This is a genomic window from Lactobacillus porci (assembly GCF_009695985.1).
Taxonomy (GTDB): Bacteria; Bacillota; Bacilli; order Lactobacillales; family Lactobacillaceae; genus Lactobacillus; species Lactobacillus absianus.
Map to the genome: position 1 here is coordinate 1 of NZ_VUMX01000004.1, position 106243 is coordinate 106243.

The window sequence follows — 106243 nt, forward strand, 5'->3', positions numbered from 1 at the left end:
GTGGAAGCCATGTTCGAGAGCGTGAAAGAGATCTTCCAACTGACAGAAGAGCAGATGGAAAGGTTCACCAAAGCTTTCATTTCCCGCCTCCCGAAGTACATGCAAGAGGCTATATCGCCATCACTAGCAGCATAATTGAATATTTACTGGTTAAACTATTGAGTTTTCAAGGCTTCATAGTTCTTTTTGGTGTGGGAAGTTTAAGTTATATACTTAAACTTCCCACTTGCAAAAGTGGGCTTGTACCTTGAAAATTCAATAGTTTAGCCAATAAAAAAGCACAAGGCCTTTGTTCGCTTGATATAATTTAGTCAACCACAACATCATCAATATCAAACGAAAGGCTTGTGCTATGTCTAGTTTACCATCATTCGATACTGAAAATGAACGCCCAATTACGAATTCTGTTGAAAAATTCTTTAAGGACTACAAGATTATGGGCCTTCTCCGCAGATGTGGGCTTCGAAAGTCCATAGGAGTCCCCCTATAGCAGATCTTTTCTTACATCTTCAGTAACGTGTTCCGAGACAGAAGCTTGTACATGCAACAGAAGTCTGGAAAGTTCAACGCTGGTTTCTCCAAGAACACCTATTACCGATTCATGCAAGACCCACATATCAACTGGCTCCACTTTACTATTCTACTGGCTGAAAAGATCATCAATGGGACACTTGAGAGAATTGACTTCCGATCAGCGGGCTGACTGTTTTGTCTTTGATGACTCACTTTATTCCAGAACTGGATACAAGAAGATTGAACTAGTCGCCAAAGTGTTCGATCATGTCTCGATGACCTACAAGAAAGGGTTTCGAATGATGACCATGGGTTGGACGGATGGCTCCTCCTTTGTCTCAATCGTTTCATCGCTCCTGTCTTCAAAGAAAGAGGAAAACGTCATTGGTACGACCAAGAAGGTAGACAAGCGAACAAGCGCTGCTAAGAGACGGATCATGGCCCAATCCAAAGGAACCGATGTGGTGATTCAGTTGCTTGATCAAGTACTAAAAGCCGTACTTACTGCCAAGTACGTCATGTTTGACAGCTGGTTCTCCAATCCTCATCAGACCTGCAAGAGCTTCTTGAAGCTAGGCACTGAATACCATGGCCTCTCATATGATGCACCGACAGCTCATACGGCTTTTGTCTTTCTGCGCTATATGTTCATGTCAGTTTCCAAACGAGATGACAGGACAATAGGCGAGCTTGCGGACATCACTTTTCATCACTCTCTCTAGATCCTGGTGGAAGCCATGTTCGAGAGCGTAAAAGAGATCTTCCAACCGACCGAAGAGCAGATAGAAAGATTTGCCAATGCTTTCATTTCCCGCCTCCCGAAGTACATGCAGGAGGCATTGTCGCCATCACTAGCTGCTTAATTGAATATTCACTGGCTAAACTATTGAGTTTTCAAGGCTTCATAGTTCTTTTTGGTGTGGGAAGTTTAAGTAAAATAGCAATAGATGAGATAACGTTTTTTAAAAGAAAAGAGCAGATGATGCAAAATTCAGTATTAACAAAACTTAAGCAAGCTGGTTTCTCAGCTGAGCTGATTGATTTTCTTCTTCAGTTCTATATCGGTGCGGTTAATGTCTACGGGATCATTTCACTGGATGACCTGTACGATTTATTTCAAAAGATCAAAGAGCACAATGCTGCCTACCCAGAAATCACTTCTGAACAGTTTATCAGCTTTGGCGAGCTTACGGGCGGTCAATCAGGAACTCATTATCTTGTTTATAATCCTGCAGTTTTTGACAAATATTCCAAGCAAGTTGACAATCCGCTGACTAGCCCCTTGTTGGTTAACAAGAAAGTTACCTGGACAGAAATAAACATCCAGCAAATTTGGAATCTTTACCTGGAAATTTGCCAAGAGTGCGGTCGACTCTATCTGACTCCTGAAAATCTCCTCGATTACGCAACGCATGAAGAAAATGAAGATGAAAAAAATTTCCGGCAGGCTCTCTCAGAGCTGAAGCTTGACGGAAAAAAGTTGGATAAAGTTGCCAGTCGAATTATACCGGGTGATACGGCCGTAAACGAGATAATTGATTTGGTAACTTACATCTATCAATCAGGCACTGGTGTCTTATATGATGCCGAGAATGAGCTGCAGTTTGCTTTTGAGTACTATAAGCTCAAGCTCAGCCAACGTGAATTTAAAGAAATGTCCATGCTGATGAAGCAAGCTGTTTACGAGCAGCCTTGCTGGGGTCTTGGTGGTCGCTCTTATGTAGAAGTCAAAGGCTACGATACCGGTGATGACTTTGATGAGACATTTTACGACGAAGATGATGACGACTTTTTTGATTGGGAAGATGATGAGGGGCTCTTGGAGTAAGATGCGGATATTGATTCGAACTCACTGCATGACCTGCTATTAGGATTGGCTGACAAGCCGCAGGACAAGACCGTGAATAAAGTCAGCTATCCCGAACGAAATTCTGAAATCGACTGCCGTACAGTTGGCGCGGTCAAAGAAGGTTGACAAGAAATACCGTGATCTGCTCAAGAAAGAGTTGGTCTTCTTTGGTGAGATTGATATGGTTGATTTGTCTAAAGTGTCCTGGCAGAAGTTTCACTTTCACCGCTACAATCAGAGTTACCGGCTGCTACTAGGAATTTGTGAGCTGCTGACTGAAGGTAAAATCATGTCTGCAGAGCAGGGAACAATGCGGTTAACTGACTTTGCTGATGACCAGCGGATGTCGCACCTGTACGAGAAGTTCGTTCTGGAGTATTACGTGCAAGAGTACGCCCAAAAGTACCGTGGCTTTACTGCGAAGGCTGCCATGATTCCATGGCAGTTGGACGATGACAATAAGAATTTATTGCCGGTGATGAAGTCAGATGTACTTTTGTCATATGGTGGCAGGAAAATGATAATTGACGCTAAGTATTATGCTCATAGCTTGCAGAGCAATTTTGACACGAAGACAATACACTCGGCTAACCTTTATCAGATTTTTGCCTATGTTAAGAATCTGGCGGCAATACGAAGGAACGATACGGTGGCAGGGATGCTTTTATATGCCATGACTGACGAGGAGATTGTCCCCGATGAAGACTATCAGATGAGTGGAAACCAGATTAGCGTGAAGACGCTAGACCTGGGACAGGAGTTCTCGTTTATTAAGGAGCAATTGGATAGAATTGTAACAGAGTTCTTTACGGAATTGGGGTAAAACAAGTCCTCGTATCTGCACTATCGCAGGTACGAGGACTTTTATGTGTGCGCAAGTGAGGCAAAATAAAAGCCCCCGCAAGAGCGGAGGCCAGGTTGCTACCTAAACAAGTGCTTAAGTAGTTTTTTCAGGTACTTCGGAGGTACCACTACCAAAATTATGAACCAAAGGTTCATAGGGGAAACACCCCCGTTCACACATCCTAGTTTTGAGATTGATGGTCTCGATGTGCCTCTTGATTGTAGCACAATTGAATAGTACAATGTAGATACCAGAATTATGAACCGGAGGTCACATCTGATGTGCAAAAAATGGTACCAGCTGATTACTTGTACCGAACCGGTTGGAGCGCTTAATAGGCGCTCTTTTTTATTTCTATGATTAAATAGCCGGCCAACAGCTTGATGGCAAAACACATCACTTTAACATCATTTAGGCAGCAATTTGCAAGCTTTCTGCGAGCTCTAGCAATCAAACGCAAGTCAGCTAATCAAGCGCCATAGATAATTTAAAAATCCAGGAGGAAAAAATGGAACTAACTACTGATAGATTGCGCTTGCGACCCTGGGAAGACAGTGATGCCGCCCGCCTCTACGAATTAGCTAAGGATCCAGCCGTCGGTCCTGCCGCTGGCTGGCCCGCCCATAAATCTGTTGAAGAGAGCCTGCAGGTGATTCAAGAGAATTTGCAAGCCCCGGAAACTTACGCGGTTTTGCGGAAAGACGACAATCTTTTGATCGGTTGCGCGGGCTTGAGATTTGGTGAGGATGCCTGCTCAGAAAAAGACGATGAACCAGAGCTTGGCTATTGGATTGGCAAAGAATATTGGGGGCGCGGCTATGCCCCAGAAGCAGCAACTTGCCTAATTGACCATGCTTTTGCCGACCTAAGCTGCAAGGCAGTCTGGTGCTGCTACTATGAGGGAAATGAGAAATCAAAGAGAGTTCAGGAAAAACTTGGCTTCACCTATGTCAAAACTGACCCAGAGGGCGATACTCTGCTTGGCTATAAATTGCCAGAAGTCGAAAACGTACTAAAGCGGGAAAGCTGGCTGAAATAGTTGCTATTACTTTGGCGGGATCGATGCTATGATAAAAAGCATAACAATCTATTGCTAATCGGAGTGGAGTTTAATGTCTTTAGCTGCAGAAGGCTATCTCTTTGGCAGAAGCAAATATATCTAAAAACGTGCTAAACAAGCAGAACTTGTTTGGCACGTTTTTTTGCGCTCTAAAAGGGCGGCTTCTTTATGTCCAAAAAATGTATTACAAAAACGTAAGTAAGTATTGCAGAAATGTAAGCAATGTACTACAATTAACTTGTCAGATGAAGCAGAAATGCTTCAAAGACATGAAAATAAAAAAATTAATAATTTAACAAGTAAAGGAGTCATAACTATGACAGAACAAGAAAAAATGAGCATCATCGAAAAGCTGGAAGCAGAACAACTTGAATCCGAATACGATGCCTGGATTTTTACCGACGGTGGCTGCCGCAACAACGGCAACAATGCAGGTGAACACGTTTTGCCAACTGACAAGGCAGCATGGGCTTACGTGATCTTGCATGATGGACATGCCATGACCACTACTGGCGGCAAAGTCGGAGCTACTAACAACCAGATGGAAATGACGGCTGTTCTTGAAAGCTTGAAGGCTCTTGAAGACATGGGACTTAGCCAGAAGAAGCTGCTGCTTTCCTTAGATTCAGACTATGTTCGCAAGGCCCTCAGTGACTCTGCCAATGGGACTGCTTGGATCAAAGGATGGAAAAAACGGGGCTGGAGAAATTCTAATGGGAAATCAGTTGCCAACCAGGATTTGTGGAAGGAAATTGACAAGGAAATTGCTAAGTTCTCCGATTTGACTTTGCAGCACGTCGACGGCCATGCTGATAGCGATGGCAACAACCTGGCTGATGCCCTTGTTAATGAACAGATGGACGAGATGTAACAATTCTCGTTTTTCATCGACAGCATCCCTCTCGCGCGGATCATTCTGCGAAGAGGGATGCTTTTTTCTTTGCACCTTGAAAAAGTCGCGGCCTAGAAGTTAATTGCAATCAGTGGCAGCCATTCATATCCATTATTGTGTGTAACTGCTAACAGCAAGTATGCAAGTCATGTTATACTAGTAGCAAACAATGTGAGGGGGCCTTTTATCGTGAAGAAATACAAAGTAGGCGAAGCTGCTGAAATCCTTGACGTCTCTGTTGCTACCCTGCAAAGGTGGGACCGGGAGGGCAAACTTAAGGCTGAAAGAAGTGCCACAAATCGGCGTTACTACACCCAAGAGCAGCTTAACGAGTATCTTGGCGCATCCAGCAACGACGGCAGAATAAACGTGATCTATACCCGCGTGTCGGTTGCTTGGGCAAGCGATGATTTGGCCAAGCAGGAGAATTTTTTGCTGGACTACTGTAACGCCAACGGCATTACTGTGGGCGAAAGTATGTCAGACATTGGCAGCGGTCTGAATTTTAACCGTCCGGAATGGAACCAGCTCTTACAGAAAGTTGAAGACGGCGAGGTCAACAAGATCTACGTGACCCACAAAGACCGCTTTGTACGCTTGGCTTTTGACTGGTTTGCCAATTTCTGCAAGCGCCACGGAAGTGAAATCGTGGTCATCAATAACCCCACGACCAGCCCCAGCCAAGAACTGGTGGATGACCTGGTAAGCATCATCAATCTTTTCTCCATCCGCTTGCCTGGCCTAAGGCGTTACAAGACAGAGATCAAGAATGATCAAGAGCTGGAAGTTGCTGATGCTGAAGTGAAGGAAGCAGAAAAAGCTAAAAAAACTTATGCTGTCAGAAAAGGCCGTCAGCCAGGAATCTATTACAGTTGGCCGGAAGCTGAAAAGCAGGTAAACGGCTTCCCGGGAGCTGAATACAAGTCCTTTAGCCGTGAGTCGGATGCCTTGAACTACTTAAAGCTTGATCCAGCTGATCCGCAAAATGCAGTTAAGCAGGAGCCAGAATACGATAAGAAAGATTATTCTGCCGTTATTTATACCGGGGGTGCCTGCCGGAGCACCGGCGCCCGCAAGGGCAGCCATGTCCAAGATAGCGATAAGGCTGCCTGGGCCTACATGATCGAGCATGATGGCAAGCGGCTTGCTAACAGTGCCGGCCGTTTGGGTGCGACCAATAACGAAATGGAAATGACAGCTTTTCTGGAAAGCTTGAAGAAGCTGGAACAGTTGGGTCTGACCCAGCAGCCTTTGCTGTTTGTCTTGAACTCCCAGTACGTGATCAAGTCCGTCAGCGACACAAAAGATGGCCCGGCCTGGATGAAGAGCTGGAAAAAGCGGGACTGGAAGACGGCTAACGGAAAACCAGTAGCCAACCAGGAAGTCTGGCTGGAGATTGACCGGGAGCTGGCCAAATTCGATAGCTCCAAGCTGAAATTTGCATGGTTAAGAAGCACTGTCAGCGATGCTGGCAGCGACTTTGTTGACAGCTTGCTGATGAAACGCATGGCAGAATGAGAAGAAAAGGTGATTTTTTGATCAGAAAAGCGCAAGACAAGGACCTTGATGCTGTGGCTGAAATTTACAGCCATATTCACGACTTCGAGGAAGCAGGAAAAGTAGAAATCGGCTGGGACAGAGCGATTTACCCGACCAGAAATACCGCGCAAGATGCACTGGAAAGAGGCGACCTTTTCGTCCTGGAAGACGACCAGGGCAAGGTCGTTGCTACTGCTATTATTAACGATAAGCAGGTTGCTGCTTACGCGCAGGGGAACTGGGAGTATGCGGCTAAAGACGATGAAGTCATGGTGCTGCATACTTTGGTGGTTGATCCATACGCAGCTCACCGCGGCTACGGGAAGGCTTTTGTTGCGTTTTATGAAGACTACGCGCGGAAGTCTGCTGCCAGTTATTTGCGGATGGACACCAATGCCCATAATAAGAACGCCCGGGCGATGTACAAGAAGTTGGGCTACAAGGAAATCGGAATCGTTCCTTGTGAATTCAACGGGCTCAAGGATGTCCCGCTGGTCCTTTTGGAAAAGAAGTTGTAAGAGGTCAATATCATCTGACTGGGATATCACCTGGAAGTGGGTTTCAAACAACAGTGGTGAAGAAGCAAACTAGGAGAAAAGAATGGACCAACTTCAAGCAAACGACATTAACGCTGGCGTTGAAGAATACCAGAAAACGCCGCAGGCTAAACTGATCGACGTCAGAGAAAAGGATGAGTACGCGGCAGGGCACATCCCGGCCAGTATCAACATCCCTTTGAGCAAGATTGAATCTGCCCAAGGCGAGATCACGGATCTTGATACCCCGCTCTTTGTCTATTGCCGAAGCGGCAACCGGAGCGGTCAAGCAGTTGCCTGGCTTAAGCAGGCAGGCTACAGCAAGGTTAAAAACATTGGCGGGATTGCTGATTATAGCGGCAAGACTGAATAAGGCGAGTAATAAGAAAAGGACACCCATCACTATTCGTGACAGGTGTCCTTTTTGCATGTTTCTTTTATTCAAAAGCCATCTGGCTGGTGTAGAGCTTGTAGTAGAAGCCGTGCTTCTTGATCAAGTCGACGTGCGGTCCTTCTTCAATAACCTGGCCGTCCTTTAATACGACAATCTTGTCTGAGTTCAAAATCGTCTTTAAACGGTGGGCAATCACGAAACTGGTCCGGCCAGCAATCACATTGTCCATGGCCTTTTGGATCTTTTCTTCCGTAACCGTGTCGACATTGCTAGTTGCTTCGTCCAGGATCAGGAAGGCCGGGTCGACCAGAATAGTTCTGGCGATTGACAAAAGCTGCTTTTGCCCGGTAGAGAAGTTGGCCTGGCCATTCTCAATCGGCGTGTCGTACTGCTTGGGCAGGGTCATGACAAAGTCGTGCAGCTGGGCTTCCTTAGCCGCGGCTATAACTTCATCCATAGAAGCATCCGGCTTGCCGTAGCGGATGTTGTCAGCTACCGTGCCAGAGAAGAGGACTGAGTCTTGCAAGACAATCCCGACATTGCTTCTGAGATTTTCCAGCTTAAGGTCGCGGACATCAGTGCCGTCAAAAGTAACTGCTCCGCTGTTTACGTCATAGAAGCGGTTGATCAAATTCATGATTGTGGTCTTACCGGACCCGGTCGGGCCAACAACGGCAACTGACTGACCCTTAGGCACCTCAATTGATACCCCGTGCAGGATTTCCTTGTCAGGAGTGTAGCCAAAATGAACGTCCTCCAGGCGAACGGCTTCATTCACTCCAGAAATGGTCTTTCCATCTGGAACCGTATCCTCTTCAGCCTGCGCTTCAACCGTTTCCAGGCGCCGGGCCCCGGTTAAGGCCAGCTGCAGCATGGAGTAGATCGAAGTAACCTGGGTCAGCGGCTGGAAGTAGGTCCAGGAGTATTCGGTGAAAGTCACGATCAAGCCCAGGCCGGCCGCCTGGCTGACCTGCTTGGTCATAATCATGTAAGCGCCAGTGGCGATCACGATTGCGAAGTTTAACAGCGAGAAGCCGGAAACCAGCGGGTTCAGGATGCCAGAGTAGAACTGCCCCTTGAACATGGCTTCCCGCACCTTGGCGTTTTCTTTCTTAAAGCCGGCTACAGACTGCTCGCGCAGGCCTTGGGTGATGATAATGTTTTCCCCGTTGAGCTGCTCGTTGATGTAGGCATTGAGCTCGCCCACCCGGTCTTGCTGGCGGTCCAGGTAGACCCGGGCTTTTTTCATGATGATAAAGCTCAAGAGCAGGATCAAAGGGGTGGTGATTACCACGCTGATGGCCAGTTTCCAGTTGATGGCGAACATCACGATGATCGTCCCGATAAACAGCATGGACTGGGAAATTATTTCAAAAAAGGCGTTGTTCAAAGCGTTGAAGATGTTGTCCAGGTCACTGTTGAACAAGGAAAGGATCTGCCCGTCCTGGTGGGTATCAAAGTAACGGATGGTCATCCGCTGCAATTTGCCAAACAGGCCCTTGCGCATGTCATTGTTGGCATTGGCGTTAAAGCGCGTCATCATCATCCAGGCAATGTAGGTTGCGATGGAATTCAAGGCATAGAAGGCTGCCATCCAGGTCAAGGCTTGGTAGAAGCGGGTGAGGGTGGCATGGCCTTGGGCGCTTTCCTTGACAAAAGCCGACAAGTCCGTGACCGCCATCCCCAGCAGGGTTGGCGCGGCTACCTGGGCGGCAGTGGCCAGCAGGTAGATTATTACGGAAATCACGATCGGCTTCTGATAAGCGCGCAGGTATTTCTTAAGATAGGCAAGGGACTTCTGGGTGTTGGACATTAAATTTCCTCCTTCCTTTCCTTGGCTTTTTGGGTCTGGTAGATTTCCTGGTAGATCGGCGAAGTCTTGAGCAGCTCTTCATGCGTGCCTTCAGCTGCCAGGCGGCCTTCATCCAAGACCAGGATCTTGTCGGCATGCATGACGGAGACGATTTTTTCAGCAATCATGACCGTGGTCGTTTCCGGCAGCTGCTTCTCAAGCGCCTGCTGGACCAGCTTTTCGCTTTCAGCATCTAGGGCGGAAGTTGAGTCATCCAGAATCAGGATCGGACTGCCGGCGATGATCCCGCGGGCAATTGACAGGCGCTGCTTCTGCCCGCCGGAGAAGTTAGCGCTGCGCTCTTCGACTTCATGGTCAAAAGTCTCATCATAGCGCTGGATGAATTCATTGGCTTGGGCAATTTGGGCGGCACGCTCCAGTTCATATGGCGTGGCATCCTGCTTGCCTTGGCGCAGGTTGTCGGCAATCGTGCCTGAGAACAGGATTGCCTTCTGCAAGACATAGGAAACCGTCTTGCGCAGGGCGGTCTCATTGACCTGGCGCAGGTCGCTGCCGCCAATCTTGACCGTTCCCGTGGTCGGATCGTACAGCCGGGCCAGCAGCTGGGCCAGAGTCGTCTTGCCCGAGCCAGTGGCCCCAACGATGCCGACCATCTGTCCCGGCTGGACCTTGAAGGAGATATGCTTCAGGACCGGCTTGGTGCCGTCTGGGTAAGTGAAGGAGACGTCGTCAAATTCAATTGAGCCGCCCAGCACGTCTTCTGGAGCTTTTTCATTAAAGACGACGTCTGGCTGGGTGTCCATGACCTCCTGAATCCGCCGCAGGGAGACGTTCCCGCGGGAAATCTGCATGACTGCCATGCCGACGATCAAGATGGCAAAAAGCATGGTCAAGACATAGTTGACATAAGGACTGATGACCGCCACGTCTGATGGGTGCTGCAGGATGCTGGTCCCGATCAGGTAGACCACCAGGCTGATGACCAGGTAGGAAATCAGCTGGGCGCCGGGCATGATAGTGGAGAACCAGTAGCCCACCTTGATGTTGACTTCATTCAATTCGTCAGAATCCTGGTTGAACTTGGCGATTTCCTGCGGACCCTGGTTAAAGGATTTGACTACCCGGACCCCCTGCAAAAATTCCCCCGCCCGGCCAGAGAGCTTGTCCATGTACATCTGGAACTGGTCAAACATGGCGGTCATCTGGCGGATGGCAACCGTGCCAAGCGCCAGCATCAAGGCCAGGAGAACGACAATCGCCCACCAGTAGCGGGGAATCGTGACCACCGCCAGCACGATTGAGCCGACCAGGATCAAAGGCATGCGGATCAGCTGCATGAAGATGGTCATAATCATGTTCATGATCTGCTGCATGTCGTTGATCAGGCGGACGCTGAGCGACTCAGATGAAAATTGCTGCACGTTGGCCAAAGAAAAGGTCTGGATCTTGGCATAGGTGTCTTCGCGCAGGTCGCTGACGACGCCCTGGGTGATCCGGGAGGCAAAGTAGACGTTCAAGACCCCGGTAAGAATCGAGAGCAGACCCAGGCCAATCAAGAGGGCGGTGTCCCGGATGACGGCCTGCTGCTGGTCGGCCATCAGCTCGTTTTGCACCTGCTGGAGCAGGCGGGGCTGGTATAAAGTAGCGAAGGCTGAAAAGACGATCATGACCAAGGCGGCAAAGACGTCTTTCTTATATCGCTTGAAGTAGGGCAATAGCAGTTTCATTGTTTCTGTTTTTCCTCCTTTAAGTTGGCTATTTCTGCGGATAGCAGGTCGGTCCACTCATTTAGGATCTGGCAAGCCAGCTCGGCCCGGTCTGGTCCAAGCTTGTCGATGACGCGCATTTCGAGGGCCAGCAGCGGCGCTTCTTTTTTCTGGGCATAAGCCTTGCCTTCCTTGGTCAAAGCACAGTATTTCACGCGCTTGTCCTGGTCATCGGGGATGACTTCCAGATAGCCTTGCTCACGTAAAATATGGATCCCCTTGCTGATGGACTGCTTGGGTATGCCGCTGCGGTAGACCAACTCTTTTTGCGAAAGGCGGGGATGGGTGAAAAGCTCATAGAGAATGATGCTCTCGTACTGGGTCAATCCCACCAGCTTATCGTACTGGCTATAAGCATGATTGGCTCGGACGCTGACCAGGGCTGCGGCTTCACAAATGCGTTGGTTTCGTTCTAAATCCATAAAAAGTCTCCTTGTGGACAATTTTTATTAATGTTAGTCTCTATATGGACTAATGTCAACCCTGGAAAGAACGATTGTGCTAGAAATAGCTGAAAAAGCACGGCGGAGGTGAGAAGATGGCAGACTTTGATCAGTTGACCGAACTGAGGAAGAAGATTGATGCATCCCCGCCGCTAACAAAATGATTACGCTGAAGAAGCCTTGCGGAAGAAGTTGAAAATTTTAGAGCTTAGCGATAAAAATAATACTGACTCCGGCTAACTCATCAGCGAAAGGAAACTGGAAGAGTGGTGGAAAAAGCGAGAACCGGCCAAGCTGTCTGACCAATAACAAAAATCCCCCCTGGCAAGTGCCAGGGGGGGTATTTCGTCTTAAACTTCTGCAATAGCTTCACTGACCGGCGTTTGACCGCCAGTCATATTGATTATCTTGCCGTAGGTGTTTTCCTTGTCAAGAATTTGGGCCGAAACCGCGGCAACGTCGGGAATCGGGTTGGCGGCAAACTTTTCAGGCTTAAAGTTAACCTTGCCAGTCCCAGCCTACTATTCTTCCAAAGTAGCTGGGGCCAGGATCGTGTAGTCCAGCATGCTGTTACTGATCAGCCATTCGTCAGCAAAGTACTTGGCGATATAGTAGTCAGTCAAGCTGGCAAATTCTGCCTTGCCCTGCCACTTGTCCGGGTCGGCCGCGAAAATTGAGCTCAGCTGGATGTAGCGCTTAACGCCAGCCAATTCAGCCGCCTGGATCAACTTCACCGCCCCAAAGGCATCCGTTTGAAGCAAGTCCTTGCCTCTAGAACCTGCCAAAAAGTAAACCCCGTCCATCTCGGTCAACACAATGTGGACCCGGAAAGAATCGGGATCAACGGCATCTGCGGCTGGGGCGGGATAGCCCTGCAGACGGCCGCGATCGATACTAGAATCAAGTCAACCGTAACTTCTACCATGTATGACATGTCCAGAGTGACGGGCAATGGTTACTTTGACGCAAATGACAATGAAGAAACCCGCCACAAGATGCGAGTTGCCTTGAATAAGCAGAGAACGGCTGACTTTAAGGCTGACAGCTATGCCAAGGCCGGCGGGGTAGTTGATCCGCTGCCAGAAGACGCGCCGCAATTTGTTAAGGACTACTACGCATATTACAAGACCCCGCGCGGCTACCACAAGCGCAGCCTTAACTCGAACAGCGGCTGGAACGTAACGGCTGCTACATCCTTGCTGAACACGCGCCTGTTTGCTTACACTAATGAAATCAGAAACGCGGTCTTGATGATCCACGGCGACTAGGCCCACTCCTGCTATATGTCAAAGGATGCCTACGCCGACATGATTAAAGTCAGCAAGTACACCGACAACAAGGAACTGCTTTTGATCCCGGGGGCAAGCCACACTGACCTTTACGACCAAAAGAACATCATTACTTTTGCCAAGATGGAAGCCTTCTTTGACAAGTACTTGAATTAAGCGGGTAGCCGAATGAAGCTGGAAGATTTTTAAGCACATACAAACAGCGGGAAAAGGATTGTTGATCCTTCAGAAGAACTGGAATACAGCTCTTACTTGACGCAAGAAGCCTTGAAGGTGACGATGGAGCTGAATAATGCTTATCATACGCCAGAAGAGGTGCAGGACTTGTTTGCCAAACTGACGGGCAGCGAGGTCAACCGGAGTCTGGCACTGGTTCCGCCATTTTATACTGATTGTGGAAAAATATCCATGTTGGCAAGAACGTGTTCATTAATACTGGCTACACCATCCAGGACCAGGGCGGAGTCTATATTGGCGACGGGGCTTTGATTGGCCACCACACTATGATCGCGACTTTGAACCATGAGCAAGATCCAGCCAAAAGAGGGGAGCTGCTGCCAGCAGCGGTTCATATCGGCAAGAGGGTTTGGCTTGGCGCGAACGTAACTGTTTTGCCAGGCGTCACGATTGGTGATGGAGCGAGTAACAAAGGATGTACCAGCCAGAACGATCGCTGCAGGCGTGCCAGCCCGCGTGGTGAAAGAAATAAATGAATAGAGGAGAGCAGCATTCTGGGAATCAGGGATGCTGCTTTTTGGGTAATGTGTATTTTTTAAAGAACATATTATTAATATCATCTGGGCTGTGTTAACTGTACTTTACCAAAAGCAGCAGCTTCAGATGAAGAGGCACGCTTAGTTTAATCCAAATGCCAAAAAGGCATGACTCCATTAATTCGGAATCATGCCTTGTTTTTTAGCGATTTTTTCTGACGATGCTCTGTTCAACAGAGATAAAGTGATTCTTGCCATCAACCGTGTGATCGATTAGGGTGAAGTAAGTCGTGTCCTTGCTGTTTTCTGGTACCGCAAGTCGGGCATTGTAGCCAGTAGCAATAAAGTTGTCCGCGATATCATAGATGTTCTTCAGCAACAATTCTTGCTGCTCATCATCGATCCCTGAGAAGGATTCGTCCATCAAGATGATCTTTGGAGCAAGCGGATTGGTCATCTTCTTTTCATCCAGTTCCAAGACGATCAAAAGCGGCTCCAGGATTGCCCGGCTTCTTTGCCCTTCCGAAAAGGCATTAAGCTTCCGGTCAGTCATCTTTTCCGGGGCGTCACCAGCATGGCGGCGGAAGCTGATATTGAATCTATACCATTTCTTGTAGTCAAACTCCTCATAGAAGTGGTCAACCAGCTCATCCCTAGTCATTTCATCGTTATTGTCCTTGATATAAGTCCAGAAGCGGTCCATCAAGAGGGTAACCGCGTTCTGGCTTTCCGGGCTGTCGATTGAGGTATTCCCAAAAGCAGCCAGGTAGTCCTTCTTGTAGTCAGGAATCTCACTGAAGCTGGTGTAGAAGGAGATATGGTTTGTCTGTTCTTTTTCCTTCAAAGACTTGCTGATCTGCTTGGTCAAGCTGGTGGCTTCGGCGGTCGCCTGGCGGATCTTCTGCAAAATCGTTGAATTGTTGAGGTAGCGGGCCAGACGCTGGACCTCATCGTCGGCCGATGCCCTGAAGGATTCGAGCTGCTGACGGATGTCCTCATACAGCTTGTCAAGTTCCAGTTCCTTGTCCCCAAAGTAATAGTGAACGACCGCGAGATCATGCATAAGGTTCTGGACTTGGACCAGCAGGTCGTCATTGAGCTCAAGCTCAGCAAATTCCAAGCGCTTGCTGTTGTCGACCCGGTATTCCGTCTTGCCGTTGATGTCGTTGACGGCAATCATGGCCAGGTTGGCCTTGCTTTGGTTGCTGGCCTTGATCTGCTCATTGTTCCAGTCGCTAGGGGATGCATCCCGGACTTTGTCAGTCAGCCCCAGCTTTTCCAGCAGGCCGGTGACCGCCGCGTATTCATGATCCAGCTCTTCATACGCGGTCTGCTTTATCGGCAGCTGCGTTTGGCAATCGGCCAGCTGCTGGTTTTCGTGCTCCAAATCGTAGCCGCTTCTGCTGATCTTGTTTTTGACCTCTTCAATCAGCCGGTCCAGTTCTTCCTTTCTGGCCAGCTGTTTTTGGGTCTCTGGATCATTTTGAATTTCAGCCAGCTGCTGCTCCAGCGTCTGAATCCGGGTCTGCATTTCGGTCAAGCGGTCCTGCTTATTCTGAACCTGTGCTTTCTTGTCAGCAAATTCGCTCTTGGCTTGCTCCAAGCGCTTTTCAAGCCTGGCCACCCGCTCGTTTTGTCTGGCCAGGGCTTTTTCCTGTCTGGCCAGTTCGCTTTGCTTGCCTTTGAAGTCTTTCCATTGAGAGGCATAGTCGTAAAAAGCATTGAGCTCACTAGGCAGGTCAGGGCAAAGGCTTGAACGGACCTGGTCGCTTTGCCGCTTGAAGTCAGCCAGTTGCAGCTGCAGCTGCTCTTGCTGCTTGTGCAGTTTACCTTGATCAGCCAGGGCGTTTTGGTAGGCGATTTGGGCTTCGGTGACTCGGTCGCTCTTTGGGAAGGAGGCCGGATCAGCCTGATCAAACAGCTCCTGGTAGCTGGCCAGCTGGTCCTGCAGCGCCTGCAGGCGCGCTTCCGCCTGGCTTAGCTGCTCCGTCAGCAGGGCAATCTGTCTTTCCCGCTCTTTTTGCCGGTTGCTTTCACCGATGTGGGTGATGGCCGTGCCTTTTTCGCTGTGGACATTGACGCTGGCGTAGCTGACGTGGCCGTCCTTGACCGCGATCGTCTTCAAGAAGGCATTGACCCGGTCATCTTGGCTGACCAGGTAGTCAGCCAGGCTTGCTTGTCCTGGGGCGGCTTTGCCGTCAGCTACCCCGGCGGCTTCCAAGCCGGTCTTGATCCCGCTTCCGTCAAACAGGGCATAGAGCAGGTTGCTGTACTTTAAGTCGCTTTCCAGCTGCAGCTGCAGGTCAGCCGGCACGCCTTCTTTAAAGTCAACCAATTCAAAGAGCTGTTGGCCGGCCTTAAAGTCAGCCGTCGTTTCCGGCTTTGGCTGCTGCTTAAGCTTAGCCAGATCAGTCCGCAGCTGGCTAAGCTGAGCCCGCTCTTCGGCAATGTCATGCCGGCTTTCCACGATCGCTTCCTGGTATTGGGCCCGGGCACTTTCCAGCAGCTGGCGTCTGTCCTCATAGGCGTCCAGGTCAAAGTCTGGAGTCTGGTCAAAGCTGATCTCTCTTTCCCGCAGCCATTTGGCAGTGTCCTGATCAAGGGCATTCAAGGCTGCCGTGATCCGGTCGGTCAAGTCAGCTTCATCAAAACTGTTGATTTGCTGATTGACCAGATTCAGCTGGCTGAGCAGATTCTCATTCTGCTTGGCCAAGTCCGCCAGCTGTTTCAATAGCCGCAGCTGCTCTTTCAGCAGCTGGTCTGGGTTTGGATAAGCACGGGCCAGGTCGGCTTGGGCCGGGTAATGCGTCAGTTCAGCCTTAATGGCCTCAAGGCTTTTGGCAATTCCCGCCAGATCAGTCCGCTCGTTTTCCAGCTCTGCTTGGTTGTCCGCCAGCCGTTTTTGGACGTTTTGATAGTCTTGCTTGGCAGCTGCCAAATCTCTTTTCCGGCTTCCGGCCTCATCCTTGCTTTGCTTAATCTGCTGGGCCAGCTGGTCCAGATTCTTGGCGTCAATCACGGTCTGCAGGGCGTCGCGCTCGCCTTCTTCTGCCTTTAAGTCCTGCTTGAATTCAGCTTGCTGCTTGCTGAGGCGGGCAATGCTTTCCCTGGTTTCCTCTAAGCGGCTTTGCAAGCCAGCAAATTCCCGCTGCCGGCGGTTAAGCTCAGTCTTGGCTTTGGCGTAAAAAGTCTGGATCTGGGCCAAGATCGGCTTGTTGGTCAGGTTTTCCCATTCCTCGGTCTTGGCCAAGGCCGAGTTGAGCTGGTCCAGCTCTGCCTTTTTCTTTTCTTCTTCAACCATGGCTAGGGCATTGTCGATAAAGTTCTCTACCGTTGCCCGGTCCGCGTAGTGGTTGAGGTTTGGTAAAGCCGTCTTCAAGGCGCTGTCCAGTTCCGCGGTGCTGCCAGTCTGCTTTAGCGGCGGCTTTTCAAAAGCGGCCAGGTGCTCAAAGTATTCCTGCAGCTCGCTGGGCGACTGGAAGCCAAAGAAGAGGCGGTTGATGGCGCTTTGGTAGTCAGCCTGGGTGTCATAGCGCTGCTCAACCAAGGGCTTGACGGCCCCGCGGAATTCCTGCCAGCTGGTGGAGTAGGAAACCTCATCCCCCTTGACGCCTTGCTTGAGGACATAGTAATAGTGATTGGTATTGGAGCCTTCGGCTGACTTGCTGTAGGCCAAAAGCAGGGTCTGCAGCAAGTCGCCGGCTTTGAATTCCACCCAGGCAAAGCCCGCTTCACCGGCCTTAATGTAGTAGTCCAGGCTGCGCTTGCTGTCGACGACCCGCATGCTGCCCAAGAAGATGGTTGGAAACAGGGAAAGCATGGTCGCGGTCTTCCCGGATCCGTTCTCCCCGTTAAAGACGATCGCTTGGGTATTGGCGTCAAACACCTGGTCGCGGTAGTTAAAGTAGTTGTAAAAGCCAAAGCGGTTCAGCTTATAATTCGTCATCATTATCCTCCTCTTCTTTGACGATGATCCCAGTCAGGGAAGTAGCAAACCAGGTGTCCTGTTCCTTGGAAAGCAAGCCGTAGTAGGTCAATTCGCCCAGCAATTCATTCAGCTTCATCTTCAAGCCGGCCGCCTTCTGCGCCCCGGTCATGGTCTGGTAGCTGGCGGTCTTTTTGGCTAAAGCCATGAGCTCAGTCAGCTGGAAGCTGCTTTGCCCGCTGTCGTTGATCAGCTGAAGCAATTCAACGGCCATGGCGTCCAGCTTGCTTTGGACCGTATTGGGGAAGTCCAGCTGGGAGTAGTTGAGCAAAAGGAAATAGTCATCGACGTTGACCAGGCGCAATCCTTGTCTGGTTTCTGGATTGTAAAAGGGCTCAAAGGAATTCTGCAGGTAGTTGTACTCGCTCTTGCCCATGCTTTCCTTTCTAAAGAAGCCGTTTAAGAGCAGCTCCTGGCGGGCAACGTCGTTGCCGTTCTGGATCCCCTTGGCCAGGTCGATTGGATCCTGGGGCTTGGGCCGCTTGGTCAAGACGTACAAGGAGTCCTTGTCGTCCTGGTCGCGCAGGACAAGGATGCCGTCTTGCTCCAGCTTGGCGATGACCGGCTTCAGGTACTTGGACAATTCCACCGAGCTGGCCGTGGACAAGTTTTCCTGGTCATTGATATAGGCCACGATATCCTGGTAGAGGATAGTCATGCCCACCTGCAGGCTGGACAGTCTCGCCAGCGTCTCATAATAGATCCGGTACAAGAGGGGATCGGCCTGCACGCGCTTGTCGGCTTCAATGCCAACGGGGTGGGTCTTGGAATAAGCCCGCAGATGCAGGTCCTGGTCTAAGACCAGGTTGAACTTGTCTTTCAGATACTTGCTGATCTGCAGCCGGTTTTGCCTGATATAAGCAGTCGTCTTGCCGGCTAAAAGCTGCGGCATGATCTGGCTCCAGTCTAATTCTGCCATCTGTCTTTTACCTCCAGTCTGCACTTGCATAAGATCAGGGTTTGGGCGGGGGAGCTGATGACCATGTCGTCTGCTTGGAACTGCTTCACCAGCAGGTAGTCGCCGGTCGCGGCGCTGGCACTAACCAGGTCCCCGGCTTCTGAGAAGCGGTAGTCAAAGTGGCTCTGCCCCAGCAATTTCTGTAAAAGGGCAAACTCGGCGTCGGTCAAGTGGTTTAAGGACTTGCTGATCAAGCTTTGTCCCAGCTCCTTTTGCTTGGCTTGCTCAGCCGCGTGCCGCTTTTGCTCAGCTGCTAATTCGGCTTTCTCCAGGTCGGTCAGCTCCATGGACCGGGCCAGCTTGCTTTTCGCCTGCTTGCGTGCTTTGGCCGTAAAGCTGTAGTGGATTTTTTCATCATCCAGCCGGTAGCTGGCATGCTTGGACATGTACCAGTGGTGAAAATGGGGCGTGCCTTCATATTGGTCAAACAAAAGGGCCATTTCTTGGGCACTCATGCCTGCTTTAAACATCTGGGCCTGTGCCAAAAAGCGCTCCGCCCGCTCCTTGCTGACCTGGATTTCCCGGTTCTGGGAGATGAGGTCGATCAAGGCGAAGAACATGTCGCTCAAGCGGTCCAGAAGGCTGGAATACAGCCCGCTGCCCGTTCGCTCGCTTTGGGCAATGTCCGCAATATTGCCGGCCATGATCCCCGCCAGCTCGTCCGGGCTCTTGGTGGCGTTGAAGGCCTGGAGCTCAAGGGCCAGGGGCTGGTAGAAGAGCTTTGGGCCAATTTTGTTCTGGCTGTCTTCCAGGGCATAAATAGCCTCCAGCACTTCGGGGATCTTGCTTTCAACCTTGTCGAGGACTTCCTTGACTACATCCCGCAGCTTAAAGAGCTCCTGGTTCAAGTCACCGGTGGTATTGGCATCAGTCTCCAAGCGGAAGACCTGCATGTTTAGGTCGTGAATGTTGGTCGCGAAGCTGTCGATCCGGTTCTTCAGCCGGTTGTAGATCCCGTTGTTGTAGCCAAAAGACAAGTCATAAAGGGAGATACTGTCTTTAAAGAGCTTGCCCTTAAGGGCAAGATTGTCCGGATCCGTGAGCAGCTGCTCCAGACTGGTCTTCAATTGTCGCAAGTTCTCGATCAGCTGGTCGGTTTCGGTCATGGACAGGGATTCTCTGATCTGCTTTTGCAGGTTGGCAATCTTGTCAAAGGCCTGGAAGAGCTCCATGCTCTCGCTGGTCAGTGCATAGGCCGTGGTCTGCATGGCTTCCTTCATGGACCGGGCCTTGGCTTGGTTGGTCAGGGGGATGGATTTTAGGTTTTTGCTGGCAGACAGTTTCTTGAGCAGCTTGGTGACGTCATCGTAGTCAGCCTGCAGCTGCTCGCTCAGCTGCAAGGGCGTGTATTCACCCATGGGATGGCTGTTCAAGAAGACGACGATGTCCCGGGCCAGGCCTGGCACGGCAACCGCCTTGATAAAGCCGTCCGCCTGGGACATAAAGCTTTCGTCATTATAAAAAATCATGGATTGCCTCCTCAAAAATTACGCGCTGCTTGCGCTGGATTTCTGCCAACAATTGCTGCAGACCGGGATTGGCGACTTCTTTGATTTGTTTGTCTTTTGCTGGGGGAACGCTGGCTTGGTAATGCTTCTTGTAGGTTGCCAGGTCCATGTTGAGCAGGTGGAGGTCTGGAAACTCCAAGAGCAGGTTGTCCGCGATCTTGATCCCGCTTTGGTCCAAGTCGCCGGAATAATAAAGCTGGCAGTGATTGGTCAAGAGACGCTTGATCAGCCTTTTCGTGGCCAGGTTGACCTGCCCGCCCGTGCAGACGAAGGCGCGGTCTGGGAACTTGCTGGCCAAAGCGGTGGTCACGCCGGAATTTTCATGCAGGTAGACCTTGATCTGCTTTGGCAGGGGGATGCGGTCAATATCGGGCAGGGCAATGATGTCGTAGGTCAATGGCGTATCCAGCAAGTTGGCCGTCATGGCGAAATTGTAGAGCTGGTCAGGGTAGACATTGAAATCAGCCAATGCTGCGTCTTCGCCCAGTTGCTGCTGGATGATTTTGTCAAGGCAGCCGCGGCCCTTGCTTCCCCGGTCAAAAGCGTGGGGATTGCCTAGCACCTGCAGGGCAAAGGTTGGCAGCAGGACGCCTTCAGCCGGTCTGTCCCAAGCTTTGGCCATTTCCTGGTAAAAGGGGAGGTCGCTCAGCAGCTGCTTGTCTGAATAATTCTGGGTTAGAAAAGCGGCGTATTCTGGTTGGACTTCCTGCTTTAACTGGGCCAGCTTAGCCTGGTTGGCCAGGCCCTTTTGCTTGCGGCGGTCTTTCTTGGAGAGCAGGGGACCATATTTGTCTTCCAGCTCTTGGTAGACTTCGTCCGGACTTTTGACGTACTGCTTGAAAATTTGGTAGCAGGGGATGCTGTAGCGGCCATCTTCTTCCAGCTTGCCTTTGCTGTAGAGACCCAGATCCAGCAGGTCAGTCTTTTGCAAGTGCACGCGCCAGTTTTTCAGCTGCCGGTTTTCGCCTTTTTCCAGATATAAGTCCTTTGTCAGGGCCAGCCAATCGATCATGAGTATTCCGTCCTTATTAATTTGCAAGCGGCGCTTGGTCTTCAGTACTCCATCATACCAGATTCAGCAGGCTAAATGGCTGAAATGCCGCAGGTAAATGCTTTTTCACGATTTTGCCAAAAATGCTATAACTTCCATGTAAGCGCTATACAGAAACGGGGAAAATGTGATGGAAAAGATACTGTATCTCATGCGGCATGGCCAGACCTTATTCAACCTGGAAAACAAGATCCAGGGCTGGTGCGACTCACCGTTGACTGAATTGGGGATTGCCCAGGCCAAGATCGCTGGCCGCTACTTTACAGATAACAAGATTAAGCTGGACCACTGCTATGCAAGCACGAGCGAGCGGGCATGCGATACCTTGGAACTGGTGACCGGCGGCCGGCTGCCTTATGCCCGGCTCAAAGGAATCAAGGAATGGAACTTTGGCCGCTTTGAGGGCATGGACGACTTTTTGAACCCGCCGCTGCCTTACCGGGACTTTTTCGTCAAATATGGCGGGGAAGACCAGGAAGCAGTCAGCAAAAGAATGGCCCAGACCTTGAGCCAAGTTATGGAGCAGGAAGACCACTATTCAGTCTTAGCGGTATCACACGGCGGTGCCATGGCCTGCTTTTTACGTTACTATAAGCAGCCCTTACCGCACGGGATGAAGAACTGCACTATCCTCAAGCTGAAGTATGAGGACGGACAGTTCACCCTGCTGGACTGTTTTGAACCAGATTTCAGCGCGCTGGGAAAGTAAGCGCGAGCCCGTCATGACTTAATCTTTCGGCAATAAGATTATTGCGGGAAAAAGTTGCCTTTTGATATAATATAGGAAAGAACGAATGACATAAATAGCAGATTTAACTGAAAAAATAACGAAAAAAGGAGGAAGCTCATGAAGTACGAATTAAGCGGCGGGAACACCTGCCCATTGGCAACCGTCACCCTTGACAAGGGCGAAAGCATCAAAGTCGAAAACGGCGCCATGGTCTACATGAAGGACGTGTCCATTGCCGGGAAGATGAACTCAAGCAAGAAGGGGCTGGGTGGCCTGCTCGGTGCGATTGGCCGGAGCTTGACCAGTGGTGAAAGCATGTTTATCACCCAAGCAACTGGGGATGCCGATGGCGGACAAATCGGGGTTGCACCCGCAATTCCAGGCAAGATTGAGAAGCTGTCCGTTGGCAAGCAACAGTATTGCTTGAACACCGGTGCCTTCTTAGCAAGTGACGACAGCGTCAGCTACAAGATGAAAAGTCAAAGCTTTAGCAAGGCAGCCTTTGGGGGAACCGGTGGTTTCTACGTAATGCAAACTGAAGGCGAAGGCGATATGCTGGTCAACGCCTTTGGTGACCTGGTTGAACTGACGGTGACCAGCGACAAGCCGATCTCAATCGACAACGAGCACGTCGTTGCTTGGGATGCAGGGCTTGACTACGACATTAAAGTAGCATCCGGAATGTTCGGCTTCACTTCCGGTGAAGGCCTGGTCAACCACTTTACCGGGAACGGCAAGGTTATCATCCAAACTCGTAACCTGCATTCACTGGCAGAAGCATTGCAACCTTTTATCGTTGAGAAGGATAGCAACAGTTAACAAATACTGATTGTCATAGACCGTGAAGCGGCTCTAAAAAACTTGTTCAATATCACGCCATTCGGTATGATGCTTGAACAAGTTTTTTTGCTTCTATGTAGAATGGTCTGACTTAGATGAGTGCTTTCGGGACTAAAAACGTGCCAGTTGAGAACTTTTGGGGAACTCGAATTTCGCAAAACAGCTTCAGTTGGGTACTTTTCAAGCAAAAGACCGTCACGATTGTGGCGGTCTTATTATTTCTACTCATCTGTATTTGCAAATTTTCCAGCTTCAACATCACTGATGAACTTATATAAGGAAGAAAAGAATGCTTTTGGATTGTCAATGTGGTGACAGTGGCCGCCATCTGGCGTCACAACCATCCGGGAGTTTTTCAAAGTCTTGTGCATCCGGCGGACAGCATCGAGCGGCATGGTGTCAAATTCACCGACGGTCAAAAGGGTAGGCAGGGTAATCTGCGCCAAACGGTCACGGAAATCCCACTCTGTCAGTTTGCCCACCATCATGAATTCATTGTTGCCTTGGAAGTAATTGTAGACTTGGGTATTGGTCGTGCTGACCACGTGCCGGGTTCCATTTTCCGGGTGGCGGATCAAGTAAACAGAGTAAAGCTTGGCGACCAATTCTTGGTACATCGCATCATCAAAATTTTCTGCGGCTTCGCATTCGCGCATGTATTCCACTTGGGCCGGACTGAACATTTCGTCTCGTTCCCGGTTGATGTTGACGGTGTACTCATCCAGGTTGTCAATCATCGATTCAATAATGACGGCCTTGAGATGCTGGCCATACTTGACTGCATATTCTTGGGCCAATAAGCCGCCCCAAGAGTGGCCCAGCAGATAAAAGTTTTCCAAACCGAGCTTCTGGCGGACTTCCTCAAGTTCATCAACAAAGTAGTCAATATTCAAATACTTACGGTTTTCCTCTTTGGAAAAATCTGGCTGATCTGACCAGTATGAACCTAACTGGTCATAAGAGTAGACCTCAACTCCTTTGCCGGCTAAGCCAGCCTTGAAATTGTCAAAGTCTTCATGGTTGTCACCAGGCCCGCCGTGCACGCAGAGCAACTTAACCGGTCCTTCATTGACCTTACGGGTAAAAAGGTGATAGCCATTGTCTAAAGTAACGATTCTCGTTTGATCCATGATTTTTTCTCCTTCAGTCTTAAATTCACTTGTTACTTGAAGTATGCTCTCGTGTAGTCAACCATGCCAACCTTGTGCCAAAGTACCCCCTTTAAGTTGGAGTTTACCAGGTGGTCTTCAACCATGGTGTAAAGAGGAAGAACAGGGTAATCTTGGTTCATTTGCTCCTGCGCCTTTAACAGGTGGCTGAAGTAGACTGATCTGGTCGCGGCATTTTTTCTGACTTGTCTGAGCTCATTGTTGTAGGCAGCACTGGTGTATTTACCGTAATTGTGGCTGTTAGTCTTTTCCAAGGTCTGCAGTTCGCTGTATGGGTCAGCGTAGTCGTTGAGCCACAGGGAAAGGTAAAGGTCATATTTGCCGTTGGCAACCAAATTGTAGGCTGACTTGGATGGCAGATTTTTGACAGTCACTTTAAGTCCTGGCAGCTTACTTTCCAGCTGTGACTGCAGGAATTCACTGACATTCTTGTCGGTAGTTGTATCACTTGCCACCAGGGTCAGTTCAACTTTTGACTTGCCCAGCTGCTTTAAGCCAGCCTGCCAGAGCTTTTTAGCCTTGGCAACACTGTAAGTTTCTTTTGGCTGCGCTGCTGCAGCGAAGTCCTTGCCACTGGCCGGATCCTTTGCGGCGTTTGGTGCTGAGAAGGTGTAGGATGGCTTTGAACCATCTGCTAAAACCTTTTTAGACAGCTGAGTACGATTAACAGCCAAGTAGAGGGCTTGACGGAGTTGTTTGTTGGCCAATACGGCGCCCTTAGCCATATTCAGATTTACGAAGTTATTACCTGACCGGTAGAGGTGGTAGAGGTTCTTATTATTTTGCAGACCTTGTGCCGTCGTGCCTGAAACTACAGCGTCATCTGAGCTTCCTTGTTGGAAGAGCTGGTGGGCAGTGTTTGAATCCTTGACGACTTGGTAATTTAGCTTTTGCAGCTTGACCGCGCTTTTAGCGTAGTAGTATGGATTCTTGACAGCAGTCCACTTTTCGCTGGTGTTAGTCCACTTGGTGACCTTGAAGGCCCCGTCAAAAGCGGTATACTTGGCCGCCGTACCATATTTGGCATCATATTTTTTAACAAGGCGGGTGTTTTGCGGGTAAAAGGCTGGCATAACCATCTTGTCGATGAAGGTCGGTTCTGGATTTTCCAATTGTACGACTAGCTTGTACTTGCCAACGGCTTTGACGCCTAAGCTGCTGACCGCCTTTTTGCCTTGAGAGATTTGGTCAGCATTCTTGATGTTGCTGAAGATGTAGTTATAGCCAGACATTGCTTTGGGAGAAACGCCTTTTCGCCAGGCGGTTACAAAGTCTTGCGCGGTCACAGTATCACCGTTTGACCATTTGGCATTGTGCCTCAGATTGAAAGTGTAGGTCTTACCGTCACTGGACTTATGATAGCTAGTGGCAACCGCGGGAACTGGCTGGTCATTTTTATCTGACCGGTAAAGGCCGGCCATAGTTTGCACCAAAGTGTCCCATTGGGGGATTGAGGCAGTCACTGAGGTATCGAGGGAGCTGACTACGTCAGTCTCCATCAAGTTCAGGCTTGTCTTGCCACTGGATGCTTGGGAATTGTTGTTGCCGCAGGCAGCCAACGTGCAAGCTGACATGCCAAGTAATGTAACTGTTGCCATTTTTCTAACTTTCATTTGCGTTCCTCTTTTCATCTTGCAGGGAAAAGAAAAGCGCCCCACTGGATCAAATTGATCCAATAGGGCGCTATTAGCGCGGTACCACCTATTTTCGCCGTTAGGCCTTCACGCACAGATAATGCGCTGCCGCTTTAAGGGGCGGACCCCGAAACCACTAATCTCGCAGTTTCCGCTCAAAGGTGATTTTCGCACTTGGTCTGACCGCTTCTTCACACCAACCAGAAGCTCTCTGCAGGTCTCGCCAAAACTACTTTTCCTTTTCAAAGCAATGTTGTTTTGATTTCATGTCTTTTATCTTAATCCTAAATCTGAGAAAGTCAACGGTAAATGACGAAAAAGTTAAACCAAAGTTATAAATGCCAGAAGGAATTTTAACGTTGTGCTAAACTAAAACTATTAATTACGTGGAGGAAAAACAATTATGAACTATCAAGACATCAACGCTGAAACGATCGACCGCTGGGTCAAAGAAGGGTGGGAGTGGGGCAAGGCAATTGACCACGACACCTTCCAAGCTGCTATAGAGGGAAAGTGGGAGATCAAGTTAACCCCGGTTAAGTATGTCCCGCACAGCTGGTTTGGTGACTTACACGGCAAAAAGGTTCTTGGCCTAGCCAGCGGGGGTGGCCAGCAGATGCCGATCTTGACTGCCTTGGGAGCAAAATGTACAGTCCTGGACTATTCTGACCAGCAGCTGAAAAGCGAGCGCCTGGTTGCTGAGAGAGAAGGCTACGATATCGACATTATCAAAGCCGACATGACCCAGCCTTTGCCTTTTGCTGACGAAAGCTTTGACATGATTATTCAGCCAGTTGCCAACTGCTACGTTGAAAAAGTTAAGCCGATCTGGAAAGAATGCTACCGGGTTTTGAAAAAGGAAGGGGTACTCCTGGTTGGCCTGGACAACGGGATCAACTACCTGTTTGACAGCGAAGATGAAAAGTATGTCGTCAACTCTTTGCCTTTTAATCCGTTGAAAAATCCTGACCAGATGCAACAGCTGGAAAAAGATGATTCTGGCGTTCAGTTCTCTCATACCTTGGATGAACAAATCGGCGGCCAGCTGGAAGCTGGCTTTACTTTAACCAATCTCTATGAAGATACCAACGGCGAAGGCCGCCTGCACGAATTGAATATCCCGACTTTTATCGCGACCAGAAGCGTGAAATAGCAAAAGCCACCAAGTTTGAGCTTGGTGGCTTTTAATGTATCCAAAATGATTTACTTTTTTCTTATTCTTCACCATGTTCAAACTGTGACTGGTAAAGGTCGGCGTAAAAGCCCTTCTTTGCCATCAAGCTGTCATGGTTGCCAACTTCCACGATATCCCCGATCGATTCCTTCGAGAAGGGGATGCTGTGTTTTAGTATTTGATCAAAGGTGGACAAAAACAGAGTAATTTCCTAGAAAATTACTGTAATATCCCGGCTGTCAAAGGATTTTGACAAAGAAAAAAAGAAGATGTCAAAGAATATATCAGAAATGTCCTGTCTCAAAGCGCACCTATAGAGATTCCTTCTTTTGCTAAGATTAAAGACCAGAAAAAGAATGGTTATAATCAAGTAAAGTATAACTGGCGTGCTGATGGTTATAAGTATGAGGTACGTTGGCATACTAGGACGCCTGGGGCACCAATTACTGAAGGAAACACATGGCAAGTGCGTAGACATAAGCCTGGTGTTGGATTTGGCAATAATGCTAGGCCACCGGTCGATGAAGTGCTTGTTGAATCTGCTACTGGAAAGAAATGGGTACCATTTGAAATGTGGCAAGCAAGCATAGATGCCAAGACGGCAAATAGATTAACTAAAGAACAAAGGAGATTGCTGGACAATGGACACTGGTCAGATAAAAAATGATTTTACCTATTATAAAGGTTTCGAAGGTGAAGGAGAAGTGACCTTTACTTATGCAGGTCTATGTTTGCATATCTGGGATGGGTACATTTTTCAGATTGTTGGTAAGCCGCCTTTAGATGGTAAAGGCTGGCACGGCATGACCCGTGATTATAATCAGCTTGAAGGCCCATGGGATGAAGATGAGGCAGATGTCGACGCTGTAGAATATTTACAGGATTTGAAGCACTATCAAGGCAAGCACCTTGAAACAGCACAAGCTGAACAGGTGTTAAGCAGACTGATTGAGCTATTCAGGCAAGCTGCTGCCCAACACGCTTATGTTCATATTGAAGTGTATTAGTTGTTAATAGCCCGCTTTTTTTAAGGTTAGATATGCATCACAAGAATGAAAAGCCACAGTAAAATATGGAACTATCTATGCTATGCGGGCCTGGAGGAGAACGAATACTTAGCCGTTAAGGAGCGCGTCAATCGAAGCAACCTGAAGATACTCCTGTTTAGGGAAGGAATCTTTCTTTTGGCGATGATTGTTTCCGCCCTGATTGATTCAATTAAAGAGCTGTTGCCCTTTTCCAACACTTTTTCCGGCTGGTTCTATTCTGGGGAAGTGCTATACGTCAGCACGGGAATCAGCAGCCTGTTGCTCGTGCTGCTAACCCTGCTGGCTAAGTTCCGGAATTGGCCGACTTGGCCACTGGTCTGGCTTTTTTCGCTGCTATTATCCGTATACGCGATCTGGACGACCCTGCAGAATCCGTCAAGCCAAGCAACGACGGTCATGGTTTTTATGGTCTTATTGCCCACGATGTTCGTGCTTGCTCCCTGGAAACAGCTAGTGGCTATTCTGCTTTTGGTGATTATCTTTAATCTGCTGGCGTGGGAGTATAAGACGCCTGCCAGCTATACCGCTGATTCCTGGAATTCGGTCTTCTTTGGCACGGTTGGCGTGATCAGTGGCTTCTACTTTGACCGCGTCATGCTGATTGCGCTTGCCAATGAATTGGTCAGGTATTTTGGCCATGAGCTCAGCTTCCGATTTGGTGGGGATGAATTTTTGGCAGTGGCTTCGGATGAATCATTGCCTGAGGTAGAGAAGAAGTGCGACCAGCTCCTGGAGAACCTGCAAAAGCAAGGCTTTCATGTTTCTTTGGGCATTTCGCAGCAAAGGGTTGATCAGCTGGAGCTCAAGCAGCTGCTCTTTGAAGCAGACAAGGCCATGCGGCAGGCCAAAGAAGCATACTATCAAGATACGGAACATGACCGCCAGGCGCGGTAATGTTTCCCAGCAAAAAACCGGCTTAACAGCCGGCTTTTTCTTTTGCTTCCAAGCGCTGCAGCTCTTTGATCACTAAGACGGCCGAGCCCAGGACGCAGATGATTCTGGCGCCTAATTCCGCGCTCCAAAAGGCATTCGTTCCTAAAGGCGCCAGCAGCCGCCAGTTGACGGCCAGCTTCAGTCCCAGTTCGCCCAAGTTGCAGTAGAGGTATTCCTTCATCAAAACCATGCTTCTGAGCAGGCCTTCATTCATAAATTTGAAGATCGAGAAGAGCTGGATGCCAACGAAGGCAAACAGGTAGATCTTAAAGAATCCATAGGCCGCCTGGTTTTGCCCAGGGTCAAAAAAGAGACTGGCTAAGGCGCGGCAGGCGAAGACAGACAAGGCTGAGCTGGCCAGCCAGTAGATCAGGGAGAGCCGGCAGCAGTAGCGGTAGACGGCCTTGACGGCGGCGAACTTTTTGCCAGCCAGGAGCTGGGCCGTCAGCAGGGTCAGGGTTTGGGCAAAGCCAACCAGGACGATCCGGGCCAGACTCATGAACTTGACGATGGCCACGTAGCCCAGGATGGCTTCCTGGCCAAAGGGATTGACCCAAGCTTGGACCAGGGTCGCGCCAAAGGTAATCGCGAATTGCTGAAAAATGGTCGGCAGGGCGATGTGCAGGATGGACTTGATCTTTTTTAAAGAGAGGTCGGGCTTTAAGGAGACCGGCTTTGCTTCCTGCCGGTCCATTTTGGCCAACAGCCAAAGGGTGACCAGCATCATTGCTCCTTGAGCCAATACCGTGCCCAAGGCCGAACCCAGCACGCCCAGCTGCAGGCCAAGGATGAAGAACAGGTTCAAAAGCAGGTTTAAAAGGCTGGATCCGGCCAGGAGGTAGAAGGAGACCTGGGCCCGCTCATTGGAAATCAGGATAGCGCGGCCAACGTCATAGATGTAGATGATCGGCAAGGCAAATAAATAGACCCGGCCATAGAGTAGAGCATCCCCCATCATGTTTTCAGGCAGAGAAACCGCCTTAAAAAGGGATGGCAGGGAGAGCCACGCGATGACGACCAGGATCAAGCCGCTGATCGCGGAAAGGCAGAGGGTGTCACGGGCAACGGCGGCTTTTTCCTGATTGCGGCCGGCTCCTAAGAGACGGGAGACCATCACGTCGACTGCCATTTCAAAGCCGCCTGAAACTACCAGGAAGAGCATGATAATGTTGGCCGCGTTCCCGACGGCCCCAAGCTGTCTGGCTCCCAGGAAGCGGCCGATGATGGCCATGTCAACCACGCTGTAGAGCTGCTGGACCAGGAATTCGCTGATCATCGGCAAACTAAAGGCCCAGACTTTTCGTTTCAGTTCTTCTGTCATTTTTTTGCCTGCTTTCTTTAAACTTCTGCTTTAAGCGTAAACTGTGACCTTAGGTTATAGTCAAGAGGGAGGAGAAATTTTCTAATTGCATGGGAAATCAGGTAAAATTGTGGACGTCAAAGGATTTTGACATCGCTAAAAGAATTTAGGAGGAGTACGCAATGAGTCTGCTTGTCTTATTTGGCCTGGCCATCCTGTTAGTCGGAATCGCCTTTACCTGGTATCAGCTCTACCATTTGCTGGCTCTGGATGCTGATCTGCGGGGGATTTCTCACCCCAAAGGGACTGCCTTTTTCTTGAGCAACGGTCAAAGAGGAGAGGGCTTGCTGGCCTACCTGCTTTACCGGAAAAGATTCCCGCTGACCCGGATCAGCCCGGAAAAACAAGCCCGCAGCCTGCGGCTCAAGAAAATGGCTTGTGTGGGGATTGCCATCATGGCTGTTGGAGCCTGCGTGACCGTAATCGGTCTGAGCATTTTGTAAAAGAAAAACGATTAACATAACATTTGATATGAAAGACTGCCGCTGACAGTCTTTTTTCGCTAAAGCCTTTTCATGCTTGGCAGCAAGCGATATAGTTAAAGTAGTTGTTATGTTTATGTATTCTAATCTTGGGGAGAGAATCGAATTTGAGGAAAGGACTGAAACAGAATGAACAGAAAAATTTTGACCTTCATTGGCTGCTTGTCATTGGCTGCCATGGCTGCTAGTCCGGTGCAAGCCAGCTATCTTAGCGGCTATGAATACGGGGATGCAGCCAACAAGAAGGTTGTAGTCACCAAGAGCATGCCAGTTTACCGGATCAAGACCGGCTCGTGTGAAGCCAAGAACCGCTTTTACGCTGCTGGGAAGGTCAAGAAAGGCACTGTGCTCTACCGTTCACAGTGGTTTATGGCAACAGGCTGCGGCTGGGTCATCAAGAACAGCCAGTACAAGCCGGGGAAACGCCGCTTCTACTTTGTGCAAGCTCCGGAAAAGACCAAGTGGTTCAAGGCTTACAAGGCAACTAAGAAAACGACCAAGAAGAAAGTCGTCAAGAAGTCCGCAAAGAAGGCGGTTCAAAAGAGCAGAAAGAAAGCTGTCAAGAAGACTGCCAATAAGCCAGCGTCCAAGAAAAACGCCGCAAAGCCATAAGACTTTATTGCCAGGATTTGCCAAAGGGAACCAAGTACGAAATTAAAGACGACTATGACTGTGATGATGAATCCAACAGCTACGTGACGGTCGAGGCAACCTTCCCGGACGGAACGGTTTGGCATTCACCGATGTTTCTGCTCTGTTTCAAGTAGTCCAGTCAGTTGCAACAAGTCGCGCGTCCTAAGGGACACGCGACTTTTCTTTATTTTTTGGAAAAGGTCTTAAGTAACCGTAAAAGATACGCAGAAAGCATGAAAAGCCGGCAAAAAGAGCATAGGATAAATGCAAACATTGCGAATTAGAAAGAGAGTGCTCATGGAAAATAAAAAGTACCAACGCTCACTTATCCCAAAATCCTTTACCAGCAAAACAAACGAGATTGATCGCCGTAAGCTTCAGCAAATCGGCCGCGTCTGCGGCTGGGCGGCTGCCGCTGCCAACATCCTCGCGGCCGGCTATGCCTTGCTGACTCAGCCAGTCTGGGCGAAAGTCACTGTCGCGGCGCTTTCAGTCTTGCTGCTGGGCATGTTGATCTGCAGCTTTTTCATCTTCAAAGTTTTCTTTGAGCCCGCGAGTGAGTCGGGCACCAGTCCCATCGACCTCCGCCTTGACGCGCGAGTCGTGCCGGCCTTGACCATCTTGGCATCAATAAGCAGCGTCCTGCTGCTAGCGCGGGGCGGTGCTTTGGCTGGAATCAACCTAACGGCTTTTGCTTTGACGACAAGCGCCTGTCTCTATATCGTCTGGACGACTTCCCGTCTTGCTCTTGCCAAAAAATAAATATCTAAGCCGCCAGCGCCGCATTGCCGATTTCCCGGGGATGCGGCGCTTTTTGACATAATAAAATTAAGCTAAATCGGAAAATCACTGAATAAAATAAGTCTGCTCCCCAGGAGAAATTGCTAAAGTTTTGAATATTCTTGAAAAGATTGCAAGTACTTGCGTATGCTTCTAAATGAAAATATAATTAAAACAAGCTTAAAGGCTATCTCTTTAACGAACTGTGATGACGAAAATAGTGTAAGTAGGGGGACGAGACGATGAAACTTCCTAAAAATATTGGCCAAGCGGCTGGCGTTTGCCTGGCCGCGCTCGCGTTAACGGCCTGCGGCTCTTCAAAAGCCGGCTCTTCTAGCAAGAAGACCCTGTACTGGACCACCGGGTCAGAAATTCCAACCATGGACCTGTCCAAGGCGACTGACTCAGTCTCCTTCACGCAGATCTCCAACACTTTTGAAGGCTTGTACCGCTTGGGCAAGGACTCAAAGATTACCCCAGGCTTGGCTACTTCCGAAAAAGTCTCCAAAGACGGGAAGACCTATACTTTTACCCTGCGCAAGGGCGATAAGTGGTCTAACGGCGATCCGGTGACGGCTAAGGACTTCGTCTACTCCTGGCAGCGGACGGTCAACCCCAAGACTGAATCTGAATACTCCTACCTCTTCTCGGGAATCAAGAATGCCGACAAGATCGTTGCCGGCAAGAAGCCAGTCTCCAGCCTTGGCATCAAGGCCGTCGGCAAGTACAAGCTGGTCGTAGCTTTGGAACGGCGGATTCCATACTTCAACAAGCTGATGGGATTCGCGGTCTTCTTCCCGCAAAACGAAAGAGCGGTCAAGAAGTTTGGCTCTAAGTACGGGACGGCCTCAAAGTACATGGTTTACAACGGTCCTTACGTTCAAAAAGGCTGGACTGGGTCCAACCTTTCCTGGAAGATGGTCAAAAACAAGAACTACTGGGACAAGGGCAAGGTCAAGCTGGACCAGATCAGCTGGAGCGTGCAGAAGTCAACGACGACTTCCTACAACCTCTACCAGTCAAAGAAGCTGGACGCGACCTCGCTTGATTCTTCACAAATCAAGCAGCTGAAGAATAACAAGGCTTTTACCTCGCTTCCGCTGGGTGCCACCTTCTACATGGAATTCGGTCAAGGCAAGGGCGGCAGCAGCTACGTCAAGAACGCCAACATCCGCAAGGCCTTGGCCTTGGCGATTGACCGCAAGGGTCTGGTTTCAACGATTGACGGCGGGGCCAGCCAGCCGGCCAACACTCTGACGGCCAAGGATTTGACCAAGGTTGACGGCAAAGACTACACCAGCCTGGTTTCAAGCAGCGCCAAGAGCCTTTACCCAGCCAGCGGCGACAAGGCCTTGGCCAAGAAGTACCTGGCTAAGGGCTTGAAGGAACTGGGCAAGAGCAAGATCAAGCTGACCTTGATTTCCAGCGACACTGACAGCGCCAAGAAGACGGCCGAAGCCATCCAGTCAAACGTTGAATCCGCTCTGCCGCAAGTCAAGGTCGAAGTCAACAGCGTGCCATTCAAGACTTTGCTTAATCGTTTGGCCAGCCACAACTTCCAACTGGGCCTGATCGACTGGATTGCCGATTTTGCCGACCCAATTTCCTTCTTGGATCTGTTCACGACTGGCAACAGTCAAAACGACGGGCAATGGTCAAACAGCGAATATGACAAGCTGATCGCTGATTCAAAGACGACTGCCTCAACCAGTCAACGCTGGAGCGACCTGAGCAAGGCAGAAGATATTCTGCTTGATGATGCCGGTATTTGCCCGCTTTACTACTCAACCAGCGTCATGCTAGTTCGGCCGAACGTTAAGAAGGCTTACTCCACCCGAGGCAACTGGGACTTCAAGGAAACGTATCTGAAATAGTTGCCAATACTCGATCCAATGTCATAAGCTGAGACATTGATTTTTCAGGAATCAACTTCAAAAAAATCCTCCACAATCACTAGTTGCTGCGATTGTGGAGGATTTTAGTTTATATTCTCAATAAAAAATCAGTCGTTTTTTGAATTCAAGAGGCGGCGGACGATCTTCATTTCAGATTCCGGCACTTTCTGCCCCTTGTACATGAAATCGATTTTGTTTTGAGACAGATCAACGGTTGGCAGCTGGTTGCTGCGGCCAATCAAATAATCTACCGTTACCCCGTAGAGGTCGGCCATTTGGCTTAGCCGGTCGATGTCGGGCTCCCGGAGCCCGTATTCCCAGTTGGAATAAGTTGACGTGCCAACGCCTAAGCGCTTGGCAGTCTCCGTCTTGGTCCACGCTCGCTGCTCGCGCAGTTCCTTTAGGCGTGACGGCATCTTTGCATACATCTGAACACTCCCTTCCTGCACTCATGTAGAAGAATATATCATAAATAACCGCGACCTCAAGAGGGGCGCGGTTATTTAACACATTTGTCACATTTTTTCACTACTTGACGGTAACCTGCATAATCTCTTCGCCTGACTTGGTCTCGCGCGGAGCCACGTCTTCAAAGTGCAGCAGACGCTGCGGCTGGGTGAAGAGGATAATCACCGTGTCATCGTATCCGCGCTCCTTAATCAGGTCGCGGTCAAATTCCATCAGCAGCTGGCCCTTTTCAACCTTCTGCCCGTCGGTGTAGTAGCTGTTGAAGCCTTCACCGCGCAGGTTGACGGTGCCAAGTCCAATGTGGATTAAGGCTTCCAAGCCATTGTCTGATTCCATGCCCAAGACATGCTTGGTCGTAAAGGTGAAGCGGACGGTCCCGGTGAATGGCGCGTAGATCTTGCCTTCGCTTGGCTTGATGGCGAAGCCTTCACCGTGCTGGGGCACGAAGCTATCCGGCAGAGAGGAGAGGGGCTTGAGCTGCCCAGTGACTGGAGCGTCAACTTCAGTCGTCCCAGCCTTGCCAGTGCTGGTTGGGTCAACGCTCAGCTTTTCCTGCAGCTGGTTGACGATCTCGGCATGCTTCTTTTCGGTCAAGGTAACCTTCTTGTCGAACACAATCAGGGCCAGGATTGCCAAGACCAGTGGAATGATGAAGGCAAAACTCTTGAAAGTGTGGATGCTGGCCGAGGTCATGTCAGCTGCGGTTGCTGCTCCCGTCATGCCGCAGGTAACGGCGATGAAGCTGACCAGGCCGTTTGAAAAGGCCCCGGTCAGTTTGTCGATCATTGGCCGCACGGCCAAGGTAACGGCTTCATTTCTTTCGCCATTCTTCAGTTGGCCGTATTCAATCGCGTCAGTCAAGGTCAAGACCGTTACTAGCTGGGCAAAGGAGAAGTTGAGCAAGGCGATCGCGATGATCAACAAGGCCAGGTTGCTGCTGAAGAAAATAAAGATGATGTAGGACAGGATCATGCAAACCTGTCCAATTGTAAAGAGCCACTTGCGCGGAATGAATTTATTGAGAATTGGGTACAAAGGCGAGGTGCAGAAGGAAATGATCGTTGCGACCACGCCAACCAGTGAATATGACTCCGGCTTGTCCAAGATGAACTTGAAGAAGTAGAACAAGACGCCGTTAGTGATGACGTTAGCCAATGAGAAAAGGAAATAGCCTAAAGATGCCCAAAGGATCTGGTCATTGTGGGCCAAGGCCAAAAGCACGTCTTTGATGCTGGTCTTCTTCTTGTTGGCCGCCCGGCGGATCAGGTTGTCCTTTTCCTGGGTGCCGATGGCCGTGATGAACATGCAGACGATGGTCAATAAGGAAATAATCACGGCAAAAGCCAGCCAGCCGCTTGGACCTTCTTCATGCTTGCCGGTAGCCTTGAAAGTGAAGTAGGTTACCAGGGGAACGACGATGATGGTCAGGCCGTTCCAGCCGATCGTCCCCGTGAAGTTACCCAGGGAGGTGTAGACCCCACGCTCACGGCTGTCTTCACTCAAAGCCGGCACCATCCCCCAGTAGGAAACGTCAGAGAAGGAGTAGAAGATGTCCAGGGTGATAAAGATGATGACGAACAGGATGGAAAACAGCACCCAGTTGCTGTTGGCCAGGCCGAAGATCCCCGTAAAGAGGACAATCATCAGCACGGAGCTGATGACAGTCCCGGCCAGGATCCAGGGCTTGAACTTGCCCCACTTGGAGTGGGTGTTGTCGACCACGTTCCCGATCAACGGATCGATGGCAATTTCGGCTATTCTGACGACGACAATCAAGGTGGTAATCAGGTAGATCAACTTGTTGGCAATCGCGTTTGGCAGGCCGCTGAACAGCCCGCTGGTCACGAAGATAATGAAGTAGTTGGACAAGAGTCCATAGAAGGCGGCATGGCCCAGATTCCCCATCGCGAAGGAGAAGCGGGACATGAGCCCTTTGGATTTCACATTGCGGTTCACGAGTATACCTCCATTTTGTTTGCTGTAATCGCTTTACTTGTTTACGAAATGGATTATAGCCGGAAATTTGTCAAAAGTAAACAGTTTTAGTAAACAATTTACCAGAAAGTGCTTAGGGTGGGTTGGAACCTGGTCGCCGATGGCTTAAAAAAAGCGGGTGGATTTTGGCGGCTTTGCGGTTGCTTGTTAATCGCAAAATAAGGAAAGAAACCGAATTTCACCCAAAAAAAGCAAGCCGTGTAGAGAGCAGTTGCTATTCAGAGCTTAGTAAAATATTTACTAAAAACACTTGCAAAAACAAACTGACCAAGCTATGATATTGGCTGTAAGCGAGAACTAGCAATCAAGCAAGACATTACTAGAAAGAGGCAATAAAATGGGGAAAACAGCAGAAAAGCCTGAATTTGCATGGCTCAGCGATCCAGAAGTGTTCGCGGTGAATACTTTACCGGCTCATTCGGATCACCAATACTTCTTGAATGAAGCAGAAGCCGAAAGGGGACACAGCAGCCTGAAGCAGTCGCTTAATGGGGCCTGGCGCCTGGTCTGGAGCAAGAGCCCTGAGCTCAGGAGCCGGCGCTTCTATCAAATGGGCTTTGACGAAAGCGGCATGGACACGGTTGAGGTTCCAAGCAATTTGGAAGTTCTTGGCTATGGCCAGCCGCAATACGTCAACATTCAATACCCATGGGACGGGAGCGAGGAAACCGGGCTGAAGACGCCGCTGCGGGACAATCCGGTTGCCGGCTACGTCAAACACTTCACTTTGGACAAGGGCTTAAGCGGCAAGCGGGTCATTCTCAGCTTCCAAGGCGTGGCAACGGCCATGTACGTCTGGCTCAACGGCACCTTTGTCGGCTACAGCGAAGACTCTTTTACGCCTAGCGAGTTTGACGTGACCGACTGCCTGCAGGAAGGCGACAACAAGTTGGCGGTTGAAGTCTTCAAATATTCTTCAGCCAGTTACCTGGAAGACCAGGACTTCTGGCGCCTGTCCGGCATTTTCCGGGATGTTGACCTGTATGCCATTCCGCTTGCGCATATCCAAGACCTTCAAGTAGCCAGCACGCTTGAAAATGACTACCGCGAAGGCAAACTGACGGTTCAGTACCAAGCCGCGGGGCAGGCAGACCAAGTTCTCCTGCGCCTTTACGACTTGGACGGGCAGGTCTATGACAGCCAGGCAAATGGCTTTGCCGCAACTGGCACTTTCGTCATGGACCACTTGCCGGTCAAGGCCTGGAGCAGCGAGCAGCCAATCCTGTACAAGGCTGAATTGGTGCTTGAAGACAGCGGCCGGGTCCTGGAGGTCGTCCCGCTCAAGCTGGGCTTTCGGACTTTCGAAATCAAGAACCGCTTGATGCTGCTGAATGGCAAGCGAATCGTCTTCAAAGGCATCAACCGGCATGAATTCGACTGCCGCCGGGGCCGGGCAGTGACTGAGGAGGACATGCTTTGGGACATCAACTTCCTGAAGCAGCACAACATCAATGCCGTCAGAACTTCGCACTATCCAAACCAGTCGCGCTGGTATGAGCTTTGTGACCAATACGGGATCTATTTGATTGATGAGGTCAACCTGGAAAGCCATGGGAGCTGGAACAAGCTGACCAAGGTGGAGCCTTCCTGGAACGTGCCCGGCAGCAAGCCGGAGTGGCTGGCGAACGTCATGTTCAGAGCCAACAACATGTTCCAAAGGGACAAGAACCACCCGGCCATCTTGATCTGGTCCTTGGGCAATGAAAGCTACGCTGGCGATGATCTGGCAAAGATGGGCGAGTTTTTCAAAAAGAACGACCCTGGCCGGGTCGTTCACTATGAGGGGGTGACCTGGAACCGGGACTATGACTTTATCACCGAAGTAGAAAGCCGGATGTACGCCAAGCCAAAAGAGATTGAAGAATATCTGACTGCCAACCCGCCGAAGCCATTCATTTCCTGTGAGTATGCACACGCGATGGGAAACTCGACGGGCGGGTTGCAGCTTTACACGGCACTTGAGAAGTATCCGCAATACCAAGGCGGCTTCATTTGGGACTATATTGACCAGGGATTGCTGACCAAGAACAGCCAGGGGCAAGAGTACCTGGCATACGGCGGGGACTTTGACGACCGTCCAAATGACGGCGAGTTCTGCGGCAATGGCATCGTCTTTGCCGACCGGACGCCTTCACCAAAGGCCCGGACGGTGAAAGAGTTGTACAGCAGCTTGAAAATGACCATCAACGCGAAGGGCATCACGATCAAGAATGATAACCTGTTCGTGGATACGAGCGGCTATGATTTCGTCTTGACCCTGCTTTGCGATGGCCGGCCAGCTGCTGAATATCATTATAATTTGAACATTGTGGCACAAGATAAGCAGAATCTGCCATTGCCAAAGGCGCCGGAATTGACTGGTGAATTGGTTTGGCACCTGGATGCCCGCTTAAAGGAAGACCAGCCTTGGGCAAGCAGTGGCTTTGTCGTGGCCAGCGCCGAATACCTGGTGCCTGAAACGCACGCAAAGAAGCAAGCGTCAGCAGAATTGCCTGACTTCCGGATCATTAACGGCGACTTCAACCTGGGCGTTTGGGCAAACGGCGTCAAGGCCTTGTTCAGCAAGGACAAGGGCGGCTTGATTTCCCTCAAATATGCTGATCGCGAGCTGATCAAACAGAAGCCGCGCCTGACCTTCTGGCGCGCCTTGACTGACAATGACCGCGGCGCCGGCTACGGCTTTGACAAGGCAATGTGGGAGAATGCCGGCAAGTTTGCCAAACAGACTGACTTCAAGCTGGAGCTGACCGAAACTGGCGCGAGAATCAGCTATGATTTCCTGCTTCCTGTCGGGAAAGACTTGCAGGTCAAGGTTGCCTATACGGTTGACCGGACGGGGACAATCGGCGTCAAAGCCGTCTTCCCAGGCGCCGCAGGGCTGCCTGGCCTGCCAGAGTTTGGCTTGGAACTTGCCTTGCCGCATGACTTTAACCATTTCGCATATTACGGCAAGGGACCAGAAGAAAACTATCTTGACCGGCAAGCTGGATCCTTCTTGGGGATCTGGACTTCCTCAGCCGCTGAAAACGTGGCCAGATATCTGCGCCCGCAGGAAACCGGCAATCGGGAGGGACTGCGCAAGCTGGCGATTTATGACCAGCAAGGAAGCGGTGTAGTCTTTAGCTCTGCTGCTAAACCTTTCTCAGGTAGCGTTCTTCCTTACAGCACCGCGCAATTGGAAGCGGCTGACCACTGGTTTGACCTGCCCGATTCCGAGTACACCTGGGTCAAGCTGCTGGCCGCCCAAATGGGCGTCGGCGGTGATGACTCCTGGGGTGCGCCAGTCCATGACGAATATCTTCTGCCAAGCAGCAAGTCTTACGAACTGAACTTTACTATTTCGCCTTTCTCACATCAGCTAGCTTGACACTTGACTAGTTTGAAACTTCTAATTATGCTAAATTTAAATTAGTGAATTATTCCTTATTCCAATCGAGAGAAAAGAGCAGGGTGAAGATGGCAACTATCCGGGATCTGGCCAAGCGGGCTGGCGTATCGCCAGCAACCGTGTCACGCATTTTGAATTATGATTCGACTCTATCCGTCAGCGATGAGACCCGCAACCGCGTTTTTCAGGCAGCGGAAGACTTGAACTATACCAAGCATCTTTCCAAGAAATACCAGCGTTTTAGCGGCAAGACGGCAGCAATCGTCTTGTGGTGCGACCCTGAGGAAGAGCTCAACGACTTGTACTACTATTCCATCCGCTTGGGAATTACTGAGCGGCTGACAGAATTAGGCCTTAAACATGAACTCCTTTACGCCGGCGCTAACTGGGAGGAGCTGGATAAGTACGCTGGGGTGATCGTGATCGGCAGCGATCAGTATTCGGCTGGCCAGATGTCAATTCTTAGGCAGCTGCCAGGACCGGTCGTCTTCGTTGACAGCAATCACCTGGAGGATGGCTTTCCGAGCGTCTATTCAGACTTCCGCAGCGCCGTTGAAGAAATCGTTGATCACTTCATTCAGACTGGCCGGACCAAGATTGGGATGCTGGCGGGGGACTTGAGCGATCACTATGACAAGGACAACCTGACCGATTTCCGCTTTCGGAATTTCAAACGCTACGCTCAGGCGAAGGATCTGTATCAACCAGACTGGATTATCGTTGGCGCCTTTACTTCAGAAACTGGGTATGAGGCGATCAAGCTGGCCTGGCCAAAACTGGCTGAAAAGCCGAACTGCCTGCTGGTGGCCAATGATGCCATGGCAATTGGCGCTTTGAAAGCCTTCCGGGAACTGCATGTCCGCGTTCCCGAAGACGTTAGCATGATTTCCTTCAACGACACGACCGTTGCGCAATTTGCCAATCCTGCCTTGAGCAGCGTGAAAGTGGAGACCAATGAGATGGGCAAGAGGGCAGCCGAAGTCCTCTTGAACCGGTTAGAGCAGCCAGACCGCCTGCCATACGCTCTGCAGCTTTTGACCAAACTGATATTACGCCAGAGCAGCATTAACTAATACAAGAAACTATTTTTTGAATGATTGCACACTTTTGACAATAATGACTTGCAGTCATGGATTGGCGGCTGATCGCTTCGGCAAAGCCATGGACCGGAAAAGATAAAACAGATGACACTAAAACTTAAGATCTTGACTAAGATGAAGAATTCAATTATTACTACTTTCACCCTGATTTATTAGAAATCAAAACAAAAAAGGGGGATGCGGCCGCTAGCGGCTGCATCCCTCTTTTGGTGCTGATTATTAATTTTGTCTTTTGCTTTCTGCTTCGCGTCCGGCCTTTGTTCCTTGCAGGTAGCCATGGAAGGGAACCCCTTCGCGCAGGAGCTGGAGGTCATATGGGGTTTCCTGGTAGACGGCATAGTTGATCCAGTTGCTGAAGAAGGTTGAGGCGGCCAGGTTCCAGACCATGCGCGGCTTTTGTCTGGGATCGTCATTTGGAAAGTAGTTGACCGGCATGATTGGCTCAAGTCCGGCCTTTAAATCCCGCTGATATTCGTTGGCCAAAGTGTCGCGGGAGTATTCCAGATGCCCAAAGCTGTAGATCTGCCGCATGTCAGGCGTAGACGCGATTGAGACGCCGACGGCGGGGCCTTGGGCCAGGATCTCCAGATCCGTATTTTGCTCAACGTCATCAGGACGGGTCGTCGTATAGCGTGAATGCGGGCACTTATAGACGTCGTCAAAGCCTTGAAGCAGGGGATTGCGGGATTCCAGGTTGATGAACTGCTCGTAAATCCCGGAAAGCTTCTCTGGCCGGGGGTTCTTGTCGATCCCATAGTGGTAGTAGATGCCAGCCTGAGCACCCCAGCAAAGGTGCAGGGTTGAATAGACGTGGGTCTTGGACCATTCGAAGATGCCGCACAGTTCATCCCAGTAGTCGACTTCCCTGAAAGGCAGGGTCTCAACCGGCGCGCCAGTGACGATCATTCCGTCATAGCGCTTGTCCTTGACGTCGTCGAAAGTCTTGTAGAAAGTCTTCAGGTAGTCGTTTGACGTGTTCTTGGAATGGTGGCTGGCCATATAGAGGAAGTCAACCTGCAGCTGCAGGGGGGTGTTGGCCAAGTGGCGCAAGAGCTGGACTTCAGTATTCTGCTTCTTTGGCATCAGGTTGACCACCAAAAGCTGCAGGGGACGGATCGCCTGGGTTTCGGCCCGCTCGCTGTCCATGACGAAAATATTTTCCTTGCGCAGGATATCAATGGCGGCTAATTTCTTATCTAACGTAATTGGCATATGCGGTAACTCCGTTTCTTCCTCTTATATGGTAATATTATCAATTTACCACTAGATCAAAGAAATCACTAATAGATTAAATTGATGAGATCAAAATTAAAATGAATAAACAAAGACAGACAAAAAGATCCCCGCTCTTTGAGCGGGGATCATGTGATAAATGCTAGTCTTCTTGGATGTTTAAGACGGTTGACTTAACCTTGGTCATGGCCATGATTGAGTACTTGACGCCTTGCACGCCGGCGCCAGACCCCTTAACGCCCAGGAATGGGAAGTTGTCAGGCCCACGCTGGGTCTTGTTGTTGATGTGCACGGTCCCGACTTCCAGCTTTTCGGCAATGCCGAAGGCCCGTTGCACGTTGCGGGTGAAGACGGAGCTTTGCAGACCGTATTCAGACTTGTTGGCAATTTCAACGGCTTGGTCAACGGAATCAACGCGGATGATTGGCAAGACTGGCCCGAATGGTTCCTCCCAGGCCAGGCGCATGTCAGTCGTCACCTTGTCAAAGACCATTGGATGAATCAGGTTGCCTTCGCGCTTGAACTCAGTCAGCGCTTGGGCGCCCTTTTCCTCGGCTTCTTCAATCAAGCCCTGCACGTAGTCGGCTGAGCGCGTGTTGATCAAAGGCGTAATGTCGGCGCTGGTTTCTGGCATGCCAACTTTCAGCTGCTTGACGCCATCCATGATCTTGGCAATCAGTTCGTCAGCCACGCTGTCCATGACCAAGACCCGCTTAACGGCGGTACAACGTTGGCCGGAGTAGCCAAAGGCCCCAGCCACGATGTTCTTGGCAGCCAAATCCAAGTCGGCGTCTTCCAGAACGATCGCCGCGTCCTTGCCGCCAAGCTCAAGCATGATTGGCCGCATGCCGGCCAATTTGCCGATGTTCTTGCCGACGGCGGTTGAACCAGTGAAGTTAATGAAGTTGACGGCTGGGTGCTCAACGATGTAGTCCCCGATTACCCGTCCGCGGCCAGTAATGGTGTTGAAAACGCCGGCTGGCAGGCCGGATTCGGCGAAGGCCTTGGCCAGGAGCAGGCCAGAGATTGAGCCTTGTGTAGGTGGCTTGAAGGCGACTACGTTCCCGCCCATCAGTGCTGGAGCGATCTTGGACCCAGCCAGGTTGACCGGGTAGTTGAATGGCGAGATCGCCAGGACAAGGCCAACCGGTTCATGGCGAACGATGGCGATCTTGTTCCTGCTTGCGGGATCGAAATCCCCGCCTTCCATGACTTCACCGTTCAAGGTTACGCCAACTTTGGCGGTGTAATCAACGATTTCCGCGGTTCTGACAACTTCGCCAACGGCTGACTTGAGGCCCTTGGCGATTTCCTTTGACAGGGTAGAACCGATTTCTTCAGCGTCACGGTAAAGAATGTCGGCTGCCTTTTCCAGGTACTTGGCCCGTTCAACGTATGACAGGGCACGCCAAGCAGGGAAGGCCTTCTTGGCTGCGGCGTAGACTTCATCTACGTCTTCGTGTGACATCGCGGGAACGGTCCCAAGTGACTCACCAGTGGCAGGGTTAAAGATTTCGATGCTTTCGTCGGAATCTTTCCATTCACCGTTGACATAATTAAGATAGTGCTTAGTCAAAAAAGTGACTCCTTTCGAAATAGATATAGTTTTAATTTTAATACAGCTCTCATTTATTGCAAGATAAGGAGGCAATTTTTAACGGATAATTTACAAAAAGTAAGTGATTTTGCAATTTGCAAAGCGCCACGGCTGTTTGGCGATATTTGTTTTTCCGTGAACATGCTATAAGAAATATAGAAATGTCTTTTCCTAAAATAAATTAGTTTTCCGGACTTTTGCGATTTTTCTCTTGACTTACGGGCCCAAAATTAATATAGTTAAGAAAACAAAAGAAGGACCTTTAAATTTAGTCCCGTGAGGCTAAGAAGGACTTGTCAATTGCAAACATCACCAGGGAGATATTGGATCTTCGTTCGAATCTTGAACGAAAGGACGCTGACAACCGGCCACAAGGGTGGAATGGAGCCAGCTGGGGTTTGCCATATGAGACCATCTTGGAGCACGGAACTAGAAGTGTTCAGGATGGTCTTTTTTCTTGCGAAATAGTTGATTACCATAAAAAGAGGTTTATAAAAGAATGAAACGCTATTTGGTTCTTGAAGATGGCACGGTCTTTGCCGGCACTGCCTTCGGAGCAAACGTAGAGAAATTTGGCGAAGTTGTCTTCACTACGGGGATGACGGGCTACCAAGAAGCGATTACCGACCAGTCATACGCCAAGCAGATACTGGTCTTCACCAACCCCCTGATCGGCAACTACGGGGTCAATGTGGATGACAACGAATCGATTGACCCGCAATGCAACGGGGTGGTTTGCCAGGAAGTTGCCCGCGTGGCAAGCAACTGGCGGATGCGCGATACTTTGGGACACTTCTTGGAAGAGAAGGGAATCCCAGGGATTTCCGGCGTTGATACCCGAAAGCTGACGAAGATTCTGAGAGAAGAAGGGTCTATGAAGGGCTGCCTGGTTGACTCCGACAATAAGGAAGAAGCCTTGAAGCGAATCAGCGAGCACGACTATAGCGGCTTTCTGGCACCGGTCGTGTCCACGACCAAGCCTTACCCAAACCCAGGTCCAAAGCGCAACGTGGTCTTGATCGACTACGGGGTTAAGCACTCAATCCTGCGGGAATTGTCAGCGCGTGGCTGCAACACGATCGTTCTGCCATACACGGCCAAGGCCGAAGACGTTCTGCGTCACCACCCAGACGGCGTGATGCTGTCAAACGGCCCTGGTGACCCGTCAACCATGACTGAGGCGGCCAAAATGGTCGCGGAAGTCGAAAAGCAGGTTCCAGTCTTCGGGATCTGCATGGGCCACCAGATTTTGGCTCTGGCCAATGGGGCCAAGACCTTCAAGATGAAGTTCGGCCACCGCGGCTTCAACCACCCAGTTAGAGAACTGGCCACCGGCCGGATCATGTTCACCTCGCAAAACCACGGCTACGCGATCGATCCCAAGTCAATCGATCCAGCCAAGATCGAAGTTACCCACGAAGAAATCAATGACGGCGTGATTGAAGGGATTCAGTTGAAGCAGTACCCAGCCTTCTCCGTGCAATTCCACCCGGACGCGGCTCCTGGCCCGCTGGATGCCGTTGACTTGTTCGACAAGTTCATGAAGTTGATTGATGAAGGGAAGGAAAGCAACCAAAATGCCTAAGAGAACTGATATCCACAAAATCATGGTAATCGGGTCTGGCCCAATTATTATTGGCCAGGCTGCCGAATTCGACTACTCAGGGACCCAGGCTTGCCTGGCCCTGCGCGAAGAAGGCTACGAGGTCGTCTTGGTCAACTCCAACCCGGCAACGATCATGACTGACAATGAAATTGCTGACAAGGTTTACATCGAGCCTTTGACCGTTGGCTCCTTGTCGAGAATCATCCGGCAAGAGTACCCAGACGCCATCCTGCCGACTTTGGGTGGCCAGACTGGCTTGAACATGGCCATTGCCCTGCACAAATCCGGCCTGCTGGATGAACTTGGCATCGAACTCCTGGGGACCAAGCTGGACGCGATCGACCAAGCTGAAGACCGGGAACGCTTCAAGGAATTGATGCAGAAGCTTGGCGAGCCGGTTCCGCCATCAAGAACGGTTCATGACGTTGAGGACGCAGTTGATTTCGCCAATGAAATCGGCTATCCGGTCATCGTCCGGCCCGCCTTCACCATGGGGGGCACTGGCGGCGGGATGTGCGCCAACGAAGCCGAACTGCGTGCCATCACGGCCAACGGCTTGGACCTGAGTCCGGCTACGGAATGCTTGATTGAAAAGTCAATCGCCGGCTTCAAGGAAATCGAATACGAAGTCATGCGCGACTCGGCCGACAACGCGATGGTTGTCTGCTCAATGGAAAACTTCGATCCCGTCGGCATTCACACGGGTGACTCCATCGTCTTCTCACCAACGCAAACCTTGAGCGACCGTGAATACCAAATGCTGCGGAACTGTTCTTTGAAGCTGATCCGGGCTTTGGGGATTGAAGGGGGATGCAACGTGCAGCTGGCTCTGGATCCAAATAGCTACCAATACTACGTCATTGAAGTCAACCCGCGTGTCTCTCGGTCTTCTGCCCTGGCTTCAAAGGCAACGGGCTACCCAATCGCCAAACTGGCCGCTAAGATTGCGGTTGGGCTGACTTTGGATGAGATCAAGAACCCGGTGACCAAGAAGACTTATGCGGAATTTGAACCAGCCTTGGACTACGTCGTGGCCAAGATTCCGCGCTGGCCATTTGACAAGTTCGTCAAGGCTGATCGGCACCTGGGCACGCAAATGAAGGCCACCGGTGAAGTCATGGCGCTGGGCAGAAATGCTGAAGAAGCCCTGCAAAAGGCCGTCAACTCTTTGGAAATTGACGAAAAGGACCTGTATTGCACTGACCTGGCGGACAAGTCCAAAGCTGAAGTGGACGACAAGCTCGCCCAGGCGCAAGACGACCGGCTCTTCTACATCGCTGAAGCCTTTAGACGGGGCTACAGCCTGGAAGACGTCCATGAATTGACTAAGATCAACTTCTACTTCCTGGACATCGTGAAGCATATCGTCGAAATGGAAGACGAGATCAAGGCTCACCCAAAGGACGTTGAGACTTTGCGGACGGCCAAGTATTACGGCTACGCTGACATGACTATTGCCAAATTGTGGCAGGTCAGCGAAGAAGAGGTACGCCAGTTCAGAAAGGGTGCAGGTCTTTTGCCAGTCTACAAGATGGTTGACACCTGCGCCGCTGAATTTGCTTCAAGCACGCCCTACTTCTACTCAACATACGGCCAAGAGAACGAAAGCCACAAGAGCGGGAAGAAGTCCGTCATCGTCTTGGGTTCCGGCCCAATCAGAATTGGCCAAGGGGTCGAATTCGACTACGCGACCGTCCACTCAGTCAAGGCCCTGCAACGGATGGGCTATGAAGCGATCGTCATCAACTCCAACCCAGAGACCGTTTCAACCGACTTCTCCATTTCCGACAAGCTCTACTTTGAGCCATTGACCTTGGAAAAGGTGCTTGACGTCATCGACATCGAGCAGCCAATCGGGGTCATCGTCCAATTTGGCGGCCAAACCGCCATCAACCTGGCAGAGGGCCTGAAAGAACACGGAATCAAGATCCTGGGGACCACGGTTGAAGATATCAACCGGGCTGAAGACCGGGAATTGTTTGACGAGATCATCAAGCAGCTGCACCTGCGCCAGCCAATCGGCAAGACGGCCATGAACCACGACGAAGTCATCAAGTACGCTGATGAGCTTGGCTACCCGGTTCTGGTCCGTCCATCCTACGTTTTGGGCGGTCGGGCCATGGAAATCGTCTACAACGAGAAGGAACTGGAAGACTACCTCAAGGACAATCCGCCAGCAACCAACGGCCACCCAATTCTGGTTGACACCTACTTGGAAGGCCTGGAAGGGGAAGTCGACGCGATTTGCGATGGCGAGCACGTCCTGATGCCAGGGATCATGCAGCACATTGAGCGCGCCGGCGTTCACTCCGGTGACTCAATGGCCGTCTACCCGCCGCAGCACTTCACTGAAGACGTCAAGCAACAGATCGTGGACGTGACTGAAAAGCTGGCCGTCGCCTTGAAGTGCGTCGGCATCATGAACGTCCAGTTCATCGTGCGGGGCGGTGAAGTCTACATCATTGAGGTCAACCCAAGAGCCAGCCGGACCGTGCCATTCTTGAGCAAGGTTACCGGGATTGAAATGGCCCAGGTTGCTACCCGTTGCATCATGGGCGAAAGCCTGCCTGAACAGGGCTACACCCAAGTCCTGCAACCGGAAAGCAAGGCCATCCACGTCAAGGCGCCAGTCTTCTCCTTCAGCAAGCTGGCCAACGTCGACAGTCTGCTTGGGCCGGAAATGAAGTCCACTGGGGAAGTCATGGGCAGCGACCACACCTTCTCAAAGGCCTTGTACAAGGCCTTTGAAGGCACTGGCATCCATTTGCCAAACAACGGCTCAGTCCTCTTGACGATTGAAAACAAGGACAAGGAAGCCATCCTGCCGCTGGCTGAGCGCTTCAGCAAGATCGGCTACCGGCTCTTTGCGACCGAAGGGACGGCCCAATTCCTGACTGACCGTGGCCTGCATGTGGTAACCGTGGCCAAGATCGGCGAAAAGAACTCCAAGGACTTGCCAATCTTGGATGCCATCAAGCAAGGGGATGTCGACGTGACGATCAACACGATGGGCCACGACCTTTCATCCAACTCTGACGGCTTTGTCATCCGGGAAACGGCGATCATGCACAACGTGCCAGTCTTAACCTCGCTGGACACGGTTGATGCTTTGCTCACCAGCCTGGAAAACCGGTCATTTGCTACCGAAGCCTTGTAATGCAAATAGGTAATCAAAGAAGAAATCGTCTTGGCCTGCCAAAGGCCAGGACGATTTTGCTTTTGGCGGATTTTTCTTCAAAAAAGCAGTCTGAGAGGTCTGAAAACTTTTGATAAGAAGAAAGTGCGGATTTAGGACTGACAGGTATGAAAGCGGCGTCATTCTTTTTGAAAAACGTGCTATAATATAGACAACAAGAAATAGAAGATTTATCGAAAAGAAGGCTGATATATATGAAGGCTTCTAAGAAGACCGTGAACATGGAAGACATGAACACGATGATCGCCAATGGCGTTACTCCGAAGATGGCTGACATGGCTACTGGCCTGAAGACTCCAACCCCTGTTCAAATGAGCAAGGCTGAAGCCGCCAAAGCAGAAACCAAGTCAATCTTGATCGCCAACGGCGTCGATGAAGAAATGGCCGACATGGCCTGCAACTAAACTTAATATGAGAAGACCCGTCCTGCTGCTCAGGGACGGGTCTTTTCTTGTATGCAAGTATAAAGCAACTGGACATAAGTGGGGAGCTGTGCTATCATAAGAGTCAAATTACTGATCGAAAAGGAGGCGAAAGCGTTGCGTCTGTAATCTTGCATTTTCATAGACAACCATCATGATTTAAGCAGCTTTATTTGCTGTGCAGTCAAGGGGGTTACTATGCACTTTTGCAAGATTGACGCGGCTTTTGCGGCTGAGAGTCTGTCCCATGCAGGGGTGCAGACTCTCTTTTTTCTTTTCGAGGTTACAAAATGACAGTGATTCAGATTACGCATCTTTCGTACACATACCCAAATCAAGCCCAGGAAATCTTTACCGATCTTTCTCTCTCTTTGGATTCCAGCTGGAAATTGGCTCTGATTGGCAGAAATGGCCGGGGCAAGACAACCTTTCTCCGCCTTCTGGCCGGGCAATTGGGAAAGCAGGCAGCGGTCAGGTCGGATTTGACTTTTGCTTATTATCCCTGCTTTTTGCCAAAAGAGGAGCCAGCTTACTTCAGCTTGCAGGATATGGACGGTTTTGAGCTGTGGCGCTTGGAGAAAGAAATGAACCGGCTGAACTTGAGCCCGGATTTACTCTATCAGCCCTTTGGCCAGCTCAGCGGGGGAGAGCAGAGCAAGCTGCTCTTGGCTTTGGCCTTCAGCCAAGATGGCGTCTTTCCTTTGTTGGATGAACCGACCAATCACTTGGATAGTGCCAGCCGGAAGGAAGTAGCCGAATATCTGAAAAGAAGCAAGAGCGGCTATATCGTGGTTAGCCACGACCGGCAATTTTTAGAAGAAGTCAGCGACCATGTCCTGGCCTTGGAGAATGGAGAAATTCACCTTTACCGCGATGACTTTGACGGCTATCAGCAGACCAAGGACCGGCGCGACCAGACCAGCTTGGACCTGGACCGGAAGTTGCGCCGGGAGATCAAGAGCTTGGAGAACAGCCAAAAACAGCTAGCGGCCAATGCCCAGAAGGCAGAGAGCAAGATTCATGCCAAGGGGAAAATCAAGCCTGACCACAAAGCGGAATTAAGAGACAAGGGCTTTTTGAGCAAGCGGGCGGCCAAGGTGATGAAGCGGTCGAAAAACGTGGCCCGCCGGCAGGCGAAAGAGGAGGCAGCCAAGCAAGGCCTCTTGTCCAATATTGAAGAAACGCCAGCTTTAGACTTGAACTTTAAGCCAGACTACCATCAGACTTTGTTTACTGGCCGTGGCCTTAGCTTGGAAGTTGCTGGCCGGACCTTGTTTGAAGGACTGAATCTTGAAATCGCCAACCGGGGCATCGTGGCTTTGACGGGCCCGAATGGCAGCGGCAAGACCAGTTTCTTGTCCTGGCTCTTGGGCAAAGACAAGCTGACCTGCCAGGGAGACTGGCAGCTACAGAGCGGTCTTAAAATTAGTTATTTACCGCAAGACTTGTCGTTGTACCGGGGGGATCTGGCATCTTTTGCCAAAGAATATTGCCTGGACTATGAGAATTTGTTAAACCAGCTGAAAAAATTAGGCTTGGAGCGGGAAGCTTTTAAGCAAAAAATTGAGGAGATGAGCCAGGGGCAAAAAAAGCGGGTGGCCCTGGCCAAGTCCTTGACTGAAGAAGCAAACCTTTATCTTTGGGACGAGCCCGCCAACTACCTGGATCTCTTCAACCAGGACCAGTTGATAGCTCTGCTAAAGAAAGAACAGCCCGCCATGCTGCTCATTGACCACGACCAGGCCTTTATCAATGCCGTCGCCCAAGAGCATGTGTGTTTGTAAATTTGGTCATGAAAAAGGCCCTCGAAATTAGTTTCCTGATTTCGGGGGCCTTTTGGCATGCATTAGAATGTAAAGCTCTTTTGGAAGATTGGCGTTTGCCGCAGATCATAGACAAAGCCATCCGTAGGCGTAATTTCAAAGGGGCGCAGCAATTCCCGGCGTTCTGACTCGGTCTTGTTGATTTCCAGCATTTCGGGATGGCATTCATAGATCTTGTCCAGGTAAGAAAGATCAACCTCTTTGACAGTACCGTTGAGGGTAAAGCCAACGCTGGATATCGTCTCTTGACCTTTCAGCGCGGTAATTGAAACGTATGGCTGAGCATGCAGCCGCTGATAAAAACTTTTCTGGTAAGTCGTGGCGAAGTAAAGCTTGCCATCAAGGCAGAGCTCAATATCTGCTACGTTGGTAAAAGGCCGGCCATTGGCAACCGTTCCGAAAACGACCGATTGAAAGGCAGACGGGATTAAGTCTAAAAATTCCGCGTTGCTTAACTTGCTGTCTAACATTGGTACAGGTTTGCGCATAACTTTTTTCTCCTAGCAATATATGTATAATTAAAACTTACAAGATCAGCATAGCACTTTTATTAGCAAAAAGTGGGGGAAGGGGATCCGGCAACAATTTTTACTAGTCATAAACATAGTTATGTAAAGCTAACGCCTGAGAGCAGCTTTTAAGCAAACTCGCTGAAATCCTTGGCTAAGTGGCTATTAGCCTTGCGCCAGTCATAAAGCTGTCTACGCCCTACATTTTCTACTCCAAGTCAAGTCTTATCAATGTTTTTGGCTGGCTTTCAAGAAATGCTAGACAACTAACAAAATTCCGCCTATAATTTTGTTAGTTATCTAACAGAAAACAGTGGAGGATTTAGATGGAGCCAATTAGAAAAATGATCAAGGCAGCCGCCAAAAGCATCGACCACCACGCGGGGCCTTTTGCTCAAGAATTGCGCCTGACCCGGGTGCAAATGGCGACCCTTGACTTTATCGGCCGTCAGCCTGGGCAAAGAGCCAAGCAGCACTTGATTGAAACTGAATTTGCCATTCAGCGTTCAACGACCACGATTATGCTGCAGCGCTTGGAAGTGAGGGGCTTGATCAAAAGAGTTCCCGATCCTACCGACAAGCGGCAGAAGTTAGTCCAGCTGACCCAAGAGGCTAGCCAGTTGCTGCCAAAGATTCGTGAAGAAATTAAAGACGACGATCTGGAACTTCTGGACCATTTCAGTCAAGCTGACCTGGACACGGTTCGCCGCCTGCTGGAACACATTGCAGAAAAGGGGTAAAGCATTTTATATGAGTTCGAAAATTTCCAAGAAAGTCTACGCGGCCATCCTGGCCACGGGCTTGATGTCCTTTAGCGGGGTACTGGTGGAAACGGCCATGAACGTGGCCTTTCCAACCTTGATGCGGGAATTTGGCTTGGCCACCAATACGGTTCAATGGATGACCTCAATCTATTTGCTGGTAATTTCGGTGGTCGTTCCTTTGTCCGCCGTTTTGAAAAGTTCTTTCAAGACCAAACAGCTCTTTATCTGCGCCAACTTGCTCTTCTTCCTTGGACTCTTGCTTGACGCGCTGGCGCCAAACTTCCCGCTTTTGCTGCTGGGCCGGGCTACGCAAGGGCTGGGGACCGGGATTGCCCTGCCTTTGATGTTCAACATTATCTTAGAACAAGTCCCAGCTGAAAAAATTGGCTTCATGATGGGGTTTGGCAACCTGATTACTGGCGTTGCTCCGGCCCTAGGCCCAACCTTTGGCGGCCTCATCATCAATCACCTGGGCTGGCGCTATGTCTTTTGCTTCTTAATGCCCTTGATCGTTTTATCTTTCTGCTTGGGCCTCTACGGCATCCAGCAGAAGTCGCCGATCGTTAAGATTACTCCGGATCTTTTGAGCATTGCATTAATCGCTATTTTGTTTGGCGGGGTGATCTACGGGTTCAGCAAACTGTCATCTGGCAACTTGCAGTTGACCCTTTTGCCAATTTTAATCGGCCTGGCAGCTTTAGGCCTCTTATTGATCCGTTCGAAAAAAGTCGCCCAGCCAATCCTGCACTTTGAAATTCTGAAAAATAAATCCTTCAGCCTGCAGTTGTTTGGCTTCTTGCTTATCCAGCTCTGCTCTTTGGGCAATGCCTTTTTACTGCCCAATTATGTGCAAATGGTCAATGGCGGAACGGCAACTTTGGCTGGTTTAGCTACCATGCCGGCAGGCATTGCTGGCGCTTTGATGAGCGTGGTCGGCGGCCGGCTGTATGATGAAAAAGGGGCCAGACTGCCAATCATGACCGGGGTCAGCTTGATTGTCATTGAGCTCCTGGCTTTCGCCTGCTTGTCCGGCCACATGTCCAACTGGCTGATCTGCCTGGTCTACATTATCTACATGACTGGGATGGGGATGACTATTGGCGTGGTCATGACCAACGCCTTGGCCAGCCTCAAGCCGGAATTGTCGGCCCAAGGCAATGCGTTCTTAAACACGATCCAGCAATTCGCTGGTGCCATCGGGACCTCGCTTACTTCCGCCATTGTTGCCTTCAGCCAGAGCCAAGCTGGCTCAAAAGGCCCGGGGCCAACTGCCCTGGGGACCCAGCACGCCTTCATCTTCTTAGCCATTTTGGCGGTCATCCTCTGGCTGATCTTTTATCGGGAAATCGGAACTGAAGGCGGAGCGAAATAATTAATTTATCATTGTAATTTGCAATAAATATTAAGAGAAAAAAGCCTTAGAAGCACGTTATATCAGTGCTTCGAAGGCTTTTTTATATGGTAAAATAATGATTCCGAAAATGATCATTTCTGCTAAAATTAAGTTGTAATGAGTGATGTGATTTTCAAGAAAGGAGAAATAAAGTGATTTTTAACTCTAAGTAAAAATGTGATTGCTATTAATAATGTGTTTAAGGGAATAAAGGAGAATAAAAAATGGATTCACAAACCTCAAAAGAGCTTAAAAAGGTTGTTGTGATTGCCACAGCCGGGGTTGCTGCTGTTGGTGCAGGTACGTTGGCAAATCAACCGCAAACTGCTCAAGCAGCTGCTGAAAGCACGCCGACTAATGCTAGTGCTACTGATGTGCAAGCTGCCCAAAATGCGGTCAACCAAGCTCAGCAGGCTAATGATGTGGCACAAAAAAACGTTAGTGATGCCAAGAGTCAAGTAGAAAGCCAGCAGACTATAGTTGACAACGCGCAAAAAGCTGCGGACCAAGCATCTTCAGCTTTAAGCGACGCTCAAAAGACTGCTGCCCAAACAGAGGCAAACCAAAAGCAGCTTGCTCAGGATCAAGCTGCCTTGAAGCAAGCGCAAAGTGAAGCAAATACTGCTCAAAACGCGCAAGATCAAGCACAGCAAGCCGCTGATTCAGCCGCAAAGGCAGCAGGTGATCAAAAGCAAGCCACAGACAGTGCTGAAAAGGTTGCTGCAGAAGCTGCCGCTAAAGCAGGAGACGCTGAAAAGGCTGCTGCTGACGCTAAAGCAAATGCGGATGCTAAGCAAACCGCCAGTGAGGCTGCTCAAAAAGAAGCCAATGATGCCCAGTCAGCTTTAACGGATGCCGAAAAGGAGGCTGCAGAAGCGCCGGCTAAAGAAGAAGCTGCTCAAGAGGCACTGACTGCTGCTCAAAAGGCAGAGGGAGCTGCCAAGCAAGTCAGTGAAGAAGCCCAAGCTGCTGTAAGCCCAGCTGAAGCTGCCAAGCAAGCTGCTCAAGAGAAACTGGACCAGGCCAAAGATGAGACTGCCGCAAAGCAGAGCGTTGCTGACCAAACTGCAAAGAGCCTGGCTGCTGCCAAGGAGAAGGAAAGCGAGGCTAAGCAGACTTTGGCTGATGCCCAAGCAGCAAGCAATGATGCTGTCCAAGCCAAAGAGGCAGCTCAAGCGGCATTAAACAACGCAAGTTCTGCCGCAGAATCAGCTGCCAGTGACGTGACTAGCAAGAATGAAGCGTTGGCTGCAGCTAAGGATGAGGCAAGCAAGGCAACGCAAAAGCAAAATAAGGCTCAAGGTCAAGCTGAACAAGCCAGACAAGCCGCAGCCGCCGCCCAAACGGCTGTTGACAAGGCCCAGTCAGACTTGAATAACGTGGACAAGAACGTAATCGTTATGCCAGACGGCTATGTTGCTGCTCTTAAGGATTTCGCTGAAACTAATAGTATGACGGCAAGAGAAAAACTTAACTCATTTACCAATGATTACAAGGCCAGTGCCTTGAACTCTGCAATTCAGAGTTCTGATTTCAGGAATAATACTGTTCCGGTAACTAAGAATCAGTATCAGCCAACAGCGGGGGATGCTGATAAGATGGTCAAGGTTACTAACGGTGAACTGGATGACCAGGCCTTGCAAGAATTGAGCATTTATGTTGCTAAGCTGCTGAATCCACTGCGTGAGCAGGCCAATGCCACTGATGCGGACTATAGCGTTACGGCCAACTCTATTGACTATTCCAAGAGAGTTGGCCAAAGCTATACTGCAGATAATTGGAACATGCAGGCTAAAAATGGGCATGATATGGAAAGATTGAGATCCCAAGCTGAAACACCAGAAATGAAAAAAGCAGGGGCTGACGGTTCATTCAGTGAAAATGTGAGTGCTGGTTATGTTTACGCGCTCAACACTGAAGATGAATGGCAGAATCATTACAAGGACTTGATTGAGCCAGCTTGGAGTGCAGTTGACAATGGTGGCTATACTGGCACTTTAAGCATGGATACTTTAAAGAAAGCGGTTTACGCTTCAGTGGTCGACATGCTGTTTGATGATGACCACAGTGGCTGGGGTCATGCTACTAACTTTATCTTTAATAGAGGTGTAAAAGAATCTCTCGGTGTTTCTTTGGACCAGTACCTGCAGATCCACTTCAATTCAATCCATTTTGACAATGACAAATCAACAGCTTACACGGTTCCAAAACCTGCAGACATCGCTGGGATGACTGCCAAGTTGAATGCAGCTAAGTCAGCTTTGACTGCCGCAAATCAAGCTAAGGCAGATGCAGACTCAATTTTGGCTCAAGCTAATGATGCTTTGTCTGTTGCTCAAAATAAGCAAAGTACTGCTCAAACGGCTTTAAATACTGCTCAAGCTGTTTCAAGTCAAGCAGAAGCTGCCGTTAAGTCTGCTCAAGCAGAGTTGACTTCGGCTACCGCAGATGCTGAAGCTAAGGCAGGCGCAGCAATTGCCGCTCAAGCCGCCGCAACTGCTGCCAGTGCCGCAGTTGCTCCAGCTCAACAGGCTGACGATGCTGCCCAAGCTGCCTTGACTGCGGCCAAGTCAGCGCAAGCTGCGGCTCAAAACGACCTTGATTCCAAGAGCGCTGCTTTGGCTGCTGCTATGGCTAAGTCAGTTCAAGCCAGTGATGCTTACCAAGCCAGCCAAAAAGCGACTGCAGAAGCTCAAGCGGCCTTGGCTCAAGCCAGCGAAGGCATCAAGAATGCCGAAAACAAAGTTGAGGCCGCTAAGAGCAAGGTAGCCGCCACTTTGGCAGTTGCCGAGAATGCTAAGACTGCCGCAAATAGTGCCACAGCGGCCTTCAATGAAGCTGCTAAGACTGCTCAAGGCAAGGATGCAGCTAAGAAAATTGCGGCTGATAAGCTGGCTGCTGAGCAAGCTAAATTGTCTCGACTTTTAGCTGCGGCTGCCAAGGCTAATACTACTCTTGCTTCAGCTAAGGCCGCTAAGACTGCTGCTGAAGCTAAGGTCAAGGTTGCCCAAGACAAACTTGATGCTGACAAGAACTTGCCAACTGATACTAATGCCGCCAGCTCTGCCGTTTCTGCAGCTAAGGCCCTGGCAGACAAGGCAGCTGCCGACTTGAAGGCCGCCCAAGCTGACCTGGCTACTAAGCAGACGGTTCTTGCTAATGCTCAAGCTGCCGCCGATGCCGCTTCTGCAGCTTTAACCAAGGCAGCAAATCATTTGGCTATTGTCAAGGCTGTTGCTGATGCTGAACAGAGTTCGAATACTAATAATCCGTCTACGGAACCGACGACTCCAAGTCCGGAACCAAGTGACAAGCCGTCTACGGAACCAATTACTGAACCAACCACCACACCAACTGGGACTAAAGAAAATACTGAAGAACCAACCAATACGAAGGAAAATACCGACGGTGGTGAAGTTGTAACTGTAGTAAACACGGATGAAGAGCCGGCAACTAAGCCTGTTGCCAAGCCAACCACCACACCAACCGGAACTGATGAAAATACTGAAGAGGCAGGTGATACTGGAGCAGATACCGAGGATGGTGAAGTTGTAACTGTGGTTAACATGGATGAAAGAAATGCAACTAAATCCGTAGCTGAAACTCCAGCTCCTGTGACCAAGTCAGCTTCTAAGCCTACGGTTGCAAACACCCCAGCGGCATCTGCAACCAAGTTGCCGCAAACAGGTGAGAAGTCTGCTAAGTCTGGCATCTTAGCAGGTATCCTTTCTCTTCTGGGCAGTCTTTCTCTCTTTGCTATCAGCTTTAAGAAAAGAAAGCAGGAAAACTAACAGCTGATTTAGCCAGTCCATAACTTAAAGTGCCCTACAATTGTTAGACATAGACAGCTAACGATTGTGGGGTATTTTTATGGCCAAATATTTATTTGAACTAAAAGTGAAAATTGCCTCTGACAATAGCGACTGTTTAAGATTTTCTAAACGCCTGATTCTCCATGGCACTGCAAAGCCATCCTTGGTGGCGGCAGCTTGAAATTGTCCTTTCAAGGCGTATTTTTTGTTGCTTAATGGTAAAATCGTTAGTAAGGATAAAATTATGACAAAATACATTGATAAGTTGCAGGCTTTGTCTGCACAATTGAAGAATCAAGAAATCGCTGATCAGGTAGCGGAAATCTGCCGGATCGATCAGGCAGTCAAGAAGCGGCAAGTCTTAGAACATGCCCCGGGCAAGCTTGGCCTTGAGCCGGATGAATACGAGGAAATCAGCTGGCAGATACCCGATGACCAGCTCAAGAACTTGCAGACGATGAACAACCTGCTGAACAACGTGCGTCAGTACCTCTCGCTTGAATATGGAATCTGGTCCTTGCCTAACTTGGCCACGGCCAAACTGATCATGGAAGAGCTGGGGGTAAAGACCGCGCTTGAAGTCATGGCAGGAAATGCCTACTGGTCCAAAGCCTTAATGGCTGCCGGCATGGACGTGGTGGCGAGCGACTCCTTGGAGTGGGCCAAGACCTCGGCAACTGGCAGTGAGCCCTTTTACCCAGTCGTGAATCTGGAGGCACAGAAAGCAGTTGAAAAGTATGGCGACCGGGAGCTGATCCTCTGCTCTTGGTCGCCTAATTTCGGCAATAGCGACATTGCCTTGATTGCCGCCAAACGCAAATATGCCCCGCAAGCCCATCTGCTCTTTATTGGCGAGCGAAAAGGCGCCACTAATTCGCGGTCTTTTTGGGCGGGAAATTATTGCACAAATTCGCGGGCAATTAGCAGAATCAACCAGAGTTTTGTTTCTTATGACTTTATTGAGGAAGAAGTATTTGAGGTGAAGCCATGAAGCGACACAGATTAACCGTTAGCCTGTTTTCATTCTTGATGTTGATCCTGATCGGGATCGTCTGCTCGAACATGCAGTCCCAGCTGGCCAATCAGATCCTGCAGGCACGGGGGATGAGCATGGAGGCACGAATCGTCAAGCCGAAGAAGGACGTCGAAATCAAGACGGTTTTGCGGTGGATCAAGAAGAAATATCCCCATGACTCCGTGCAAATGCAGCTTCAGAACAAGTATGAGAAGAAAGAGGTCCTGATCTGGGCTCAGAATCGAAACCTGCACTACTTTCCCGTTACCCAGGGGCGCTTCTTCACTTCGGCCGACTTTACTGGCCGGGTGACGTTCGCGGCGCTGGCAGCTTCGGCCGAAGTTCCAAAGCTGACGACCCAGGGCAATACTTACGTAGTTCTGGGTGGACACTACTATTCCGTTGTGGGCACCTTGAAGCGGGTGCCATACCAGGGCGTTAAGACCTTCTACCTGACTACCGGCCCTAATCAAGAAACTGCCAAGGATTCGATCAGCGACTACGTGGTCTATGTCGATGGGTCCAAGAGCGCGATCAGCCACATCGCAACATATTTGCAGAGCAAGACTTGGTGGCCGGACTTCGTCAAGCGCAACCGCCAGCGTCGCTTGACCCTCCTGATGCCGGAAGCCTTGCTGATTCTGTTCTTGACCTTGATTGCAATGGCCGCGATGGCGCTTGATGCCTGGCTGTTGTACCTGGAAAGCAGGCGCACCCATATCACGGGGGATCTGCTGACCAACTTTATCTTGAACAAGAGTGGCCGCTTCCTCTTCTTCCAAGTCTTGGAAGGGGTTGGAGCCTATATCCTCTTGGTTTGGCGCGCCTATATTGGACACCGGGGGATGCTGGCTATGCTGCTGATCGGCGTTGTTCTGTTGGAAGTTTGTGCCTACATCGGGACTTTGTTATACATCTACAATCATGGAGAGAAAATAGAGAATGCTTGAAATTCCTGCACAATTTAAAGAGAAATTTGCTCAGTTGCTGGGCGAGGACGAGGCCGCTCGCTTGTTCAAAGCCTTGGATGAACCCAGCAAGAAGGCCTTCCGGGTCAACAGCCTGAAGAAAGGCGCGGCAGTCAGCTATGATTTGTCAAGGCCGGTTCCTGGCATCCCCAACGCCTATTACGGTGAAATATCGGGCAAGGACGTGGAATGGACCAGCGGGACCGTTTATTCCCAAGACCCGGCGGCCATGTTCCCGGCCCATCTGACCGACGTCGCCCCAGGCGACCGGGTGCTGGACTTGTGCGCGGCGCCAGGCGGCAAGAGCACGGCTTTAGGCGAGAAGCTGCAAGGGCAGGGGCTTTTGGTGGCTAATGAGATTTCCCCGTCCCGGGCCAAAATCCTGCGTGAAAATTTGGAGCGCTGGGGGGTGACCAATGCCTTAGTGACAAATGGCAGCTCAGAAGACTTGAGCAGCAAGTTTCCGGCCTTTTTTGACGAGATTCTGGTCGACGCGCCCTGCAGCGGGGAAGGGATGTTCAGAAAAAGCGAAGATGCCATCAAGTACTGGTCTGAGGACAATGTCTTAACCTGCCAGGCGCGGCAGCAGGAGATTCTGCAAGAAGCGGTCAAAATGCTCAAGCCAGGTGGTCAACTGGTCTACTCAACCTGCACCTTTTCACCAGAAGAAGACGAAGCGATCGTATCCTGGCTGATAGATAACTATGGCTTCACGGTTGAAGAGCGGGACCTGGAAGGCGTGCCAACGGCCGCGGGACGGCCTGAATGGGGCAACGGAAATCCTGAGCTGGCCCGCTGCTTCCGCTTTTGGCCACAAGACGGCTTAGGCGAAGGACAGTTCGTCGCGGTCCTGCGCCTGCCAGCAGCTTCTAACGCCGCAAGCGGGGAAAAGCCGGCAAAGCGCAAGCAGGACAAGCGCAAGAAGCGGGGCGGCCGGCGCGAGGACCAGATCAGCAGGGAAGATCTGGAATATGTGACTGAGGCCTTGCAGGGACTCTCGCTGCCAGCTGGTCTTGAAAACTGGTCCAGCCGCCTGCAGAAGAGCAAGGATCACGTATTTGTGCCGCTGCTTGCTCCGGATTCTTTGCGCGGACTCAAGATCCTGAGCAACGGGATGGAGCTGGGGATGCTGAAGAAGAAGCGCTTTGAGCCAAGCCACCAGCTGGCGGAAGCTCTGGGGCAGATTAAGCAGGACCGGGTCGTTGACCTGGATGAGGGCCAATATGAGCGCTACCTGCATGGGGAGAGCCTGCAGACAGCCAGTCAGCTCAAGGGGTTCGTTCTGGTTGCCTCTAAGGGCCAGGTCTTCAGTTTCGGCAAGCTGACCACAAGTGGGCAGCTGAAAAACTTTTACCCTAAAGGCCTGCGGCAGTAGAAAAAAAGCAAGAAAACATATCAACAGTTATGTAAAGTGAGGCTTGGATGAAGAAAGCAGCATTGACGGCTTGCTCCGATCCGCTGACCTTAGACCGCAAGGGAGAAGTCAATGCACTAAAGAGCGTATTGGCTTCTTTTGGCTTGAGCGTCACGGAGAGCGAGTATTTGTATGACCAACGGCTGGCTGGGCGTGGCCCAAAGCGTGGGGCGGAACTGACCAGCTTTTTCCTGAATCCGGACATGGCATATATTTTTGACGTCTCGGGCGGCGATTTGGCCAATACTGTCTTGCCATATATCGATTTTCCAGCGATCAAGGACAGTCGGGCAGCCTTTTTTGGCTATAGCGACTTGACAACGATTCTGAATGCGTTGGTCAAAAACGGCAATACTGCCGTCAACTTTCAGGCACGGAACCTGATCTATGACCACTCACGTGAAGAACAGTACTATTTCAATGAGCAGGTCTTGTCAGGCAAGTTCGCGCCAGAATGCCTGAAGGCCACTTTCTTGCGTGGCAGCGAGCTGCGCGGGGAAGTACTTGGCGGCAATCTTCGCTGCCTGCTTAAGCTGGCAGGGACTGAATACTGGCCTGATTTTTCGGGGAAGATCCTCCTGCTGGAAAGCTATGGGGGCGGAGTCTACCGCATTGCCACCCTGCTGGAGCAGTGCCGGCAGCTGGGGCTTTTTGACCAAGTCAGTGGGATTCTCCTGGGAACTTTCACTGAGCTGGAAGAAAAAGGGCAGGAGAGCACGGTCTATGATCTGCTTAAAGAGATCACCCCAGCTTCCCTGCCAATCGCCTGGACGCATTATATTGGCCATTATACGGACGCGCGGGCCTTAGCTTTGGGCCGGGAGATCGTTCTTTAGTTACATTCACGCGGCAAAAGCGTTATAATAGCCTTAAAGAAAGCGCTTGCTTTGCATAAGATATGAGGTGACAATTATGTCTGGTGAAAAAATTGCTGACGCGGTCGTTGGTATTATTGCCGTCGTTACCTTAACCATCGTGTTTTTTATGTATCCTAGTTATACGACCACTATGCTGATTGCAGCCGTAGCAATTGCAGTCGGGTATTATTTAATCAAAGAAGTCGTCAAGAAGATCTTGATGCACAATCACAAGTTTGGCTTTTAAAGCAAGGCATTTCTGGAAAAATAGCTTCGCGGTTTTCCGCGGAGCCGTTTTTTTCGTAAAAAAGACACTGGAGAAAATGGCAGCGCCCGCAAGTTCGCGGAAGAAATGGGAAGAAGCGGCGTAGCTGGCCGTATTCGGGCTGAGGAAGGCAACGAGCTTTATTCCAATGAACGACCCGGAAACCGTGCTGCTGATTGACAGCTGGCGCGATCAAGCGGCCTTGGATGCCCACCACGCTTCCCCAATGATGGGGGAATTGGCCGCACTTCGTGAGAAGTACGATCTGCATATGCAAGTTGAGCGCTTTGTCACTGCCTCGGAAGCTGCAGGAGACGCAAAATTTATCCGCAAATAGGCAATCGTATTTTTGCCGTAAACGGTAGCCAAATAGCCAATTTAATAAGCATGTCTTTGCCTTGAGTTAAAGACATGCTTTTTTGTTGCATTAACTTTTTGCCTGTTTTGTCAGAAAAAATAGCGAAAAAATTTCACGGAATTTTGGCCACCCGCAAGTCCGCTTCCTGACTGGAATCTAACAGAAAATGAATAGTGTAAAAGCTAGATCTGACAAGGGATCAGATCACTTTGGGCTGAGGTGGACAAGGGGCCAAAAATGTAGTTAAATTTTAGTCAAGCTAGAACATATGATCGTGTATTTAGAAAGAGGTTTGCAATGAAGCTCAATTTAAGCCAAATCAGGGATGCCCTGATGAGTCAAAATTACCTTGCCAGCTCCGAGATGCTCCATGCCTTGTGGGCCAGCATCAGTCAAGACAGGCCGCTGCTCTTGGAGGGGGAGCCAGGGGTTGGCAAGACAGCAGTTGCCAGAGCCCTGGCTGACGGACTCCGGCTGCCATACTGCCGTGTGCAGATGTATGACGGATTGACTGATGACAAGATCCTCTATGATTACGACTATCAAAAGCAGCTTTTGATGCTGGAGCTGCTCAAGCCTAACCTGGAACAGACTCTGGCGGGGCTTAGCCCAAGACAGGCCATGCAGTCGGCGAACCTGGCCGTTGACTTTTATGGACCCGACTTTTTGATCAAGCGGCCGATCTTAAAGGCCATCAGCGGCGATGGCCCGTGCGTGCTTTGCATTGACGAAATCGACAAGGCACCAGAAGAAGTCGAATACATGTTGTATGAATTTTTGGAGGACTATGCGCTGACCATTCCCCAGCTAGGGGAAATTAAATGTCCCGCCAATCAGAAGCCACTGGTATTCATTACTTCCAATGGCTACCGGGAACTCTCCGGGGCCTTGAGAAGACGCTGCAATTACTTGTACATTGAGCGCAAGAGCAAGCAAGAGCTGACGGAAATTCTGATGAAGAAGGCAGCCGCAGAACCGGACTTGGCCAGAGGAATCGCCGCTGCCCTGTTTGAGCTTGGCCAGCAAGCAGAGCTGCTGCACTATCAGCCCTCAATCGCTGAAGCAATTGCTTATGCCAAATTCTTGCAGGCAAACGAGCAGGCAACCAAGGAATTAGCCATGAACGCGCTGAGCATTCTGGTCAAGGACTGCAGGGATCTTGAACCAGTTTCAGAGATTTTGCAGAAATTTGGTGCCGGCATTTGGAACGGTAAAGGAGAAGTGGATGATGAATGGTCAGAGTTTCTTGCCCACTGAGGTCATTGACTTAGGTATTTATCTGCAAAGCCTCGGCTATCAAATCCCGGCAGATTATGCTGAGCTGGTGTTTAAGTTAATGGGCGATGCCCCTTTCAATGAAACGAATCTGACCTTGGCAGCCTGCGAGCCGCTTTTAAAGACGATCATGGTGAAGTCACAGCGTCAATGGTAACCCCTCACTGAAGTGAGGGGCTTGGAGTGCAAGCTTCAAGCCTCAATATCTTTGTGGGGTGTTCCGGAGAGATCCGGAACTCATTGTCTAGGCTAAGCTTTCCAGTCGGCTTCGGCTGGCAGGAAAGAAAAACTACGTTATCTTTGTTATCACACCATGGGATGATGCTCTAGTCCCATGCGCTGTGGCAGATCTGTAAACAGTCATGAGGTTAACGTGACAGTCAACTGCGTCGTCATGGTTCTTCGGAATCATGGCAAGCATGGATAACATTGTCGAAGGGCAACAACGCAACTTCGCGTTGGGTCTCCCAATGCGGATAGCGGCCGGCAGCATGATTGCCGGCAAAGGAGGAAAAATGGAATATGAGAATGCCAATCGGGTATTTCTGCTCAACAAGGACGGCAAGCCGCTAATGCCATGCCGTCCAAGAAAGGCCAGACTGCTTCTGAAAAGCGGCAAGGCATTCGTGGTCAAGAAATATCCGTTCACCATTCAACTGAAATACGGCTCATACGGCTATAAGCAGAAAGTCAGTCTTGGCGTTGACACCGGACAAAGACATATCGGCTTTGCCGTAACGAGTCAGGACAAAGTCCTTTATCAAAGCGAGGTAGAGCTTCGCCAAGACGTGCATAAGAATCTTTCCACCCGCAGGGTCTACCGCAGAAGCAGAAGAAATCGCAAGACCCGCTATCGTCAGGCACGCTTTTTAAACAGAGTGCACGGCAAGCGAGACGGCTTGTGGCTTCCACCGTCAGTAAAAGGCAAGGCAAGCCACAACATTGCTTGGATCAAGCGCTATTTGGCTGTATTGCCGAACCCAGATCTGCATATTGAGGTGGGCAAGTTTGACATGGCCAAGATGGTCAATCCGGCCATTTCGGGCAAGCAGTATCAAGAAGGAAGTCTGCATGGCTGGAAGAACTATGAGTACTACGTGCTGGCACGTGACGAATATACCTGTCAGCTCTGCCATAAGCATGGCGAAGGCGTAAAGCTTGTCGTCCACCATATCGTCTACCGCTCACAGGGCGGGACAGATCGGGTGGACAATCTGATAACTCTTTGCACGAATTGTCATACGACGAAGAACCACCAGCCGGGCGGCAAGCTCTACAAGTGGATGAAGGCCAAGAAGAAAGTAACAAGGCAGCTGAAGGGGGCAACGTTCATGAACATTCTGCGCAAGCGGATCATGACCGCTTTCCCTGAAGCGTCTTACCAGTATGGCTATCAGACTTTCTTTGACCGCAAAAAATTCAATCTGCCAAAGGGACACTTCACGGATGCAATCGCAATCAGCGGGATCAAGTCAGTTGGTCAGATGCCGGAGACGGTAGCGATGATCAGCCAGTTCCGCAAAAAGAAGCGTTCGCTTCATGAGGCAACCGCCCGCAAAGGCCGAAAAGAAGCAAACAGAACATCAAAACGCAATGCCAAGAACACAAAGTATGCCAGAGGATTATGGCTCAATGACTATGTACATGTCATCGGGACTAATCTCAGGGGCTATGTGCAGAGCTACCTGTCAAAAGGCGCTTATGTTCGCCTCTCAGATGGCTTAGGCAATTACGTAATCAAGGATGGCAAGAATTACATCAGTACAAAGCTTTGTAAGCTGATTACCCATAACGGCAACTGGCAAAAAGCAGAGCAAAAGCTTTTGCTTTACGAATTTAAGTAAGAAAGAAGGCAGGCAAGCCCTATCCCTCCACCCAATGAAATAGGTGGAATCCCGGACTTGCCTGCCGTTAAAAATTATTGAAGCCCGGTATTTCCACCAAGATTTCGCGGACTTTCTGCAACGGCGAAAATCGCTTAAGGCGGCTCATGACCGCTACCAAAACCGGCTGCGGGAAGAAGAACGGCAGCATCAGGAATTTGCTTTGCAGCTGGCGGAAATTTCGCGGACCAAGCAAGCGCTGCTGGGCAAGGAGCTTAATGCGGCAGAAATGGTCGCGGCTTCCTCACGCTTAGCCAGCCAAATCCAGCAAGGCCTCAAGGCTGTTCAAGCTGACTACGAACTGGTCTTTGGAAAATGTCCGGAATATGAGCTGCTGCAAAATATGGCCGTCATTGCCGCCACAGGCAGTCCACGGCAGAAAGCCGCTTTGGCTGAAAAGCAGGATAGCCTGCGCAAGATTTTGCGTGGCGGCATGAAGACGGTAATGAGCACGGCAGATCCGCTCGCCATGCTGGATGTAATCGCAAAGCAGGTCAAGCTGCTGGACCAGTTCCAGCAAAAGCGCCGCCGTCTTGCGCGGCAGATCGCGGAAAACGATGCCAGACGCATGGAAATCCTGACGCAAGAACACAAGTTGGCAGATTCGGTCAAGCAAGCCAAGCAGGAAATGGACAACTTGCTTAGCGGACTGACGGGCGAAAGCATCAGCCAGCGGGCAATTGTCAAAACCCAGAGCCGTCATTCCCGCAATGCCTTAAATGAAGGGCGCTGCGGCGTGCTCTCTCTTGGCCAGGGAAACGCCTTGCTGGACAAGAGCTTCAACAGTCTGTCCCTGTCAGAGCAAGAAGAAATTCGCGACTATCTGCTGAAGAATGCCCGCAAGCTCAAGACCCGTTTTTTGCGAAGAATCCGGACCAGACAAAAGCAGCGGCTGGATGTAGCAGAAATCTGCAAAAAGGCCTGCCGCACTGAAGGAATTCCAATCGAGCTGGCCTATGTCAAGCCGAGAAGAAGCAAAAGCAAGATTGTCATGCTCCTTGACGTTTCCGGCTCTTGCCGCCAGGCCAGCGAGATGATGCTGACTTTTATGTTTTTTATGAAGGACGTTTTTGCTGGGGGATGCAAATCTTTTGCCTTTGTCAATTCGCTTTTTGACATTTCCAAGCTGTTTGACCAGCCAAATGCAGATAAGGCATTGCACAAGGTCCTGAATACGATTCCTACCCATGGCGTCTATTCAGACTATGGGCGGCCCTTGCGCGAACTGCGGCAGGAATATTTGGCAGAGTTTACCCGAGAGACGATCGTGATCTGGATAGGCGACGCTAGAAACAACTTTCGGCCCACTGAAGCGGAGACTTTTAAGACTATCAGCCGAAGGGCAAAGAAAACGTACTGGCTGAACACGGAACAAACAAATAAATGGAATACGGGGGACTCGGTTCTCGCGGAATATGCTCAATATGCAGATGAAGTTTTCTGCGTGCGCCGGCCTCGGGATCTGCTGAATTTCATCGATGCTATCTAAATTTTTTTGACAAGATCCTCCAGTGAAAATGCCGTCGTAGAGCCATTTCTCATTTGGAGCTAATCTGCAGGAAGCTGACAGCAGCGCCGTTGAAAGCGTTTGTGCAGTGAGTGGACAAGACTGAGATATCTGTATTTTAATGTGTTGCGTAAACCGATCAATCTTGATAATCGAACTCACGAAGGAGAAAAATATGAGCAAGATAAAAAGCGACGCAACCATGACTGATGATTTAGACTGCCTTGTCTCCCAGCTGCGCGAAGACGCGCGCAAAGCCGGCATCAAGCCGGATGAGCGCATCTACGTGTGGGTCAAGCCGAGAGTGAGCTTCAGTTCAGCTACCCGGAAATTTTCGGCGGTAATGGCCTGTCTGGTCATGCCAAAGGCAAGCAGCGTGACGATCAAGCTGCATAGAGCGGATGAGCAGCGTAAGCCAAAAGAAGCTCAACGCGATTTTATGGAAGGCATGCTGGTCATGATTGAACCAGATGGCAGCAATCCATTCAAAAGCCAGAAGGTGCTGAAGCAGATTATGCAGCCAGCGGAAGAAATGGCGCAGCGGCTCAACCAGCAGTTTAACGACTTCTTGAGAACCCATCCGGACAAAACACAGGACTGAAAATGCGGCAAACGAAAGGAGGGAAAAGCTTGATTTCAGAAAAAGGCGCAGTACTCATCGCCCTTGATCTGCTGAATGGATATGAGAATGAGCTGGCTATCGATCCAACGAAGATCAAGTGCCGCAAGTCGAATGCTGGAAACTATATGATTGATCTAGTGACCGATGATCCGCTTTTAGGCTTGGAAGCCGTGGTTACACCGGATGGCAGCATCATCAATCTGGATTTCAGTGGACCTAAAGCTAAAGAAAGCCGGCACATGCACGCGAAAATGCTCGCAAAAATCCGCCAGCGGCTGGCCTCGGCAAAGCAGATTGGCTTTGACAAGCTCACCATGCTCAGAAGGATTTACCTCGAGTATCCTGATCTGGAAGAACAGGACTGTCATATCTACCGGAAGGGGAAAGACAAGATGCGCTATGATTTTCAAAGCTGCCAGCTGCTGGTGAAAGCAACTGGCGAGTTAAGCCTGCTTGCAAAGAGGCAGATTGAACCCTTGCAATACGTCCGTCAGCGGCTTGGCAGGATAAAAATCAATGGATTAGCACCGCTGACGGCATGGGAAGATGAGACGCAGCTGACAATTGAGGCTATAGCCGAACCAGAGGCCAAATTCCGGCTTAGAGAGTCACGCTTCAAAATTGCCAAGAGCTCTGATCCTCGACTGCTTGATGACGCTCTGGCGAACCTGAAAGACGACCTGGTTGAAAATATCGTGCCCCAAGACTATGGAGAAGCAGAATTGCTCAAGATGACGGCAGAATTCTTAAGCCAATCCAAAGATCTGCTGACTGGCCTTGAGAAGGCCTGGCCGCTATTGGATACGGAAGCGGCCAAGCAGATGATTACGCCCGAACGGCTCAAGCGCTGGATCTGTTATCAGCTCTTAGACCAAGAGCGCCTCATTTCCTTCTTCAAGCAGTCAGCAGAACTTAAGGCGGGCAAATGTCGTCTTAGTCGCGGCAGGATTTATCTGCAGTTTCCAGTTCAGCCTGAGCAATTTCAGCTGCTGGATTCGCTGACGCAAGAACAGGCCAGGATTATGGCTGACTATTTCCAAGACTTTGCCAATTGGGAGCACGCAGAGCCCTGCAGCTATGTCGACCTGGATTTAGCCAGTGGACAATTTGAATTGGCGCCAGAAAAGGTCAAGATGCTCGAAAATTTTGAGCAGACCTTGCGGAAATGCAGCCAGTATCAGGAATTTCTGGACTGTTGCAGTGCTGATGGCCTGCAAGCAGCCAGCAGGTACTTGAAGGCCAAGGACCAGATTCAGGTGACTGCCACGGGAAAGTCGGGGAAAGCATATCAAGTCACCTTTGCGCTTGATGAGCAAGCAGTGGATAGCTGCCAGGCCTTTCTGACCAGATGCTTGTCCGAAGAAGCGAGCTGGGAGACCAAAATCGCCAAGCAGCTCTCTGAGCACAAATTGCTTGGGGACATCGTGGCTGTTGCCATTGCCAAGCTGGCCATGACCAACGAATATCGTATTACGGCTAAGAACGTAGTTAAGATTCTGCGCGATCTGTCCATTGACTTTTACGATGACTTGCATCCGACTGCTTATGACAAGCACTTCCGTCTTTTTAGCAATCAAATGATTGAAAGCCGGATCAAGCAAATGCTCAAGAGTGGACTGATTGCGGCGGAAGACCGCTACTTATTGAGCTACCGGATCTATTATCAAGAACTGGTGCCAAGCAGCTTGACAGAGAGCTTTATCCAGCAGTCGCTTGCCAGCAAGGATGGCGAGCGGGAGACTGATTTCAAGCTTTGGCATGAGCTTGTCAATCTGCCTGATGAATTGGCCAGCGCCGACGCGCTGCTGATGCTCAAGCGCTTGATCGACCATCCAGCCGTTTTTTGCATGGCTGAAGAAGAGTGTGCCGCCTTCTTGCAGGGAAACCGTACGGTCTGCAGAAAGTACCTGACGCCGGCCATCACCTTGGAAGATGATCCTTTTAAGAAGAAATACCTGCGGCAGCTGCTTGCAAAGTGCCGGCTGGTCAAGCAGGAGACGGCAACTGAAAAGGAGGCTAAAAGCTTTATCTAAAATAAAAGAAAACATAAAAAATAGAGGATATCCAGTAAGTTGGATATCCTCCATCATAATTATTGTTATGTAAATAGTTTGGCTAAGGCTTAACGGATTGCAGGCAACTGATCGACGAAGCTCATGTAGGCAGCCTGTTCGCTAGTTTCCGTGATCTTAGCCGCATTTTGATCGACGCGGGCATGATGCAGGTCAGCTTCCGCGATCTCCACTTCATGGGTTTCAGTCGCGTTGCCGATCAATTCGATCCAATACTTGTGATCTTCGTTATGTAAGATGGTCTTAACCATGCCGCCAGGGTTAAAGACGGTGATTGGCTGATTGAAATGACCTAAATCAGGGTGGGTCAGGGCAAAGACCAGTGAGCTGGCCGACATCCCCGTCCCGCAAGCGTTGGTGAAGCCAACCCCTCTTTCAAAGGTGCGGACGAAGAGCTCATTTTCACCGCGGATGACGACGTAATTGACGTTGACGCCATCGGAGAAGTAAGGGTTGGTGCCGTTGAGGTAAGTCCCCAGTTCGCCCAAGACCGGGCTCGTCAGCTCAGCTTGCTTGATGAAGGTGACCAAGTGCGGGTTTGGCACGGCAAGCGCACTGAACTTCCAGCCGGGAACGAATTCTGGGACCAAAGTGTCTAAAAGGCGTTCATGGCCCAGGTTGTCAAAAGGCAGGTCTTCCTTGGCAAACTTGACCGGTGAAATCTCGACCGCCATGGCTGGCACGCCAGGGGCAAAATCAGGCTGGCGGCGGACTTGCAGATCCGTATACATGGTTTCAACCTTGAACTGGTCCTGGCCGGTCTTTTCGGACAAGTAGCGGGCCACGGTGCGCAAGCCATTGCCGCACATTGAAGCCTCACTGCCGTCGGCGTTGATAACCCGCATCTTGCCGAGCACCCCTGGATGATCAGACTGGCTGATTGCCAGAACGCCGTCAGCACCGCCTAAAAGGCCCGTTTCCGGGTCAGTCAGCTTGATCGTCAGTGCTTTAAGCTCTGCGTCGCTCAATGGCTGCTTGAGCACGGTTTGGTCCAAGATGAAAAATTGATTTTGTGAGCCGTGAACCTTCAAAAGCTTGGTCATAATTGTCTCCTTTAGCGCTTGAAAAAGTAGTCGTAGATCGCCTTAACCGCCCGGTCAGCGTCTTCAGTGGTCGTCCCGATCATGATCGAGATTTCTGATGAGCCTTGGTTGACCATGCGCAGGGAAATCCCTTGGGCAGCGACTGGAGTGGCAATATCGCGCATGACGCCGATATGATTCTTCATGCCTTCGCCAACGATCATGATAATGGCGTAGTCGTTGATCCATTCCAGGTGGTCAGGATTGATTTCAGTTTGAATGTCATCGCAGACTGAATCGATGATTTCATCACTCAGCTTATTCTTGTCAAAGATAATGGTCAAATCGTCAATCCCAGTTGGCATGTGTTCGTAGGAAAGGCCATATTTGCTGAGGATGTTCAGAATCCGGAGGGTAAAGCCAACTTCCTTGTTGATGAGGTACTTGTGCAGGTAAAGAGCCGCGAAGTGCTTGCTGGACGCGATCCCAGTCATGATATGTTCAGGCTTGAAGTGCTTTTCCGGAACGATCATGGTCCCACGTTTTTCAGGGTGCTGGGTGTTTTTGACGTTGATTGGGATCTGCCCCTGGATAGCAGGAATCAAGGCCTCATCATGAAAGACTGAAAAGCCAGCGTAAGACAGTTCCCGCATTTCCCGGTAAGTCATGGTCTGGATTGGCAGCGGGTGGTCGACTACGGCTGGGTTGGCGGAGAAAATCGCGTCAACGTCGGTAAAGTTCTCATAGAGATCGGCATGGAAGCCCCGGGCAAGAATAGCCCCGGTAATGTCAGAGCCGCCTCTGGAGAAAGTAGCAATGTGGCCAGCCAAGGTATAGCCATAAAAGCCAGGGAAGATCAGCTTTTCGTCAGGCTCATACTCAAAGTTCTCCAGGGCTTGGTAGCTTTCTGGAGCGATAGACGCATTGTTGGGTGAGCCAGTTACCGTCAAGCCGGCGGCTTTTGGATCAACGAAGCGGGCCTTTACGCCCTGCTCGTTCAAGATGATGGCGATCAATTGGGCATTCAGACATTCGCCATGGGCCTTGAAGGCGGCCATCAGGTATTCGTTGTTTGGATAGTTGCCATTTGGCAGGGAAAGCAGAATATCGCGCAGATGTGAGATATTGCCTTCTTCTACGCCAAAGTAGTGGCCAATTTCCACATAGCGCTGGAAGATTTCCTCAACCGTAGCGCTGGCGTTTTCTCCGCCAATGATCTGGTTGGCATATCTGATCAATAGGTCGGTAACCTTGATATCGCCAGCGTGACGCTTGCCGGGCGCAGAAGTTACTACGATCTGCCGTTCTGGATCACTGGTGATAATCTTGAGGGCGTTGGCAACGGCAGGACCGCTGGCCAAGGAACTGCCCCCGAATTTTACAACTTTCATGTGAAAAGCACTCCTTAGTTCAAAAAGACTTTAATTAACTTTTAAGCTATGTAGGACAATAGCATGATTTTTTCTAATTTGCAAAATATATTCTGCAATTCATCAGGTTGAAATCCGCCGCGATCCGCTCCAGGATTGGGATCTTGCCAGGTAAATATTTTTTCTGCAAGGGAAAAATTACACGTGCTATTAAAAAGGCATGAAAAATACATTGACAAGCTCACAAAATTAAACTAGACTGTAGGCAATTGAAGAGGCGCAGCCAACATCAGTAGCGCGGGAGAGCCGGCCAGGTTTTGACCCCACGTGAAAGGGGCGGTTGCCGAAGCGTTTGTCGAGATGGCTAGGGCAAATTGGCTGGGTTGCAGTTGAAGAAGCTGCAGACTGTCGCAGGGAATTTACCTGCGTTGCGCTTGCAATTGACGGATTTAATGATGAATTTATTCAAGCTCCAGATTGCGTAAGCAACCCGGGGCTTTTTATTTGTCGATTTCGCGGGCGCTCCCAAATTAAATGGAAATTTGAAAGAGGTTAACAAAATGGCAGAATTAGACGCACAAAGCATCATCAACTACATTGGCTCCGCGCCAAAGAAGACTCCGGTCAAGGTTTACCTGCGCGGTGAAGGACTGGATCAGCTGAGCTTTCCAGAAGGCACGGATCCTTTTGTAGAGGCAAAGACCGGCGTGGTCTTCGGGGACTGGAAGGATCTCAAGCCTTTCCTTGAGGAGCACAAGGGTGACTTTGCTTCCGTCCGGGTTGAGAACAACGCGCGCAACTCTGCCGTGCCAATGCTTGACATCAAGGAAGTCAATGCCCGCATCGAACCAGGTGCCTTTATTCGCGACCAAGTCGTGATCGGTGACAATGCCGTCATCATGATGGGGGCCGTAATCAATATCGGGGCAGAAATTGGCGAAGGGTCAATGATTGACATGGGCGCCGTGCTTGGTGGCCGGGCAATCGTTGGCAAGAACTGCCACATCGGTGCCGGCACTGTCTTAGCTGGGGTAATTGAGCCAGCATCCGCTGAGCCGGTTCGCGTGGACGACGACGTCCTGATCGGGGCCAATGCGGTCGTACTTGAAGGCGTTCATGTCGGCGAAGGCGCCGTGGTGGCTGCTGGTGCGGTGGTTACCAAGGACGTGGCCCCGCACACGGTGGTCGGCGGCGTGCCAGCCAGAGTCTTGAAGCAAGTCGATGAAAAGACGGAAAGCAAGACCGGTCTTGAAGAAGACCTGCGCAAGCTTTAAGGATGACAGAAGAAGTTCAGCAATATTAAGGAAGTTTTTGAAATGGCAGCTTTGACGGAAGAAGAGCTGATTCAGATCCGGCGCCACTTGCATGAGATCCCTGAATTGGCCCTGCAGGAAAAGGAAACCCACGCTTACTTATTAGACGTGATCAAGCAGATGAAGCAGGACTACCTGACCATTAGAGAGCCAGCAGAATTGCCAACCGCCCTCCTGGTCTTGGTCAAGGGGAGTCAGCCCAAGCGCACGATTGGCTACCGGGCGGATATCGATGCTCTGCCGGTTGAGGAAGAAACCGGCCTGCCATTTAAATCCAAGCATCCCCATGTGATGCATGCCTGCGGGCACGACATCCACATGACCGTCGCCCTGGGCGTATTGAGCTATTTTAGTGAGCATCAGCCAAAAGACAATCTGCTGTTTTTCTTCCAGCCGGCTGAAGAGAGCGAAAGCGGCGGCAAGCGGGCATATGAACTGGGCTTGTTCTCAGGAGAATGGAAGCCAGACGAGTTTTATGGGCTTCATGACAATCCCGGCTTGCCAGCAGGAGCAATTGGCTGCTTGAACGGCACCCTTTTCGCGGGCACGACGGAAGTCAATATCGATGTTTGGGGCAAAGGCGGGCACGCAGCCTTTCCGCATCAGGCCAAAGACGCGGTCGTTGCCGCGGCAGCCTTGATCATGCAGATACAGACCATCATTTCCCGCAGCATCGACCCGATTCAAAGCGGGGTTGTGACCTTGGGCAAGGTAGAAGCTGGCAGCATTCGCAACGTGATTGCCGATCATGCCCGCATCGAAGGCACGATCCGGGGGCTGACGCAAAAGATGATCGAGCTGATCGACCAGCGGCTGGCTGAGATCTGTCACGGAATTGAGCTCAGTTTTGGGGTCAAAGTGGACCTGGGGCTTAACCAAGGCGGCTATTGGCCAGTAGAAAACAACCCGGAATTGACCGCCAACTTCATTAATTACATGAAGGGGGAGCCAGACGTTGAGTTCATCGAAACCAAGCCAGCAATGACGGGTGAAGACTTCGGCTTCCTGCTTGCCAAGTTCCCAGGCACCATGTTCTGGCTGGGAATTGACGATGATTCATCGCTTCACTCAGCCACTCTCAAGCCCAAAGAGGAAGCCATCTATAAGGGCGTGACCGCCATCAACGGCTTTTTGAACTACCGGATGGACCAGTAAAGCGCTACTAACAACAGTACGACAGTAAATATTAAGAAAGCACAACAGCGAAAAGCAGATACGCTAGGAGAAAGACAAATGAACAATCAATTACAAGATTCTGACTTGCTTACGGCCATCATTACCCCATTTGACGCGGACAACCACATCGATTTCAAGGTTTTGGCACAGTTGACCAACCGCTTGATTGACCAGGGATGCAACGGCTTCGTTATCGGCGGGACCACGGGTGAAACCCCAACCCTGACTCATGATGAAAAGATCCAGCTCTACACTGAATTTGGCAAGATCGTTGGCGGCTGCGTGCCCGTAATTGCCGGGACTGGCTCAAACAACACCGCTGAAACTATTGCCTTTACCCAAGAAGTTGCACAAATTCCTGGGATCGACTATGCTTTGGTTGTGGTTCCGCCATACAACAAGCCAAACCAAAAGTGCATGAAGGCGCACTTCACGGCCGTGGCTGACAATGTCGACATCCCAGTCATCATGTACAACATCCCCGGCAGAACAGGCGTCAAGATGGAAGTCTCAACCATTCTTGAACTGGCTCAGCACCCTAACATTGCAGGGATCAAGCAATGTGCCTCTTTGGAAGAGATCGAAGAGATCGTTGACAAGCGTCCAGCCAACTTTGCCCTTTTCACCGGCGAAGATGCTCAAGCCCTGACGGCTCGCGTGCTCGGCGCAGACGGCGTCATTTCCGTTGCTACCCACGTTTACTGCGAGAAGATGCGCCGGATGTATGATGACCTGTACGCGGGCAACTATGCTTCAGCTGGTCGGCTGCAAAGATGGCTGACCCCGCGGATGAGCGCCTTGTTCATGTTCCCGTCACCATCTCCTGTAAAGGCAGTCTTGAACGCCCAAGGCTTTGCCGTTGGCGGCTGCCGGCTGCCGATTCTGCCACTGGACGATGAAGACAAAGAACAATTGGCTGCGGCTCTTGGCTTGCCAGCGGATGCCCTGTCAAAGAATCTGCCACTTGAGTTAGGAGAAATTGCATAATGACAAAAGTATTGATTGCTGGTTTTGCTGGGTCAATGGGCCAGCAAGCCGTTAACTTGGTCAACAGTTTGCCAGGCTTTGAAATCACGGCGGGCTTGGCGCATACCTTGAAGAGTCAGAACCCGGAAGACTACCAGCTGCCCGCAGCGGCGAAAATTTTTACCAACAGAGCAGACATTCCAGCTGGGATCGCTGATGTGTGGGTAGACTTCACGGTGCCGTCAGCTGTTTATGGGAATGTCAAGTTTGCTTTAGAACATGGCTTTCGCCCTGTAGTCGGCACGACTGGCTTGACTGACGAGCAAGAAGGCGAATTGCTGGCCTTGTCCAAGAAAAAGCATCTGGGCGGCCTGATCGCGCCAAACTTTGGCATGTCAGCCGTGTTGCTGATGAAGTTTGCCAAGGAAGCAGCCAAGTACTTTCCAGACGTTGAAATCATCGAAATGCACCATGAGGACAAGAAGGATGCCCCATCCGGCACGGCCTTGAGCACTGCTAAAATGATCGCGGAAGTCCGTGAGCCTCACCAAACCGCCCCTGATACGACTGAAAGCCTGGCTGGCGCCCGCGGTGGCGATTATCAGGGAATTAAGATCCACGCCGTTCGTCTGCCAGGCTACATCGCTCATGAGCAGGTGCTTTTCGGCGGCAAGGGTGAAGCTTTGACCATCCGCCAGGACTCATTTGACCGCGGCTCCTTCATGAGCGGGGTCAAGGTAGCCCTGGAACGGGTCGGCGAGCTGGATCAGCTTGTAGTTGGCTTGGAAAATATCTTGTAATAGGAAAGAAAGCGCAATATGCCAGAATTGAATCCAAATTTGCAAAGCTTAGGCAACCAAAACTTGGCCAAGATTGCCCCTTCGGCGATCCGGGCTTTTGACGAGGAAATTTCCGCTATCCCCGGGATCATCAAGCTGACCCTGGGTGAACCTGACTTTTCCGTTCCAGAGCACGTCAAGCAAGCCGCGATCCGCGGAATTGAAAACAACGACTCGCACTATGGGCCATCTAAAGGAAAGCTGGCCCTGCGCCAAGCAATCAGTTCATATCTGGAAGATACCAGAAGCGTGCATTATGATCCGGAAACTGAGGTCATCGTCACTGATGGGGCAACCGAAGCCATTACGGCAGCCCTGATCGGACTCTTGAATCCAGGCGACAAGGTGCTGGTGCCAACTCCAGTCTTCTCTTTGTACTTCACCAATATTGAGATGGCTGGCGGGGAAGTCGTGATGATCGATACTTCCGCTGACGGCTTCCTGCTTACTCCTGAGCGCCTTGAAGCTGAAATTGCCAAAGAAGGTCCAAAGGTCAAGGCCATTGTGCTGAACTACCCATGCAATCCAACAGGCCGGACCTACACCAAGGCAGAACTGGAAGCTTTGGCCAAGGTCTTGAAGAAGCATGGCATTTTAGCAATTACGGATGAAATCTACAGTGAATTGACTTATGACCAAGAGCATTATTCTCTGGCAACCCTCATCCCTGATCAAGTTCTCCTGATCAGCGGCTTGTCCAAGTCGCACGCTATGACCGGCTACCGCCTGGGCTACCTGGCTGGGCCAGCGGGCTTGCTGAGGCAAGTGGCTAAGGCTCACAGCTTCATGGTTACCTGCGTGGACAACATTGCCCAAGACGCTGCAATTGAGGCTTTGACAAATGGGCGAGACGATTCAAAGCTCTTCCGGGAAGCATACCGCCGCCGGCGCGATTTGATGGTTGCTGGCTTGACCAAGCTTGGCTTTAAGATGGCCGTGCCACAAGGCGCGTTCTATATTTTTGCCAAGATTCCAGACCAGTTTGGAACGGATGACTTTGCCTTTGCCAAGGATGTGGCTAAGAGGGCCAAGGTTGGCTTGATTCCGGGCTCCGTCTTTGGTGCCGGTTCAGAAGGCTATGTTCGCTTGTCCTATGCGGCGTCAGATGAGAACATCAAGCAGGTTCTGCAGAATCTCCAGCAGTACGTCGCAGACTTGAGCTAAGACGCTGCTTGTTAATATTTCCTTTAAAATCAGAATTATTTGCGGCAGATTTTACGTGAAATCCAAGGCCGCACGAGATAAAAGAACAGTCGTCTGCTAAGACGGCTGTTCTTTTTTGTGGCATCAGCCAGCTAGTTGTACAATAAAAATAACTGGAATCAGAGACAAATAGGAAATATTGCAGAATAAGATGAAAAGGAAGGCGCAAGTATGAGCGAAAACGCTGATCAAGGCCGGCAGCCCAGCAGAGCTGAAGTTGCCCGTCAGGTATTAAGTGACCCAGTCCGCTGTCAGGATCTTTTGGGAAGAATTTTTCCAGACCGGGAAATCGCGGCAGTTGAAAATATCCGCCGGGTCGACATTCCAAGTGGACAGGACTGGATTCACTGCCTGCGGATGAACGTGTATGCCTCTGGCAAAGAGCAGATGGTCTTTTATGACCTGCTCTTAGGGCTCTCCGACGTGAGCGACATGCAGGATGATCATATTGCCAAGCTGATCAGATACTGCCGGGACTGGATGTGGCTGAACGACCGACCATCTCATGAGGGAAGGACCCTGATCATCCTTTTCAGCACGGAAGAGCTTTTTGACGGAAAGCACTGCGAGTATGACTTTAACGGCATGACTGATTTGGAGACCGGCGCGCGCCTTGATACGGGGACGGAGTACATCATGCTGACGCCGAAAGGCAAGCAGAGCGAGATTGACCCAAAGCTGGCCAATGTCCTGAATCTATTTGAACATGTGGTAGCCAAGGGCGACCCGTTGGTTGATGAATTCGTCCGCCAGAACGAGCTGCTGAAGCAGCAAATTGCCGCCGGTACCGAAAAAGCTTAAACAGCTTAAGGATCTTCACGCATCTTTTTTGGGGAAGGCTTGCCAAAGGGGGATGCGCTTTTATATGATGGAAATGAGAGGAAAAATAAACCAATAGATAGAAGGAGTTTGAGTCAACATGTACAATGGCAGCGACAAGGAGCCAAGCGAGAACAGAAATGAAAGCAAGCAGCAGAAAAGGTACAAGATGACGGGGAAGCAGATCCGCTTGCTCAAGCATTTGAACCAACTGGGGCCAATGATCAGCAACTGTGGGAAATTGGTCTCAACCGCATATCTCTGCATGTTCATTTACGGTTTTTTTGCACCAAGAAAGCAGTTTGGCGTGCGTTTTGTGGTTTTCCTAGCAACGCTTGTTGCAGCCTTTTTGGCTAGGGCCAGCGTGGGTGGACTGCATCATTTCTTTAAAGTTGGCAATGATTTCGGCCAGAACTTTAGAGCCAATTTCTTTGATTTGCGTTGGTTGCCGCTGAGCAATTTTATACTTACAACTGGCCTGATTATCATAGAAATGGTAAGCAATTCAGTGATTTTTTGGGATATTTTTGTTTACTTGCTCAACGTGATCTTCTGTTTTGGCAGCCTGTGGCTGATGAACAACTTTGCAGACGTGACTATTCTAGAAGACAAGTAAAGTCTCAAGCTCAGATCAATATGGTAAATAGCAAAATAAGCCCGAAAGCGGTGATCATTAGCCGTTTTTAGGCTTATTTTTGTTATCGAGTCCTTTAGTAAGCAGAAAAAGCAGATCATGAAGCTGAACGGTCACCTTGACAAAAAAGTTGAACGCGGTTCAATCCGGTTAGGCTGGATATATGATAAAATAGAATATCTGAAGGCGAATAAATCGCTTTAAAGCGGACCGCCAATTTCGAGTAGATTTTAAACAAGGAGTACAAAAATGTCTGATAAAGAAATTTACCCACAACTTGACCTGGAAAACGCCAAGGGCCCTAAGGCAATCATTAAAACCAACCACGGCGACATCCACATTCAATTGTTCCCTGAGGAGGCGCCAATGACGGTTGAAAACTTTGTGCGCCTTGCCAAGAAGGGCTACTACGACGGCGTGATCTTCCACCGCGTGATCAGCGACTTCATGATCCAAGGTGGTGACCCAGATGGTACTGGCATGGGTGGTCAAAGCATCTGGGGCCATGCCTTTGAGGACGAATTCTCAAACGTCTTGTTCAATCTGCGTGGTGCCTTGTCAATGGCGAACGCTGGTCCCAACACCAACGGTTCACAGTTCTTCATCGTGCAGAACAAGAACATGCCAAAGCGTTTCATTTCCCAATTGCGCGAGGCCAAGTTCCCAGAGCCAATCATCAAGGCCTACAAGCAAGGCGGTACGCCATGGCTTGACCACCGGCACACTGTTTTTGGCCAAGTAACTGATGGCATGGACGTGGTTGACGAAATCGCCAAGGTAGAAAAGGACGGCAACGATAAGCCACTTGAAGACGTAGTTATCACGACGATCGCGATCGAAGACTAATTAAAGAAGGGTGCATAGAAATTGAAGAAAGCTACAATCAGAATCGCCGCGGCATTTAGCTTCTTATCAGCACTGATTTTTGTCCTGCCGGCAGCTACTAAAACCAGCGCAAGCACGGACAAGCCATTTTATAAGAATGCGATGATCAATACTTACGTTTATGATCAAAATGGCAAGCGGACTAAGGATAAGAAGATTATTGCCGGTTCCGCTGTTGGTTGCTACAGCACCTTGATTTTTGTCAACAACCGTCCGCTGATCATGATCGGCAAGAACAAATTTGTGGCTTACAAGAATGTAGTCGGCGTTGATTGCCAGCTCAAGCATAATGCCTATATTTACTCCAGTAAGGGCAATCGGCGCAAGTACTCTGGTACTTTGCATAATAAAGGCTATGTCACGGTGTATGGCGGCAAGCGCAAGATCAAGAACAGCTACTACTATTCAATCGGGGTGGGTTTGTTCGTTAAAGCCGGCAACGTGAAAGTCCCAGTTGTTAAGATCCCTTCCGGCAACGGACAAGCGGCTCCTGACGCGGGAAGCAATGAGACCTCAACTGATACCACAGTCAGCGTTAACGTTCAGTAAGACAATTTCTAGCACAAGCAAATAAGCATTGTCTGCAAGAAGCAGGCAATGCTTATTTTTTATTTCGTTTTATCCAGCTTAGACCAGCTGTCGATCATTTTTCGGATAAACGGTCTGACGCGGGATCGGTTTTCTTTTAAATAGATTGCGTAGAAATCGATTTGGTTCTTTGGATCAACAATCGGGATGGTCAGTCGCTGGTCATCACGATCATGTATCTTGAGAGAGTCAGTGATATTGGAACTAAAAGTAGGAAAGTTTGAGTAGCGTGAAAGCTCATTCAAGGCACTAAGATCGTCTTGATAGAGGAAGTGCGCGTTGGGGATGCATCCCTCTGCCAGTTGCTTCCACGGCCCGATATCCTGCAAAACTAAAAAGCTGGTATTGGCCAGTTCCTTAAAGCTGACAGAGTTGCGAACAGCAAGCGGCATAAACTTATCAAGATTAACAAAAAGCCACTCTTTGCCCAAATAGATCGATTCCAGCTGGTCAGTTTGGATTTCCCGCGTGCCGATTGCGACAGTAGCTTGATAGTCAGTCAGCGTTTCGGTAATCTGCTCTTCCGCCAAAAGCTGATCTTGAAAGTGGATGTCGCTTGGGTTAGCCAAAGACTTGGCTAAAAGCAAAGGACCTGGCGCGACTGACGCCAGCAAGAAATTGCCTGTTTGACTCCCAAAATTGCGGATGGCACTGACCGCGCGTGCTTCCTCTTTTAGCAGCTTATCTGCATAATCTGCGGCCAACTTGCCGGTGTCATTTAACTTGATCCGGTTGCCAGTCCGGTCAAAAAGCGGGGTAGCCAGCAGCTCATCCAGCTTTTGCATCCCCCGGGTAACCGTCGGCTGGGTCAGGTGCAGCTCTTCTGCCGTCTTGCTTAAAGTGCCAGTCTTGGCAAAAGTAGCCAATTCCAGCCATAATTGTGGATCGATCATCGTGCTTCCTTCTTTCCAAAGCCTTTCGCGTTAATTCAAGTATACATCAAACGCATACTGACATAAACAAGCGGCATTTTTCAGGTTCCGCTTGTTCATCTATACTGATAATCGTCAAGCAACAAACAATCAATTCTCAGCAGCAGGAGGAAATAAGCAATGCAATACGTATCATTAAATGATGGGAACAAAATGCCCCAACTTGGTTTTGGGGTCTTTCAAATCAATGACTTGAGCCTTGCCGAGCAAGCAGTGAGCCAAGCCATTGAAGTCGGCTACCGCCTCTTTGACACGGCAGCAGCCTATGGCAATGAAGCAGCCGTAGGGAAGGCGATTGCCAAGTCAGGCCTGCCACGTGAAGACTTTTTCGTAACATCCAAGCTGTGGGTTGACCATGCCAGCTATGAGAAAGCCAAGGAAGGAATTGACGATTCTCTGAATAAGCTTGGCACGGACTATCTGGACTTATACTTGCTCCATCAACCATATGGCGATGTCGTGGGAGCTTGGCGGGCCCTTGAAGAAGCACAAGCCGCCGGCAAGATCCGGTCAATTGGCGTATCCAATTTCTACGCTGATCAGATCAAGAATCTGGAATTGATGAGCCGAGTGCAGCCAGCAGTCAACCAAATCGAAGTCTCTCCCTGGTACCAGCAAGCCTGCGAAGCGGCCTTCATGCAAGGGGAAGGGATTGCTGTCGAAGCTTGGGCACCGTTTGCCGAAGGCAAGGGCGGTATCTTCACCAATGAACAAATCGCGCAGATCGGTCAAAAGTATGGCAAGAGCAATGGCCAGGTTATCCTGCGTTGGCTCCTGCAAAGAGGAATCATTGTCATTCCAAAGTCAGTCCATTATGAAAGAATGGCTGAAAACTTTGCCATTTTTGACTTTGAATTGACTGACGCGGAAATGAGCTTGCTGAAGACCCTGGATAAGAATGAAAGCCAGTTTTTCTCCCACCGGGATCCAGCAGCGATTGAGTCTATTTTTGGCGCAAGCCTGCGGGCCCTGAGAAATTAACGCAAGCAAAGACAACAAGGCGTGAGAGGCATTGTGCCTCGCGTGACTTTTTAAAGAAAGGAAAAGATCATGACTAAGAAAGTAACGATTATTGGCGCGAATGGACAAATCGCCCGTCTGGCAACTGAGAGAATCTTGCAAGAACAAGCAGACGTGCATTTGACCCTGCTCCTGAGAAATTCCGCCCGACTCAGCAATCTAGCCGGAAACCCAGCCGTGACCATCATCGACGGGGATGCAAATCACGCAGACGTACTTAAGCAAGCCATTGCCGGCAGCGATCTCGTCTACGTCTCATTCGTTGACCATGGCATAAATGCGGAATTGACCAGAAAGATCATCGAGACAATGGATGAAACCGGCGTAAAGCGGCTGATCTCATCCAATATCTTGGGCATTTACGATGAAGTCAAAGGGGCATTTGGCAAGTTCAACCGTGACTTCTGCTTTGGCGGCAAAGTCACTGATAGTGCTCCAGAAGTAGTTTCTGCCAGAGCAATTGAAGACTCCGATCTGGATTACACTATATTGCGGATTCCGTGGCTCAATGACAGAAATGAAGTCAAATACGCGGTAACCCACAAAGGGGAGCCATACTACGGCGTATCCGCGTCCCGAAAGAGTTCCGCCGACTTGATCGTCAGAATCATTGCTGACCCAAGCCTTTACACAAAGGAAAGCATCGGCTTTGCTGACCCAACTACTGAAGGATCATCCAGACCAGTTTATTAAGCAATAGCCTCTAAAAAGTGCATGAGCCTGCCTTTTTAGAGGCTATTTGCGTCTTGTCGCCTAATAATGACCACTCACCGCAAATATCTAGAATCTTTTTTAATATGCTCATATACTGAGATTAGCAATAAAGCAACTAGAAGCCAACACTGGAGGTGAGCATGATGGCTACAATTGAAGCCCGTAACTTGACCAAGATATATGGGCAAAAGCCGGTGGTCAACCAGGTCAATTTGGAGATCCATGCCGGAAAACTGACTGCCTACTTAGGCACCAATGGCGCCGGAAAATCGACGACGATGAGGATGCTGACCAAGACCCTGCAGCCTAGCAGCGGAAAAGTTCTCTACAACGGGGAAGACTTATTCAAAATCCACAAGCAGCAGGTCAAAATCAGCATGGTCTTTCAAAAAGGAGTCCTGGATGAAGAACTGACGGTCCGCGAGAACCTGCAGATCCGCGCCAGCATGTACCAAGACGTGCCTCGAGGACGGATCGCGGATTTGATCAGAGAACTCAAGCTGAGCTCTTACGTGGACCGGAAGTATGGCGAGCTCTCCGGGGGGATGCGCCGAAAGGCCGACATTGCCCGGGCCTTGCTAAATCAGCCGGAAATTCTGTTTCTTGATGAACCGACAACCGGCCTTGACGTGCAGTCCCGCCAGGAAATTTGGCAATTATTGCGTCGGCTGAAGGAAGCCGGAGTTGGGATCTTTTTAACGACTCACTACCTAGATGAGGCGGACAATGCTGACTACGTCTATATCATTGAGCAGGGCGAGCTGCTGACGCAAGGATCAGCCAAAGAGCTGAAAAAGAGGTTTGGCAAGAACCGGCTGTGGTTCAAGCAAGCTGCCGCTGGCTACGATGAATTCGATCCCGACAAGGGCTATGGCTTTGTCATTGATCGCTATCAGGAAGTGATCGACCTTTTGAACAAGTACCAGCCAAAGGCCGATGAGTTCAGCTATGAGCAGGCCGGGATGGATGAGGTATTCTTGCAGGTAACGGGGAGGAGGATCAACGATGCTAGCCATAGCTAAAAGAAATCTGCTGCTGTATTTCAAAAGCAAGAGCAATATCTTCTTTTCTTTGCTTGGGTCTTTGATTGTTTTTGGACTGTTCGTGATCTTTATTCGCCAGAACCTGATTGATGGCTTCAAAGGCATCGAAAACAGGACGCAGATTGCTGACATGTGGATGCTAGGCGCCTTGATCCCAGTCACGGCCATTACGACTTCATTCTCAATGATCTCACAGATGATCTCAGACAAGCTGGCAGACAAGTTTCTGGATTTTTCACTGACCGATAGGTCTGATCAGCAAATCGTGCTGGGTTATTATTTCTCAGCAACATTTCTAGCCTTGTGCATGCAGATATTCGTTTTTGCCCTGTGCATGATCTATTTCCACTTTGAAGAAGGGAAGAGCCTTACAATCAAGCAAATTTCTGTCATGCTGCTCTTTATCCTTGTGACGGCTTTCCTGGCCGCGGCAATCAATCTGTTGATAGGCGGCTTCTTGAACAGCCAGATTGCCTTGAGTTCAGTATCCGGCATAATCAGTGCAATGGCTGGCTTCGTGATGGGCGGTTACGTGCCAATCGGCGAAGTCAGCAAGGTCGTTCGCCAGATTATCCAGTTTTTCCCGCTGACCTACAGCGCGGCTGGCATGCGGGAAGTCTTGTTTGCTAGCTTGCTTGACAAGCTGCCGTCGTCTTCGCGAAAATATTTGTTGAAGTATTTTGGCATCAAGGTCGATCTGGGCAGGCAGCTGACGAATGTTCAACTGGACTTCCTGATCCTCCTGGGATCGCTGGCAGTCTTATGCTTGATTTTGCTTTTGCTCAGCAAGCGTCTAATGCGAGCATCACTGTCAGGCAAGAAGGGATAATGACAGGAAAAAATGTTTAAAATCAGCTTTAAAAAGGAGCCCGCGGTTCCAGAGAATGAGATCTGGATTGACCTGCGGGCTTCTGAATTAGGTGAAGAAATCACAAGCTTGGCCAAGAAGATCAGCCACTTGGATCAAAACGAGCTGAGCTTCATGGCCAATGGCCGGCTGAAGCGGCTGGCTGTTGACGAGATCGAGTACTTTGAAGTGTTCGGCGACTATTTGGACATTCATTCAGTTGGAAAAGATCCGCTAACGCAGTTGGAAAAGATCCGCTAACGATCAGGAAGCCTCTTAAGGAATTATTGGATAAGCTTCCGCGAACTTTTGTGCAGGTATCCCGCAATACGGTAATTAATCTGGATTATCTACGGCAGGTTGAACCAAGCATGTCAGGCAACAAAACGGCTTTGCTGGCAGATCAGACCAGGATCAGCATCAGCCGCAAATACTGGAAAGGCGTCAAAGAAAGAGTCTTCGAGCTATGAAATACTTAATTAAGGCAATAAAATATATGATTAGCGGGATTGGCTTCGGCACATTTTTTGCCTTGTTCTTTTGGTCGCTGGACCAAGGACGGGTTGACATGCACGTCTTTGCTTACGCGGTTACGCTGGGCAGTCTGTGCGGACTGGCATCGACGATTTGGCTGAACCTGAAAATGAATCTGGCACTGCAATTGCTGCTGCATATGGTGCTGATCTTGGCAGTGGTAGAAACGGTGACCTGGCTGTTTGGCATTATGAGTCAAGAGTACTTGCTAAAAGTTTTGCCGCTGGACATCCTTGTGGTTTACGCGGCAGTCTGGGCAGTCATCTGGCTGATGCAGCTAGGCGAGGTGAAGCGGGTGAACGACAAGCTGACCAAAAACAACAGAAAATGAATGAGCGTATAATATATATTATGTAAAGTTAACTGCTAGAAAAAAGCGGCAACCAGGTGAATCCAAGATTGCCGCTTTTTGGTGCTATTATTATTTAGTTTTCGCGTGCTACGGCTTGCCGGCGTTTGCCTGCAGGTATTTTAGCGGTTGATGCTGACTTCCTAGCATCTTCTTCAACCGTATGAATCAGCAATGACATGTTGACGACCCCGATCAAAAAAGCCGCGGCTGCCCACAAGATGTCTGTCCACGGCGACCGGTCAAGCAGCTTGACGTCAGCAATGGCGGCGAATGCCAAGCTGCCGCTGAAAAAGATAAAGATAAACGTTACGGCACATTGCGTCAACTTGTTGCTGAGGATTCTATTGAGTGAGTTTCTCATGTCGCTTCCTCTTTCTAACATTGCATTTAGCTTATAGCTGATAGCTTACGACTTTTCGTGAAATAAGTAGCCTTTGTCGGATTCATCTGATACAATATTGGCAAAAAAACAGGATTTGAGCTAAAAGAAAAGGCTTTCACACTATCAATTATACCGTAACGATCGGAAATTTAGGAGAGTATATGTTAAGTTATCGTATAGATGAAGACTTAGAATTGGCAATCCCCCGGATTAAGGACGCGGAGGCACTATATGACGCAATTGCTAGCAGCCGGGAGAGCTTACGCCGGTATCTGCCGTGGGTTGATCATGTTAAGCAAGCAGAAGATGAGATTGCCAGCATTCAGCATGATCGCCAAAGATTTGCTGCTGATGAAGGCCTGGATTTGCTGATCTGGTATCAAGGCCAGCTTGCCGGAAAGATCTCATTTAATGGATTCGACCACTTAAATGAGGAAGCAGACGTTGGCTATTGGCTGGCTGAAGCTTTCCGCGGTCAGGGCTTGATGACCAGGTCGCTGGATAAGATGTTTGAAATTGGCTTTGAAGAGTATGATCTCCACCGAATCGTCGTCCGCTGCGCGACTGACAATGTTGGCAGCAATGGCGTGGCCAAACGGACGGGCATGTGCCTTGAAGGAACGCAGAGAAAGCGCCTGAAGCTTGCCGATGGCTACCATGACCAGAATGAATACGCGCTCTTGCGTGATGAATGGAAAGCAAGGCAGAGCAACTAAACCAATTTAAAACAGTACAGTATGAAATAATAAACTAAAACGCAGTCACAGAAGTGGCTGCGTTTTGTCTGCTCTCTCCTTGCGGTTCAGATTGATCACTAAAAAGAACTGGAAGCAGATGCTTGATTTTTGTGTCATTAAAACAATAATTTTAATGACTAAAGTCAATAAGTGCCCCGAAATCACTGGATTTTTGCTTGGATTTTGTCGGTCAGATTTTCCTTATTTGTTACGTTTTTTGTTACTCTTCTCTGGTTTGCTGACAGTTTGACTGTCAAAACCAATCATGACCAAATTGAATGGCTATTATTGCTTTGATGCCGGCAATTTGCAATCGCTTATCATAAATCGTGATTGCCCTGCTTCTGATCATGACTTTAGATGCAGGAAATCTGCTCTATTTCTGCCTTAGATGTCCGCAAAATTTGGATGTCTCAGCAATTGCTGGTAATTCACCTCTTTAGCAGCTCTTTCCTCCTCTCTCACCTTTCTTTTATGGCAAAAGGGGACCACTTAATCAGCAACCAAGGCAGAGAATTTCATGATGATCAGGTCATCTTGATTTAAGACAGCGCTGCTAAAGTCTTCCTGATAGATTGGCGGCACGATTTTTGCCTGTTGCTGCAAGATTGTGAGGGCTTTGGCGCCATAAGCCGGGATCTCATCATTGGTCAATGTCTGGTAGAAATAGACATAATGCCCGGCAGGCTTAACATAGTTGCTGGATTTGGGATCTGTAGCTTTAAAAAAGCGGCTGATTTTTTCTGGCTTTGCAAAGTCATCAACAAGTGCCCCATATTTGATCCCTGAAGTCGTTGGGTTGAGAATGACGTTATGCTGAAAAGCCGTAACATAATAGTATTCTGCAGGCAATTGCTCATGCCCTGCCTCCCCCTCCCCTAGCTTCTGGTAGTCATGTAGCTTTTGATCCAGGAAATGCAGATTTTCAGCCATTTTTTGAAAAAGTTCCAGCTTCTCCTTTACCTGGGCTTGCTGTTCGTGCAGGTAAGCGTCTTTTTCAGCTAAGCTGGTCAGGGCAAAAAAGGCCTGGATTTCATCCAGGCTGCTTCCTAAGCCCTCAAGCAGGCGAATCGTTGCAACCCTATCTGCCTGTTCCAGAGTATAGTAGCGGTAGCCATTTTCTCTGATTAGCGTGGGCTTGAGCAAGCCCTTTTTTTCATAATGATAAAGAGCCTTCTTAGTGACGCTGCAGATCTTAGCAAAGCGTCCACTGGTAAAATAATCCATATTGCCTCCAAAAAGCCTTTTTAGCCTAAAGAATAATTTTTGCGAAAAAACGCCGTTTCCAGTATACTAGAAAATTAGTACGAAGACTAATTATTGCTAAATAGCATCGTAAAAGGAGCGAAAAATGAGCGTATTTTACCGCATTAAAGAACTGGCCAAGGACAAGGGCTGGTCGATTGCCGAAGTAAACAGCCGGGCGGGACTAGGCAAAAACACCCTTTACAACTGGAAGCACAAGGAACCATCAGCCGCAAATCTTGAAGCTGTAGCCAGCGTTCTGGATACCACGACGGACTATCTGATTAATGGTGAGACTGCCCGTAAGCCGCAGGTCATGATCTTGATGATGACGACATTATTTTTGCCTACAAGGGCGAGCAGATATCAGACGCTGACCTGAAAGTTGTCAGACGCTTCCTCAGTACAATGGAAATCCAAGCTTAAGTCAAGCAACAAAACTTCACTATTATTAACTATTGCCCAAGTTCATGGGCCACCTAAGCCAATACTAGCAAAAGAAATGTAAATTGTGAATTGAATCAATGTAAAATTGTATTCATTCCCTGGTTCAACGGTTATAATATGTGTCAAACAAGTAAGTGATTATTCACTAGGAGGTTTACACTATGGCAGACTATCAGGCAGAATCAGAAAAACTGATGGCTGAAAGTCAAAAATTGTATCAAAGCATTGGCGAAACTGGCAAGGATTTTTTGCAAATGTACCAATCCGCCGTTAGAGCCGATGAATTGACTCGGAAAGAAAAGGAATTGATTGCCTTGGCAATTGCTGTTGCTCAGCGCTGTGAAGGCAGCATGATTGTCCATGTCAAGGCGGCTGTCGCCGCCAGCGCCACCCGCGCGGAGATTGCGGAAGCCGTTGGCGTTGCCGTTGCAATGGGCGGCGGTCCGGCAACGATCTATGGTGCTAAAGCACTGGATTGCGCGGATCAATTCCTGGAGCAAGAGTAGGCAGACATCCCTGCACACCCTCTTGCCAAAAAAACAAAGATAGAGCAGCAAAAAGGCGAAGCAAATGCTTCGCCTTTTTATATGCAATTTCTTTTATTTACATGCATTTCATGCAATTTTCATCTAATTATCCAATGAACCTTGGTACTTGCGCCATTTCTCAACGCGTCTTTGATGCTTGCGGATTTCTGCACCTGGCCGCGGCTTCTTCTGGTAAGTTACCACAACCGTGACATTCCCCGTCTGGCTGTTAACCTGAAGGGCTGGGATTTTGGCAACTGATGGCTGGTAGCCGGCTGCCTTTCTAGCTCTGACAGCCTTCCAGGTGCCGACAGTCCATTTGCCATAAGTCTTCTGTTTGGTCTTTGGATCAATTTTAACCCGCCGCTTGAGCGTGACGGTCTGCTTGATCACTTCGGCCCTTTTGCCCTTTGGCAGCTTGAATTTGATGGTTCTAGTCAGCCGCTTTTTTTGAACCGTCAGCTTGTAGGCTGATTTGGTGTCGCTGGATCTGACGTATTCATCCTTGCCGCGCCGGCCAACGTTGTAGTACTTTTTGCCTTTGATCTCCTTTTTGTCTCTCGCGACCAGCTTGGTCCCCTTCTTGTAGGACTTAGCGGTCTTCTTGCCGCTTCTCGTGTAGACGTAAGCCCGCTTCGTGGTCTTTCTGGTGGCACTGACTGGCTTTGACGTCAGTCGAGAAAGGGCAACTGCTCCTGCACCAGCGGCGATCAGGCCGACTACGACACTAGCTTTGACTGTTCGATACAAAATAGTCTTTTTCATCATGTATCCCTCCATATGTCATTTGCGTTATATATCTATCTGCCTTCATTGTATGATAAAAGGGCTCAAAGATAAATGCATTTTATCATTTTGTAAAAAAGTCAAAACACAAATGTTACATTGCGAGTCAAAAAGACTGTTGCTGAGATGGTGATTCTATGGCCTTTAAATTCTTTCTGATGATTAACTACCCATTTGAAGCCCGTAGAATCATCGTGTCAGCATGGCACAAAAATCAGCGAAAACGGTCGAAATCGATGGTATCCAGAATGTTTTCCCGGCGCTCTTGGGACAGACCCAAGTAGTCCAGGGTGACTGCTTCACTTGAGTGATTAAGCAGCTTCATCACCAAGCCGATATTGTGGTTGGACTGCTCATAGACGATTAGAGCGCCAGTCTTGCGCATGGAGTGGGTGCCCACGTGGGCAACGCCGGCCAATTCTCCAGCCCGCTTAATGATCTTGTAGTATTGGTTCTCTGTGATATGCCGGTCTGGTCTGGTATATGAGGGGAAAAGCCATTCACTGTCAAAAATCCGGTTGTAGGGATGCGATTTCTGAAAATCTTGCAGCCATTGCCAATAATCAAGCAGATCATCTCTAACTGGCTTGAGGTAGAGGGTGTTCTGCTTGCCGGTCTTCTTGTCTTTGATAAAGGCATTGCGCTTCACCCGGCCATCCTCAGTATAGACGTCAGCCTTTCTCAAGCGCATGACGTCACTGACCCGGAGCAGGGTTGCCTTGCCGACTTGAAAAATCGTGTAGTTGCGCTGCCCCAGGCGGAAGTCATGCTGCAGACTGTCGAGCAGGTTGGCCAGGTCGTAGTTGCTGGAAATCGGGCGCACGTCTTTATGGCCAGGAATGGCTCTAGAACGGTGTTTCTTAGCATTAGGGTTGATTTTTGCGTTATTCATGATTATCCTCCCACTTAATTTTAACACAAAAATCAGCCCCTATTAGAATAGGCTTTGACGCAAACAGGGAGGATAATTACATTATCCTCCCTGTTTACATAAATGCAATTATAGCTTTGCTATTTACTAATGTAATCGTGCTGATCCGCACTTAACATAGCAAAGAATATGTTAAGGCTAAAAAAGAGCAAAATAAAACAGCTGGATTGCTCCAACTGTAAAATGCTGCTTATTCGTTCGGCGCTTGCTTGAGCTGGTCTACCAGTTGCTGGTAGGCAGCTTGCACGTCGTAGTCCTTGGCGTTGATGCCGATCAGTTTTGTCGTCGGGCTGACGTTCAGCTTGCCAATTTGTCCCCGCTCATCGCTGGCCGCGTAGACGACCGCTTCGCTTTCGTCAGCATTTTCCACGTCAATGTTGAGGTCAGGCCGTGATTTCACATCGATCCACAACACGGCGCAATCTGGGGCAAAGCTGCTGCTTCTGACGTTGATTGGCTCTGGTGAATCTCCGTAGATGACGAAGACATGGGTGGCTGAGTTTTCCAACAGGCAGTCATTGATATCCATTGAGGAATTCTCTTCCAGTTCGATCTGGTAGTTGAATTCACAGTTCTTGGCGACAAATTCAGAGCCTGCCCTAAGCGACAAGGGTCTGCTAAAGCGGCTTTGTCTGATAGTCTGTCTTCCGCCGTGGAAAAGGGCTACTGAATCAAACTGGCACTGGTAGGCCACCAAGTCACCGGAAATATCAAAGTTCATGACTTCAGAACCTTGGCGCAGGTCAACGCTTGGCGCGATCTGGCAATTCATCAGCGTGGTCTCGGATTGCGGCTGCTGAACCACCAAGGCCGGCTGGTCTGGCTGCTCATTGTCCTGGAAGATGCAGCCATTGACCGTTAGCTCAACTGGCCGGTTGCCATTCATGACCGCTGTCCCCCGCCATGACTTGTCCGAATTGGTACCGGTGAAGGTCAGGGAGTTGAGCACGAAGACTGGACTGTCGATTTGCAGCTGACCGTTGATGATGACGTCCGCGGCGTTGCCGCTCTCACTGGTTAAAGTCAGACTGTTGCTGAACTTAATGGCATCCAGGTCGTATTCGCCCTTTTCAAACAGCAGCACATCCCCGGCAGTGATATTGCTCAATTCATGTGCGTTAGTCTTGAAGAAGTCTCCGCCTGCTTTCAAGTGGTGCACGCCGCGAGTCAGGATTTTGCAGTTTGTCAGCGACATAGTGCCGTTCTGGAAGGAAGCAATGCTGTTTTCCTTATCGTTTTCCAGCTCCAAGCCTGGCAATTCCAACTCGCCGTAAATCGTCAGGTTAGTCAGGGCGACGCTCTCGCCAAAATCGACATGCAGGGCATCGAGGGTGACGTCATCCGGGCTTTGCCCTTGCCCAATAATGTTGATTTGGGTCAGATTAAGTTTCTCAGCGACGTAGTCGCCAGGCTCCAATAGAAGCGTGTCGCCAGATTTTGCCTGAGCAAGTGCTTGCTCAATGCTGCTGTTTTCCGTTAGTTTGTATTGCTCAGCCATCTTTACCAGTCCTTTCAGTAATTCCGTTGTTTCTTTCATTATTGTGCAAGTGCTTACAATAGTCAATAGCTAATTCTTAAGCATTTGCGGCATCCTTGACTGGATAAGCAATTGGCTGAGTTGATGTTTCATAGGCCGGCAAGCCATACATGGCCCTGTAGATTGCCCGCTAGATTGCCGACAAGCCCGCACTGTCCGCGATCGCGAAGCGCTTGGCATACTTTCTGACCAGCTTGCTGGTTGAGTGCTTGTTGATGTTCTGGACTAAGACTGCAATATCGACATGCTTGAGCTCATGCTTATAGAAAGATTCAGGCTCGCCAAACTTGAAAGCATTGATGATTCTGCATGTCCCATTATGCTCCTCGACCATGTGCTGGATCTCGTTGCGCCGCAGCTCGTTGCCGATTACCACGCCAATCTTTCTGCCCTTCAGGTCAAACGCCAATGTGCTGACATCTGGCTTGGCTTCAATGCTCTTATTCTTTTCTTCCTTATTATTTTGCTCCTTTTCCTTTCTTTTAACCGCTGTCGGCTTGCTTGCAAGGAAACTGCCGCCTCCGTCCCGAATTACCCAGCGGACCAAAGTTGAGCTCGGCTCATTCTTGTACCAAGCCAGATTGACAATGTCTCCTGCTTTGACATAACCCTTTGCACTCTTAGAAGCATTGATTCCATCAGGAATTTTATAGCGCTCCTCGTGCAAGAAATCGCTTAGTCTTTCACCAGAGGCATTATGATCGACGAACAAGCTGCCATCTAGCTCTTCTTCAACGATGCCGTAATCAAAAGATGAAAGATTGTCAGGCGTTTCCGCGGTATTGAGCACGCGGATAATGGTGACCTTGTCGTCCTTTTCGGGCTTGGCTTCAACGATATTTCCATTAGCCAAGCCAAGATTCCGGACGGTCGCTTCGCTGATTTTGCCGGCAAAGGCCCGGCGGGCATCAATCAAAGATCCACCCGTCCGGCAGCGGATAAACTTGCAGACTTCATGCCCGGTCGGCACGTCAAAGGCAAAATCCTGATTGACTCTTAGGACTGGCGCGTTTTCAGAGGCCGGACTGATGATCTTGACTTGACGGGTGGGTGCATCCCCGCTGGCAGACGCTTCGGCCTCTGCAGGATCAGCAAAATCTGTCTGACTGCCTTCAGTGCTCAGATTGTCAGCTGTTTCGTCAGCGCCATCAGCATCTGTGTCGGTACTGTCATCTTCATCCGAATCCGCATCCTCATCTTTGTCGCTGTCGTCATCGTCGTCATCGTCTCCATCCTGATCGCTATCGTATTCAACCTGAGCCAGCTCTAGCAGACTCTTGATTGCCACTGCCCCCAATCTGAGGGAAGTCTGCGTGTCGTCAAGCTCATCCAGAATTTTCTGTACTTGTTCGCGATAGTCTAAAAATAATTCACTCATTATTTGCCACCTCTTGCTATCCTTTCAGTTTCAACAACGGTTCTATTTCTATTATGCAAAACTCTCAAAGGAATAAAAGGGCTTTCAATTGAATATTTCCCGGAAGGGCCAAAAAAAGCATTTTTTCTTATCAATCAAGGAAAAAGCGTAAAGGAGTTCAGAAACTTAACATAATTATAGATATGGTAAAATACACTGACCGTGAAAACGATCAGTGTCTTTTGCGATTATTGTTTAGATTTGAAGTTGGTTATGAGGAATATTTGCCGGTTAAGGAAGTAATTGCCACGCCAGCTGCAGAAACAATCCTTGATTTTGGTCAAAATCAAGCAGGCTGGATGGAATTCTATAACCGCGAGCCAAAAGGGACGATCATCAAGTTTGAAGCCGGCGAAATTTTACAAAAAGGCTGCTTCTACCGGGACAATCTGCGTCAAGCCCGGGCTGCTTTCGTCTACGTCTTGGATGGTCAAGAAGGCTGGGTTCGCCCGCACTTTACCTATTTTGGCTACCGCTACCTGCGCGTGAGCGGAATTCTTCAAGAAATATGCCCGGGACATGGCTGTTGAGCAGGATATGCATGACGGAATGCTGACGATGTATGCCCCTGACATGGGCGACCACTCAGACGGCACGGCCGTTTGGGGCGACGCGGCAACGATCGTGCCTTGGAACATGTATCAGGCTTATGGCGACAAGGCGATTTTGCGGCAGAATTATTCAGCCATGAAGTCCTGGCTTGCATGGGTCGGCCGTCAGACTAAAAGCAAGCATCTCTGGACCGGCTGCTTCCAGTTTGGGGACTGGCTGGCTCTTGATAGCGAAAATCCCGCCATGCCGACAGGCAAGACTGAAGAGGACTTCGTTGCCTCGGTCTACTATTACTACTCAAGCTGGATTATGAGTCAAACTGCTGCCCTGCTGGGGCATCCAGCTGATGCAGAAAAGTATGGCAAGCAGGCTCAAGCAATCAAGCAGGCCATCCAAGCAGAATACATTACTCAAAACGGCCGCGTGGCAATTGATACCCAAACCGCGTATGCCCTCACTCTGTATTTCAAATTGGTCCCTGAAGACAAGCTCGGCCGCGTAGTCAATGACTTGGTCAAGCGTTTGGCCAAGGATGACGATCACTTGCAGACTGGTTTTGTCGGCACGCCGTTCATTTGCCAAGTCCTTTCCAAGTATGGCCGCCATAAGCTGGCAATGAAGCTGTTCATGAATGAGGACTACCCAAGCTGGCTTTACGCCGTCAATCTTGGTGCAACCACGGTTTGGGAGCGGTGGAACTCGGTCCTGCCATACGGCTCAATTAACCCGCAAGGAATGAATTCCTTAAACCACTACTCAATTGGGGCCATCATGGAATGGGGGTATCGCTACCTGCTGGGCATCAGTGACCACGCCCCTGGATACCAGAAGCTGGTCTTCGCCCCGCAGTTTGACTACCGCCTCAAGCGAGTAAGCGGCAGCTATGAATCAAGCTATGGCAAATTCAGCGTGGCTTACCAGATTGAAAGCGATGACGAGCATACCATCAAGCTCAGCCTTGACGTGCCATTTGGTCAGACCGTTGAAGTTCGCCTTCCCCGCGCGGCAAAGAACGGCGTTTTGGTCAACGGCGAGCTTCGTTCTAATGGCAACTTCAAGCTCAGCACTGGCCACTACGAGCTGACCTACCAGCCAGATGAAGACTATATTGAGCGCTACAGTCTGGAGAGTCCAATTGGCGAAATCATGCAGGATGAAGCGGTTGTCAGCAAGCTTGCCCAGGTTGCTGAGGTGATCAACTTCTTCAGAGATCCTGGCAACCGGGAGAATTTTGGCAAGATGTCCCTGCCGCAAGTTGCCAACGTGCTGCCATTTATCAACATCGATGCCGCGACGATGAAGCAGATTTCCGCAATCCTGACCGCGACCCCTATTAACAAAATAGAGAATTAAGACAAAAAATCAGTATCGCTGCAATCGAGATGATTGCTGGCAATACTGATTTTTTATTGATTATGTTGTTTGGCCTCAATGCCTGACAAAGTACCGTCTTGACCATTGTCCGTCGTGTCATAGCGATGACTTCTTTTGCCAGAATACATCATCCGGTCAGCCTTTTTGAACATGTCGGTCAAGTCAAGATCAGTCAGTGGCTTGCCGCTGCAAAAGCCTACGGTCACGGTGACCCGCCCGGCAACTCCGGCAAATTTCTGACTCATGATCTCGGTTTGCAACGAAATCAAGGCTTTGCGGAAGTCAGGCTCAGGCAAGCGGCTGATGATTAAGAATTCATCCCCGCCGTAGCGGTAGCCCTGGTTTGGAAAGTACAGGCTGATCAGCTGGCCGCAGCGGTGAATTGCCTCATCCCCGCAAGCATGGCCAAAAGTGTCATTGACGTGCTTGAAGTCGTCTACATCCAATAAGGCTACGCAGGTTTGGTGGTTCAAATAGCTGTTGATGTCTTCTTGCAGTGCAAAGCGGTTCTTCAAGCCAGTCAGCTGATCGCGCAGGCTGTTTTTGCGCCAAAGCTCCTTTTTCGTCTTGAGTCAGCACGATCGTAAGATTGCTTAAGCCGACGACCATGACAAAGTTGGAGATTCTAATCTGAAGCAGATTGTCGACAAGATAGGTCAGTCCATAGGCAACCGTACTCCAGAGCGCGACCTTGAATTCCCGCCCAAGCAGCTTTTTGTGCCGGAGGATGACGGCAATCGTCATTACGACATAGGTTTCAAGCTCGATATTGAACAAAATATGCAAGGGTCCGTGAACGTATTCGCCAGTCGGCTTGATCACATACAGCATTGGCTGCAGCTCCGGAAGCAGCAGGAAGGTCAAGACCACGAGCGCTGGTGCCATGAACAGCAGCTGCTGCCAAAGGGAATATTTTTGGCCATCGTTCTTGAGAGTCAAAAACATGTAGAAGAGCTCAAAAATGATGATCACATGGAGCAAGTGGGCTGTCAAGTTGGTTATGCTGACAAAGTTGAAATCATGCTCCATTGGCTCATTGCGCAGGACAGTGCCTGCCGTCTTAATCAGTGAGTAGCAAGAGATCAGCAGGGACATTACCATGATCACGTAGTAGGTTTTTGTCTTGTGCTTGTAGTAGATTGTCAATGCTGCAAAAAGTATCGCCGACAGAATCGCGGCCGGCATGTCAAAGTAGAACAGCAAGTTCGGGTTGCTCATATTTATCATTCCTTTATGCTTAGCTACTTTAATTATATACTTCTACAGACTTTAATATTTCTTTTTCTTGCAAAACAAGTATTATCTTATATAAATAATCGTATGCTGGTTAATCACCCTAACTAAAAAACAAAAAAATTCCTGAAAAGCAGCTGTGCATTGAGTTCAGCTTGCTATTCAGGAACGAGTAACAGTTACGTCGTATTCAGTTTTTCTCATTATGATGGTGGTAACACCTCTTTCAAATCAAATGTGACACTTACATTTTCCAACAGCGGTACATCGGAACCAACCTTGATTTGCAAATCAGCCCTGATGATTAAACTTAAATTTTATGGTGGTAACAGTCCCTTCTATCGTTTATTAGAATTTGCTATCCTACCATTATTGCCCATCGGGCCCATCTCCTTTTCGAACTAAGTAAGTTCTGGCGATTAAGATGCTTAAGTTTCTGGTGGAGTGTCCTCCTTTCTTTTTTGTACTTTAATCTTATCACATTTCTTTCATAATGCAAACGTAAACGCTTGCGATTTTCGAGAAGCTGCTTCGATAAACAAGCCCAAAATGCCTAAGATGAGAAACTATTTTAAGCAGCGCTTGGGCAAAAGCTTTGCTTTTTAGTTTATGACCAGTCCAAAAATAAATATAAAAATATTTTAGCCGTAAAAAAGCCGCATCCCTGCTTAGGAATGCGGCTCTGTCTTTATTTGACTGATTTGATGACTCTGGCAATGTTCTCGCAGGTCCGCGCGACGTTTGCCGGACCATGCTTGAGCGCGTCTGACAAGGAACAGACCGTGTCCAGGATGCCAAAAATAGCGTCGAAGCCAGCATCATAAAGGCTGTCGATCCCCTCGCCCAGGCTGCCGGCGACCGTGTACACGGGGATGCCCCGCTTGCGGGCAACTTGAGCTACGGCATATGGCGTTTTGCCGAACTTGGTCTGAAAATCGGTGCCGCCTTCGCCGGTGAAGACGAAATCGGCATCTGCCAGCTGCTCTTCTAAGTGATTCTCGGCAATGACGATCTGTGCCCCGGGTTGAGTCTGGCAATTGGTAAAGGCCATCAGCCCGGCCCCTAGACCACCTGCTGCCCCAGCACCTGGCTCATGTTCAACGTCTCTGCCGATAGATTCGCGGATAACAGCTGCATAGTGGGCCAGGTTCTGGTCCAGCCGCGCGATCATCTCTGGCGTGGCCCCCTTTTGCCGGCCAAAAACGCGTGAAGCCCCATTTTCGCCAGTCAATGGGTTGGTTACGTCACTGGCTAACAGCACTTCAGCCGTCCGCAAGCGCGGGTCAATCTCACTGGCATCCAGCTTGGCCAGCCTGCCCAAGGCGCCGCCGCCAAAAGGCAGCGCTTGTCCTTCTTGATCAAGCAGCTTGACCCCTAAAGCTTGGGCCATCCCTGCCCCGCCATCATTGGTCGCGCTGCCGCCAAGGCCAATGATCAGCTTCTTGACCCCGCGGTCCAGGGCATCTTTGATCAGCTGGCCAGTACCATAAGTCGTGGTCACCAGGGGATTTCTTTTCTCCGGTGGCAGGAGCTCCAATCCTGAAGCCTGTGCCATTTCAATTACCGCACAGGTGCCATCATTGATCAGGCCGTATTGAGCAGCCGTTTCGTTCTTGCCGTCAGGTCCAAGCACGCTGACGGTCCGCTTTTCGCCATGGTTGGCGGCGACTAAGGCATCTACTGTCCCTTCGCCCCCGTCGGCCATGGGCACTTCAACGATTTCTGCATCTGGAAAGACTTTTTTGATTCCTTGAGCCATGGCGTGGCAGACCTCCTTGGCCGTCATGCTCTCTTTAAATGAGTCTGGTGCTAGTACGAATTTCAGTGCCATTTTTCGCTCCTTTATTGACTAACGGTCGTAGATCGTATCCGGCACGACGACAAAGGTATCCGCGTCTTTGCCTACGAAGGCGCCGCGAACCATCAAGCGTCCGCCAACCGTGATCCCGTTCCCGTATTCAAGCAGCTGGTCGCTGTCGCGGTCGAAATACTTGACCAGGACGGTCCCGCCATCGTCCATTCTAAGCGTGACCTGGCTTTCGCCCAAGCTGGTCTGGTTCTCCAAGACCGTCCCGCCAAAAATGACTTCCTGATTGAGCCATTTTTCCGCTTTGGCATCCCATTCCGGCGTGCTCTTGACCGGGTAGGCCAAGTCATCCTCAACCGGATTGAACAAAAGCATGCGGTCTTCACAGGCCGGCACCATCTGGTTCAAAACCCGTAGCAATTCCTGCATGTCCGGCTGCAGGGGCGAAAATTCAGTAATCGTGTTCAAGGTCTTGCTGGAATTTTCAAACAATTGCACTTTCAAGTAGTCATCCGCCGCATCCCGGTAGTCGCGGATTTCGTGCGTGATCTTTTCCAGCAACTGGCCGGCTTGCGCGAAGCAGGCCGCGAACTTCTGGCTGTCAGTCTTGTATGACCAGGTGAGCAAGGCCTTGCCGTCTTCTTGGTGCCCCAATTCTTCTTGCAAAAAGCCGCTCTCCAAAGTCAAGCGCTCAAACCAGTTGTTAGCCCCTTCTTGGTAAGTTGGGCCGGCCTCCAAAATAATCTTCGTTGCCTTCAATTTTTGCTACCTTCCTTCTGCAATCTATTATAGCGCGCTGGGCAAAAATAGCCGCCTGAATTGCCCGAACTTGCATTCGCCTCGCTTTTCTAGTATTCTGTGACATAGAGAATGACGATCAAACGTTTGTGTCAAAAAGAAGATTAGTGAGGCTAGTATGGAAACCAAGAAATATTTGTCGCTGATTGACCAAGAGCTGGCCAAGATGCCCGACTTCGTGCGCGACTACCAGTTGCAGAACCGGCATTCTTTGACCACCAGCTACCAATATCTGACTGAAATCCGCCGCTTCTTTAACTGGCTGCGGACTGAAGGCCTGGCTAAAGCCTCATGCAATCAGGAAATCGTCCCTTCTGACTTGGAGCGGCTGCGCCGGAGCGACATGATGCTCTACCTGGATCGCTTAAGCCATACCAAGAACCAGCAGGGACACCTTAATTCGCCGACCACGGTCAACCGCTCCATCAATGCCCTGCGCTCGCTCTTTAAATTCCTGACCATTACCTCTGAAGACAACAACGGCAAGCCTTATTTTGACCACAACGTGATGCTAAAAGTCAAGTCCCTGGCCTACACCAAGACCCTGAACTACCGGGCCCATGCCCTTGAAGCCCATATGTACACGGGAGACTTGAAGTATCAGTTTTTGGACTTCTTGGACAAGGAATATGAAGGTCTGTGCAAGGCCAGAGCCCTTTCAGCCTTTCGCCAGAACAAGGAGCGGGACATGGCGATCGTGGCCCTGATTCTGGGAACGGGCATCAGAGTTTCGGAATGTGCCGGGATTGACCTGAAAGACCTCAACCTGAAAGAAGCCACATTAGACGTGACCCGGAAGGGCGGCCAGCGGGACAGCGTCCCAATTGCCTCCTGGACCCTGCCTTATCTCAAAGCATATGCAGCCTTGCGGGAGCGCCGCTACCGCCCGGAAAAGGACAACCGTGCCTTCTTCTTGACCAACTATCACGGCCAATGCCGGCGAATGACCACCAACGCCATTGAAAAGATGGTTGGCAAATACTCAGCCGCCTTCGGCCATCCCCTGACCCCGCATAAGCTGCGCCATACCGTGGCTTCCGAGCTCTACCAGGTAACCAAGGACCAGGTCATGGTGGCCCAGCAGCTGGGGCAAAAGGGCACGACCGCGACCGACCTCTATACCCACGTCGACCAGACCGAGCAGCGCCGGGCGTTGAACGCTATCGCTGATCAGGACCAAAACAAACCGCGACAATAAGACAAAAAAGCGCATCCCCCTAAGCAAGGGATGTGCTTTTCTGTATTTATTTGCTAGTCGGCTAAGTGCTTGTTCTTGTAGACCAGCTTGCCGCTGACGAAGGTCAGCGCGGTCATGCCGTAGACTTCTTCGCCAGTAAATGGGGTATTTCTCCCCTTTGACAGATAGTCGTCTTCGTTGATGGTCTCCACGTGGTCCAGGTCAAAGACCGCGATGTCAGCTTCCTTTCCTGGAGCCAGCACGCCCGCGTCAAGGCCAAAGAGCTTAGCAGGCTGGTAGCTCATCAAGTCCAGGAGCAGCTCCAGGTCCATCGCCCCACTCTTGACGAACTTGGTGTAAAGGCAGGCAAAGGCCGTTTCATTGCCGATAATGCCAAAAGCTGCCTTGCGCATGTCTCCGGCTTTTTCTTCCAGGCTGTGCGGCGCGTGGTCGGTGGCGATCAGGTCAATCGTGCCATCAAGCAGGCCATCGATCAGGGCAGCCTGGTCTTCCACGCTTCTCAAAGGCGGATTCATCTTGTAGTAGCCGTTGTTGCCATTGATGTCTTCTTCGTTAAGGAGCAGGTGGTGCGGCGCGGCTTCAGCAGTAACGTTGATCCCGTATTCCTTAGCCAGGCGGACCAGCTCAACGCTTTCCTTGGTTGACACGTGGCAGACGTGGTAGTGGACGCCAGTTTCCTGGGCCAGGATCAGGTCGCGGGCTACCTGGGCTGATTCACTCACGCCCAAGATCCCTGGCAGGCCGAGCTCTTCAGCCCGCTTGCCGGCATTCATGACCCCCTTGTGGTAGAGAGAGTCATCTTGCACGTGCTCGCAGATCGGCAGGCCAACCTTGGCAGCCAGCTTCATGGCATCATACATGGTCCCGGCCTGCTGGATTCCCTTGCCGTCATTGCTGAAGGCAAAAGCACCAGCTTCCTTGAGCCCTTCCATGTCGACGACTTCATCACTGGTCAGGTCCTTGGTGATTGCCGCGTATTGGTACAAGTGGACCAGGCTGCTTTTCTGGTTCAGCTCAACCTGCTTCTTGAAGGTCTCCACGTCGTCTGGAACCGGGTCAACGTTTGGCATGGTGCAGACCGTTGTAAAGCCGCCTCTGGCAGCACCGGCAGACCCAGTCTTGATCGTTTCCTTATAAGTGAAGCCAGGCTCTCTGTAGTGTTCGTGAATGTCTACCAGACCTGGGGCAACCAGCTTGCCCTTGAGGTCAATGATTTCGTCTGGCTGGTCAGCTTCCAAGCCAAAGCCGATCGCCTTGATCTTAGTCCCGGCAATCAGCAAATCTTCCTCGTGGAGCTCGCCATCGATGTAGACCAAGCCGTTTTTCAAAAGAGTTGACATTATTCAAGTCCCCCAATCTTCCGTCCGCGCAGGACGGCTTCAATCATGGCCATTCTGACGAAGACCCCGTTTTGCATCTGGACGGCGTAGCGCGACTTAGGCGCTTCAACCAGGTTCCCGTCCCATTCAACGCCGCGGTTGATTGGACCTGGGTGCATGATGATCGCGCTGTCCTTCAGCAAGTCGTATCTTCTTTGGTTCAGGCCGTATTGTTCGTTGTAGGCAGCCGGGTCAAACAGCTCTTCCGTGTTGTCGCTGGTGTGGCGTTCGTGCTGCACCCGCAGGAGCATCAAGACGTCCACGTCGGCAATTTCGTCATCAATGTTTTTGACGTAGGTGCCGTAGTCGCCAAATTCCTTTGGGTCATACCAGTATTCTGGACCGGAGAAGTAGACCTTGGCCCCCAGCTTGTTCAGGATCTCCATGTTTGAGCGGGCAACGCGGGAGTTGGTCAGGTCGCCGACGATCATGACCTTTAAGCCGTCAAAGTGGCCAAATTCGTTGTAGATGGTCATCATGTCCAGCATGCTTTGTGAAGGGTGCTGGCCGGAACCGTCACCGGCGTTGACCAAGCCCATCTGAAGGTGCTGGCCGGCCTTTGGATGAATGATCTCATCGTAGTAGGCGTTCTTTGAGTGGCGGATGACGCTGAGCTCAATGCCAAGCGATGCCATGGTCAGCTCGGTGTCGTAGAGGCTTTCACCCTTTTTGACTGAAGAGTGCGCTGGATCGAATGGAATAGCGGTCAAGCCCAGGCGGCGTTCAGCAACTTCAAAGCTCGTGTGGGTTCTGGTGGAGTTTTCAAAAAACATGTTGACGCAGAAGACCGGCCGGCTAAGCTTCGGCACGGCTCCGCCTTTCTTGAAGTACTGAGCCCGGTGGATCAGGTTGAAGACGTCCTCGACATCCAATTGTTCTACACTGACGAAGTACGGCAGGCGAAGCAGCTTGTCGTCCTTGCTGGCATTAGTAGCATTTTGGTCCTTGGTAACTGATAACAATTTTGCAACTTCCTTTCGAGCTAATTGAGCTGGCACAAGCAAAAAGGCCATCCTGCCCTGCGTGGGTGCAAGATGGTCTTCCTCAATTCCGTCCGCGCCACTGGCTGATGCTGGCGGAAATAGCAGCTGACGCTGACAATAATCCGGACAATTGCCGAAATGGTGCTGCCTTTGTCTGCTGAATGAGCAACCTTCTTAGTCTCACGGGGCTAATTTTAAAGGTCATTTTGCGTTTTCTTAACTATATGATTTTTGCTGATTTTAGTCAAGCACTTTCGCGGGATTTTTCCAAAAGGCAACGTGATTTAAAATAACTTATTTTTTCTTTAGCAAAGGCTTAAAACTTCTTAATGCGTTTTCAATTAAAGCTGTTGTATAATTTTAAGCAGAAGGAACTTTGTGATCGCGATAGGAGGTAAATTCTATATGAAATTCAAGAAATTGCTTAAAAGTCGCAAGACTGTCAGAACCTACACGGGCAAGGCAGCCGACAAGAAAGATCTGCAGAAGATACTGGAAGCTGGTGAATACGCGCCAGCAGCCATGGGCAAGTACGAAAACTATCTGTTTACCGTAGTTACTGACAAGAAGCTTTTGAAGGCGATTGATCAAGAAGCTGCCATGATGTTTGGCGATCTCCACTCCCACCCTCTTTATGGGGTGCCAACTCTGATTCTGGTCTCAGCCAAGAAAGTTGATGAAATGGCTTGGGCCACTGCCGGCATTATGGGCCACAACATGGTCTTGGCTGCGGAAGACAAGGGCTATGGCGCATGCTACATTTACGGGGCAGTCGCTGCCCTGCGCAACCACCCAGAAACCATTGCTGACCTGGACCTGCCAGACGGCTTCACGCCGCTTTGCGGGGTTGGCGTCGGTGAAACGGAAGAAGAGCTGGAAAAGCGCGACATTGACAAGGAGCGCGTTGGGATTACTGAAGCCGAGTAAAAATAACGAATATTAACACTAAAAGCCTGGATGCTGGCTCAATGTCAGCAAGTTAAGCCAAGGCTTTGAGACGCTCATCTAAATCAGATGAGTGTCTCTTTTGTTTTAAGACATGCCTGATATGCGGCTATTTGTCTGATTTATTGAATTTTGTCGAAAATATTGAAAAAATATTCAACTGTGCTATCATTGAACTGATTTGAAGAAGAACAAGCTTTAAGAAAGAAGATGTCCAGACTAAGTAAGCTTTTACTCAAAGCGTTAATTTCTTTAGTTGCAGTCTGTGTGTTAGGTGCTATTCTCATTTCGGCCTCTCGACCAGAGTAAAGCTGCACTTCAGCGCGGACTATAAATAAAATAAGAGAGGCGGTCAGCCCCTCTTTTGTTTTTGAAGGAGTATTAAACCTAGCCAGGTTTTTGGCAAATCTAGAAGCTTCTCAACCCTTGCTATTACTGGATTCTTTCCAATCTAACCAGCTCTGATTAACCAAGAACAGAAAATGTTGCTACTAAATTCAGTGCAATATTTGGTGCAATGATTCGGATGCGTTCACAGGCTTCAACATGATACTAAAGACAATCTATGATAAAATTTAAGTAGTGATTTCTACTTTCTCCGCTTGCGTCAAGCAGGCGGTTCTTTTTTTGCATTTTTGTCGTTGGGGTCCTAAATCGGGACCGCTTCTTAAAATCCTGTGCCAGGATCCGCTACACTCGTTGTACAGTTTCTGGTCAATCGATTGACCACACTATCCATGCCAGGGGATGCGGCAAGCAGGGAGCAGAGAAGCAGAATCTGCTCCAGGACCAGGCGACAACACTATCCATGTACACTTAACCCGCAAGCGCTCCAGGGGCTCGAGAATGGCGTAATAAGCAAGATAGAAGCCAGCTCTGTTTTAGATGTGTTGAAAAAGTCGCTTTGTTTGTGTCTCTCTTTTAGGGGAGTAAAGAAACTCTGTTTACGCCGCCTTAAGTGCTTCAAAAGGGCAATTCAACCAATGGCTAGGGTATTTCTTTTAGAAGGATCCAGAAACTCCAAAAATGGCTTTCACGGGCCCAAAATAGGCCTTTTTTGTAATTTGCCGGGGCCCTGAACTTTGGGCGGCCTTAACGGGCGTACCTCAAGGTACAACCGTAGTTATATGCTAATTTCCCATAAATTACTACTCAAAGTGCTCTATCACTTGATATATCAACCTTTTAGAGAATTTCGTTGAGTTTAAGTTACAACTCAAAAAATATTATCTTAAACTTCGAAAAAAGCCGTAATAGTAGGTTTCTTAGACATTGAGTTGTAAAATCCTGGGAAATTAGCAACTAAGGTTTTAAAGGCCATTTTGCCGTATCTCAAGACGGGTATGTTCTTGGCTATGTAATCACCAAGGCATCAATCCACGATGCAAAAGAAGCAGAAGAATTGATTCTCAGTACCCGTCCCGAAGGGCACTTTATCTTAGGCGATGAAGGTTATATAGGCAAACGACTGCACGATGCCCTCAAGATAGACGGTTATATACTGTGAACACCTTATCGGAAAAATATGAAGGGTGCTAAGCAGCATAACAAAAGAGAGCTAATGGCAATTCGCAGAACAATCGAGAGTGTGTTTTCTGTACTAAAGTACTACGGAATTGAAAATATACATGCAAGAAGTGTAGATGGTTTCCAACAAACTGTCGAGATAATTGTACTAACTTACAATATCAGCTACATCCTACAGAGATATGGATTCAGCTTCTTCAACTAGCACCACCGTTTTTGTGGAGACCGTATAATCTTATGTGTAAGGATGAACAGTTCCTTAAAGTAAATCAAAATTGGGTATAAGAAAAGGGACTCCTTTTCCGTATAATTGATTTGAACACTATCAATACGAAAGGAATCCCTTATGACTGATTTTAACAGAGAATGCCTCAATGCGCTATTCGACAAGGAGAAATTTGACAAATTCATGCGGACTCAGCTCGAGGAAGGACTCAATCTGCTCCTGGAAAGCGAATTGACCGCCTTTCTTGGCTATAATCCCTACGATAGAAACGGCTGGAACTCTGGAAACTCCCGGAATGGAAGCTACTTTAGACAGATCAAGACGCAATTTGGGCCTATCAAGGTTCAAGTTCCCCGGGACAGAAACGGCGAGTTTCACCAACAAACTCTTCCTGCATATGGTCAGCACACCGATGCACTGGAATCCACTGTGATCCAGCTCTATTCGCATGGTGTAACAACCAGAGAGATCTCTGAGCTGATCGAGAAAATGTACGGCAGCTACTATTCTGCAGGCACCGTCTCAAACATCTCAAAGCAGGTAGCCAGTCAAGTTGAAAGCTATCATCAACGGCGCTTGAG

At 49.8% G+C, this 106243-nt stretch carries 91 protein-coding genes, 8 pseudogenes, 1 riboswitch and 1 other annotated feature; of the genes and pseudogenes, 67 read left to right on the top strand and 32 right to left on the bottom strand.

Annotation, left to right across the window (positions count from 1 at the left end):
- The first annotated feature begins 352 nt into the window (after positions 1-352).
- The 9 genes and pseudogenes from FYJ62_RS11105 (at position 353) to FYJ62_RS02145 (ending at position 7606) form a co-directional block, all read left to right on the top strand.
- Positions 353-1376: pseudogene (locus tag FYJ62_RS11105) on the top strand (IS4 family transposase).
- Between the two features lie 23 nt (positions 1377-1399).
- Positions 1400-2341: a hypothetical protein gene (locus tag FYJ62_RS02115; protein WP_154547281.1), complete on the top strand. Its 942-nt coding sequence runs from the start codon at positions 1400-1402 to the stop codon at positions 2339-2341.
- Between the two features lie 103 nt (positions 2342-2444).
- Positions 2445-3185 (top strand): 5-methylcytosine restriction system specificity protein McrC, encoded by a 741-nt coding sequence (locus FYJ62_RS02120; protein WP_268233445.1) that lies wholly within the window; start codon positions 2445-2447, stop codon positions 3183-3185.
- A 529-nt stretch (positions 3186-3714) separates the two neighbouring features.
- On the top strand, positions 3715-4245 hold the full coding sequence (locus tag FYJ62_RS02125) for a GNAT family N-acetyltransferase (RefSeq protein ID WP_154547283.1): 531 nt from the start codon (positions 3715-3717) through the stop codon (positions 4243-4245).
- Positions 4246-4582: 337 nt separating this feature from the next.
- Positions 4583-5137, top strand: a complete 555-nt coding sequence (locus FYJ62_RS02130) for a ribonuclease H family protein (RefSeq protein WP_229771803.1) — start codon at positions 4583-4585, stop codon at positions 5135-5137.
- 210 nt (positions 5138-5347) lie between these two features.
- Positions 5348-5989: pseudogene (locus tag FYJ62_RS10575) on the top strand (IS607 family transposase); the annotation flags it as partial.
- A 6-nt stretch (positions 5990-5995) separates the two neighbouring features.
- A pseudogene (locus FYJ62_RS10580) lies at positions 5996-6676 on the top strand (ribonuclease H family protein); the annotation flags it as partial.
- A 17-nt stretch (positions 6677-6693) separates the two neighbouring features.
- Positions 6694-7215, top strand: a complete 522-nt coding sequence (locus tag FYJ62_RS02140) for a GNAT family N-acetyltransferase (RefSeq protein WP_229771804.1) — start codon at positions 6694-6696, stop codon at positions 7213-7215.
- A gap of 82 nt (positions 7216-7297) precedes the next feature.
- Entirely contained in the window at positions 7298-7606 is a 309-nt protein-coding gene (locus FYJ62_RS02145; protein WP_154547289.1) for a rhodanese-like domain-containing protein, read from the top strand.
- Between the two features lie 64 nt (positions 7607-7670).
- On the opposite strand, the gene FYJ62_RS02150 is transcribed toward FYJ62_RS02145, so the two are convergent.
- The 4 genes from FYJ62_RS02150 to FYJ62_RS10715 form a co-directional block, all read right to left on the bottom strand.
- The gene (locus FYJ62_RS02150) at positions 7671-9440 is read right to left on the bottom strand and encodes an ABC transporter ATP-binding protein (RefSeq protein WP_154547291.1); all 1770 of its coding nucleotides are present in this window, start codon (positions 9438-9440) and stop codon (positions 7671-7673) included.
- Positions 9440-11167, bottom strand: coding sequence for an ABC transporter ATP-binding protein (locus tag FYJ62_RS02155; protein ID WP_154547293.1), 1728 nt, complete (start codon positions 11165-11167; stop codon positions 9440-9442). The genes FYJ62_RS02150 and FYJ62_RS02155 overlap by 1 nt, the downstream gene beginning before the upstream one ends.
- Complete coding sequence (locus FYJ62_RS02160; RefSeq protein WP_154547295.1) at positions 11164-11628, bottom strand: MarR family winged helix-turn-helix transcriptional regulator; 465 nt, start codon at positions 11626-11628, stop codon at positions 11164-11166. Before FYJ62_RS02160 ends, FYJ62_RS02155 begins: the two co-directional genes overlap by 4 nt.
- Positions 11629-12170: 542 nt before the next feature.
- On the bottom strand, positions 12171-12452 hold the full coding sequence (locus FYJ62_RS10715) for an NAD(P)H-binding protein (protein ID WP_407657285.1): 282 nt from the start codon (positions 12450-12452) through the stop codon (positions 12171-12173).
- A 6-nt stretch (positions 12453-12458) separates the two neighbouring features.
- Between FYJ62_RS10715 and FYJ62_RS02170 the strand changes: the two are divergent.
- Both FYJ62_RS02170 and FYJ62_RS11045 read left to right on the top strand, forming a co-directional pair.
- A pseudogene (locus tag FYJ62_RS02170) lies at positions 12459-13094 on the top strand (alpha/beta hydrolase); the annotation flags it as partial.
- A 416-nt stretch (positions 13095-13510) separates the two neighbouring features.
- Positions 13511-13637 (top strand): annotated as a pseudogene (locus tag FYJ62_RS11045) (DapH/DapD/GlmU-related protein); the annotation flags it as partial.
- 216 nt (positions 13638-13853) lie between these two features.
- On the opposite strand, the gene FYJ62_RS02180 reads toward FYJ62_RS11045, so the two are convergent.
- Genes FYJ62_RS02180 through FYJ62_RS02195 form a run of 4 tightly spaced genes read right to left on the bottom strand, consistent with a single transcriptional unit; the run spans position 13854 to position 21114 of the window.
- Positions 13854-17600, bottom strand: coding sequence for an SbcC/MukB-like Walker B domain-containing protein (locus FYJ62_RS02180; RefSeq protein WP_229771806.1), 3747 nt, complete (start codon positions 17598-17600; stop codon positions 13854-13856).
- Complete coding sequence (locus tag FYJ62_RS02185; protein WP_154547297.1) at positions 17584-18555, bottom strand: hypothetical protein; 972 nt, start codon at positions 18553-18555, stop codon at positions 17584-17586. Before FYJ62_RS02185 ends, FYJ62_RS02180 begins: the two co-directional genes overlap by 17 nt.
- Positions 18543-20063 carry a hypothetical protein gene (locus FYJ62_RS02190; protein WP_154547299.1) on the bottom strand — a complete coding sequence of 507 codons (1521 nt, stop codon included), beginning with the start codon at positions 20061-20063 and terminating at the stop codon, positions 18543-18545. The genes FYJ62_RS02185 and FYJ62_RS02190 overlap by 13 nt, the downstream gene beginning before the upstream one ends.
- Entirely contained in the window at positions 20050-21114 is a 1065-nt protein-coding gene (locus FYJ62_RS02195) for a DUF2399 domain-containing protein (protein WP_154547301.1), read from the bottom strand. The genes FYJ62_RS02190 and FYJ62_RS02195 overlap by 14 nt, the downstream gene beginning before the upstream one ends.
- Before the next feature lie 166 nt (positions 21115-21280).
- Between FYJ62_RS02195 and FYJ62_RS02200 the strand changes: the two are divergent.
- Together FYJ62_RS02200 and FYJ62_RS02205 are read left to right on the top strand one after the other, a co-directional pair.
- Positions 21281-21884: pseudogene (locus FYJ62_RS02200) on the top strand (histidine phosphatase family protein).
- Positions 21885-22000: 116 nt separating this feature from the next.
- On the top strand, positions 22001-22702 hold the full coding sequence (locus FYJ62_RS02205) for a TIGR00266 family protein (RefSeq protein ID WP_154547305.1): 702 nt from the start codon (positions 22001-22003) through the stop codon (positions 22700-22702).
- A 242-nt stretch (positions 22703-22944) separates the two neighbouring features.
- Here the strand turns inward: FYJ62_RS02205 and FYJ62_RS02210 are convergent, their stop codons facing one another.
- Both FYJ62_RS02210 and FYJ62_RS02215 read right to left on the bottom strand, forming a co-directional pair.
- A complete protein-coding gene (locus FYJ62_RS02210) occupies positions 22945-23853 on the bottom strand; it encodes a proline-specific peptidase family protein (RefSeq protein WP_154547307.1) in 909 nt (302 codons plus the stop codon).
- 32 nt (positions 23854-23885) lie between these two features.
- A complete protein-coding gene (locus tag FYJ62_RS02215; protein WP_154547309.1) occupies positions 23886-25505 on the bottom strand; it encodes a peptide ABC transporter substrate-binding protein in 1620 nt (539 codons plus the stop codon).
- Between the two features lie 60 nt (positions 25506-25565).
- Positions 25566-25781, bottom strand: a binding site (T-box leader).
- A 148-nt stretch (positions 25782-25929) separates the two neighbouring features.
- Here FYJ62_RS02215 and FYJ62_RS02220 point away from each other — a divergent pair.
- Entirely contained in the window at positions 25930-26679 is a 750-nt protein-coding gene (locus FYJ62_RS02220; protein WP_154547311.1) for a class I SAM-dependent methyltransferase, read from the top strand.
- Positions 26680-26740: 61 nt separating this feature from the next.
- Here FYJ62_RS02220 and FYJ62_RS10720 read toward each other — a convergent pair whose 3' ends face one another.
- Positions 26741-26896 carry a hypothetical protein gene (locus FYJ62_RS10720; protein ID WP_229771807.1) on the bottom strand — a complete coding sequence of 52 codons (156 nt, stop codon included), beginning with the start codon at positions 26894-26896 and terminating at the stop codon, positions 26741-26743.
- Positions 26897-27341: 445 nt separating this feature from the next.
- Between FYJ62_RS10720 and FYJ62_RS02230 the strand changes: the two genes are divergently transcribed.
- Entirely contained in the window at positions 27342-27707 is a 366-nt protein-coding gene (locus FYJ62_RS02230; RefSeq protein WP_154547313.1) for a hypothetical protein, read from the top strand.
- 183 nt (positions 27708-27890) lie between these two features.
- Complete coding sequence (locus FYJ62_RS10585; protein WP_229771817.1) at positions 27891-28643, top strand: diguanylate cyclase domain-containing protein; 753 nt, start codon at positions 27891-27893, stop codon at positions 28641-28643.
- 22 nt (positions 28644-28665) lie between these two features.
- On the opposite strand, the gene FYJ62_RS02240 is transcribed toward FYJ62_RS10585, so the two are convergent.
- Positions 28666-30003: an MATE family efflux transporter gene (locus tag FYJ62_RS02240; protein WP_407657286.1), complete on the bottom strand. Its 1338-nt coding sequence runs from the start codon at positions 30001-30003 to the stop codon at positions 28666-28668.
- 161 nt (positions 30004-30164) lie between these two features.
- Between FYJ62_RS02240 and FYJ62_RS02245 the strand changes: the two genes are divergently transcribed.
- The 5 genes from FYJ62_RS02245 (at position 30165) to FYJ62_RS02265 (ending at position 33811) form a co-directional block, all read left to right on the top strand.
- The gene (locus FYJ62_RS02245; RefSeq protein ID WP_154486854.1) at positions 30165-30485 is read left to right on the top strand and encodes a hypothetical protein; all 321 of its coding nucleotides are present in this window, start codon (positions 30165-30167) and stop codon (positions 30483-30485) included.
- Between the two features lie 168 nt (positions 30486-30653).
- The gene (locus FYJ62_RS10590) at positions 30654-31136 is read left to right on the top strand and encodes a hypothetical protein (RefSeq protein ID WP_195837371.1); all 483 of its coding nucleotides are present in this window, start codon (positions 30654-30656) and stop codon (positions 31134-31136) included.
- A 17-nt stretch (positions 31137-31153) separates the two neighbouring features.
- Positions 31154-31291 carry a hypothetical protein gene (locus tag FYJ62_RS02255; RefSeq protein WP_154486853.1) on the top strand — a complete coding sequence of 46 codons (138 nt, stop codon included), beginning with the start codon at positions 31154-31156 and terminating at the stop codon, positions 31289-31291.
- A gap of 163 nt (positions 31292-31454) precedes the next feature.
- Positions 31455-31919: a hypothetical protein gene (locus FYJ62_RS02260; protein WP_154547315.1), complete on the top strand. Its 465-nt coding sequence runs from the start codon at positions 31455-31457 to the stop codon at positions 31917-31919.
- 260 nt (positions 31920-32179) lie between these two features.
- Positions 32180-33811, top strand: coding sequence for a peptide ABC transporter substrate-binding protein (locus FYJ62_RS02265; protein WP_154547317.1), 1632 nt, complete (start codon positions 32180-32182; stop codon positions 33809-33811).
- A 128-nt stretch (positions 33812-33939) separates the two neighbouring features.
- On the opposite strand, the gene FYJ62_RS02270 is transcribed toward FYJ62_RS02265, so the two are convergent.
- Positions 33940-34260 carry a helix-turn-helix domain-containing protein gene (locus FYJ62_RS02270; RefSeq protein WP_229771808.1) on the bottom strand — a complete coding sequence of 107 codons (321 nt, stop codon included), beginning with the start codon at positions 34258-34260 and terminating at the stop codon, positions 33940-33942.
- 100 nt (positions 34261-34360) lie between these two features.
- Positions 34361-36226, bottom strand: a complete 1866-nt coding sequence (locus tag FYJ62_RS02275) for a PTS sugar transporter subunit IIA (RefSeq protein WP_154547436.1) — start codon at positions 36224-36226, stop codon at positions 34361-34363.
- A 406-nt stretch (positions 36227-36632) separates the two neighbouring features.
- Here FYJ62_RS02275 and FYJ62_RS02280 point away from each other — a divergent pair, with 406 nt between their 5' ends.
- Positions 36633-39662 carry a glycoside hydrolase family 2 TIM barrel-domain containing protein gene (locus tag FYJ62_RS02280; RefSeq protein WP_154547319.1) on the top strand — a complete coding sequence of 1010 codons (3030 nt, stop codon included), beginning with the start codon at positions 36633-36635 and terminating at the stop codon, positions 39660-39662.
- Positions 39663-39751: 89 nt separating this feature from the next.
- On the top strand, positions 39752-40756 hold the full coding sequence (locus FYJ62_RS02285; protein ID WP_154547321.1) for a LacI family DNA-binding transcriptional regulator: 1005 nt from the start codon (positions 39752-39754) through the stop codon (positions 40754-40756).
- A gap of 246 nt (positions 40757-41002) precedes the next feature.
- Here the strand turns inward: FYJ62_RS02285 and FYJ62_RS02290 are convergent, their stop codons facing one another.
- Both FYJ62_RS02290 and FYJ62_RS02295 read right to left on the bottom strand, forming a co-directional pair.
- Complete coding sequence (locus tag FYJ62_RS02290) at positions 41003-41995, bottom strand: homoserine O-succinyltransferase (protein ID WP_154547323.1); 993 nt, start codon at positions 41993-41995, stop codon at positions 41003-41005.
- A gap of 163 nt (positions 41996-42158) precedes the next feature.
- Positions 42159-43592 (bottom strand): NADP-dependent glyceraldehyde-3-phosphate dehydrogenase, encoded by a 1434-nt coding sequence (locus tag FYJ62_RS02295; protein WP_154547325.1) that lies wholly within the window; start codon positions 43590-43592, stop codon positions 42159-42161.
- Positions 43593-44112: 520 nt separating this feature from the next.
- On the opposite strand from FYJ62_RS02295, the gene FYJ62_RS02300 reads away from it, so the two are divergent.
- The 4 genes from FYJ62_RS02300 (at position 44113) to abc-f (ending at position 50621) form a co-directional block, all read left to right on the top strand.
- Positions 44113-45198, top strand: a complete 1086-nt coding sequence (locus FYJ62_RS02300) for a carbamoyl phosphate synthase small subunit (protein WP_154547327.1) — start codon at positions 44113-44115, stop codon at positions 45196-45198.
- The gene (gene carB, locus FYJ62_RS02305) at positions 45191-48376 is read left to right on the top strand and encodes a carbamoyl-phosphate synthase large subunit (RefSeq protein WP_154547329.1); all 3186 of its coding nucleotides are present in this window, start codon (positions 45191-45193) and stop codon (positions 48374-48376) included. The genes FYJ62_RS02300 and carB overlap by 8 nt, the downstream gene beginning before the upstream one ends.
- A 233-nt stretch (positions 48377-48609) precedes the next feature.
- Positions 48610-48819 (top strand): hypothetical protein, encoded by a 210-nt coding sequence (locus FYJ62_RS02310; protein ID WP_154547331.1) that lies wholly within the window; start codon positions 48610-48612, stop codon positions 48817-48819.
- 308 nt (positions 48820-49127) lie between these two features.
- On the top strand, positions 49128-50621 hold the full coding sequence (abc-f, locus tag FYJ62_RS02315) for a ribosomal protection-like ABC-F family protein (RefSeq protein WP_154547333.1): 1494 nt from the start codon (positions 49128-49130) through the stop codon (positions 50619-50621).
- Between the two features lie 62 nt (positions 50622-50683).
- Here the strand turns inward: abc-f and FYJ62_RS02320 are convergent, their stop codons facing one another.
- Complete coding sequence (locus FYJ62_RS02320) at positions 50684-51148, bottom strand: pyridoxamine 5'-phosphate oxidase family protein (RefSeq protein WP_154547335.1); 465 nt, start codon at positions 51146-51148, stop codon at positions 50684-50686.
- A gap of 347 nt (positions 51149-51495) precedes the next feature.
- On the opposite strand from FYJ62_RS02320, the gene FYJ62_RS02325 reads away from it, so the two are divergent.
- The 15 genes and pseudogenes from FYJ62_RS02325 (at position 51496) to FYJ62_RS02395 (ending at position 69335) form a co-directional block, all read left to right on the top strand.
- Entirely contained in the window at positions 51496-51909 is a 414-nt protein-coding gene (locus tag FYJ62_RS02325; RefSeq protein WP_154547337.1) for a MarR family winged helix-turn-helix transcriptional regulator, read from the top strand.
- A 10-nt stretch (positions 51910-51919) separates the two neighbouring features.
- Positions 51920-53305: a DHA2 family efflux MFS transporter permease subunit gene (locus tag FYJ62_RS02330; RefSeq protein WP_154547339.1), complete on the top strand. Its 1386-nt coding sequence runs from the start codon at positions 51920-51922 to the stop codon at positions 53303-53305.
- A gap of 245 nt (positions 53306-53550) precedes the next feature.
- Positions 53551-57117 (top strand): SEC10/PgrA surface exclusion domain-containing protein, encoded by a 3567-nt coding sequence (locus tag FYJ62_RS02335; protein WP_154547341.1) that lies wholly within the window; start codon positions 53551-53553, stop codon positions 57115-57117.
- Between the two features lie 265 nt (positions 57118-57382).
- The gene (locus tag FYJ62_RS02340; RefSeq protein WP_154547343.1) at positions 57383-58129 is read left to right on the top strand and encodes an SAM-dependent methyltransferase; all 747 of its coding nucleotides are present in this window, start codon (positions 57383-57385) and stop codon (positions 58127-58129) included.
- Complete coding sequence (locus FYJ62_RS02345; RefSeq protein WP_154547345.1) at positions 58126-59103, top strand: hypothetical protein; 978 nt, start codon at positions 58126-58128, stop codon at positions 59101-59103. The genes FYJ62_RS02340 and FYJ62_RS02345 overlap by 4 nt, the downstream gene beginning before the upstream one ends.
- Positions 59096-60496, top strand: a complete 1401-nt coding sequence (locus FYJ62_RS02350) for an RsmB/NOP family class I SAM-dependent RNA methyltransferase (RefSeq protein ID WP_154547347.1) — start codon at positions 59096-59098, stop codon at positions 60494-60496. The genes FYJ62_RS02345 and FYJ62_RS02350 overlap by 8 nt, the downstream gene beginning before the upstream one ends.
- Before the next feature lie 47 nt (positions 60497-60543).
- Positions 60544-61371, top strand: a complete 828-nt coding sequence (locus FYJ62_RS02355; RefSeq protein ID WP_154547349.1) for an LD-carboxypeptidase — start codon at positions 60544-60546, stop codon at positions 61369-61371.
- 76 nt (positions 61372-61447) lie between these two features.
- A complete protein-coding gene (locus FYJ62_RS02360; protein ID WP_154547351.1) occupies positions 61448-61639 on the top strand; it encodes a hypothetical protein in 192 nt (63 codons plus the stop codon).
- A gap of 66 nt (positions 61640-61705) precedes the next feature.
- Positions 61706-61994: pseudogene (locus tag FYJ62_RS02365) on the top strand (putative quinol monooxygenase); the annotation flags it as partial.
- A gap of 318 nt (positions 61995-62312) precedes the next feature.
- On the top strand, positions 62313-63272 hold the full coding sequence (locus FYJ62_RS02370; protein WP_154547353.1) for an AAA family ATPase: 960 nt from the start codon (positions 62313-62315) through the stop codon (positions 63270-63272).
- Positions 63241-63447 (top strand): hypothetical protein, encoded by a 207-nt coding sequence (locus FYJ62_RS02375; protein ID WP_154547355.1) that lies wholly within the window; start codon positions 63241-63243, stop codon positions 63445-63447. The genes FYJ62_RS02370 and FYJ62_RS02375 overlap by 32 nt, the downstream gene beginning before the upstream one ends.
- Before the next feature lie 358 nt (positions 63448-63805).
- Positions 63806-65134: an RNA-guided endonuclease IscB gene (iscB, locus tag FYJ62_RS02380; protein ID WP_154547438.1), complete on the top strand. Its 1329-nt coding sequence runs from the start codon at positions 63806-63808 to the stop codon at positions 65132-65134.
- 43 nt (positions 65135-65177) lie between these two features.
- Positions 65178-66662 (top strand): VWA domain-containing protein, encoded by a 1485-nt coding sequence (locus FYJ62_RS10970; protein ID WP_154547357.1) that lies wholly within the window; start codon positions 65178-65180, stop codon positions 66660-66662.
- Positions 66663-66855: 193 nt separating this feature from the next.
- Positions 66856-67281, top strand: coding sequence for a hypothetical protein (locus FYJ62_RS02390; RefSeq protein WP_154547359.1), 426 nt, complete (start codon positions 66856-66858; stop codon positions 67279-67281).
- Positions 67282-67310: 29 nt separating this feature from the next.
- On the top strand, positions 67311-69335 hold the full coding sequence (locus FYJ62_RS02395; RefSeq protein ID WP_154547361.1) for a hypothetical protein: 2025 nt from the start codon (positions 67311-67313) through the stop codon (positions 69333-69335).
- 89 nt (positions 69336-69424) lie between these two features.
- Here the strand turns inward: FYJ62_RS02395 and dapF are convergent, their stop codons facing one another.
- Both dapF and FYJ62_RS02405 read right to left on the bottom strand, forming a co-directional pair.
- Positions 69425-70417 (bottom strand): diaminopimelate epimerase, encoded by a 993-nt coding sequence (dapF, locus tag FYJ62_RS02400; protein WP_154547363.1) that lies wholly within the window; start codon positions 70415-70417, stop codon positions 69425-69427.
- A gap of 11 nt (positions 70418-70428) precedes the next feature.
- Positions 70429-71787: an aspartate kinase gene (locus FYJ62_RS02405; protein ID WP_154547365.1), complete on the bottom strand. Its 1359-nt coding sequence runs from the start codon at positions 71785-71787 to the stop codon at positions 70429-70431.
- A 243-nt stretch (positions 71788-72030) separates the two neighbouring features.
- A riboswitch (Lysine riboswitch) is annotated at positions 72031-72210 on the top strand.
- A gap of 116 nt (positions 72211-72326) precedes the next feature.
- Between FYJ62_RS02405 and dapD the strand changes: the two genes are divergently transcribed.
- From dapD to FYJ62_RS02450, 9 genes are all read left to right on the top strand, one after another.
- Complete coding sequence (gene dapD, locus FYJ62_RS02410; protein WP_154547367.1) at positions 72327-73040, top strand: 2,3,4,5-tetrahydropyridine-2,6-dicarboxylate N-acetyltransferase; 714 nt, start codon at positions 72327-72329, stop codon at positions 73038-73040.
- A gap of 42 nt (positions 73041-73082) precedes the next feature.
- Positions 73083-74234, top strand: coding sequence for an N-acetyldiaminopimelate deacetylase (locus FYJ62_RS02415; RefSeq protein WP_154547369.1), 1152 nt, complete (start codon positions 73083-73085; stop codon positions 74232-74234).
- A 78-nt stretch (positions 74235-74312) separates the two neighbouring features.
- Positions 74313-75242 (top strand): 4-hydroxy-tetrahydrodipicolinate synthase, encoded by a 930-nt coding sequence (dapA, locus tag FYJ62_RS02420; RefSeq protein WP_154547371.1) that lies wholly within the window; start codon positions 74313-74315, stop codon positions 75240-75242.
- A complete protein-coding gene (gene dapB / locus FYJ62_RS02425) occupies positions 75242-76021 on the top strand; it encodes a 4-hydroxy-tetrahydrodipicolinate reductase (protein ID WP_154547373.1) in 780 nt (259 codons plus the stop codon). The genes dapA and dapB overlap by 1 nt, the downstream gene beginning before the upstream one ends.
- Before the next feature lie 18 nt (positions 76022-76039).
- Positions 76040-77224 (top strand): aminotransferase class I/II-fold pyridoxal phosphate-dependent enzyme, encoded by a 1185-nt coding sequence (locus FYJ62_RS02430; protein WP_154547375.1) that lies wholly within the window; start codon positions 76040-76042, stop codon positions 77222-77224.
- 210 nt (positions 77225-77434) lie between these two features.
- Entirely contained in the window at positions 77435-78064 is a 630-nt protein-coding gene (locus FYJ62_RS02435; protein WP_154547377.1) for a hypothetical protein, read from the top strand.
- Positions 78065-78182: 118 nt separating this feature from the next.
- Positions 78183-78698 carry a hypothetical protein gene (locus FYJ62_RS02440; protein WP_154547379.1) on the top strand — a complete coding sequence of 172 codons (516 nt, stop codon included), beginning with the start codon at positions 78183-78185 and terminating at the stop codon, positions 78696-78698.
- 267 nt (positions 78699-78965) lie between these two features.
- Positions 78966-79562, top strand: a complete 597-nt coding sequence (locus FYJ62_RS02445; protein WP_154547381.1) for a peptidylprolyl isomerase — start codon at positions 78966-78968, stop codon at positions 79560-79562.
- 21 nt (positions 79563-79583) lie between these two features.
- Positions 79584-80150 (top strand): SLAP domain-containing protein, encoded by a 567-nt coding sequence (locus FYJ62_RS02450; protein WP_229771810.1) that lies wholly within the window; start codon positions 79584-79586, stop codon positions 80148-80150.
- A 59-nt stretch (positions 80151-80209) separates the two neighbouring features.
- Here FYJ62_RS02450 and FYJ62_RS02455 read toward each other — a convergent pair whose 3' ends face one another.
- Positions 80210-81082 (bottom strand): LysR family transcriptional regulator, encoded by an 873-nt coding sequence (locus FYJ62_RS02455; RefSeq protein ID WP_154547383.1) that lies wholly within the window; start codon positions 81080-81082, stop codon positions 80210-80212.
- Positions 81083-81241: 159 nt separating this feature from the next.
- Here FYJ62_RS02455 and FYJ62_RS02460 point away from each other — a divergent pair, with 159 nt between their 5' ends.
- The 7 genes from FYJ62_RS02460 (at position 81242) to FYJ62_RS02490 (ending at position 85610) form a co-directional block, all read left to right on the top strand.
- Positions 81242-82102 (top strand): aldo/keto reductase, encoded by an 861-nt coding sequence (locus tag FYJ62_RS02460; protein ID WP_154547385.1) that lies wholly within the window; start codon positions 81242-81244, stop codon positions 82100-82102.
- A 69-nt stretch (positions 82103-82171) separates the two neighbouring features.
- Positions 82172-82834, top strand: a complete 663-nt coding sequence (locus FYJ62_RS02465; protein ID WP_154547387.1) for an NAD(P)H-binding protein — start codon at positions 82172-82174, stop codon at positions 82832-82834.
- Positions 82835-82995: 161 nt separating this feature from the next.
- Positions 82996-83877 carry an ABC transporter ATP-binding protein gene (locus FYJ62_RS02470; protein WP_229771811.1) on the top strand — a complete coding sequence of 294 codons (882 nt, stop codon included), beginning with the start codon at positions 82996-82998 and terminating at the stop codon, positions 83875-83877.
- On the top strand, positions 83861-84727 hold the full coding sequence (locus tag FYJ62_RS02475) for an ABC transporter permease (RefSeq protein ID WP_154547389.1): 867 nt from the start codon (positions 83861-83863) through the stop codon (positions 84725-84727). Before FYJ62_RS02470 ends, FYJ62_RS02475 begins: the two co-directional genes overlap by 17 nt.
- Positions 84728-84739: 12 nt before the next feature.
- The gene (locus FYJ62_RS02480; RefSeq protein ID WP_154547391.1) at positions 84740-85006 is read left to right on the top strand and encodes a LytTR family DNA-binding domain-containing protein; all 267 of its coding nucleotides are present in this window, start codon (positions 84740-84742) and stop codon (positions 85004-85006) included.
- Between the two features lie 50 nt (positions 85007-85056).
- Positions 85057-85215: a LytTR family DNA-binding domain-containing protein gene (locus FYJ62_RS11050; protein WP_407657288.1), complete on the top strand. Its 159-nt coding sequence runs from the start codon at positions 85057-85059 to the stop codon at positions 85213-85215.
- Entirely contained in the window at positions 85212-85610 is a 399-nt protein-coding gene (locus FYJ62_RS02490; protein ID WP_154547395.1) for a DUF3021 family protein, read from the top strand. The genes FYJ62_RS11050 and FYJ62_RS02490 overlap by 4 nt, the downstream gene beginning before the upstream one ends.
- 94 nt (positions 85611-85704) lie before the next feature.
- On the opposite strand, the gene FYJ62_RS02495 is transcribed toward FYJ62_RS02490, so the two are convergent.
- On the bottom strand, positions 85705-85992 hold the full coding sequence (locus tag FYJ62_RS02495) for a hypothetical protein (protein ID WP_154547397.1): 288 nt from the start codon (positions 85990-85992) through the stop codon (positions 85705-85707).
- Positions 85993-86174: 182 nt separating this feature from the next.
- On the opposite strand from FYJ62_RS02495, the gene FYJ62_RS02500 reads away from it, so the two are divergent.
- On the top strand, positions 86175-86729 hold the full coding sequence (locus FYJ62_RS02500) for a GNAT family N-acetyltransferase (RefSeq protein WP_154547399.1): 555 nt from the start codon (positions 86175-86177) through the stop codon (positions 86727-86729).
- 513 nt (positions 86730-87242) lie between these two features.
- On the opposite strand, the gene FYJ62_RS02505 is transcribed toward FYJ62_RS02500, so the two are convergent.
- Complete coding sequence (locus tag FYJ62_RS02505; RefSeq protein ID WP_154547401.1) at positions 87243-87977, bottom strand: MerR family transcriptional regulator; 735 nt, start codon at positions 87975-87977, stop codon at positions 87243-87245.
- Between the two features lie 124 nt (positions 87978-88101).
- On the opposite strand from FYJ62_RS02505, the gene FYJ62_RS02510 reads away from it, so the two are divergent.
- Complete coding sequence (locus FYJ62_RS02510; protein ID WP_229771812.1) at positions 88102-88377, top strand: helix-turn-helix domain-containing protein; 276 nt, start codon at positions 88102-88104, stop codon at positions 88375-88377.
- 226 nt (positions 88378-88603) lie between these two features.
- Positions 88604-88948 carry a carboxymuconolactone decarboxylase family protein gene (locus FYJ62_RS02515; RefSeq protein WP_154547403.1) on the top strand — a complete coding sequence of 115 codons (345 nt, stop codon included), beginning with the start codon at positions 88604-88606 and terminating at the stop codon, positions 88946-88948.
- A gap of 123 nt (positions 88949-89071) precedes the next feature.
- Here the strand turns inward: FYJ62_RS02515 and FYJ62_RS02520 are convergent, their stop codons facing one another.
- From FYJ62_RS02520 to FYJ62_RS02535, 4 genes are all read right to left on the bottom strand, one after another.
- A complete protein-coding gene (locus tag FYJ62_RS02520; RefSeq protein ID WP_154547405.1) occupies positions 89072-89737 on the bottom strand; it encodes a mucin-binding protein in 666 nt (221 codons plus the stop codon).
- Positions 89738-89969: 232 nt separating this feature from the next.
- A complete protein-coding gene (locus FYJ62_RS02525) occupies positions 89970-90647 on the bottom strand; it encodes a tyrosine-type recombinase/integrase (protein ID WP_154547407.1) in 678 nt (225 codons plus the stop codon).
- Between the two features lie 229 nt (positions 90648-90876).
- Positions 90877-92184 (bottom strand): hypothetical protein, encoded by a 1308-nt coding sequence (locus FYJ62_RS02530; RefSeq protein WP_154547409.1) that lies wholly within the window; start codon positions 92182-92184, stop codon positions 90877-90879.
- 169 nt (positions 92185-92353) lie between these two features.
- Positions 92354-93601: a DUF2325 domain-containing protein gene (locus FYJ62_RS02535; RefSeq protein ID WP_229771813.1), complete on the bottom strand. Its 1248-nt coding sequence runs from the start codon at positions 93599-93601 to the stop codon at positions 92354-92356.
- Positions 93602-93939: 338 nt separating this feature from the next.
- Between FYJ62_RS02535 and FYJ62_RS10730 the strand changes: the two genes are divergently transcribed.
- Together FYJ62_RS10730 and FYJ62_RS02540 are read left to right on the top strand one after the other, a co-directional pair.
- Entirely contained in the window at positions 93940-94170 is a 231-nt protein-coding gene (locus FYJ62_RS10730) for a family 78 glycoside hydrolase catalytic domain (RefSeq protein WP_229771814.1), read from the top strand.
- Positions 94160-95545 carry an alpha-L-rhamnosidase-related protein gene (locus tag FYJ62_RS02540; RefSeq protein WP_229771815.1) on the top strand — a complete coding sequence of 462 codons (1386 nt, stop codon included), beginning with the start codon at positions 94160-94162 and terminating at the stop codon, positions 95543-95545. Before FYJ62_RS10730 ends, FYJ62_RS02540 begins: the two co-directional genes overlap by 11 nt.
- A gap of 53 nt (positions 95546-95598) precedes the next feature.
- On the opposite strand, the gene FYJ62_RS02545 is transcribed toward FYJ62_RS02540, so the two are convergent.
- The 4 genes from FYJ62_RS02545 to FYJ62_RS02555 all read right to left on the bottom strand — a co-directional run bounded on the left by FYJ62_RS02545 (position 95599) and on the right by FYJ62_RS02555 (position 99365).
- Positions 95599-96081 (bottom strand): GGDEF domain-containing protein, encoded by a 483-nt coding sequence (locus FYJ62_RS02545; protein WP_195837372.1) that lies wholly within the window; start codon positions 96079-96081, stop codon positions 95599-95601.
- Positions 95981-96784: a hypothetical protein gene (locus FYJ62_RS10595; RefSeq protein ID WP_195837373.1), complete on the bottom strand. Its 804-nt coding sequence runs from the start codon at positions 96782-96784 to the stop codon at positions 95981-95983. The genes FYJ62_RS02545 and FYJ62_RS10595 overlap by 101 nt, the downstream gene beginning before the upstream one ends.
- 703 nt (positions 96785-97487) lie before the next feature.
- On the bottom strand, positions 97488-98630 hold the full coding sequence (locus FYJ62_RS02550) for a glycerate kinase (protein ID WP_154547414.1): 1143 nt from the start codon (positions 98628-98630) through the stop codon (positions 97488-97490).
- Positions 98631-98648: 18 nt separating this feature from the next.
- Complete coding sequence (locus tag FYJ62_RS02555) at positions 98649-99365, bottom strand: hypothetical protein (protein ID WP_154547416.1); 717 nt, start codon at positions 99363-99365, stop codon at positions 98649-98651.
- Positions 99366-99522: 157 nt separating this feature from the next.
- On the opposite strand from FYJ62_RS02555, the gene xerS reads away from it, so the two are divergent.
- On the top strand, positions 99523-100602 hold the full coding sequence (gene xerS / locus FYJ62_RS02560; RefSeq protein ID WP_154547418.1) for a tyrosine recombinase XerS: 1080 nt from the start codon (positions 99523-99525) through the stop codon (positions 100600-100602).
- Positions 100603-100655: 53 nt separating this feature from the next.
- On the opposite strand, the gene FYJ62_RS02565 is transcribed toward xerS, so the two are convergent.
- Positions 100656-101942 carry a dihydroorotase gene (locus tag FYJ62_RS02565; protein ID WP_154547420.1) on the bottom strand — a complete coding sequence of 429 codons (1287 nt, stop codon included), beginning with the start codon at positions 101940-101942 and terminating at the stop codon, positions 100656-100658.
- Positions 101942-102943 (bottom strand): aspartate carbamoyltransferase catalytic subunit, encoded by a 1002-nt coding sequence (locus FYJ62_RS02570; RefSeq protein WP_154547422.1) that lies wholly within the window; start codon positions 102941-102943, stop codon positions 101942-101944. Before FYJ62_RS02570 ends, FYJ62_RS02565 begins: the two co-directional genes overlap by 1 nt.
- 426 nt (positions 102944-103369) lie before the next feature.
- Here FYJ62_RS02570 and FYJ62_RS02575 point away from each other — a divergent pair, with 426 nt between their 5' ends.
- The 3 genes and pseudogenes from FYJ62_RS02575 to FYJ62_RS02585 form a co-directional block, all read left to right on the top strand.
- On the top strand, positions 103370-103891 hold the full coding sequence (locus tag FYJ62_RS02575; RefSeq protein ID WP_154547424.1) for a nitroreductase family protein: 522 nt from the start codon (positions 103370-103372) through the stop codon (positions 103889-103891).
- A 1324-nt stretch (positions 103892-105215) separates the two neighbouring features.
- Positions 105216-105641 (top strand): annotated as a pseudogene (locus tag FYJ62_RS02580) (IS982 family transposase); the annotation flags it as partial.
- 141 nt (positions 105642-105782) lie between these two features.
- A partial coding sequence (locus tag FYJ62_RS02585; protein ID WP_195837375.1) for a transposase occupies positions 105783-106243 on the top strand: 461 nt, incomplete at its 3' end.

Coding starts and splice junctions, on each gene's coding strand:
- FYJ62_RS02125 (WP_154547283.1), top strand. CDS start 3,715: ATGGAACTAACTACTGATAGATTGCGCTTGCGACCCTGGGAAGACAGT.
- FYJ62_RS02130 (WP_229771803.1), top strand. CDS start 4,583: ATGACAGAACAAGAAAAAATGAGCATCATCGAAAAGCTGGAAGCAGAA.
- FYJ62_RS02145 (WP_154547289.1), top strand. CDS start 7,298: ATGGACCAACTTCAAGCAAACGACATTAACGCTGGCGTTGAAGAATAC.
- FYJ62_RS02150 (WP_154547291.1), bottom strand. CDS start 9,440: ATGTCCAACACCCAGAAGTCCCTTGCCTATCTTAAGAAATACCTGCGC.
- FYJ62_RS02155 (WP_154547293.1), bottom strand. CDS start 11,167: ATGAAACTGCTATTGCCCTACTTCAAGCGATATAAGAAAGACGTCTTT.
- FYJ62_RS02160 (WP_154547295.1), bottom strand. CDS start 11,628: ATGGATTTAGAACGAAACCAACGCATTTGTGAAGCCGCAGCCCTGGTC.
- FYJ62_RS10715 (WP_407657285.1), bottom strand. CDS start 12,452: ATGGACGGGGTTTACTTTTTGGCAGGTTCTAGAGGCAAGGACTTGCTT.
- FYJ62_RS02180 (WP_229771806.1), bottom strand. CDS start 17,600: ATGATGACGAATTATAAGCTGAACCGCTTTGGCTTTTACAACTACTTT.
- FYJ62_RS02185 (WP_154547297.1), bottom strand. CDS start 18,555: ATGGCAGAATTAGACTGGAGCCAGATCATGCCGCAGCTTTTAGCCGGC.
- FYJ62_RS02190 (WP_154547299.1), bottom strand. CDS start 20,063: ATGATTTTTTATAATGACGAAAGCTTTATGTCCCAGGCGGACGGCTTT.
- FYJ62_RS02195 (WP_154547301.1), bottom strand. CDS start 21,114: ATGATCGATTGGCTGGCCCTGACAAAGGACTTATATCTGGAAAAAGGC.
- FYJ62_RS02205 (WP_154547305.1), top strand. CDS start 22,001: ATGAAGTACGAATTAAGCGGCGGGAACACCTGCCCATTGGCAACCGTC.
- FYJ62_RS02210 (WP_154547307.1), bottom strand. CDS start 23,853: ATGGATCAAACGAGAATCGTTACTTTAGACAATGGCTATCACCTTTTT.
- FYJ62_RS02215 (WP_154547309.1), bottom strand. CDS start 25,505: ATGAAAGTTAGAAAAATGGCAACAGTTACATTACTTGGCATGTCAGCT.
- FYJ62_RS02220 (WP_154547311.1), top strand. CDS start 25,930: ATGAACTATCAAGACATCAACGCTGAAACGATCGACCGCTGGGTCAAA.
- FYJ62_RS02230 (WP_154547313.1), top strand. CDS start 27,342: ATGGACACTGGTCAGATAAAAAATGATTTTACCTATTATAAAGGTTTC.
- FYJ62_RS10585 (WP_229771817.1), top strand. CDS start 27,891: ATGATTGTTTCCGCCCTGATTGATTCAATTAAAGAGCTGTTGCCCTTT.
- FYJ62_RS02240 (WP_407657286.1), bottom strand. CDS start 30,003: ATGACAGAAGAACTGAAACGAAAAGTCTGGGCCTTTAGTTTGCCGATG.
- FYJ62_RS02245 (WP_154486854.1), top strand. CDS start 30,165: ATGAGTCTGCTTGTCTTATTTGGCCTGGCCATCCTGTTAGTCGGAATC.
- FYJ62_RS10590 (WP_195837371.1), top strand. CDS start 30,654: ATGAACAGAAAAATTTTGACCTTCATTGGCTGCTTGTCATTGGCTGCC.
- FYJ62_RS02260 (WP_154547315.1), top strand. CDS start 31,455: ATGGAAAATAAAAAGTACCAACGCTCACTTATCCCAAAATCCTTTACC.
- FYJ62_RS02265 (WP_154547317.1), top strand. CDS start 32,180: ATGAAACTTCCTAAAAATATTGGCCAAGCGGCTGGCGTTTGCCTGGCC.
- FYJ62_RS02270 (WP_229771808.1), bottom strand. CDS start 34,260: ATGTATGCAAAGATGCCGTCACGCCTAAAGGAACTGCGCGAGCAGCGA.
- FYJ62_RS02275 (WP_154547436.1), bottom strand. CDS start 36,226: ATGTCCCGCTTCTCCTTCGCGATGGGGAATCTGGGCCATGCCGCCTTC.
- FYJ62_RS02280 (WP_154547319.1), top strand. CDS start 36,633: ATGGGGAAAACAGCAGAAAAGCCTGAATTTGCATGGCTCAGCGATCCA.
- FYJ62_RS02285 (WP_154547321.1), top strand. CDS start 39,752: ATGGCAACTATCCGGGATCTGGCCAAGCGGGCTGGCGTATCGCCAGCA.
- FYJ62_RS02290 (WP_154547323.1), bottom strand. CDS start 41,995: ATGCCAATTACGTTAGATAAGAAATTAGCCGCCATTGATATCCTGCGC.
- FYJ62_RS02300 (WP_154547327.1), top strand. CDS start 44,113: ATGAAACGCTATTTGGTTCTTGAAGATGGCACGGTCTTTGCCGGCACT.
- carB (WP_154547329.1), top strand. CDS start 45,191: ATGCCTAAGAGAACTGATATCCACAAAATCATGGTAATCGGGTCTGGC.
- FYJ62_RS02310 (WP_154547331.1), top strand. CDS start 48,610: ATGAAGGCTTCTAAGAAGACCGTGAACATGGAAGACATGAACACGATG.
- abc-f (WP_154547333.1), top strand. CDS start 49,128: ATGACAGTGATTCAGATTACGCATCTTTCGTACACATACCCAAATCAA.
- FYJ62_RS02320 (WP_154547335.1), bottom strand. CDS start 51,148: ATGCGCAAACCTGTACCAATGTTAGACAGCAAGTTAAGCAACGCGGAA.
- FYJ62_RS02325 (WP_154547337.1), top strand. CDS start 51,496: ATGGAGCCAATTAGAAAAATGATCAAGGCAGCCGCCAAAAGCATCGAC.
- FYJ62_RS02330 (WP_154547339.1), top strand. CDS start 51,920: ATGAGTTCGAAAATTTCCAAGAAAGTCTACGCGGCCATCCTGGCCACG.
- FYJ62_RS02335 (WP_154547341.1), top strand. CDS start 53,551: ATGGATTCACAAACCTCAAAAGAGCTTAAAAAGGTTGTTGTGATTGCC.
- FYJ62_RS02340 (WP_154547343.1), top strand. CDS start 57,383: ATGACAAAATACATTGATAAGTTGCAGGCTTTGTCTGCACAATTGAAG.
- FYJ62_RS02345 (WP_154547345.1), top strand. CDS start 58,126: ATGAAGCGACACAGATTAACCGTTAGCCTGTTTTCATTCTTGATGTTG.
- FYJ62_RS02350 (WP_154547347.1), top strand. CDS start 59,096: ATGCTTGAAATTCCTGCACAATTTAAAGAGAAATTTGCTCAGTTGCTG.
- FYJ62_RS02355 (WP_154547349.1), top strand. CDS start 60,544: ATGAAGAAAGCAGCATTGACGGCTTGCTCCGATCCGCTGACCTTAGAC.
- FYJ62_RS02360 (WP_154547351.1), top strand. CDS start 61,448: ATGTCTGGTGAAAAAATTGCTGACGCGGTCGTTGGTATTATTGCCGTC.
- FYJ62_RS02370 (WP_154547353.1), top strand. CDS start 62,313: ATGAAGCTCAATTTAAGCCAAATCAGGGATGCCCTGATGAGTCAAAAT.
- FYJ62_RS02375 (WP_154547355.1), top strand. CDS start 63,241: ATGATGAATGGTCAGAGTTTCTTGCCCACTGAGGTCATTGACTTAGGT.
- iscB (WP_154547438.1), top strand. CDS start 63,806: ATGGAATATGAGAATGCCAATCGGGTATTTCTGCTCAACAAGGACGGC.
- FYJ62_RS02390 (WP_154547359.1), top strand. CDS start 66,856: ATGAGCAAGATAAAAAGCGACGCAACCATGACTGATGATTTAGACTGC.
- dapF (WP_154547363.1), bottom strand. CDS start 70,417: ATGACCAAGCTTTTGAAGGTTCACGGCTCACAAAATCAATTTTTCATC.
- FYJ62_RS02405 (WP_154547365.1), bottom strand. CDS start 71,787: ATGAAAGTTGTAAAATTCGGGGGCAGTTCCTTGGCCAGCGGTCCTGCC.
- dapD (WP_154547367.1), top strand. CDS start 72,327: ATGGCAGAATTAGACGCACAAAGCATCATCAACTACATTGGCTCCGCG.
- FYJ62_RS02415 (WP_154547369.1), top strand. CDS start 73,083: ATGGCAGCTTTGACGGAAGAAGAGCTGATTCAGATCCGGCGCCACTTG.
- dapA (WP_154547371.1), top strand. CDS start 74,313: ATGAACAATCAATTACAAGATTCTGACTTGCTTACGGCCATCATTACC.
- dapB (WP_154547373.1), top strand. CDS start 75,242: ATGACAAAAGTATTGATTGCTGGTTTTGCTGGGTCAATGGGCCAGCAA.
- FYJ62_RS02430 (WP_154547375.1), top strand. CDS start 76,040: ATGCCAGAATTGAATCCAAATTTGCAAAGCTTAGGCAACCAAAACTTG.
- FYJ62_RS02435 (WP_154547377.1), top strand. CDS start 77,435: ATGAGCGAAAACGCTGATCAAGGCCGGCAGCCCAGCAGAGCTGAAGTT.
- FYJ62_RS02440 (WP_154547379.1), top strand. CDS start 78,183: ATGTACAATGGCAGCGACAAGGAGCCAAGCGAGAACAGAAATGAAAGC.
- FYJ62_RS02445 (WP_154547381.1), top strand. CDS start 78,966: ATGTCTGATAAAGAAATTTACCCACAACTTGACCTGGAAAACGCCAAG.
- FYJ62_RS02455 (WP_154547383.1), bottom strand. CDS start 81,082: ATGATCGATCCACAATTATGGCTGGAATTGGCTACTTTTGCCAAGACT.
- FYJ62_RS02460 (WP_154547385.1), top strand. CDS start 81,242: ATGCAATACGTATCATTAAATGATGGGAACAAAATGCCCCAACTTGGT.
- FYJ62_RS02465 (WP_154547387.1), top strand. CDS start 82,172: ATGACTAAGAAAGTAACGATTATTGGCGCGAATGGACAAATCGCCCGT.
- FYJ62_RS02470 (WP_229771811.1), top strand. CDS start 82,996: ATGATGGCTACAATTGAAGCCCGTAACTTGACCAAGATATATGGGCAA.
- FYJ62_RS02475 (WP_154547389.1), top strand. CDS start 83,861: ATGCTAGCCATAGCTAAAAGAAATCTGCTGCTGTATTTCAAAAGCAAG.
- FYJ62_RS02480 (WP_154547391.1), top strand. CDS start 84,740: ATGTTTAAAATCAGCTTTAAAAAGGAGCCCGCGGTTCCAGAGAATGAG.
- FYJ62_RS02490 (WP_154547395.1), top strand. CDS start 85,212: ATGAAATACTTAATTAAGGCAATAAAATATATGATTAGCGGGATTGGC.
- FYJ62_RS02495 (WP_154547397.1), bottom strand. CDS start 85,992: ATGAGAAACTCACTCAATAGAATCCTCAGCAACAAGTTGACGCAATGT.
- FYJ62_RS02500 (WP_154547399.1), top strand. CDS start 86,175: ATGTTAAGTTATCGTATAGATGAAGACTTAGAATTGGCAATCCCCCGG.
- FYJ62_RS02505 (WP_154547401.1), bottom strand. CDS start 87,977: ATGGATTATTTTACCAGTGGACGCTTTGCTAAGATCTGCAGCGTCACT.
- FYJ62_RS02510 (WP_229771812.1), top strand. CDS start 88,102: ATGAGCGTATTTTACCGCATTAAAGAACTGGCCAAGGACAAGGGCTGG.
- FYJ62_RS02515 (WP_154547403.1), top strand. CDS start 88,604: ATGGCAGACTATCAGGCAGAATCAGAAAAACTGATGGCTGAAAGTCAA.
- FYJ62_RS02520 (WP_154547405.1), bottom strand. CDS start 89,737: ATGATGAAAAAGACTATTTTGTATCGAACAGTCAAAGCTAGTGTCGTA.
- FYJ62_RS02525 (WP_154547407.1), bottom strand. CDS start 90,647: ATGAATAACGCAAAAATCAACCCTAATGCTAAGAAACACCGTTCTAGA.
- FYJ62_RS02530 (WP_154547409.1), bottom strand. CDS start 92,184: ATGGCTGAGCAATACAAACTAACGGAAAACAGCAGCATTGAGCAAGCA.
- FYJ62_RS02535 (WP_229771813.1), bottom strand. CDS start 93,601: ATGAGTGAATTATTTTTAGACTATCGCGAACAAGTACAGAAAATTCTG.
- FYJ62_RS10730 (WP_229771814.1), top strand. CDS start 93,940: ATGGAATTCTATAACCGCGAGCCAAAAGGGACGATCATCAAGTTTGAA.
- FYJ62_RS02540 (WP_229771815.1), top strand. CDS start 94,160: ATGGCTGTTGAGCAGGATATGCATGACGGAATGCTGACGATGTATGCC.
- FYJ62_RS10595 (WP_195837373.1), bottom strand. CDS start 96,784: ATGAGCAACCCGAACTTGCTGTTCTACTTTGACATGCCGGCCGCGATT.
- FYJ62_RS02550 (WP_154547414.1), bottom strand. CDS start 98,630: ATGGCACTGAAATTCGTACTAGCACCAGACTCATTTAAAGAGAGCATG.
- xerS (WP_154547418.1), top strand. CDS start 99,523: ATGGAAACCAAGAAATATTTGTCGCTGATTGACCAAGAGCTGGCCAAG.
- FYJ62_RS02565 (WP_154547420.1), bottom strand. CDS start 101,942: ATGTCAACTCTTTTGAAAAACGGCTTGGTCTACATCGATGGCGAGCTC.
- FYJ62_RS02575 (WP_154547424.1), top strand. CDS start 103,370: ATGAAATTCAAGAAATTGCTTAAAAGTCGCAAGACTGTCAGAACCTAC.